Below are 111,209 nucleotides of genomic sequence, written 5' to 3' on the forward strand. Positions count from 1 at the left end.
GCATCGAGGTGGAAGTCGACGGCGCACGCGCGCCCGCATCCTTTGCCTGCCTGAGCGAGCGGCTGCGGCCCGCACCCGCCCACCCGGCATCGCGCGACGCGGCGATGGGCTCGGAAGCCATCGTGCAGCGCCCCGGCAACCAGCTGGGCGTGTTCAACCGCGCTGCCACCAGCCACCGGATGGGCAACACCTTCGGCACCTCGGTGTATCCGCAACGACCGCCGGTGGTGGCACCGGTGATGCCGTTCGGGCCGCGACCTTAGGGCGATCACCGACCGTCGTCAGCCTGCCCCTCGCACATCAACGCCGTTCACCCACGGGCTATGCCGCTCAGGCAGACATCGGGTGGTCGGTACACGTCGAAATCAACACTGCTTTCTGCGCAGCGGACTGGCGCCGCACGTGTGTGGCAACGTCATGCCATGGCATGAGGGGTGCGAGGCTTCACTTCGCGCTCGATCTGCTTCGCAGAAGCTTTCTCGGCAACCTTGAGGTCGTAGGTGGCCTGCATGTTGATCCACCACTGCGCGCTACCGCCGAAATAACGCGACAGACGCAACGCCATCAGAGGCGACACGCCCCGGCGCTCGCGCACGATCTCATTCACACTCGGCGCACCGACGTGCAGCGCCTTTGCGAGCGCGCTGGCGCTCATGCCAAGTGGCAACAGAAAATCTTCTCGAAGCGTTTCGCCGGGATGGATCGCCGGCATTCCATTTTTCAACATGACATCTTGCCTTTCGTAAAGTCCGCCGGGCGAAGGCGGTTTCGCGTCTCGCGGCAGTCATGAACATGCGGGTCGTACCGGGCTGCCCCGCCCGCATTGCAGCATGTCAGTGCGGGTCGTAGATCTTCACATCTTCGGGGCCATCAGCCCCCCACTTCCATGCGAGCCGCCACTGTTCATTGATCCGAATGTGATGAAAGCCGGCATATTCTTTGAGATCGTTGCCGGGCGGCGAGCCCATGTCATCGTTCATCGTCGCGGCGTCGAGTTGTGTGAGCTTGCGCATGGCAACACGTGCAATGTTGGCGAACGTCCGATTCTTCCCGCTGATGAAAAGTTCTTTCGTGTCAGTGTCGGAAAACGATTTGATGGCCACGAGAAAGATCTTATAACGCTGAACGCATAACGTCAAGCGTTATGAATTGACGGCTGAGACCAAGCGAAGATTGAGGGGTTGCGACGTAGCCTCCGCCTGTGGCGATGCCCACAATGTCATGCAGCATACGATCCGGGCAGTCGCTCTCGGGCGGCGCGATCAGTCGCGCCCACGCCGCCTCACCCATGACTCTCGCGGGCTTGGCCCCACTCGCGTCGGCATTGCCGATCAGAAGGTTCAGGCCTTGTCCGCCTTCCCGGCCGCATTGGCGAACTTGCTGAGCAGGCGGTCGACCTGCCACGGGCGCGCGTCGCGGTCTTCCGCCGCTTCCTTGCGGCGGATGGCATTGCGCACCACGAGCGAGCCGAGGTAGCGGATCGGCTCGGGCGGAAACAGCCCCAGCGGCCCTTTGAGCAGGGGGCTGCGGGTCCATGCGTTGTCCTCGTCCAGCACCAGCGACGAGAGGATCTGCCCGCCCATGTAGGTGGGCCCGACGCCGTTGCCCGAATAGCCGAAGCCGTAACAGATGTGCGGCGTACCGTTCAACTTTCCGAAGAAGGGGAAGCCGGTCGCCGAGCGGTCCGAGGGGCCGTTCCAGCTCGCGGTCACGGGCACGCCGCGCAGCGAAGGAAAGAAGTCGTCCAGCGCGCGCTTCAGCTCGGCCTCGTACGGCGAGCGCTGGTCGAACACCGGCGCGATGCGCCCGCCCCAGGCGAAGGTGTTGCCGCCTTTGCCCAGCATCAGCCGGCCGTCGACGGTGCTGCGGTAGTAGTAGACGAAAGTGCGCGAGTCGAGCACCGACACGCCGTCGGTCAACCCCATGGCCTGCAGCAGTTCGGGGCACTTCTCCGTGATCACCATGTCGCTCGACACGATGGCGATGCTGCGCTCGAACTGCGGCAGCGCGTGGGCCATCCAGGCGTTCATCGCCAGCACCAGCTTGGGCGCCTCGAGGCTGCCGGCCGGCGTGCGCACCGTGACCGGATGGCCTTGGGTGAAGTCGAGCATCGGGCTGCGCTCGTAGATGCGGATGCCCATGCGCAAGGCCGTGCGCCGCAGGCCGCGCACCAGCTTGCCCGGGTGCACGGTGGCGGCGATGGGCGAGTACACGCCCGCCAGGTTGCGCGCCGAACCCGAACGGCGCGCAACCTCTTCGGGTGGCAGGGTGCGGTACGAATGGATGCCGCAGTCTTCCAGCCCCTTCATCACCGGGTCGAGCGTGCCGACCTGGGCCTGCGAGGTGGCGGTGTAGAGCGTGCCGTCCTGCCGCAGTTCGGCATCGATGCCCTGCGCGCGGCAGAAGTCCGCGATGTGCTGCACGGCGGCTTCCGAGGCCTTGACGAGGCGGATGGCCTCGGCCTCGCCGAACAGCCGGCGCAGCGTGAAGAACTTGGCCGACCAGGTCAGCAGGCAGCCGCCGTTGCGCCCGCTCGCGCCGGCGCCGCAGAGGTCGCTCTCGAGGATGGCGATGTCGAGCGCCGGGTTGCGCTGCTTGGCCTGGATGGCGGTCCACAGGCCGGTGAAGCCGCCACCCACGATGCACACGTCGGCCCGCTGTGCACCTTGCAGCGCGGGGGCGAGGTCGCCGTCGTTGAAGAGAGCCTGTTCGATCCAGAAGGGGCGCATGTCGTTCTCTTCTCTCTTGCGTGGTGCAGGTCGTCAGGGCTTGCGCCGCATCTCGTAGGAAAAACCGTTCTCGCGCTCGACGACGAAGCCCAGACGCTCGCAGAGCCCTCGGTCCGGATTCGCCTTCAGCACGCTGAGCGTGAGGTGCGTGAGTGCGGACTGCCGCACGGCGCTTACGCCCGCCCCGCGGCCGCGAGCGCCATGTGCCGCGCGTAGTGCGCCAGGTCTGGCGTCTTCGCATCGGCGCACTTGGCACTGTCGTCCCAACGGCGCAGTCGCACTGCATCGAGCGCATGCGGCAGCGCCTCGAACTGCAGCGCCTGGGCGTCGTCGAACACCCCGCCCTGCAGCACCAGGCTGCGCTGCGAATCGGCCGACAGCGCCTCCAGGTAGCCGGGCTCGCGCGCGCACAGGTAGCGCTTGGCGTCCACGTGCAGCCGGATCGGGTCCAGCGTGGCCGGGCCGAACAGGTGCTTGAGGAAGGCGCGGCTGCGGTACTGGTGCAGGTCGTCCGTGCCCTGCTGCGTGGGCGTGCCTTCCATGTCGTGCAACAGGTGCCCCAGGTCGTGCAGCAGACTGGCGGTGATGAGCGCGCTGGAGGCACCGGCCTGCTCGGCCAGGTGCGCGCACTGCAGCGCGTGTTCTAGCTGCGTCACGGGTTCGCCGTCGTACTGCGCATGGCCCCTGGCCTCGAACAGGGCGACGATGCCCGCGATGTCCAGCGGCACGGGAAATGGCGCGGGGGCTACCACGGCAGCGAGTACGTCTTGGTGTTGGTGAAGCTCTTGATCGCCTCGAGCACGCCTTCCTTGTAGCCCAGGCCCGAATCCTTGATGCCGCCGAAAGGCGTGAGTTCGAGTCGGTAGCCCGGCACCTCGCGCACGTTGACGCTGCCCACGTTGAGCTCGCGGATGAAGCGCATGATGTCGTCGAGCCGGTTGGTACAGACCGCCGACGACAGGCCGTAGGCCGTGCCGTTCGAGAGGCGTATCGCCTCCTCGATGGTCTTGAAGCGGATCACCGGCGAGACGGGGCCGAAGGTCTCGTGCTTGGCCACCGTCATCTCGGGGTCGACATGGTCGAGCACCGTGGGCGAATACGACGCGCCGTCGCGCACGTTGCCGTGCAGCAGGCGCGCACCGGCCGCGATCGCTTCATTGACCACGGCCTCGAACTGCTTCGCGGCTGCCTCGTCGATCACGGTGCCCACGTCGGTGGTCGGGTCCATCGGATCGCCGTGCTTCAGCGCGCGGGTCTTCTCGACCAGCAGTTCCACGAAGCGGTCGGCCACGGCCTCATGCACCAGCATGCGCTTGACGGCGGTGCAGCGCTGGCCCGAGTTCTTGTACGAACCGCTGGCCGCGAGCGTGGCCGCTTCCTCGATGTCGGCGTCGTCCATCACGATGATCGGGTCGTTGCCGCCCAACTCCAGGATCTGACGCTTGTAGACCGCCTTGCCCGCGATGTACTTGCCGATCGCGACGCCGCCGGTGAAGGTCACGAGGTCGACGTCGGCATGCGTGAGCATCTCGTCGGCGATCTCGCGCGGGTCGCCGGTGAGGACCGACAGCATCGGCGGCGGCAGCCCCGCTTCGTACAGGATGTCGGCCAGCAGGAAGGCCGTGAGCGGCGTCTTCTCGCTGGGCTTGAGCACCATGCGGTTGTTGGTGGCGATCGACGGCGCGACCTTGTGGATCACCTGGTTCAGCGGGTGGTTGAACGGCGTGATCGCGGTGATGACGCCCTGCAGCGGCTCGCGCAGCGTGTAGACCTTGCGGCTCTTGCCGTGGTGCGTAAGGTCGCAGGAGAACACCTGGCCGTCGTCCACCAGTGCCTGGTTGGCGGCGAACAGCAGCACGTCGGACGCGCGGCCCACCTCGTAGAGCGAGTCCTTGCGCGAGAGCCCCGATTCGAGCGTGATGACGCGCGAGATCTCGTCCAGCCGCGAAGCGATGATCTCGCCCGCGCGCATCAGGATCTTGTAGCGCTCGTAGCGCGTGAGGACGGGCTTGTAGTCGCGCGCGATGCGGTAGGCCAGCCGCACGTCTTCCAGCGTGGCCTTGGGCACCGTGGCGATCACTTCGCCGGTGTAGGGGTAGGTGACTTCGATGGTGCGGTCGCGGTGGATCTTCTCGCCCGCGATGCGCAGCGCTTCCCTGTAGACGGTGCCTGGCTTCAAGGTGACTTGGCTCATGGTGAACGGTGCTCCGGTGTTATTGCGCGTGGTTCAGGGCGAGGTCGAGCGCGTCGAAGTTGCGCAGCCGCCGGTCGGCGGCGATGCCGGTGACGGGGCGGTTGCAGATCAAGGGCACCCGTTGTTCGGACACGCCGCCGTGCGATCGCAACGGCACTTCGAGCGCCGACAGGTCGTGCCGGCTCGCCGAGGTGCCGATGACCGTGTTGCGCTCGCTGACCACCACGATGTCGCCGATGCGGTCGGGCGGCAGCTCGAAGCGTTCGGCCGCCTCCTTGCGCGAGAGCACCAGCTCCATGCCAGGCACGCCTCGGATGCGTTCGATCCAGCCGGGCACGCGGGCTTCATCGGGCGCATAGACCGTGGCGAAGGAACCGAGCGCGCCGTGGTGCACCACGTACGGGTCGGTGATCGGCAGGATGACCCGCGCTTCGTCCTTGCCGTACCAGCCGTCGAGCACGTCCTGCAGGTAGATCACCTGCGGCGAGCCGTCGGCGTTGTGCTTGTCGTTCATGCCGTGGTCGGCGGTGAGCACGATGGTGGCGCCCATCGCGTCGAGCTTTGCGAGGTAGCCGTCCATCATGGCGTAGAAGGCGTTGGCGGCCGGACTGCCGGGTGCGGCCTTGTGCTGCACGTAATCGGTGGTCGACAGGTACATCAGGTCGGGGCGGCGCGACGCCATGAGCTTCACGCCCGCCGCGAACACGAACTCGGAGAGTTCCGCGCTGTACACCGAGGGCACGGGCATGCCGACCATCTCGACCACCCCGTCGATGCCGTTCTCCTCGATCGTCGCCTGGTCCGCCTTCTCCGAAGAGAAGCAGATGCCCTTCATGCGATGGCCCAGCAGCTTGCGCAGCTTGTCCTTGGCGGTCACCACCGCGAGCTTGGCGCCCGCATCGGCGAAGGCCGCGAGCACCGTGCCGGCGCGCAGGTACTTGGGGTCGTTCATCATCACTTCCTGGCCCAACTCGCGGTCGAAGAAGTAGTTGCCGCAGATGCCGTGCACCGCCGGCGGCGCGCCGGTCACGATCGACAGGTTGTTCGGGTTGGTGAACGACGGCACCACGCAGTCGGCCAGCAGGTCGGCACCGGTCTTGCGCATGCGCGCAATGGTCGGTGCCACGCCGGCCGCGATGGCCGCGTCGAGGTAGGCGGGTTCGCAACCGTCGACGCAGACGACCACGACGGGTCGGCTCATCCAGCGATAGCTTCGGGCATTGACTTCCAGCGTCTTCACGGTCATCTCAGGTCTCCTTGCGGGTCGGGTGGTTCTGCGGGGCGTTCTGCAGGCCGGAAGCGGGCGTGGCGTCGGTGCGTCCCATCGCCTTGTGCATGCGGGCGCGACTGCCGGCGACATGCCGGCGCAGCACCTGGCCGGCGGCTTCGGGATTGCGGCTGGCGATGGCGTCGACGATCTCGCGGTGCTCGTCGGCCGACACGCGCAGGCCACCGCCGGTGTCGAGGGCACGCATGCGGAACAGGTGCAGTTCCTTCACCAGACGCTTGTAGGTCTCGGTGAGCTTGCGGCTGCCGGCGGTGTCGAGCAGGATGTCGTGGAACTGCAGGTTGAGCTGTGCGTACTGCTCCACGTTCTGCGCCAGCGCGGCTTCGCGCATCGGCTCGATCATGGCGCCCAGCCGCTCGAGCGCGTCGGGCTGCATGCGGGTGGCCACGCGCCGGCCGATGATCTCTTCCAGCGCCTCGCGCAGCTCGTAGATCTCGTCGGCCTCCTCGAACGAAATCTCGCGCACGAACACGCCCCGGTTCTTCTCGTTGCGCACCAGGCCCGCCTCTTCCAGCGCGCGCAGCGCCTCGCGGATCGGCCCGCGGCTGGTGTTGAAGCGCTGCGACAGCTCGCTCTCGTTGATGCGACTGCCCACGGCGAGTTCGCCGTTCATGATGAGTCGCTCGATCTCTTCCTGCATGAGCATCGGCAGCGAGCTCGACTGAAGGAAGGCCAGGGCGGAGGTGGAGTTGTGCGTTGCCATGGCCCTCATTTTGGCTTCGAATTGAAAACTGTCAACGATTTTTTATTGACAGTTTTCAATACGCAATCTACATTGCCTTCCATCCCGACACGGCCAGCCGCCGGCATTCCGCGTTCGGGAGCCCGCCAATCCACCCCGCCACGGGGTTCGACAGCCAGCTGAACAGGAGTTGAAGATGACGATCATCCGAAGCGCGCGCCGCCTCACGACGGCCCTCTCCATCGCAGTCACCGCAGCCGTCGGCCTTGCCACGGGCAGCCTCGCGCTGGCCCAGCAACGTACGCCGCTGCTGGTCTACACGGCGCTCGAGACCGACGCCATGAAGCTCTACAAGGACGGTTTCGAAAAGACCAACCCGGACATCGAGGTGAAGTGGGTGCGCGACTCGACCGGCATCGTCACCGCCAAGCTGCTGGCCGAGAAAGCCAACCCGCAGGCCGACGTGGTCGCCGGCCTGGCTGCCAGCAGCCTGGCGCTGCTGGCGCAGGAAGGCATGCTGCAGACCTATGAACCCAAGGGCTTCGGGGCGCTCAACCCCGCCTACTCCGACAGCGCGCGGCCGCCGGCCTGGGTCGGCATGGATGTCTGGGCCGCCACCGTCTGCTTCAACCGCGTCGAGGCGAAGAAGCTGGGCCTGCCCAAGCCGGAGAGCTGGCAGGACCTGATCAAGCCCGTCTACAAGGGAACGATCACCATGCCGCACCCGGCCTCCAGCGGCACGGGGTACCTCGACGTGTCGTACTGGCTGCAGAACCTGGGCGAAGCCGAAGGCTGGAAGTACATGGACGCGCTGCACCAGAACGTGGCGCAGTACGTGCACTCGGGCTCCAAGCCCTGCAAGCAGGCAGGCGCGGGCGAGTTCCCCATCGGCATCTCCTTCGAGTTCCGCGCGCACCAGGTCAAGAAGTCGGGCGCGCCGGTCGACCTGATCTTTCCCAAGGAAGGCCTGGGCTGGGACATCGAGGCCACCAGCATCATGAAGACCAGCAAGAAGATGGAACTGTCCAAGCGCTTCGCCGACTGGATGGCCAGCAAGGAGGCCAACCAGATCACGGCCAACTGGTGGGCGGTGGTGGCCTACCCCGGCGTCGCTTCGAAGCTCGAGGGCATTCCGGAGAACTACGAAAAGATGCTGGCCAAGAACGACCTGAACTGGGCTGCCAAGAACCGCGAGCGCATCCTGGCCGAGTGGAGCAAGCGCTACGAAGGCAAGGCCGAAGCCAAGTAACGGGCTCACCCCCCAGTCTTCGCGCACCTTGGCCCGTCCTGAGCTTGTCGAAGGGTGTCGCTTCGCCACCCCCCTCTCCGGGGGCGACACCAGCGGCCCGGCGAAGCCGGTTCCGCGGTGTCTCGCGAAGGGCTGTGAAGGCTTCTCCAACCCGCGACGCCCGCTCTGGCGGCGTACGTCTCACCGAATGCGAACCATGGACATGAGCGCTGAAAACCCTATCGCAGACCCGGCCCGCGCCGCGCTGGAGATCGTCGGCATCCGCAAGGACTTCGAGACTTTCAGCGCACTGCGCGACATTCACCTGCGCGTGAATGCAGGAGAGATGCTGTGCTTCCTCGGCCCCTCGGGCTGCGGCAAGACGACGCTGCTGCGCATCATCGCGGGGCTGGAGACGCAGACCGCCGGGCAGATCCTGCAGAACGGCAAGGACGTCTCGTGGCTGCCGCCCGATCGGCGCGACTACGGCATCGTGTTTCAGTCGTACGCGCTGTTCCCCAACCTCAGCATTGCCGACAACGTGGGCTACGGCCTCGTGAATTCGCGCGCCCGCAGGGCCTAGATCAAGACCCGCGTGGAGGAACTGCTCAAGCTGGTGGGGCTACCGACCTCCGGCCCAAAGTACCCGAGCCAGCTCTCCGGCGGACAGCAGCAGCGCGTGGCCCTGGCCCGCGCGCTCGCCACCCGGCCCGGCCTGCTGCTGCTCGACGAGCCGCTGTCCGCGCTCGACGCGATCGAGCGCATCCGCCTGCGCGGCGAGATCCGGCGGCTGCAGAAGCAGGTCGGCATCACCACCATCATGGTCACGCACGACCAGGAAGAGGCGCTGTCGATGGCCGACCGCATCGTGGTCATGAACCACGGCGTGATCGAGCAGGTCGGCACGCCGATGGACATCTACGAACGCCCGGCCACGCCCTTCGTCGCCGACTTCGTGGGCAAGGTCAACGTGCTGCGCGCCATGGCGCTGGGCCAGCAGCGCTTCAAGGTGGGCGACCTGGAACTGCAGTGCGACGCCTGCGACGCGGCCTTCGCACCGGGCGACGCGGTCAACCTCTACCTGCGGCCCGAAGACCGCGTGGCCGAAAACCTGCGCGAAGACACCGCCAACCGCATGAACGTGCTGGTGAGCAAGGTCGAGTTCCTGGGCGGGCTGTGCATCGCCGAAGTCACGGCCGAGGCGCTGCACGGCCAGACGCTGGGCCTGCACTTCTCGCTCAACCAGCTGCACGACCTCGACATCCGCGAGGGCCACACCATCGAGATCGCGCTGCGGGCCAACCGCATCCGTGCCTTCGCCGCCCCGTCGGCACCCGCCCCGCGAGCCCACGCATGAACACGCTGGCCCATTCCGCCGCCACCATGACGCCCCGCGCTGCCTTCCGTCGCTCGGGCATGCGCTGGAGCCGCGACGAATTCATCGCGCGCGCCGTGCTGCTCGCGGTGATGGCGATGCTGTTCGTGTTTCTGGTGGCGCCGCTCCTGACCATCCTGGCGCAAGCGGTGCAGGACAAGGACGGCCGCTTCGTCGGCCTGGCGCACTTCATCACCTACTTCCAGACGCCGAGCCTGCTGCGCGCCGCCTGGAACTCGGTGTGGGTCTCCGCGGCGGTCGTCGCCATCGCTGTGCCGACGGCCTTCGTCTTCGCCTATGCGCTCACGCGCAGCTGCATGCCGACCTGGCTCAAGGCCGTCTTCCGGCTGATCGCGCTCATTCCGTTGCTGGCGCCTTCGCTGCTGTCGGCCATCTCCTTCGTGCAGTGGTTCGGCAACCAGGGCTCGCTCAAGTTCCTGCTGGGCGGCATGTCGATCTACGGTGCGCCCGGCATCATCCTGGCCGAGGTCTACAACACCTTTCCGCATGCGCTGATGATCCTGGTCACCGCGCTGTCGCTGGCGGACGGCCGGCTGTACGAGGCCGCCACCGCGCTGCGCACCCGGCCGCTGCGCCAGTTCATGACCATCACGCTGCCGTCGTGCAAGTACGGCCTCATCAGCGCATCGACCGTGGTCTTCACCTACGTGGTGAGCGACTTCGGCGCGCCCAAGGTCATCGGCGGCAACTTCAACGTGCTGTCGGTCGACGTGTTCAAGCAGGTGGTGGGACAGCACAACTTCTCCATCGGCGCGGTCGTGGGCATGCTGTTGCTGCTGCCCTCGGTCATTTCCTTCGCCATCGACTATGTCGTGCGCCGCAAGCTCAAGGCACAGCTCACGGCCCGCTCGGTCCCCTACAGCCCCAAGCCGCGCAAGCTGGCTGACGCCATGCTGCTGCTGTTCTGCGCCGTGGTGTGCGGCCTGCTGCTGGCCACCATCGGCATGGCGGTCTACACCTCACTGATCACGCTGTGGCCCTACGACCTGTCGTTCACGCTCAAGCATTACCACTTCGTGCTGCTCGAGAGCGACATGGCCGCAGCCTACTTCAACAGCCTGACGGTGGCCGCCATCACGGCCGTGGCCGGCTCGTTCATCGTCTTCGTGGGCGCCTACCTGATCGAGAAGACCCGCAACCTGGGCATGATGCGCCGCACGATGCACATGATGGCGGTGCTGTCGATGGCCGTGCCCGGCCTGGTGCTCGGCCTGGGCTTCGTGATGTTCTTCAACCATCCGGCCAACCCGCTGGGTTTTCTGTACCAGACGATGGCGATCCTGGTGATCTCGATGGTGGTGCACTACTACACCTCCAGCCATCTCACGGCCGTGACGGCGCTCAAGCAGATCGACAACGAGTTCGAGGCCGTGTCGGCCTCGCTGAAGGTGCCGTTCATCAAGACCTTCTTCCGCGTGACGGTGCCGGTGTGCCTGCCCGCGATCCTCGACATCGGCCGCTACTTCTTCGTGGTGTCGATGGCCAGCCTGTCGTGCGCGATCTTCCTCTACACACCCGACACCATCCTGGCCTCGGTCGCGATCATGCACATGGACGACGCCGGCGACATCGGCCCGGCCGCCGCGCTGGCCAGCCTGATCGTCGTCACCTCCACCGTCGTGTGCATCGTCTATTCGCTGCTCACGCGCGTGCTGCTGTCGCGCACGCAGGCCTGGCGCCTGCTCGGGCGCACCTGATTCGAATCCCTTCGACCTTTCCTAGGCCCTTCACCTGCACGGAGACATCACGATGAGTTCGACCACCAGCCCCATCCTGCTCACGCCAGGACCGCTCACCACCTCGGACCGCACGCGCCAGGCGATGCTGCGCGACTGGGGCTCGTGGGACGGCGACTTCAACAAGATCACCGCGCGCATCCGCGAGCGCGTGCTCGACATCGTGCACGGCCAGGGCACGCACGAATGCGTGCCCATGCAGGGCAGCGGCACCTTCTCGGTCGAGGCCGCCATCGGCACCCTGGTGCCGCGCGACGGCCACGTGCTGGTGCCGAGCAACGGCGCCTACTGCCAGCGCCTGGTGAAGATCTGCCGCGTGCTCGGCCGCAAGGTGAGCACCATCGACTACACCGAGGACAAGCAGGTGCAGGCGGCCGACGTGGAACGCGCCCTGGCCGCCGACCCGGGCATCACGCACGTGGCCGTGGTGCACTGCGAGACCGGTGCCGGCGTGCTCAACCCGCTGGACGACATCGCCCAGGTCGTGGCCCGCCACGGACGCGGCCTGATCGTCGACGCGATGAGTTCCTTCGGCGCGCTCGAGATCGATGCGCGCAAGACGCCCTTCGACGCGGTGATCGCCGCTTCGGGCAAGTGCCTGGAAGGCGTGCCGGGCATGGGCTTCGTCGTCGTGCGGCGGGCCGTGCTCGAACAGTGCGAAGGCCGCTGCCACTCGCTGAGCATGGACCTGTACGACCAGTGGACGTACATGGAGAAGACCACCCAGTGGCGCTTCACGCCGCCGACCCATGTGGTCGCCGCACTCGACGAGGCCATTGCGCAGTACATCGAGGAAGGCGGTCTTGCGGCGCGCGGCGGCCGCTATGCACGCAACTGCAAGGCGCTGGTCGACGGCCTGGCTGCGCTCGGTCTGCGCAGCTTTCTCGACCCCGCGATCCAGGCGCCGATCATCGTCACCTTCCACGCACCCGACGACGCGAACTACAACTTCAAGACCTTCTACCAGGAGGTCAAGAAGCGCGGCTACATCCTCTACCCGGGCAAGCTGACCCAGGTCGAGACCTTCCGCGTCGGCTGCATGGGCCACTTCGGCAACGCAGGCATTCCCGGCGCGGTCGAGGCGATCGCGCAGACGCTCGAGGCCATGGGCATCCGGCACGGCGCCGCGACGGTGGCGGCATAGGCCGCCCGCCCTACGGTTTCGCTGGCGCCGTCTTCGCCAGGAACACGGCCACCAGCGCGTTCGCATGCCCGTGTCCGATCCCATGATCCGTCTTGAGCAGGCTCACGAGTTCCATGTGCTTGCGCGCCTGCGCCTGCTCAAGAACCGCCATCCAATGGTCGATCGGCTTCGCGTAGGTCTTCTCGATCGAAGGAAAGTAAGAGGCAGGGCCCTTCGTCTTGGGTGTTTCCGTCATGGTGTCTCCTTTTTTTTGAAGCGGGATGCCGATTCCGTAGCGCGGCACGACGTCATTTTCCGGCTGCGGCATCAGGCGAGATTCAGGGCACCAGCCGCACTCCAGCCTTCGGCGCGTACACGCATTGCACCAGTCCACTCGGCAGGCTGCGGCTGCTCAGCAGTTGCAGGCACGTCATCGGAAGCTCCGAGCCGAAGAGCGGCACACCCGTGCCCAGAACCACCGGTGCCCAGGAGATCGTCAGCTCGTCGACACACCCCGAAAGCAGGCCCTGCCGGATGGCCTGGCCACCGTCCAGATAGACGTTGCGACTGCCCTGCGTCCAAAGCTCGTCAAGCAGTGCGTTCAGGCTGCCGGCATGCGCCGACTCGCCATGTGCGCCTTCGAGGCCGCGGTGCGTGAGCACGACGACGCGCTTGCCGGCATAGGGCCAGGCACCGAAACCCAGCACGGCGTCGTAGGTGTTGCGCCCGAAGACGAAGGTGTCCGTCTGCGCGCTCAGCCGCGCATAGCCGGTCAGTTCGGGCGGATCGTCGAAGGCCGACAACCACGACAGGTCGCCTTGGGCATCGGCGATGAAGCCATCCAGGCTGGCGGCGACGAACACCCGAACGTGGGGACGATTCATTGGGAACTCCAGATTTTCTACAACGTAGAATTCTAGACATGAAACCACCCATCGATGCCACGGACCCTGGGCCCGAACGCCCCCGGAAGCGGCTCGAACCCCACCGGATCCTGCTCGCCGCCGCGAAGCTGCTGGAGACCAGCGGCACCGACTTCTCGATGCGTGAACTCGCGCGTGCGCTGGACGTCGACCCGATGGCGGTCTACCACTACTTTCCGAACAAGACCGCGCTGCTGCAGGCCCTGGCCGATCACCACTTCTCGCGGCTCGGTGACCTGGAGATACCCAAGCGCGCGAAGACGCCGCGCGCGCGGCTGCGCTTCATTTCCCAGGCCTATGTGGAACTGGCCGCGGCGGCCCCCATGCTGACCGTCGTCATGGCGCGCGACCCCGGAGTCCGAGCGGGCGTGGCAGGTCACTTTGCCGAGCTCTTCACCACCGCCATCGAAGGCCTGGGCGTGAGCGATGCGCAGGCCGCGATTGCCGTCGGTGTCCTGGCGGACTACCTGAACGGCTTCGCCATGGCGGGCATTCCCGCCACCGACCGCAGCCTGGTCGATGGCGTGGATTTTCTGTACCGGGGATTGGCGTCGCAGCCTGCGGGTTCGATGGGTGCGCAGCGAGGCGTCGAAGATCGAGGGACTTCGGCCTCGGTCAAGCCGCGAAGAACCGCGTCACCGCGTGGATCAGCAGTCCAACCAGTCCCCCCACCAACGTCCCGTTGACCCGGATGAACTGCAGGTCGCGCCCGATGTGGCGCTCGAGCTCGAGCGTCATCTCCTCCGCGTTCCACTGCCCCACGCGCTCGACGATGTAGCGCCGGATGTCCTCGCGGTAGCGTTCGATGGCCACGGGCGCGGCGTCGGTGATCTGCTCGTTGATCCAGCGGCGGAAGGCCTCGTCCTGCTGCAGCCGCTGGCCCAGCGAAGCGGCCATGGTCGCGATGCGGCGGCGGATGGTCGAGTCGGCGCGGCCCAGGTCGTCGTCGAGCCAGGCCAGCAGTTCGCTCCAGAGGCCGTGCAGGTACTCGCCCAGCGCGGGATGGGCCTGCAGCTCGGCCCGGATCTGTTCGCCGCGCTCGCGGAACTCGGGGTCGTGCTTGAGCCGCACGACGAAGTCGTCCATGAAGTGATCGAAGCGCTTGCGCAAGGGGTGTTCGGGCTCGCTGGCGAGTTCGCCCAGCGTGCGCGACACGGCGGCCACGATCTTGCGCGTGGCCACGCGCGCAGCCACCTGGTCGAGGCCCACGTACTTCAGCGTGCGGATCTCGCGTGCGATGGCCTCGGCGATGCGCTCCTGCACCTCTTCGCCCTCGACCACCTTCGCCACCTGCGCGAGCACGTCGTCGAGCAGCGCCTGGTGACGGCCGTCGGCGGTCACGGCATCGAGCACCTGGCCCAGCAGGCGCGAGAGGTCGAGCTGCGCCAGGCCCGCGGTGGCGGCGCGGGCCAGGAAGGCGCGCGCACGTTCGTCGTCGAAGGCCGTGAGCCCGTAGCGCACCATGCTCACCGCATGCACGCCCAGGCGATCGCCGTTGGCCGGCAGCGCCAGCCAGTTCGCGAGCCGTGTCGCGGGATCGAAGGCCTGCAACTTGGCCAGCACCTGCTGCGTGCTCAGGAAGTTGTCGAGGATGAAGCCTGCGAGCTTGGCGCCGATGCGGTCCTTGTTGGCCGGGATGATCGCGGTGTGCGGGATGGGCAGTCCCAGCGGCCGACGGAACAGTGCGACCACCGCGAACCAGTCGGCGATGGCGCCGATCATCGCGGCTTCGGCAAAAGCTGCAACGTAGCCCCAGGCCGGATGCCGTGCCTCCAGGGCGTGCGCCACGCCGTACAGCAGCGCGGCACCGCACAACAGGCCGAGTGCGACGCGTTTCATCGTGACCATGCGGGTCCGCGTGTCGGGGCGCGCGGCATCAGTCGAGGCTCTGCGTGCGCGTCAGCCCCTGCAGGAAGGCCTCGCAGCGCGCCAGTTGCTCCAGCGTGACGTACTCGTCGGGCTGGTGCGCCTGGGTGATGCTGCCCGGGCCACAGACGATGGTGGGGATGCCGGCGTTCTTGAACAAGCCCGCCTCGGTGCCGAAGGCCACCAGCGTGGTGCGGTCCTCGCCCGAGAGCCGCTGTGCGAGCCGGGTGACCGGGTCGGTCGCCGAGCCCAGGAAGCTGGGCACTTCGCAAATGGTTTCGAACTGGAAACCCGTTTCGGGCGCCACCTTCTTCATCGGCACCTCGAGGCGGCTCGCATAGGCCCTGACCTCCTTCTGCATCTGCTGCGCGTCGGCGGTCGGCAGGTTGCGGAATTCATAGCGGAACTCGGCATCGCGCGGCACCACGTTGTCGGCGATGCCACCATGGAACTGGCCCACGCTTGCAGTGCTGAAGGGCACGTCGAAGCCCTCGTAGCGCGGCTCGTGCTGCTCGAAGCCTTCGGCCATGTCGCGCACCTTGCCGACCACCCGCGCGGCCATCTCGATCGCATTGACCGACTGCGGCGTGAGCGAGGAATGCGCCTCCTTGCCACGCACGCAGCAGCGGAAGCGGTACACGCCCTTGTGCGCGATGGCGGGCACCATGCGGGTGGGCTCACCGATGATGCAGGCCACGGGCTGGATGGATTGCTCCTTCATGTCGGCGATGAGTTCGCGCACGCCGAAGCAGCCGACCTCCTCGTCGTAGCTGAAGGCGAAATGCACGGCGAAGGGCGAATCGCTTTCCAGGAAGTGCTCGGCATTGGCCAGCGCCACCGCGATGAAACCCTTCATGTCGGCCGCGCCGCGCCCGTAGAGGCGCGGGCTGCCCAGCGCGGCGAGTTCGGCGACCCGCCCCACCGGCACCGGGCCGCCGCCCTCGACAGGCCAGTGCTGGACCATGGCGGAAAGCGGATCGACGCTCCAGTCCTGGCCGTCCCAGGGCACGGTGTCGGTATGGCCCGAGACGATGATGCCGTTGGGGCGGCCCTCACCCAGCGTGGCGAACAGGTTGGCCTTGGTCCTGTCCGCGTTGTAGGTCAGGCGGCTGTGCACGCCCAACACAGCCAGCCGGGTGCGCACGAAATCGATCAGCTCGAGATTGCTGTTCGCACTGACCGTGTTCATGCGCACCAGGGTCTGCGCGGTTTCGAGGCTGCGGGCGGAAAGAATGTGCGGCATGCGGATCATTGTCCGGGAAGACGCCGACCGGCGCATCGGGCGTGTCATGGGGCAGGTGTAGGCTGCGCCTCCCAACGTCCACCCGGAGATGCCATGACCTGCCCGTCCTTCGCCCCCGCGGCCTCCTTTCGTTCGACACCGCGCCGCATGGTGCTGTGGACCCTCGGTGCCACGGCCGCGCTCGCCGCCGCCGGCTGCACCGCGCCGCTGAAGACCGCTGCGCTGCCCACGCTCGACGGCAAGCCGCCGCTGGTGATCGCGCATCGCGGTGCCTCGGGCTACCTGCCGGAAGAGACGCTCGAGGCCTACGCCCGCGCGATCGAACTGGGCGCCGACGTGATCGAGATGGACCTGCTGTCCACCAGGGACGGCGTGCTGGTCACGCGGCACGACCCCAACCTGGCCATCAGCACCGACGTGGCCACGCACCCCGAATTCGCGTCGCGCAAGAAGACGATCCAGGTCGACGGCGAAACGCAGACCGGCTGGTTCGTCCACGAGTTCACGCTGGCCGAGCTGCAGACGCTGGGCGCGATCTCGACCGATGCCGAGCGGCCGCAGCAGTTCAACGGCCGTTTCAAGGTGCCGACCTTCCAGGCCGTGATCGACCTCGCCAAGGCCAAGTCGCGCGAGACCGGCCACACCATCGCGATCTACCCCGAGACCAAGAATCCGACCTGGTTCCGCAACCTGGGCCTGCCGCTGGAAGACAAGCTGATCGCCACCCTCGAGGCGGCCGGCTGGAACAGCGCCAGCGCGCCGGTCTTCGTGCAATCCTTCGAGCCGGGCAGCCTGAAATACATGAAAGCCAAGGGCCTGAAGACCAAGCGCATCCAATTGATCGACGGCGACGGCATCGACCTGCGCACCGGCGTCATGACCTATGCGGTGCCGGTCGACCGTCCCTACGAATGGACGCTGGCCGGCGACAAGCGCAACTTCGACACCATGGTCACGCCCGCCGGCCTGGCCGAGATCGCGACCTATGCCGACGGCATCGGCCCCTGGAAGCGCTACATCCTGAGCATCAAGGGCACGCTGGGCGCCGACGGCAAGGCGATGGACATCAACGGCGACGGCAAGGTCAACGACGCCGACGCCACCTCGCTCGCCCCGACCACGCTGGTGGCCGACGCCCACAAGGCCGGCCTGTTCGTGCACCCCTTCACCTTCCGCAACGAGTCGCGCCGGCTCGCGGCCAACGACAAGGGCGACCCGAAGAACGAGTACCTGGCGTACTACCGGCTGGGGGTGGACGGCGTGTTCACCGACTTCACCGACACCGCGCTGGCGGCGCGAGCGGCCTGGCTCAAAGAAGCGCAGCGTTAGGGTAAGCCATAGGCACGGTCTTTGCGGGTGCGTCAGACCCCGCCTAGACTGTCTCCTTATGAAACTCATCGATTCGCTCGTTACCCAAGCGGCAGGCATCGCGTCCATCCGACGCGACCTGCACGCCCATCCCGAACTCTGCTTCCAGGAGGTGCGCACGGCCGACGTGGTCGCGGCCAAGCTCACCGAATGGGGCATCCCGATCCACCGCGGGCTGGGCACGACCGGCGTGGTGGGCATCGTGAAGAATGGCACCAGCACCCGCGCCATCGGCCTGCGTGCCGACATGGACGCGCTGCCGGTCACCGAGCTCAACACCTTCGGGCACGCGAGCAAGCACCACGGCAAGATGCACGCCTGCGGCCACGACGGCCACACCGCCATGCTGCTGGCGGCGGCGCAGCACCTGGCCAAGCACCGCAATTTCGACGGCACCGTCTACCTGATCTTCCAGCCGGCCGAAGAAGGCGGCGGTGGCGCACGCGAGATGATCAAGGAGGGCCTGTTCGAGCGCTTCCCGATGGACGCCGTGTTCGGCATGCACAACTGGCCCGGCATGAAGGTCGGCCAGTTCGCGGTGAGCCCGGGCCCGGCCATGGCCTCGAGCAACGATTTCAAGATCACGATCCGCGGCAAGGGCGGCCACGCGGCGCTGCCGCACACCGGCATCGACCCGGTGCCCGTGGCCTGCGAGATGGTGCAGGCCTTCCAGACCATCCTGACGCGCAGCAAGAAGCCCACCGAGACCGGCCTGATCTCGGTCACGATGATCCACGCCGGCGAAGCCAACAACGTGATCCCCGACAGCTGCGAGCTGCAGGGCACGGTGCGCACCTTCACGCTCGAGGTGCTCGACCTGATCGAGACGCGCATGAAGAAGATCGCCGAGCACATCTGCGCGGCACACGACGCCGAGGTCGACTTCCACTTCCATCGCAACTACCCGCCGACCGTCAACACGCCCGCGGAGGCCGACTTCGCGCGCCAGGTGATGGCCGGCATCGTCGGTGCCGAGAACGTGCTGCCGCAGGAAGGCGCGATGACGGCCGAGGATTTCGCGTTCATGCTGCAGGCCAAGCCCGGCGCCTATGCCTTCATCGGCAATGGCGACGGCGCGCACCGCGACATGCACCACGGCGGCGGCCCGTGCACGCTGCACAACGCCAGCTACGACTTCAACGACGACCTGATTCCGCTGGGTGCCACCTGCTGGGTCGAGCTGGCCGAGCAATTCCTCGCCCAGGGCAAGCCGGGAGCCACCGCATGATCGGCGTGACCGACGCCTTCTCGCCGACCTATGCCGAAGCGCGCCGCAAGTTCCTGCAGGGCTGCGTCACTGCGGGCCTCACGGTCGAGACCCATCCCCATCCGCTCCCGGGCCGCGAAGGCGAGGCGCTGGCGATGGACGTGGCCTACGAAGGCCCGGCCGATGCGCAGCAGCTGCTGCTGGTCAGCAGCGCCTGCCACGGCGTCGAGGGGCACTGCGGCAGCGGCGTGCAGGTGTTCGCGCTGCATGACGCCGAGTGGCGCGAGAAGGCCCGCGCGGCCGGCGTCGGCGTGCTCTACGTGCATGCACTCAACCCGCACGGCTTCTCCTTCAGCCGGCGCGTGACGAACGAGAACGTCGACCTCAACCGCAACTTCATGGACTTCACGCAGCCGCTGCCGGTCAACGCCGCCTATGCCGGCCTGCACGCGCTGCTGCTGCCCGAAGAGTGGCCGCCGTCGCCGCAGAACCAGGCCGCACTCGAGGCCTGGATCGGCGCGCACGGCGTGACGGCCTACCAGGCCGCGGTCTCGGGCGGGCAGTACCAGTTCGACGACGGCGTGTTCTTCGGCGGCACCGCGCCGACCTGGAGCAACCGCACCTTCCGCCAGGTGCTGCGGACGCATGCACGGAAGGCGCAGCGGCTGGCCTGGATCGACCTGCACACCGGTCTCGGGCCGAACGGCATCGGCGAACGCATCTTCGCCTGCCGCGACGATGCCGCCGCCTATGCGCGCGCCAACGCCTGGTGGGGCGGCGAGACACCGGTCACCTCGATCTACGACGGCTCGTCGACCTCGGCACTGCTGACCGGCCTGAACTGCGGCGCGATCTACGAAGAATGCCCGCAGGCCGAGTACACCGGCATCGCGCTGGAGTACGGCACGCTGCCCATCCTCGAGATGACGGGTGCGCTGCGCGCGGACCACTGGCTGCACAAGCATCCGGAGGCCGCACCCGAACTGGCGGACGCGATCCACGCGCGCATGCGTGAAGCCTTCTACACCGACACCGACGCCTGGAAGGGCCAGGTCATCAGCCAGGCGCGGCAGGCGATGTTCCAGGCGGTGGACGGGCTCCGCGCCTGAAACTTCGTCAGGCGTGTCAGGCCGCCGAGCGCGCCTCGGCGATCACCAGCAGCCCGTCCATGATGAGCCCGTCGACCAGTTCGAAGGGGCTCACCATCGACGGCGCCATCTTCCAGCCCGCGCCGCCCGTCATGTAGCAGGCGGGCTCGGCGCCGCAATGCGCCTTCACGTGCTGGCGCATGCGCTCGACCGCGCCGGCAATCGCATAGGTGCCGCCACTGGTGAGGGCGTCGCTGGTGTTGGTCGGAAACTCCCGCACCTCGCCGGTCGGCACGTGCAGGCCGGCGGTGCCCGACTCCAGCGCGCGCAACATGATGCCGTGGCCCGGCAGGATCAGGCCGCCGAGAAAGCGGCCGTCGACGTCGATGGCCTCGACGGTGACGGCGGTGCCGATCATCACCACCACCATCGGCCGCGGCGCGCCCTGCGACAGCATGCGGTGACGCGCGCCGATCATCGCGACCCAGCGGTCGGCACCCAGCCGCGTCGGATGGTCGTAGCCGTTGACCATGCCGGCCTCGGCCGCGCTGGCCACGACCCAGCGCGCCGCGCAGTCGAAGCGCTCCGTCACCTGCTCCTCGGCGCGGCGCCGCACCGCGTCGCCGGCCACCGCGCAGCCCAGCATCGCCGTGGGCGAGGCCATGTCGGCCCACGGGCCCTCGGCCAGGCGTTCGATGTGGTCGAGGAACTCGGCGCCGCTGGCCAGCAGTTCCGCACCCGGGTGTCCAGCCGCATAGAGCGCCCACTTGAGGCGCGTGTTGCCGATGTCGATGGCGAGAAAGGTCATGGCGGGATTATTGCGACTTTGTCGGCCGGGGTTTACCAATGCTTGCACACGCGTTGGCGGCTGACACCGTGAAGGCCATCGGCGTGCTTAAAGTGGCAGTCCGATTCACCAACACGCGAAGTGAGGACACCATGGGTTTGCTGAGTTTCATCAAGGAAGCGGGCGAGAAGCTGTTCGGCGGTTCGTCGGCGCATGCGGCCGAAGCGGGCACCGACCCGAATGCCGCGGCAGCCGCCGCGATCAAGACCTACATCGAGACGCAGAACCTCGGCCTGACCAACCTGGCCGTGAGCTATGTCGCAGCCACGGGCGTGGTCACGCTGGCCGGCAATGCGCCCTCGCAGGAAGCCAGCGAGAAGGCCGGCCTCGCCGCCGGCAACGTCGCCAACGTGACCAGCGTCGACAACGACCTGGTGGCTCCGGCCGCGCCGCCGGCCCAGTACCACGACGTGGTGCGCGGCGACACGCTGTCGGCGATCTCCAAGAAGTACTACGGCGACGCCAACAAGTACAACGCGATCTTCGAGGCCAACAAGCCGATGCTCACGCATCCGGACAAGATCTATCCGGGGCAGAAGCTGCGGATCCCGGCGTTGAACTGAGCTTCTTTCCGTCGCTCTTTTCCAGGAAAGCCCACGGCATGCCGTGGGCTTTCTTGTGAGTGCCGTTGGTTCGGCAGCGCCCTCCCCGAGTCAATATCGGCCGGCCGGTGACGGGGGCCGAGCGCGCCCCGCGCGGTCAAGCGACAGGCCATCGGCGCTTAAGCACAGAATACCCAAGACTTGCCGAGCGTCGCCTTATTGGCAACAATCGTCGCCTAATGAGCAACGACTCTTCCCTGATGGACCTGCTGTTCCCGGCCGCGCGGCAGCGCGTGCTGGCGGTGCTGCTGCTGCAACCGCAGTCGGACTTTCATCTGCGAGAGCTTGCGCGCCTGACCGACAGCCACGCGGGCACGTTGGGGCGAGAGGTAGACAAGCTGGCGCGCACCGGCCTGCTGCTGCGCAGCGAACAAGGCAATCAGGTGCGTTACAACGCCAACACGAGCCATCCCTTGTTCGAGGATCTGGCGGCACTGTTTCGCAAGACGCATGGCGTGGTGCCTGCCGTGCGCGAAGCGCTGGCGCCCCTGGATGCGCAGATCCGGTTGGCACTGGTGTTTGGCTCGGTGGCACGCGGCACGCCCTCGCCGGGCAGCGATGTCGACCTGCTGGTGCTGGGCAGCGTGGATTTCATGACGCTGGCACAGGCGGTGTTTCCTCTGCATGCGACGCTGGGCCGCGAGGTGAACACGGTGCTCTACGCGCCAGAGGAATTCGCGGAGCGCGCACGGGGTGGCGATGCCTTCGCGCGCGACATACTGGCCAAGCCACAACTGTTTGTGAAGGGAGGCGCGGATGAGCTTGCAGAACTTGCTGGCGATCGGGCGGCTTCAGGCCCACCAGCCTGACGCGGCGGGCATTGCCAAGTTGCTTCAGGCGGCACGGCGAAATCTGGCCGACACGCAAGTTGCACAGGTCAGCACCGACAACCGATTCGATGCGGCCTACAAATGCATCATGCAATGCGCGATGCTTGGCCTGTGGGCCAACGGGTACCGTACATCCACCAGCCAACCCGGCCACCACCAGACGGCCATCCAGAGCCTGGGCCTGACGATGGGTGTGGCGCAGCCGCAGATCATCGTGCTCGATGCGTTGCGTCGGCAACGCAACGTGAGCGATTACGAAGGCGACCCGGTTTCCACCGCCACCCTACAGGCCTGCACCGACCAAGCCACGCAATTGCTGGCCGTTGCCGAAAACTGGCTCCGCGCCCATCGCCCCGATCTCCTGGCCCCGCCATGATTCGGGCTCCTCGCGGAAGGGGGGCTCAGTTCTGCTTCCAGGGCAGGCCGTGCTTGCGCCAGCCGCCGATCTGCCCACGATGCCCGCTCTCGTCCGGGTTGCCCTCGAAGCCTTCGAGGATGTTGTAGGCCTCGATGCCCAGTTCGGTGGCGCGTTTGGCGGCGGCGATGGAACGCACGCCGCTGCGGCACAGCATCACGGCCTTGCCGCCGGCGGGCACGGCCGCACGCAGGCCCTCGTCGAAACCGGCATTGAGCGCCATGCCCGGCCATTGCTTCCAGGCCAGCGGCACGGCCCCCGGCACATAGCCCACCCATTCACGTTCGGCGTCGGTGCGCACATCGACCAGCACCGCTTCGCCGCGCGCCACCCATTGCGCAGCCTGCGCGGGCGTGACGTCGCCGGCATAGCCGTCTGCGGGGCGGAAGGAAAGCGTGGTGTCGGGCATGAAGTTCCTCTTTCTGTCGTTGATGGCCGGCTCGTGCAGGCCGCGCGATTTTCGCGCGTCTGGCGTCCGCGCGTGCCCATCGCCCGCGCGGTGCACGTACCTACCCCATGCGGGGGCTTGACCGGCGAGCGGGGCCGCGATCCGCCCTCGCCCGCTACAGTCGGCGCAAGGAGCCTTCATGCGCACATTCGACTTCGATCTCTTCGTCATCGGCGGCGGCAGCGGGGGCGTGCGCGCCGCCCGCATGGCCGCGCAGACCGGTGCCCGCGTCGGCCTGGCCGAGGCCGCCGAGCTGGGTGGCACCTGCGTCAACGTGGGCTGCATTCCCAAGAAGCTCTACAGCTATGCGGCCGGCTATGCCGAAGCCTTCGAGGAAAGCGCAGGCTATGGCTGGACGCTGCCCGAGGCCCCGCGCTTCGATTGGGCGCACCTGAAGGCCCAGCGCGCCAAGGAGATCGGCCGGCTCAACGGCGTCTATGGCGCGCTGCTGAAGAATTCGGGCGTCACGCTGGTCACCGGCTGGGCCCAGTTCATCGACGCGCACACGGTCGAGATCGACGGCCGGCGCCACACCGCCAAGCACCTGCTGGTGGCCACGGGCGGCACGCCCTTCGTGCCCGACATCCCGGGCCGCGAACACATCGTCACCTCGGATGCGATGTTCGACCTCGACCCGTTCCCGAAGCGCCTGCTGGTGGTGGGCGGCGGCTACATCGCCTCCGAGTTCGCCTCGATCTTCAACGGCCTGGGTTCCAAAGTCACGCAGCTGCACCGCCGCGCGCACCTGCTCACCGGCTTCGACGACGACGTGCGGCAGTTCGTCGCCCGCGAGATGGGCAAGGCGGGCGTCGACATCCGGCTCAACTGCGAGGCCGCATCGGTCGTGCGCGGCCCGGACGGATTCGTCGTCACGCTCGCCAAAGGCCAGCAGATCGAAGCCGACACGGTGCTCTTCGCGACCGGCCGTGTGCCCAACACGCAGAGCCTGGGCCTCGAGGCCGCGGGCGTGAAGCTCGACGACAAGGGCGCCATCGCGGTCGATGCGCACTACCGCACTTCGGTGCCGTCGATCTACGCAGTGGGCGACGTGTCGACGCGCATCCCGCTCACGCCGGTGGCACTGGCCGAGGCGATGGTGGTGGTCGACGCGCTGTTCGGCAAGGGCCGGCGCCGGCTCGACTACGACTTCATCCCCACAGCCGTGTTCACGCATCCGAACATCGGCACCTGCGGCTACAGCGAAGCCGATGCGCGCGCGAAGTTCGGCGAGGTGACGGTGTTCTCCAGCGAGTTCAAGTCGCTGCGCCACACGCTCTCGGGCAGCAGCGAGCGCACCTTCATGAAGCTGGTGGTCGACAAGAAGAGCGACCGCGTGGTCGGCCTGCACATGGTGGGCGCCGATGCGGGCGAGATCGTGCAGGGCTTCGCAGTGGCGATGCGCGCGGGGGCGACCAAGGCGATGTTCGACAGCACCGTGGGCATTCACCCCACCGCGGCGGAGGAGTTCGTCACCATGCGCGAACCCATGCCAGGCTAGTTGGCTCTCCCCCGAGGGCCCGCGCACTGCGTGTCGCTTCGCCTTCCCCCCTTCCGGGGGCGACACCAGCGACCCGCACAGCCGGTTCCGCGGTGTCTCCCGCGAAGAGCACGATCAGCGAGGCTGTTGCTTCTCTTCCAGCAGCTTCACCAGCACGAACAGCACACGGTTGGCCGGCGTGGGCACGCCGAGTGCCTCGCCGCGCCGCACGATCAGGCCGTTGAGATGGTCGATCTCGCTGAGCTTGCCGCGCGCCAGGTCCTGTGCGGTCGATGAGTATTGCGAAGGCATGGTCTGCGCGATGGCGCGCACGGCGGCCGGGGTGTCGCCGACCACCTCGATGCCTTCGGCCTTCGCCACCGCGAGGCATTCGGACACCACGTCGCGCAGCACGTCGGCCACACTGCTGCCCTGCGCCAGCACGCCGTAGGGCAGCTGGGTGATGGCCGACAACGCGTTGTAGGCGCAGTTGAGGAGCAGCTTGGACCACAGCGCACCGCGCACGTTGTCCGAGATCTGCGTCGGCACACCCGCGGCCATCAGGTGTTCGGCGACTTCCACGCTGCGGCGCGAAGGTGCGATCACCAGCTCGCCGCGCCCGTGGTGCTTCACATGGCCCGGCCCGGCCATCTCGGTCGCCACATAGACCACGGCCGCGGCCACGTCGTTCGACGGCAGCACCGCACGCACGCGTTCGTCGTTGTCCACACCGTTCTGTAGCGTGAGCACCAGTGCATCGGGCGACAGGTGCGGCCGGATCTGCGCCGCGGCCGTTTCGCTGTCGGTGGACTTCACGCAGAACAGCACCAGGTCGGCGCCCTGCACCGCGTCGGGCTCGGTGCTGGCGTCCATGCGCACCTGCGCGTCGAAGGCCTGTGTTTCCAGCCGCAGCCCGCGGGCGTCGACGGCCTCCACATGCGAAGGCCGGCCGATCAGCACCACCGCATGGCCCGCGCGCGCCAGCATCGCCCCGTAATAACAGCCGACCGCGCCGGCGCCCATGACTGCAACTTTCATCGCTTCGATTCCCAGGTTGTTCCGAAGACGAAGGGTAGCGAGGAATCGCCATGGGTGCATGGCGAGCCCGGGCGGCATTGCACAATGCCGTCATGCCCTACATGCCTCCCTTCGTCGCCCCCGCCCGCTTCACCGACGCCGCCGCGGCGCTGGCGCAAGTACAGATGATCTACCAACAGGCGCTGTCCCATCTGCGCGACTCGATGTTGCGTTTCGTGGCCGGCGAGACACTGCCCGGCCGGGTGCGCGCCTGCTATCCCTTCGTGCGGGTCCACACCCACACGGTGTCGCGCCAGAGCCCGCCGACCACGGCCGGCCTGAGCTACGGCTTCGTGGCCGGCCCGGGCCGCTACGAGACCACGCTGACGCGGCCCGACCTGTTCCATCGCTACTACCTCGAGCAGTTCAGGCTGCTGCTGGAAAACCATGGCGTCGAGCTCGAGATCGGCACGGCCACGCAGCCGATCCCGATCCATTTCTCCTTCGCCGAGAACGACCACATCGAAGGCACGATGACCGCAGAGCGGCGCGCCCTGATGCGCGACGTGTTCGACCTGCCCGACCTGGCCGCGATGGACGACGGCATCGCCAACGGCACCTACGTGCCCAAGCCCGGCGAACCGGAGCCGCTGGCGCTGTTCACCGGCGCGCGCGTCGACTACTCGCTGCACCGGCTGCGCCACTACACCGGCACCGCGCCCGAGTGGTTCCAGAACTTCGTTCTGTTCACCAACTACCAGTTCTACATCGACGAGTTCGTGGCGCTCGGGCACAAGGAGATGGCCGATCCCGCCAGCCCCTACGTCGCGTTCATCGAGCCTGGCAACGTGACCCACTACCGCAGCGGCTACGACGGCCCCGAGGGCGGCATGGCGCCGCCCCGGCTGCCGCAGATGCCGGCCTACCATCTCGTGCGCGAGGACCGCACCGGCATCACGATGGTCAACATCGGCGTCGGCCCGTCCAACGCCAAGACCATCACCGACCACATCGCGGTGCTGCGACCGCACGCCTGGATGATGCTGGGCCACTGCGCCGGCCTGCGCAACAGCCAGCAATTGGGCGACTACGTGCTGGCCCATGCCTATGTGCGCGAAGACCACGTGCTCGACGAGGAACTGCCGCTGTGGGTGCCGATCCCGGCGCTGGCCGAGATCCAGCTGGCGCTGGAAAAAGCGGTGGCCGACGTCACGCAGCTCGACGGCCCGGCCCTGAAGACCATCATGCGCACCGGCACCGTGGCCAGCACCGACAACCGCAACTGGGAGCTGCTGCCCCAGAACGAGCCGCAGCGCCGCTTCAGCCAGAGCCGCGCCGTGGCGCTGGACATGGAGAGCGCGACCATCGCCGCCAACGGTTTCCGCTTCCGCGTGCCCTACGGCACCCTGCTGTGCGTGAGCGACAAACCGCTGCACGGCGAGATCAAGCTGCCGGGCATGGCCAACCATTTCTACCGCGAACGCGTGGAGCAGCATCTGCGCATCGGCATGAAGGCGATCGAGATCCTGCGCGCCGAAGGCTCGAGCCGGCTGCACAGCCGCAAGCTGCGCAGCTTTGCCGAAGTGGCGTTCCAGTAACGTTGCGCGGACCGGTGCAGGAACCTCGCTCGGCAGGCGAGGCTGCGCGGCATGTCTTTTGACATGGCCGCGCGCGGTATCGTCCTCAAGAATTAGAATCGCGATGCGGTCCGCATCCTGCCCCTCATGGCCCCGAAAGTGCTGCTGCGCAGCGACACAGGGCTCCCCCAACATTTCTCCCAGGCCAGCCCAGTGCCAACCGACATCCTCGACGCCCTGCGAGCGGCCACCGGCGCCCTGCACGCCGAAGTCGACCAGTGCCTGCCGCTGTCGAGTCCCTCTCCCAGCCTCTCGGACTACCGCGCGCACCTGCGGTTGCTCGACGCCTGGATGCACCGGCTGGCCGTCTTCGCGCCGGAGCCATCGCCCCTGGCCGCGCACCACGCGCAAGTGGCCGACGACCTCCGCCTGTGCGACGCATTGCTGCCTGCAGAACCCTCGCCACACGACGTCGACACGGCCTCCGAGAGCGTGCATTGCGATGCGGCCTTCGTCTGGGGGCTCGCCTATGTCCTGGAGGGCTCCCGTCTGGGCGGCCGCGTGCTCTACCGCCAACTGGCCGAACGCCTGGCGCCGCATCCGTTGAACTACCTGCAGGGCGCGGGCGAGCAGACCGGCGCGAGCTGGAAGGCCTTCATTGCCGGGTTGCGGGCGCAGCCCTTCACGCCGGACGCGGTTCGCAGCGCCTGCGACGGCGCGGTGCATGCGTTCGACTTGCTGTTGCAATGCCACCGCCGCGCGGAGGCCTGCGCATGAGCGTCGATCTGCCGATCAACCTCGACAACTGCGCGCGCGAACCGATCCACATCCCGGGCCTGGTCCAGTCGCACGGCGCGCTGCTCGCCTTCTCGGCCGCGCGGGTCGCCGTCTACGTCAGTGCCAACGCGACAGCCTTGCTGGGATCGACGGCACCGGCCGCTGGCGAGATCCTGTCGCCACATCACTTCGAACACGATCCCGAGGTGCATGCGGCCATCGGCGAACTGCTGGCGCTGCCCGACGACGGCCTTCCCACCAGCTCCGAGGTGCACGTGAACGGCCAGGTGTTCGACCTGGTGGTGCACGGCGCGGCCGGCCTGGTCGTCGCGGAGTTCGAACTGCGCCCCGCGACGGCCGATGTGATGGCCGACTTCGCGCTCAAGGCGCACCGGTCCATGGAACGCATCAAGCGCCAGAATTCGGTGGCCGGCCTGATGGATTTCGCGGTCCGTGCGGTGCGCCAGCTCACGGGCTTCGACCGGGTGATGGCCTACCGTTTCCGTCACGACGACAGCGGCGATGTGGTGGCCGAAGACCGTATCGCCTCGCTGGAGCCTTTCCTCGGACGTCGCTATCCGGCGAGCGACATCCCGGCACAGGCGCGTCGGCTCTATGTCGTCAACACGCTGCGCCTGATCGCCGATGTGCATGCAGCGCCGGTGCCCATGCAGCCGGCGCCCGGCGTAACCGACGCGCTGGACATGAGCCACTGCGTGCTGCGAAGCGTGTCGCCGATCCACATCGAGTACCTGCAGAACATGGGCGTGGGCGCGTCGATGAGCATCTCGATCGTGGTCAACGGCCAGCTGTGGGGCATGCTGGCCTGCCATCACATGGCACCGCTGCAGGTGCCGTACTCGGTGCGCATGGCCTGCGACGTGCTCGCGCAGATCCTGGCGGCCAACGTGCAGAGCCTGATGGCGCGCGACCACGCCCGCCGCAGCGCCGAAGCGGCCGAATTGCGCACGACGCTGATCGAAGCCGCACTGCATTCCGACGACACGGCCACGGCCCTGGCCGCGATGGGGGCGGACCTGGCCGTCGCCTTCCAGGCACATGCCGTGGTGATTGCCGAGGCCTCGAAACTGCACATCGAAGGTGAAGTGCCTCACGACCTCGCGGTTCGGCTGATCCAATGGCTCGACGCGGCGCAGGCGCCGGTCGGCCAGATGCTGGCGACCCCGTCGCTGCGACAGCTCGCCCCTGTACTGGCCGACACCGCCGGCGTGTGGTGCGGCATGCTGGCGTTGTCCTTCGACCCCGGCGCGCATGGCTGGCTGGTGCTGTTGCGCAAGGAGCAGCTCGAGACGATCCAGTGGGGCGGCCACCCCGAGAAGACCTACCGCATCGGTCCGCTCGGCCCGCGCCTGACGCCACGGGGGTCGTTCGATGTCTGGCGCGAAACGGTACGCGACACCTCGGTGCCCTGGGATGCCGACGACATGGCTTTTGGTCGCCGCCTGCTCGACGAGTTGCTGCGCGCGCGTTCGGCCCGCGTGGCCGAGGTGGCGCGTGGACGCACCGAACTGATGGCGATGCTGGGGCACGACCTGCGCGATCCGCTGCAATCGATCGCGATGGCGGCCCGCCTGCTCGGCAAGGAAGCCGAGACCGACGGCAGCACCGGCACCAGCACCGGCGGGCGCATGGGCCGGCGCATCCAGGCCTCGAGCACGCGCATGGCGCGCATGATCTCGCAGGTGCTCGACATGTCGCGGCTGCAGACCGGCAGCGGTCTGGACATCCACCGGACCGAAGTCGACCTCACCGGGCTGCTCGACGATCTGCTCGACGAGATGCGCACCGCACACCCTGGCGTACAGGTGATCCGGGAAGCGCCGCCCACGCTGCTGGCGCAGGTCGATGGCGACCGCATGGCGCAGGTCTTCAGCAACCTGATCGGCAACGCCCGCCAGCATGGCGCACCGGGCGAATCGATCATCGTGCAGCTCAGCCACCACGACGGCCAGGCCACGCTCGACGTGCGCAACGTCAGCCCGCCCATCCCGCCCGAGACGGCGTCGCAGCTCTTCAATGCCTTCAAGCGGCGCGAGCAGCACAACCCGCGCAACCGCGACGGCCTCGGGCTGGGCCTGTACATCGCCCAGGCGGTCGTCAGCGCCCACGGCGGCCACATCGGCTACGCTCATGCCGAGCCCTTCGTCGTGTTCAGCGTGCGTTTTCCGCTGGCACCGGACTGAGCCCTCCCCCCCTTCTTTCGACGATCGCCGATGAACAGCAGCACTCCGGGCAGCCGCCTGGTCTATTCCACCGACACGGGCCGCGTGTGCCCCGATTGCGCGAAGCCGATGGCGGCCTGCGTCTGCAAGACCCTGAGCAAGGCCGTGCCGGCCGGCGACGGCATCGTGCGCATCTCGCACGAGACCAAGGGCCGCAAGGGCAAGGGCGTGACGCTGGTGCGCGGCGTGGCGCTCGACGCCGAGGGCCTGGCCGCGCTCGGCAAGCAGCTCAAGGCCAACTGCGGCTCGGGCGGCACGGTAAAAGACGGCGTGATCGAGATCCAGGGCGACCACCGCGAGACCGTGATCGCCGCGCTGCAGAAGAAGGGCATGACGGTGAAGCGCGCGGGCGGTTCGTCGTGAACCCCGAAGACCTGCAACGCCTCGTGACCCTGGAGATGCCCTTCGGCAAGCACAAGGGCACGCTGATCGCCGACCTGCCCGGCAACTACCTGACCTGGTTCGCGCGCGAAGGCTTTCCCAAGGGCGAGATCGGCCGGCTGTTGCAGCTGATGCACGAGATCGATCACAACGGGCTCAAGCCGCTGCTCGATCCGCTGCGGACGCAGCGCCGCGCTCAGCGGTAGGCGTCGGCGTAGCGCGCGACCGTCAGGCCGTCGAGGTCGATGTCGGGCGTGCGGCCCGAGATCACGTCGGCGAGCACGCGGCCGGTGCCCGCGGCCATGGTCCAGCCCAGCGTGCCGTGGCCGGTGGCCAGGAACAGGTTGGGCCAGCGCGTGGCGCCGACGATGGGCGTGCCGTCGGGCGTCATCGGCCGCAGGCCGCACCAGAACTCGGCGCGCGACACGTCGCCGCCGCGCGGGAACAGGTCGGTCACCACATGCGCGAGCGTCTGGCGGCGCGCCTCGTGCAGCTTCAGCGTGTAGCCGGCCAGCTCGGCCGTGCCGCCCACGCGGATGCGATCGCCCAGGCGCGTGACCGCGACCTTGTGCGTCTCGTCCATCACGGTCGACTCGGGCGCGCCGGCCGCGTCGGTGATCGGCACGGTGATGGAATAGCCCTTGACCGGGTACACCGGGATGCGCAGGCCCAGGTCTTTCAGCAGCAACGGCGAATGGCTGCCCAGCGCCACCAGGTAAGCGTCGGCGCGCAGCGTGCCGGCGGCGGTCTGCACGCCGGTGATGGCCGTGCCTGACGATTCGATCCGGCGGATCTGCGTGCCGTAGCGAAACTGCACGCCCAGTTCGGCCGCCATCGCCGCCAGCCGCTGGGTGAACTTGAAGCAGTCGCCGGTCTCGTCGCCCGGCAGCAGCAGCCCGCCGACGAACTTGTCGCGCACCGTGGCCAGCGCGGGTTCGTGGCGCGCGCAACCGTCGCGGTCGAGCAGTTCGAAGGGCACGCCGTCGCGCCGCAGCACCGCGATGTCGGCTGCCGTGCCGTCGAGCTGGGCCTGCGTGCGAAACAGCTGCAGCGTGCCCTGCATGCGCTCGTCGTACCGGATGCCGGTCTGCGCGCGCAGTTCGCGCAGGCAGTCGCGGCTGTACTCGGCCAGGCGCACCATGCGGCTCTTGTTGAGGTCGTAGCGCGCGGCGGTGCAGTTGCGCAGCATCGCGAAGCCCCAGCGCACCAGCGCCAGATCGAGCTGCGGCCGGATGACCAGCGGGCGGTGGTGCATCAGCAGCCACTTCACGGCCTTGAGCGGGACCCCGGGTCCGGCCCAGGGCGACGAATAGCCGGGGGAGACTTCGCCGGCGTTGCCGTAGCTGGTCTCCATCGCCGCCGCCGGTTGCCGATCGACCACCGTGACCTCGTGCCCGGCCAGCGCCAGCTGGTAGGCCGAACTCACGCCGATCACACCGCTGCCCAGAACAAGAACCTTCATTCCCTGAACTCCCAGTTGCCATGCGCCCGGATGGGCGCGCCAGTGTAAGAGGCAACCCTGGCCCGGGACCCGGACGAATGCGCACCGAAGATGCGATCATCGGGCCCCAGGCCGGCTGCTGCTTCTTCGGCCCACCCCCATGGAGACGCTTCACGATGATGGCTGTGATCTTCGAAGTCTGGCCCGCAGAAGGCCAGCGCGACACCTACCTGCAGATGGCCGCCGCCTTGCGCGAGGACCTGTTGAAGATGGACGGCTTCCTGTCCATCGACCGCTTCGAGAGCCTCTACGAGCCCGGCAAGATGCTGAGCCTGAGCTTCTGGCGCGACGAGGCCTCGCTGGCCGCCTGGCGCTCGCTCGATGCCCACCGGCGCGCGCAGGCCGCGGGCCGCAGCCATGTGTTCGGCAACTACAGGCTGCGCATCGCCGACGTGGTGCGCGACTACGGCATGGACGAACGCGACCAAGCGCCGACCGACAGCCGCAGCGTCCATGGCTGAGGGAACGGCACCGCATGCATCGGGCACCGCTCGCCCCGTGATCGCAAGCCCCCTCTTCCAGGTCGAGCGACTGCGCAAACGCTATGGCGAGACCACCGTCGTCGACGACCTGTCCTTCGACATCGCGGCCGGCGAATGCCTGGGCGTGATCGGGCCCAACGGCGCCGGCAAGACCACCACGCTGCGCATGTGCCTGGGGCTGACCGCGCCCGACGGCGGCCGCATCACCTACCAGGGCGAAGACGGCCCGCTGCAGATGCCGCGCGATGCACTGGCCATCAAGGCGCGGCTCGGCGTGGTGACGCAGTTCGACACGCTCGACCCCGACTTCAGCTGCGCCGAGAACCTGCTGGTCTACGGCCGCTACTTCGGCTTTCGGCGCGCGCAGATCGCGCCGCGCATCCCGCAGTTGCTCGAATTCGCCGCGCTCTCGCACAAGGCCGCGGCCAAGCCCGGCGAACTCTCGGGCGGCATGCGGCGGCGGCTGTCGCTGGCGCGCGCGCTGGTCAACGACCCCAGGCTGCTGCTGCTCGACGAGCCCACCACCGGCCTCGACCCGCAGGCGCGCCACCTGATGTGGGAACGGCTGCAGGTGCTGTTGCAGCAGGGCAAGTCGATCCTGCTGACTACCCACTTCATGGACGAGGCCGAGCGCCTGTGCTCCCGGCTGCTGGTGCTCGACCACGGCCGCAAGATCGCCGAGGGCCGGCCACGCGACCTGATCGCCGAGCACCTCGAGCCCGACGTGGTCGAGGTCTACGGCAACGGCGCGCTCGCGCTGGCCACGGCGCCCGAACTCGAGGCGCTCGCGGCACGCATCGAAGTCAGCGGCGAGACCGTGTTCTTCTACACGCAGGACGCCCGCGCCCTGCTGAACGCGCTGACGCAGCACGGCGGCCTGCGCACCTTCCACCGGCCGGCGAACCTCGAGGACCTGTTCCTCAAACTCACGGGGAGACAGATTCGTGAAGACAGTTGAGGCCACGGCCTCGCGCCCCTCCATCTGGCGTCCGCCCGCGCTCTCCATGCGCTGGTGGCCGGTGTTCCTGCGCAACCTGCTGGTGTGGCGCAAGCTCGCGATCCCGAGCCTGATCGGCAACATCGCCGAACCGCTGATCTGGCTGGTGGCCTTCGGCTACGGCATGGGCGCGCTGGTCGGGCAGGTGGAAGTCAACGGCACGAAGGTGCCCTACATCCTGTTCCTCGCGAGCGGCTCGATCTGCATGAGCGCGATGAATGCGGCCTCGTTCGAGGCGCTGTACTCGGCCTTCTCGCGCATGCATGTGCAGAAGACCTGGGACGGCATCATGAACGCGCCGGTCGGGCTCGACGACGTGGTGCTGGCCGAGATGCTGTGGGCCGCGTTCAAGGCCATCTTCACCACCACCGCGATCCTGCTGGTGATGCTGGGCCTGGGCATCAGCCACAGCCCGAAGCTGCTGGTGGCCTGGTGCGTGCTCGCGGGTGCGGGCATCACCTTCTCGTCGATCGCGCTGATCTTCAACGCGCTCGCCAAGGGCTACGACTTCTTCACCTACTACTTCACGCTGTTCATGACGCCGATGATGTTCCTCTCGGGCGTGTTCTTCCCGCTGGAACAACTGCCCGGCTTCGTGCGCGCGATCGCGGCCTGGCTGCCGCTCACCAACGCAGTCGCGCTGGTGCGGCCGCTGTTCATGGACCAGTGGCCGGCCGATGCACTGCGGCACGGCCTGGTGCTGGTGGTCTATGGGGTCGGGGCGTTCTGGCTCGCGCTCGCGCTCACGCGCAAGCGCTTCAAGGCGTAGGGCCTGTTCAGAACAGCGCCATCCCGCCGTTGATCTCCATCACCTCGCCGGTGATGAAGGACGAACTGTCCGATGTCAGGAACAGCGTGGCCTTGGCGACGTCTTCCGGCTGGCCCTCCCTGCGCAGCGGCGTGCGCTCGACGCCGGCGGCGCGGCCCTGGGGCGTGTTGAACACGTCGTGGAAGCGCGTGGCGATCAGGCCCGGTGCGATCGCGTTGACGCGGATGCCGTCCGGGCCGACTTCCTTGGCCAGCCCGCGGGCATAGGCCAGCAGCGCACCCTTCGCCGCGCCGTAGTGCGTGGCGGCCGGACCGCCGCCGTCGTGGCCGGCCAGCGAGGCCATGATCACGATGTTGCCCGTGCGCCGGGGCGTCATGTGCCGCAGCGCGGCGCGGCAGCACAGGAAGGCGCTGGTGAGGTTCAGGTCCATGGCCTGGCGCCAGAACGCGAGCGTGGTGTCGGCGCACTTCACGCGTTGCAGCAGGCCGCCGGCATTGGCGACCAGCACGTCGACGCGGCCGAAACGCCGGATGGCGGTCTCGAAGGCGGCATCGACCTGCTGCTCGTCGGTCACGTCCGAGCGCAGGGCCAGCACCCGGTCGCCGAACTCCGCGGCCAGGGCCTTCGCTTCTTCCTCGCTGGACCAATAGGTGAAGACGACGTTGTCGCCGCGTACGGCGCAGGCGCGCACGATGGCCGCGCCGATGCCCGACGCGCCGCCGGTGACGAGGGTGGTGAGGGTGGTGAGGGTGGTTGGCTGATTCATGCCTGTTGGCTCCTGGTGTGATGGTTGAGCACGCCGACGACGGCGGTGGATTCGCGAACGACCAGTTCGGGCACGAAGATCAGTTCGTGCGGCGTCTGGTCGGTGTCCTTCATGCGCTCCAGCACGCGCTCGACCGCGGCGACCGCCATCTCGTGCATGGGCTGGCGCACGGTGCTGAGCGCGGGGCTCAGGTACTGGCCGAGGAACATGTCGTCGATGCCGATGACGGACACGTCCTCCGGCACCCGCCGCCCCGATTGCCGCAGGCCCGCGAGCAGGCCGATGGCCAGCATGTCGTTCATGGCCACGATGCCGGTGGCGTGCGTTCCCTTCTCGTGCAGCGCCAGCGCGGCCGTGCGGCCGATCTCGGCCATCTCCATCTCGGACTGGCCAGGTGCCGCCTCCTGGGTCTGCACTTCGAAACGCACGCCGGCACGCTGGCAGGCCTCGCGCGCACCTTCGAGCCGGGCGATGCGATTGACCGAGTGCAGCGGCGCCGAGACATAGGCGATCTCACGGTGCCCCAGCGACATCAGGTGCTCGGCCGCCATCGCACCGGCGCTGCGGTTGTCCAGGCTGACGTAGTCGATCGGCAGGTCGGCATGCTGCGCCGTGCGGTCGAAGCAGACCGCGGCCAGCCCGTTCTTGATCATCGGCCCCAGGTGTTCCTGGGCCTGCAGCGATGAGCCGAGGATCACGCCCTGGATCCCCTGCGCCATGAACGCCTGCGCGTACTCGCGTTCGCGGGTGGCGCTGCGCTGCGTGTTGCACAGGAGCACGCCGTAGCCGCGTGCCAGCGCGGCGTCCTCCACCCAGCGGGCCAGGGCACCGAAGAAGGGGTTGGCGATCGAGGGCACGAGCAACCCGATCATCGGCATGTGGCCGGTCTTCAGGCGGCGCGCCGACTGGTTGGGCCGAAAGCCCAGCGTCTCGATGACCTGCCTGACGCGCGCCAGCGTGTCGGGCGTCATGCGGGCCTCGCGGCCGTTGAGCACGTTCGACACGGTGCTGATGGACACGCCCGCCTGACGGGCGACGTCCTCGATGGTGACGGTGGTGTTTTTCAAGAGAATCCGAAGCGGGCGGGCAGCCAGAGGGTGATGGAGGGCACGAAGGCGATGACCAGCAAGGCCACCAGCAACACGGCCAGGTACTTTGCCATCGGCCGTGCGACATCGACCATGCGCGTGCCGGTCACCGCGCAGGTGGCGAACAGGCCCAGCCCGAGCGGCGGTGCGAACAGGCCGAAGCCCATCGCGATCACCAGCACGATGCCGTAGTGCAGCGGGTGGATGCCGAGTTGCGTGGCGACCGGCGTGAGCAGCGGCCCGAAGATGATCAGCGCCGGCGCGCCTTCGAGCACCGAGCCGAAGACGATCAGCAGGGCGATCGAGATCAGCATGAAGAGCCAGACGCCGTAGGTGTGGCCGGCGGTCACCATCGCGGCCGCCAGGTCCTGCGGGATCTGCTCGATGGTCAGCGCATACGACACGCTGGAGGCGGCCGCGACGATGAAGAGGATCGAGCCGGCCAGCGCCGCCGAGTCCACGAACAGCTTGTAGACGCTGCGCCAGGTGAGCTCGCGGAAGGCCAGGCCGCCGACCAGCAGCGCGTACACGACGGCAAAGGCCGACACCTCCGTCGAGGTGGCGATCCCCGAGGTCACGCCCTTGCCGATCATCAGGATCATCAGCAGGCCGACCATCGCGCCACCGATCAGCGTCAGCAGGCGGCGGCGGTGCGGAAAGGCCTGCGCCGGGTCGGCCCGGGTGCCGACGATGACGGCCAGCACGCCCAGTGCCGTGGCGAGAAATGCGGCCGGCACCAGGCCTGCGATGAACAGGCCGCCGATCGACACGTTGGCCACGAAGCCGAAGATGATCAGGTTGATGCACGGCGGGATGGTCTCGGCCATCACCGCCGTCGCGGCCAGCAGGCCGGCCGCCTCGTTCTCGTCCTGCTTGCAGCGCCGGACGGCGGGCATCATGATGCCGCCCACCGCGGCCACGTCGGCCAGCTTCGAGCCGGAGATTCCGGAGAAGAAGGCCACCGCGACGATCATGATCAGGTTGATGCCGCCGCGCAGGCGGCCCACGGCGCGCACCAGCAGCTCGATGAGCCGCGACGACATGCCGTTGACCTCCATCACCAGGCCGGCCAGCACGAAGAAGGGAATGGCCAGCAGCACGAAATGCTCCGCCCCGGCCGCCACCTGCTGGGAATACACCACCATCGGCAGGCTCGGGTTGAGCGTGAAGTAGGTGGCCGAACTGAAGGCCAGCGCGAACGCGATCGGCACGCCGCCGACCAGGCACAGCACGAAGGACAGCAGCATCCAGACGCCGGCGCCCGGCATCGCCGCGGGCGCGAGCAGCTGCAGGCCGATCACCGCCAGCACGATCGCCGCGACCGCGACGCCGGGTCCGCGCACCTCGCCCTTCGGCGCCAGCAGCAGGTTGCGCAGCGCAAAGACGAAGAAGAGCAGGCCGCCGATGACGACCGGCGCGACCAGGATCACCTGCGGCAGACCGAGGGGCGTGATCTGGCCGCGGCTGGAGGCCATCAGCTGCAGGCCGGAGACGCTCATCACGCCGGCCACCAGCAGCACGACCCAGTTGCAGCACTGCACCGCGAAATCCCTGCCGCGCGCAGGCAGCAGGCCGCGGATGCTGTCGATGCCCATGTGCTGGCCCCTGGCCAGCCCGATGGAGGCCCCGAGGAACACCAGCAGCAGCAGCAGGCCGCTGGCCACCTCTTCGGCCCAGTCGAAGGGGTCGTGCAGGAAATAGCGCCACACGACCGAGCAGAACACCACGAGCACGTCGATGGCGAGCACCAGCGCCGCCGCGGCCTCGATCGCCACGCGCAGGCGCGCGGAGGCACGCTCGATGCGCTCGCGCCCGGAAGGCGCCGGGGCCGCTGCCGCGGAGAACGCGGTGGAAGGGGTGGAAGTGGCCAGCGCCATGACCTCAGCCCCTGGCGCTGCCGATGGCGTCGACGATCGGCCGGGTGGCCGGGTACTGCGTGGCGAACTCGGTCCACAGCTTCGACACGTCGCGCGTCAGCGCGGCACGGTCCACCGTGCTCACCGTCACGCCCCGCGTCTTCAGCTGCGCGAAGGCCTTGGCCTCGGTGCTGGCGGCCTGGGCGCGCTGGAACTGCGTGGCATCGCGCGCCGCGTCGAGGAAAGGTTTCTGCATCGCCGCGGGGATGCGGTCGAACGCCCGCTTGCTGATCACGGGCATGACGGGATTGAAGATGTGCTCGGTCAGCATGCAGTGCTTCGCGACCTCGTAGAACTTGCCCGACAGCACGGTCGGCGCGTCCTGCTCGAGGCCGTCGACCACGCCGGTCTGCAGCGCGGTGTAGATCTCGCCGAAGGGAATCGGCGTGGCCACCGCCCCCATGTACTTGAGGGTGGCGACGAAGTTGGGCACGGCAGCACCCGGATCTTGACGCCGCGCAACTCGGTCGCCGACTTCATCGGCGCCTTGGTGTAGACGTTGCGCGCACCCAGGCTGTAGGCATAGCCCAGCACGTTCACCGACGCGCGGTCCAGCAGCAGCTTCGACAGCGCGGCACCGGCCGGTCCGTCGAGCGACTTGCCCACATGGTCGGCGTTCTGGAACAGGTAGCCCATGTCGAGCACGCCGATCTCGGGCACTGCCGTGGCCCAGATCGAGGTGCCGGAAATCATCATGTCGATGGCGCCGAGGCGCACCTGCTGGACGACGTCCGATTCCTTGCCCAGCTGGTTGTTCGGGAAATAGGTGAGCGCCACCTTGTCGCCGGTGGCCGCCTTCAGGTTCTGCGCGAAGCGCTGGTACCAGAGGAAGTGCGAAGAGTTGCCGTCGGCCGTGAGCGAAGAGCTCACCCGCAGCTGGACCGTCGACTGGGCGCGCGCGAAGGCTGGCACGGCGAGCGCAACGGCAGCAGCGCTGGCGCGGCTCAGGACGTGGCGTCGGGAAAGCTGGTTCATGTCGTTGTCTCCTGGTGGACGGCAAGCGAGCCAACCCAAAAAAGAAGTCGGTAAATCGTTACACAAGCCGGTTTTGGATCGTAGATCCGAACGGTGTAACGTTTTACTGGTGGAAACCAGAAGACTTTCCTGCGCAGGGCGTGCAGGCAATGCAACGCAGGAGATGAACGTCAGTGCGTTCTGACGCAGGCACTGTCAGGCGCGCAGCGCGGCCCGGCGCATTCGCGACCTGCCGTTATCCGCGCCGAAGCCTCAGCGGCTCGTCTTGGCGGCCGCGGCAGCGCGCAGCTTGTCCTTCTTGCTCGGGCGCTTGCCCTTGATGCCGCCGGTGCCGGCTTCGGCCTGGGCGCTCAACGCGTTGCGCGGTGCCGGCTCGAAACCCGCGATCTGTTCGCGCGGCACCTGGGCGCCCTGGCGCTTCTCGATCAGGCGGAAATGCGCTTCGTCGTTCTCGGTGATGAAGCTCAGTGCCACGCCGCGCTCGCCGGCGCGCCCGGTGCGGCCGATGCGGTGCACGTGGTCGACCGCTGAGCGCGGCAGGTCGTAGTTCACCACCGCCGGCAGCTGCACCACGTCGATGCCGCGCGCGGCCAGGTCGGTGGCCACCACCACCTGCACGCGCGAAGCCTTGAAGTCGGCCAGCACCTGGCTGCGCTTGCCCTGGCTCAGCACGCCGTGGAACGGTTCGGCCTCGAGGCCGGTCTTGCGCAGCTTGTCGGCCACGATCTCGGCCGCATGCTTGGTCGCGACGAACACCAGCACCCGCGCCCAGCCCTCGTCGCGGACCAGCTTCGCCAGCAACTGGGTGCGGCGCGACGTGTCGACCTCGATGGCGCGCTGCGCGATGTCGGGCGCGGTCGCCGGCTCGGACGGCACGTCGATGCGCAAGGGCTCGCGCAGCACCGTGGCGGCCAGCGCCTCGATGGCCGGCGGGAAGGTGGCCGAGAACAGCAGCGTCTGGCGGCGCGCGGGCAGCAGGTCCAGGATGCGCTGCAGTTCGTCGGCGAAACCCAGGTCCAGCAACCGGTCGGCCTCGTCCAGCACCAGCGTCGACAGCGCACCGAGCCGCAGCGCGTTGTGGTCGACCAGGTCCAGCAGCCGGCCGGGCGTGGCGACCATCACATCGGCGCCGCCCCGCAGCGCCATCAGCTGCGGGTTGATCGATACGCCGCCGAAAGCCACCGCGATGCGCAATGTGGAAGGCAAGGCCCGGGCGAATTCCCGCAGGGTCTCGCCGACCTGCGCGGCCAGTTCGCGCGTCGGTACCAGCACCAACGCCGGCAGATCCCGCGCCGAACTGTTGCGCCCATCCAACAGTTTTTGCAACAATGGCAGGGCGTAGGCGGCCGTCTTGCCCGAACCGGTTTGGGCCGAGGCCAGCAGGTCGCGACCGGCCAGCACCGCGGGAATGGCTGCCGTCTGGACGGGTGTCGGCTCGGCATAGCCCTGGGCGGCGGCAGCCAGCGCAAGAGGAGAAAGGAGGCCCAGGGCGGTGAATGGCATGCGGAAATGGTGTCGTAGACGGTGCCCGGAAGTCGGACGAAGAGAGAGGCGGTAAGCATAGCCAGCCCACCCCATCCCGGGGAGCCCTCACTTTTTTTTCGGGGTTTACGCGGAGATCCGCAAAGCTTTTCACCCAAAACCCAAAAGGTGGACGACAATGCTTCAGCGTTTCAGGCGTCTCCGTCTGCAGCGTGAACCGGTGATCGGTCAGTTTCGCGCCACAGCGCTTTTTCAGTCAGTTGTGATTCTGGGACTCCATCGCTTTGTTATTTTGGTTTGAATTAGGAGTCCCTCCATGGGCAAAAAACTGTACGTAGGCAATCTGTCCTACTCCATCCGCGACAACGATCTGGAACAAGCCTTCGGCGAGTTCGGTGCTGTGACCAGCGCCAAGGTCATGATGGAACGCGAAACGGGCCGCTCCAAGGGTTTCGGTTTCGTCGAAATGGGTTCCGACGCTGAAGCGTTGGCAGCCATCGAAGGCCTGAACGGCCACACCCTCGACGGTCGCGCTCTGACCGTCAACGAAGCTCGCCCGATGGAACCCCGTCCGGCCGGCGGCGGCTTCGGCGGTGGCCGTAGCGGCGGCGGCGGTGGCGGCGGCTACGGTGGTGGCGGCGGCGGCGGTGGTGGTTACGGCGGCGGTGGCGGTGGCCGCAGCGGTGGCGGCGGCGGTGGTGGTTACGGCGGCGGCGGCGGTGGCCGCGGCGGCTACTAAGCCCTCGCTTTCACTTCCGTGAAATGAAAAGGCTCCTTCGGGAGCCTTTTTTGCGTCTGCGCGTCGCCCATCGAAGGCCACGCAACCTGACTCCGGGCAGATCCGCACGAGGTGCTACGCGTTACTGCTTAGCCCTTTCGTCAGTCCATGGTCAGGCGCCGCGAACGACCCTCATGCCTCCAAATCAGAGGGTCGAGACAATGGGTATCAAGAGTCAAGCCGACTTCTTTTCAGGGGTCATGTTCACTGCCGTGGGCGCCGCCTTCGCGATCGGCGCCACCACGTACAACATCGGAGACGGCGCCCGCATGGGGCCCGGCTACTTCCCGCTCATGCTGGGTGTGCTGCTGGCCCTGCTGGGACTGGTCATCATCTTCCAGTCCTTGGTGGGCGAACCCGCCGACGGCGGAAAGATCGGCAAGTGGGCCTGGAAGCCGCTGTTCTTCGTGATCGCCGCCAACCTGGCCTTCGGTGTGCTGCTCGGCGGACTGCCGAGCATCGGTCTGCCCGCCATGGGGCTGATCCTCGCGATCTACGCGCTGACCCTCATCGCCAGCCTCGCGGGCGAGCATTTCAAGTTGCGCGACGTGCTGGTGCTGGCCACCATCCTCGCGGTCGGCAGCTACGTGGCCTTCATCTGGGCGCTCAAGCTGCAGATCCAGGTCTGGCCCACGTTCATTTCGGGCTGAGAGAGAAAAAGAAAGAAGAACACCATGGATCTGATTCACAACCTCTCGATCGGCTTCGGCGTCGCGTTCACCTTCACGAACCTGCTGTACTGCCTGGTCGGCTGCATTCTGGGCACGCTGATCGGCGTGCTTCCCGGCATCGGCCCGGTCGCGACCATCGCGATGCTGCTGCCCGCCACCTATGCGCTGCCCCCCGTGTCGGCGCTGATCATGCTGGCCGGCATCTACTACGGTGCCCAGTACGGAGGCTCCACCACCGCCATCCTGGTCAACCTGCCCGGGGAATCGTCCTCGGTCGTGACCTGCATCGACGGCTACCAGATGGCCCGACAGGGACGCGCGGGCCCCGCGCTCGCCGCGGCCGGCTTGGGCTCGTTCTTCGCCGGTTGCGTGGGCACGCTGATCCTGGCTGCGTTCGCACCGCCGCTGACCGAACTGGCCTTCAAGTTCGGTCCGGCCGAGTACTTCTCGCTGATGACGCTGGGCCTGATCGGCGCGGTGGTGCTGGCTTCGGGCTCGCTGCTCAAGGCGGTCGCAATGATCGTGCTGGGCCTGCTGCTCGGCATCGTGGGCACCGACGTGAATTCCGGCGTGGCACGCTTCAGCTTCGACATCCCCGAACTGACCGACGGCATCGGCTTCGTCGTGATCGCCATGGGCGTGTTCGGCTACGGCGAAATCATCGGCAACCTCTCGCAGCCCGACGACGAGCGCGAAGTGTTCACCGCCAACGTCAAGGGCCTGTGGCCGACCAAGGAAGACTTCAAGCGCATGACGCCCGCCGTGCTGCGCGGCACCGCGCTGGGGTCGGCGCTGGGCATCCTGCCGGGTGGCGGCGCGCTGCTGGCGGCCTTCGCAGCCTATGCGCTCGAGAAGAAGATCAAGATGAAGCCGGGCGAAGTGGCTTTCGGCAAGGGCAACATCCGCGGCGTCGCCTCGCCCGAATCGGCCAACAATGCCGGTGCGCAGACTTCCTTCATCCCGCTGCTGACGCTGGGCATTCCGCCCAACGCCGTGATGGCGCTGATGGTCGGCGCAATGACCATCCACAACATCCAGCCGGGCCCGCAGGTCATGACCAGCAACCCCGAACTGTTCTGGGGCCTGATCGCCTCGATGTGGATCGGCAACGCGATGCTGATCGTCCTGAACCTGCCGCTGATCGGCATGTGGATCAAGCTGCTGACCGTGCCCTACAAGTTCCTGTTCCCGGCCATCGTGCTGTTCTGCGCGGTGGGCGTGTACTCGACCAACAACAACACCTTCGACGTGTGGATGGTGGGCCTGTTCGGCTTCATCGGCTACCTGTTCCTCAAGCTCAAGGCCGAGCCCGCGCCGCTGCTGCTGGGCTTCATCCTGGGCCCGATGATGGAAGAGAACCTGCGCCGTGCACTGCTGCTCTCGCGCGGCACCTGGAGCGTGTTCGTCACGCGGCCGCTGTCGGCCGGCCTGCTGGCCGCCGCGGTGCTGCTGCTGGGCATCGTGCTGCTGCCGTCGATCAAGGCCAAGCGCGAAGAGGCCTTCATCGAGGAATAGGACCACCCCGATGCGCCTGCGGCGCCTCCCCTCGAGGGGGCGACACCAGCGGCCCGGCAAAGCCGGTTCCGCGGTAGCACTTGGCTCTCCCCCGGGGGCTCGCGCACTTCGTGTCGCTTCGCCCTCCCCCTTCCGGGGGGTCAGCCCTGCCGGGCCAGCGCGCGCCGCAGCTCGGCCGCGCACAGCGCGAGCGCCGTGTTCGCTTCGTCCAGCACCTTGCCCATGGGCAGGAAGCCGTGGATCTGGCGTTCGAAGCAGACGTAGCCCGTGCGGTTGCCGGCCGCGGCGAGCGCGTCCGCGTAGTCCAGCCCTTCGTCGCGCAGCGGGTCGTAGCCGGCCGTGAGCACGAGCGCGGGCGGCAGCTTCGACAGATCGGTGTGCAGCAGCGGCGAGGCGCGCCAGTCGAGGTCGTGCCGCGGGTCGTCGATGTAGTGGTCGTGGAAGTAGGCCAGCGTGTCGCGCGTGAGCAGGTAGCCCTCGCCGTTGCGCGTGTGCGAGGGCTGGCCGCGGCGCATGTCGGTGGCCGGGTAGATCAGCAGCTGGAAGGCGATCGGCAGGTCGCCCGCATCGCGCGCCGCGATGGCGACCACGGCCGCGAGGTTGCCGCCCGCGCTGTCGCCGCCCACCGCGATCCGTTGCGCATCGAGGCCCAGCGATGCGGCGTTGGCATGCACCCAGCGCGTGGCCGCCAGTGCATCGTCCACGGCCGCGGGAAAGCGGTGCTCGGGCCCCATGCGGTAGTCGACCGCGACCACGGCGCAGCCGGCACCGTTGGCCAGGCCGCGGCACAGCACGTCGTGCGTCTCGAGGTCGCCGATGACCCAGCCGCCGCCGTGGAAGTACACCAGCACCGGCAGCGCTGCGTCGGCGGCCGAACCCAAGGGACGGTAGAGCCGCAAGGGAATTCCTTCGGCTTGCAGATCCCGCACCTCGGCCACGTCGGGCGCATCGGGCTGGGTGAAACCGCGGCGCTCACGGTAGGCGGCGCGCGCCTCGGCCGGCGAGAGCGTGTGCGTGGGCGGCACACCGCGTTCCTTCATCAGATCGAGCAGGGCACGGGCCTGGGGGTGCAGCATGGATCGCTCTCCGGCAGTGAATGGGTCTTGGGACGAATCAGGCTCGGCGCGGCTTCACGCGCGAGGCGGCTTCCTTGGCGTTGGCGCGCGCGGTGTCGACGTCGGCCGCATGCGCGAGCGCCACGCCCATCCGGCGCTTGACGAAGCTCTCGGGCTTGCCGAACAGCCGGATGTCGACGCCGTGCACCGACAGCGCATCGGCCATGCCGTCGAACACGATGCCGGTGGCGTCGACGCCGCCGTAGATCACCGCGCTGGCGCCCGCGCTCTTGAGCGTGGTGTCGACCGGCAGGCCCAGGATCGCGCGCGCATGCAGCTCGAACTCGTTCTGCCATTGCGTGGCCATGGTCACCATGCCGGTGTCGTGCGGACGCGGGCTGACTTCGCTGAACCAGACCTCCTCGCCCTTGACGAACAGCTCGACGCCGAACAGGCCCTGGCCGCCCAGGTCGTCGGTCACGGCACGCGCGATCTGCTGCGCCTTCTTCAGCGCCACCGGCGACATCGGATGCGGCTGCCAGCTTTCGACATAGTCGCCACCAACCTGCACATGGCCGATGGGTTCGCAGAAGTGCGTCTGCACCGCGGCCTGGGCGTCGGGTGCGCGCACGGTCAGCAGCGTGATCTCGTAGTCGAAGTCGATGAAGCCTTCGACGATCACGCGGCCGTGGCTCACGCGGCCACCGGCCATCGCGTAGTCCCAGGCCTTCTGCACGTCGGCCGGGCTGTCGATCTTGCTCTGGCCCTTGCCCGAGCTGCTCATCACGGGTTTCACGATGCACGGATAGCCGATGCCGGCATCGATGGCCGCCTGCAGCTCGGCCAGCGAGTCGCAGAACTGGTAGGGGCTGGTCGGCACGCCCAGCGTCTCGGCGGCCAGGCGGCGGATGCCTTCGCGGTCCATCGTGAGCCGCGCGGCGCGCGCGGTCGGGATCACGCGCACGACGCCCGCGGCCTCGAGCTCCTGCAGCATCGGCGTGGCGATGGCCTCGATCTCCGGTACCACCAGGTGCGGCCGTTCGGCCTCGATCAGCGCCTTGAGCTGCGCCGGATCGCTCATCGTGAGGGTGCGCGCGTGGTGCGCCACCTGCTGGCCGGGCGCGTTCTCGTAGCGGTCGACCGCGATGGTCTCGACGCCCAGGCGCTGCAGCGCGATCAGCACCTCCTTGCCGAGTTCGCCGGAGCCGAGCAGCATCACGCGGGTGGCCGAGGGGGACAGAGGGGTGCCGAGGGTGGTCATGGCGAAGTGTCTCGAAGGGGAAAGCGGGCACTTTAATGCAACGGCGCTGCGCCACAATGTCCGTCTGCGCGCCTTTGCCGCGCCCTCTTTTCATTTCCCCAGGAGCATTTCGCATGAGCATTCAAACCGTCGGCATCATCGGCGCCGGAACCATGGGCAACGGCATCGCACAGGCGTGCGCCGTCGCAGGCGTCAAGGTCGTGATGGTCGACATCTCGCAGGCCGCGGTCGACAAGGGCCTGGCCACCGTGGGTGGCAGCCTCGACCGCCTGATCAAGAAGGACAAGCTCACGGCCGAGCAGAAAGCCACGGCCCTCGCGCTGATCCAGGGCTCGACGAACTACGACGACCTCAAGAGCGCACAACTGGTGATCGAAGCCGCCACCGAGAACCACGCACTCAAGCTCAAGATCCTGGGCCAGGTCGATGCGCTGCTGGCGCCCGAAGTGATCATCGCGACCAACACCTCGTCGATCTCGATCACCAAGCTCGCGGCCGCCACTTCGCGCGCCGACCGCTTCATCGGCATGCACTTCTTCAACCCGGTGCCGATGATGGCGCTGGTCGAGCTGATCCGCGGCTACCTCACGAGCGACGCCACGCACGATGCGGTCAAGGAACTGGCCGTGCGCCTGGGCAAGTCGCCCATCACGGTGAAGAACGCGCCGGGCTTCGTGGTCAACCGCATCCTGGTGCCGATGATCAACGAGGCCTTCTTCGTGCTGTCCGAAGGCATCGCGACCGCCGAGGACATCGATGCCGGCATGAAGCTGGGCACCAACCAGCCCATCGGCCCGCTGGCCCTGGCCGACATGATCGGCCTGGACGTGTGCCTGGCCGTGATGGAGGTCTACCTCGCGGAGTATGGCGACTCGAAGTACCGCCCCTGCCCGCTGTTGAAGGAAATGGTCGCGGCCGGCCAGCTCGGCCGGAAGACCGGCCAGGGCGTGTACGCCTACTGACCCCCGAGGGGCTGGCCCCTTCCAGGGGGCAACACCAGCGGCCCGGCAAAGCCGGTTCCGCGGTGTTCCGCGATAAGAGAAGATAGAGCGTAGAGAGAACAAAAAGACAGGAGACAAAGATGATTGCCAACGGCACCACGCCGCCGCTCGAAGGGTGCATCGACACGCAGGTGCTCGACCACGTGCTCCTGATCGGCATCAACCGCCCGGCCAAGCGCAACGGCTGGACGCCGCGCATGTTCCGCGAACTGGCCGAGGCCTACACGCGGCTCGACGACGACCCGACACTGCGGGTCGGCGTGCTGCATGCGTTCGGCGATCACTTCACGGCCGGGCTCGATCTGCCGGCCTTCTCCGAATATATGCAGCGCGGCGAGAAGGTCGTGCCCAAGGGCATGGTCGAGCCGCACGACTTCGGCCTCGAGGGCTACCGTCGCCGCACCAAGCCGATGGTGGTGGCGGTCAAGGGCATCTGCTTCACCGTGGGCATCGAACTGATGCTGGGCGCCGACATCGTGATCGCCGCCGACAACTGCCGCTTCTCCCAGCTCGAGGTGCAGCGCGGCATCATGGCCACGGGCGGCGCCACGCTGCGCATGGCCGAGCGCGCGGGCCTGGGCAACGCCATGCTGCACCTGCTGACGGCCGACGAGTTCGGCAGCGCCGAAGCCTTGCGGCTGAACTTCGTCCAACGCGTGATGCCGGCCGGCGAAGAACTGGGCGAGGCCCTGCGCATCGCGCAACAGATCGCGGCCCAGGCACCGCAGGCGGTGGTGGCGACGCGGCTCAACGTGCTCAAGGCCGTCGAGCAGGGGCCGCTGGCGGCGGTGGCCGAGTTCATCGACACGCAGAAGCGCCTCGCCAGCAGCGAGGACGCCGCCGAGGGCGTGCGCGCTTTCATCGAGCGGCGCCCGGCCCGCTTCACCGGCCGCTGAGACACACGGGCAACGGCATCCGCACCGTTCCCCGACCCGCAGGTTTTAAAACAAAGGAGACTCTTCCCATGGCAGTCGCATCCCTTCTGCGCCGCGCGGCATCGCTCGCTGCAGGCACACTGTTCGCGATGAACATCGCCAGCGCGCAGACCCCGCCGCCCAAGCTGCCCGATCCCGCTGCGACCTCGGTCGAGGCGCTGGGCTGGATGCAGGGCTTTCCGCCACCGCCCGACAAGCTCATCGTCTTCGAGAACGGCACCGGTGGCGTCTTTCCGCGCAACCGCTGGACCTTCTCACATGTGCGCGAGACGGTGCCGACGGCCAACGTGTGGCGCGGCGGCGGTGCGGCAGCGGCCCTGCCGGCGGCGCCGATCGACCTCGACGGCGTCAGCTTCCAGGCGATCGGCGGCGAGACCGTGAACTTCGGCCAGATGGTGACGCGCACCTACACCGACGGCATCCTGGTGCTGCACCGTGGCCAGGTGGTCTACGAGAAGTACTTCGGCGCGCTCACGCCCGAGCGACCGCACCTCGCGATGTCGGTGACCAAGTCCTTCGTCGGCACGCTGGCTGCGATCCTGGCCGCCGAAGGCAGGCTCGACCCGAACGCGCCGGTCACGAAGTACATCCCCGAACTCAAGGACAGCGCCTACGGCGACGCCACCGTGCGCCAGGTGATGGACATGACCATCGGCGTGAAGTACTCCGAGAACTACGCCGATCCGAAGGCCGAGATCTGGGACTACGCGCGCGCCGGCGGCATGCTCGTTCAAGGGCCGGGCTACGCCGGGCCCAAGACCTTCTACGACTTCCTCAAGACCCTGCAGAAGGAAGGCGCGCACGGTGAAGCCTTCGCCTACAAGACGGTCAATGCCGAGGTGCTGGCCTGGATCCTGCGGCGCGCATCGAACCAGTCGCTGGCCGACCTGATGAGCGAGAAGATCTGGCGCCGCATCGGCGCCGAGCAGGACGCCTACTTCATGGTCGACCGCATCGGCACCGAGTCGGGCGGCGGCGGGCTCAACACCACGCTGCGCGACCTGGCCCGATTCGGCGAGGCGATGCGCAACGGCGGCCGCGCCAACGGCCAGCAGGCGATTCCCGCGGCCGCGGTGGCCGACATCACGCGCGGTTCCGACAAGGCGGACTTCGCCAAGGCCGGCTATGCGTTGCTGCCGGGCTGGTCGTACCGCGACATGTGGTGGATCACGCACAACGAACACCAGGCCTACATGGCCCGTGGCATTCACGGCCAGAGCATCTACGTCGATCCGAAGGCCGAGATGGTGATCGTGCGCTACGCCGCGCACCCGATCGCCGCCAACGCCGGCAACGACCCGCTGACGCTGCCCGCCTTTCATGCGGTGGCCAAGGCCCTGATGCGCAACTGATCGCGCCTGCAGCGTCGGCCGGACCCTTCCGGCGCTGCACGCCTTGCATGACGGCGCCAAGACAGGGCCGCTTCGACCCTTCCAGCATCCCGGCAATTACTTTGCACACAATTCAATTGTTCGCTATAGTTCAGCCCATGCGCTCCGCCCCCACCCTCGACGACATGCTGAAGCTGGACAACCAGCTGTGCTTCGCCGTGTACTCCACATCGCTGGCGATGACGCGGCTCTACAAGCCGATGCTCGAAAAGCTGCAGCTCACCTATCCGCAGTACCTGGTGATGCTCGCGCTGTGGGAACGCGACGGCGAGATGGTGTCCGAGCTCGGCGAGCGCCTGTCGCTCGATTCCGGCACGCTCACGCCCTTGCTCAAGCGGCTCGAGGCCAACGGCTACCTGACGCGGATGCGCGACGTGGCCGATGAGCGCCGCGTGCGCATCACGCTCACTTCGGCCGGCCGCCGGCTCAAGGCCCGCGCCGCCGATGTGCCGGCCTGCCTGATGGCCGCGGCCCAATGCTCGGTGCCCGAACTCGTCGCACTCACGCAGCAGATCCAGACCTTGCGCGACCGCATCAAGGCGGCGTAGTCCCATCCATTTCATCCCCCGCTTCTTTTCTCGGAAGCTTTTTCCCCACCTCCTCTTCAAGGAACGACCATGACCACGAAACTCGACAAGGTTCTCTACACCGCCGAAGCCCACACCACCGGCGGCCGCGATGGCGCAGGCAAGAGCAGCGACGGCGCAATCGACGTGCAGCTGAGCTCGCCCGGTTCGGGCAAGCCGGGCACCAACCCCGAGCAGTTGTTCGCGGTCGGCTACGCCGCCTGCTTCATCGGCGCGATGAAGGCCGTGGGCCCGAAGATCGGCGTCAAGGTGCCGGAAGACGTGGCCATCGACTCGAAGGTCTCCCTGGGCCCGACGAATGGCGGCGCGGCCTACGGCATCGCGGTGCAACTGTCGATCACCCTGCCCGGCCTCGACGCCGAGACGAAGCAGAAGCTGGTCGACACGGCCCACCAGGTCTGCCCGTACTCGAACGCCACCCGCGGCAACATCGACGTGGAACTCGTGATCGTCTGATCTCGCGTCCCTCGCAAAGACAAGGCGCTCCGGCCACAAGCCGGGGCGCTTTTTTCATGGCGGCGCTTGTCTCCCGGGCGACGCAAAAACAGGGGCCGCGATAGCGCCTTTCATCCAGCGTGGCTACCGTGGCTGCACGTCCCCCAACTCACGCCACGTGGAGATCGACCCCATGAGCACCACCATCCGTTTCCTGGTCCGCAAGGACCAGCTCGCCACCACGCGACTGCAGAGCACCAGCGACCAGCCCCTGGCCGATGGCCAGGTGCGCGTGCGCATCGACAGCTTCGCGCTCACCGCCAACAACATCACCTACGCCGCCTTCGGCGACGCGATGAGCTACTGGCAGTTCTTTCCCGTCGAGGAAGAGGGTTGGGGCAGCATTCCGGTGTGGGGCTTCGCGAGCGTGGTGCAGTCGCTGCACCCCGGTGTGGCCGTGGGCGAGCGGCTCTACGGCTACTGGCCGATGGCGTCGAGCGCGGTGCTGAGTCCCGATCGGCTCTCCCCCGCGCGATTCACCGATGCGGCGCCGCACCGCGCCGCGCTGCCTGCGGTCTACAACCAGTACTTCCGCTGCGAACCCGATCCGCTCTACACCGCGGACACCGAGGATCTGCAGTCGCTGCTTCGGCCGCTGTTCATCACCTCGTGGCTGATCGACGACTTCATGGCCGACAACGACTTCTTCGGCGCCCAGAGCATGCTGCTGTCCAGCGCGTCGAGCAAGACGGCCTACGGCACGGCGTTCCAGTTGCATCAGTGCCAGGGGATCGAAGTGATCGGCCTCACCTCGCCCGCCAATGTGGCTTTCTGCCAGAGCCTGGGCTGTTACGACCGGGTGGTGACCTACGACGCGCTCGACGACATCGCGGCCGACACGCCCTGCGTCTACATCGACTTCGCCGGCAACGGCGGGTTGCGCACGGCCATCCACACGCGCTTCGCCCACCTCCGGTACAGCAGCTCGATCGGCGGCACCCATGTGGAACAGCTCTCGGCCAAGGGCGCGGGCAAGGACCTGCCCGGCCCGCGCGCCACGCTGTTCTTCGCGCCTGCGCAGATCAAGAAGCGCACCGTCGAATGGGGTGCCGACGAATTCGGCCGGCGCATGGTCGCCGCCTGGCACGATTTCCTCGCCGCCGTGACCGACAAGCGCCAGCCCTGGCTGCACGCCGAACACCACGACGGCGGCGAGGCGGTGCAGGCGGCCTACGCGCAGGTGCTGGCGGGTCGGGGCGACCCGCGCGTCGGCCATATCCTTTCGCTTTACAAGCAACCGGGCGGGCGGTGATCGCCCCGGGGGTCGCTGTGGCGACAATCGCCGCATGACCTCTTCCAGTGCGCCCGCCAATACCCATCCCTATGAGAGCCTCACGCCCGACGTGGTGCTCGACGCGCTGGCCACGCTCGACCTGCACGGCGATGGGCGGCTGACCGCCCTCAACTCCTACGAAAACCGGGTCTACCAGGTGTTTCTGGACCAGCCGGCCGCACATGCGTCGGTGGTCGTCAAGTTCTACCGGCCCGAACGCTGGACCACCGCCGAAATCCTCGAGGAACACGCCTTCGCGCTCGAACTGGCCGCGGCCGATGTGCCCGCCGTGCCGCCGATCGAGGTGCACGGCCGCACGCTGCACCACCACGACGGCTTCGCCTTCAGCGTGAGCCCCTACCGGGGTGGCCGCTCGCCCGAACTCGACGATTTCGAGGTGCTCGAATGGGTGGGACGCTTCCTCGCGCGCATCCACACCATCGGCGCGGCCAAGCCCTTCGTCGCGCGTCCGGCGCTCGACCTGCAGAGCTTCGGCATCGCCTCGCGCGACTGGCTGCTGGGCCACGACAAGGTGCCGCTCGACGTGCAGCGCGCCTGGGAAACGGCCTGCAACGCCGCGCTCGACCGCATTGGCGCGACCGCGCTCTCGTCCACCTCCACCGACACGCAACTGCGCAAGCTGCGCCTGCACGGCGACGTGCACCCGGGCAACATCCTCTGGACCCCGACCGACCGCCCGAACGGCGGCCCGCACTTCGTCGACCTCGACGACGCGCGCAGCGGTTTCGCGGTGCAGGACCTGTGGATGCTGCTGTCGGGCGACCGCGCGCAGCGCACCGGCCAGTTGAGCGGCCTGCTCGACGGCTACGAACAGTTCCGCTCCTTCGACCGCCGCGAGCTCGCGCTGATCGAGCCGCTGCGCACGCTGCGGCTGATCCACTACAGCGCCTGGCTCGCGCGACGCTGGGAAGACCCGATCTTCCCGATCAACTTCCCGTGGTTCGGCACCAGCGACTACTGGAAGGGGCAGATCCAGATGCTGGAAGACCAGTGCGAGTCGATGGACGAGGAGCCGCTCTACGCCTGACAGACGGCGGCTTCGGTGCCCAGACGGTCAACCGAAGTGGCACGAGACCGTGCCGAACTCGCCGAAGTCGGCCACCACGGTGTCGCCCTTGCCGACCTCGATCGGCCGGATGAACGAACCCGCGAGGATCACCTGCCCCGGCTGCAGCGTGACGCCGAAGCGGTGCAGCCGGTTGGCCAGCCACGCCACGCCGTAGCCCGGGTGGTTGAGCACGCCCGCGGCCAGGCCGGTTTCCTCGACCTCGCCGTTGCGGCTGACGATGGCGCCGATGCGCCGCATGTCGGCATCGACCAGCGCCGGCTTGAAGGGCCGGCCGCCCAGCACCAGCGCCGCATTGGCCGCGTTGTCGGAAATCGTGTCGAACACGTTGCGCATGCGTTTCGTCTCGGGGTCGACGCGCTGGATGCGCGCATCGAGGATCTCCAGCGCGGGCGTGACATAGGCGGTGGCGTCGAGCACGTCGAACAGCGTGCAGTCGGGCCCCGACAGCGGCCGGGCCAGCACGAAGGCCAGCTCGGCCTCGATCTTGAGTTGCAGGAAGCGCTCCGACGGGATCACCGCGCCGTCGCGATGGAACATGTCGTCGAGCAGCGTGCCGTAGTCGGGCTCGCCGATGTTCACCGCGCGCTGCATGGCCTTCGAGGTGAGGCCGATCTTGTGGCCCTTCACCGTGCGACCGTTGCGCAGCTTGAGCTGCATCCAGGCATGCTGGATCGCGTAGGCATCGTCGATCGTCATCTCCGGGTAGTCGAGCGAGAACTGCCGGCAGGCGACGCGCGTGCGCTCGGCTTCCTCGAGGCGCTCGGCGGCCCTGGCAAGGGTGTGCTGGTCGAGGCTCATGCGAGCATCTCCTCGGCCTGCACGACGTTGCGCAGCACGCCCACACCGCTGACCTCGACCTCGACCACGTCGCCCGGTTGCAGGAACTTCGGTGGATCGAAGCGGATGCCCGCGCCGATCGGCGTGCCGGTGGCGATGATGTCGCCCGGCTCCAGCGTGGTGAAGGTCGAGAGGTAGCCCACGAGGTGGGCGAAGTCGAACATCAGGTTGGCGGTGGTGTCGTCCTGGCGCAGCTCGCCGTTGACGCGCGTCTGCACGCGCAGCGCGCCGTAGCCTTGCGGGAACTCGTCGGCCGTGGCGATCCACGGGCCGATGGCACCCGAGGCGTTCCAGTTCTTGCCCTGCGTCACGTTGAACTTGGCGTGGTGCACCCAGTCGCGGATCGTGCCTTCGTTCATGCAGGTGAGGCCGGCGATGCAGGCCAGCGCTTCCTCGCCTTTCACGCGGCGCGCACGGCGGCCGATGACGATGGCGATCTCGCCCTCGTAGTCGAGCTGTGTCGATTCGATCGGCTGCTGCAGCGGCTCGCCGTGGCCCACGAAGGACTCGGCCACGCGCATGAAGATGCTCGGGTGCTTGGGCAGCTCGCTGCCGTCCTTGTACTCGGCATTGCGGTGCGCGTAGTTCACGCCGATGCAGAACACGCGGCGCGGTTGCGCGATGGGCAGCTCGACGCGGACCTCGGCCAGCGCGTGGTCGGGCGAAGCACCCGCTGCGGCTTCGCGGGCCTGTGCGAGCGCGGCCTCGCCGCCTTCGAGCAGCGCCGCGACGGACGCGAAGGCCGGCAGGCGGCGGCCGAGGTCGACGACGCCGTCGCCGATGACGCAGCCCCACTGGGAGGCTCCGCCGTGAAGGTAGCTGATGAGTTTCATGCGGTCTCGAATCCGAAGAAGCGGGCGGGGTTATCGACGAGGATCTTCTGCCGCGTGGCGGCATCGGGGGCGAAGCGGTAGAGCAGTTCGAGCAGCGCGCCTTCGTTGGGCGGCTGCTTGACCGACACCGGGTGCGGCCAGTCGCTGCCCCAGACGCAACGGTCGGGCGCGGCCTCGATCAGGCGCTGCGCGAGCGGCACCACGTCGTCCCAGGGCGCGCCGGTCTTCGAGAGTTTCTCGGACAGCGACAGCATCACCCAGAAGTTGCCGCGCTGAAACAGCTCGAGGATCCGAACGAGGCTCGGATCGGCATCGCCGCACGACGGGTCGGCACGGCCCATGTGGTCGAGCAGCACCGGCACCTCGAGCGACTCGAAGGCCGCGAGCTGCTCGGCGATGCCGGTGGGCTCGGGCTGCACCTTGACGTACCAGCCCAGTTCCTTGACGCGGGCGAACGCACGTTCCTGCTCGGCCGCGCTGAAGCGGATGCCCAGGCCGCCACGGGTGAAGCGCGCGCCACGCACGCCGGCGTCGTGCAGCTTCTGAAGGTAGGCGTCGTCGCGCTCGGTCAGCACCGCCGCGTTGGCGCAGCCCATGTAGCGGCGCGGGCCGCCGGCGTTGAGGCCTTCGAGTGCATCCAGCACCACCGTGTGGTCGGCGCCGTAGGTGGTGGCCTGCACGATCACACCGCGTTCGATGCCCAGCGTGGCGTGCAGACGCTGCGCGACCTGCCAGGTGGCGCTGGGCATTTCATAGGCGGCGTCGGGCCGCACCGGGTATTGCGCGCGTGGGCCGAACACATGGAACTGGCTGTCGCAGGCGAGCGCGGGCGGCAGCGGCACCGGCGCGCGCGGATGGGGGTCGAAGGGAAGGTAGTCGGGCATGGGAATGTGGGAGACGGGTGGTGGGAGAGATCAGGCGATCCAGGCCGTGAAGCTGCACTCGATCAGCTTCCCCATGTCGAGCTCGGGCGCGATGATCGCGTGGCGCGCGGGCCGCGACTGCGCGTCGGGGAACATCTCGAGCCAGGGCACGTTGAGCGCGGGGCGCTGGCTGCGGTCCTTCATCCAGACCGTGAGCTTCACGATGTCCTGCGTGCCGCCGCCCGCCGCCTCGACGATGCGGCGCACGTTGTCGAGCATGAAGCGGCACTGCGCCTCGACGGTCTCGGCCGGCTTGCCGGTGGCGGGGTCGTTGCCCTGGATGCTGCCGCTCTCGAGCAGCGGGCCGACGCGGCAGCCCGCGGGGATCGGGTTCTTGTGGCCGAAGCCTTCGACATACACGCTGGTGCGCACGGCAGGCGCGGCGCGCCCGAGGACGGTGGTCGCGGTGCTCATCATTCGGCCGAGATGTTGGCTTGCTTGATGACCGGCATCCAGCGCGCGTCTTCCTTGGTCAGGAACTGGGTGAACTGCTCGGGCGTGCTGCCGCGGGCCTCGGAGCCCAGCGTGTCGAACTTGGCCTGCACGGCCTTGTCGGCGAGGATCTTCTGCAGCACCTCGGACAGGCGCGCGACGATCGCCTGCGGCGTGCCACGCGGCGCCAGCACGCCGGTGAAGGTCTCGGTGCCGAAGTCCTTGAAGCCGGCCTCCTGCAGCGTCGGCACGTCGGGCAGTTGCGGCAGGCGCTTGGGTGAAGTCACGGCCAGTGCCCGCGTGCGGCCCTGCTGGATGAAGGGGCCGGCCACCGATATCTGGTCGAAGTTGAACTGCACCTGGCCACCCAGCAGGTCGGTGGTGGCGGGCGCGTTGCCCTTGTAGTGCACGGTGGTCCAGCGGGCGCCGCTCTCGCGCTGCAGGTACTCGCTCGCCAGGTGATTCTGCGTGCCGGCGCCGGGCGAGGCCATGGTCAGCGCATTGCCGGGCTTCTTGCCCTCGGCGATCAGGTCGGCCACGGTCTTGTACGGCGTGGACGGATGCACCTGCAGCACCAGCGGCGTGAACGACACCGAGCTGACCGGGAGGAAGTCCTTCTTCCAGTCGTAGGCGTTGGTGCGTTTGAAGATCGTGGGCGAGAACAGGATCGGCCCGTTCGCGCCCATGAAGAAGGTGTAGCCGTCGGGCGTGGACTTGGCCACCTGTTCGGCTGCGATCATGCCGCCCGCGCCAGGCCGGTTGTCGACGACGAAGGGTTGCTTGAACACCGCCTGCAACTGCTCGGTGATGATGCGCGCGGCACCGTCCACGTTGCCGCCCGGCGGATAGGGCAGCACCAGCTTCACGGGCTTGTCGGGCCACTGGCCCTGCGCGGCGGCGGGCAGCACGGCGAGGGCGGCGCACGTGGCGACGGCGAAGGATGCGATCGAAATCTTCAAGACGGGTCTCCTGCTCTGACACCGGCACCGCAAGTGGGCTGCGGTTTGATCGGCGACCTGTCCACTCTAAGAATCGGCACCCTGATGCTGCAATGCAATATCACTCGCCTGTTCCGTATGATGGACGTTTTCGGGAAGTGCGCATTTGGCGACGCGCAGGCGCTCCCGACAATCGAGGCTCAGCCACCCCGGAAGGCCCTCCATGTTTCTCGATGCCGGCGACCTCTCGCCCGAAGCCACCTACCGACTCATGAGCGGCATCGTGGTGCCGCGCCCGATCGCGTGGATCACCACGGTGTCGGAAGCCGGGGTGGTCAACCTCGCACCCTTCTCCTGCTTCACCTTCGTGTCGAACAAGCCGCCGCTGCTGGGCGTGAACATCGGCCGCAAGGCCGGCCAGCGCAAGGACACCGGCGCCAACATCCATGCGCTGCGCGAGTTCGTGGTCAACATCGGCGATGCCTCGCAGATGGTCGCCATCCACGAGAGCAGCGCCGAGCACGCGCCCGACGTGAGCGAGACCGAACTGCTCGGGCTCGGCACCCTGCCCTGCAGGACCGTGCGCGTGCCGCGGCTGGCCGATGCGCCGGTCAGCATGGAGTGCAGGCTGGAGCGCGTGATCGCCTTCGGCGAGACCGGCGCCGAGTTCATCGTCGGCGAGGTCACGGCCTTCCACCTGCGCGACGGCCTGCTGCACGACGGCAAGGTCGACACGCGCGCGCTCGACCCGGTCTGCCGCATCGGCGGGCCCAACTACGCGACGCTGGGCGAGATCGTCACGCTGCGCGGCATGCAGCAGACGCCCAAGGCGGTGATGGATGGCGGCAGCGGCCGATAAGGACACGGCCACCGCCGGCGCCCAGAGCGTGCGCCGCGCGCTCGCGGTGCTGCGCGTGCTCGCCACCGGCCAGGAGCGCGGCGTGCGGCTCACCGACGTCGGGGCCCACACCGGCCTCAACCGGCCGACGGTGCACCGCATCCTGCGCGTGCTGGTGGAGGAAGGCGCGGTCGAGCAGGACCCGGCCACGCGGCGCTACCTGATCGGCGGCGAGGTCTCGCTGCTGGGCCTGGCGCGCTCGACCCGCTTCCCGATCCGCGCCATCGCAGAGCCGCACCTGCGCCACCTGAGCGAGATCCTGGGCGACACCGCCTTCCTCACGATCCGCAACGGCGCCGACTCGGTGTGCATCGACCGGCGGCCCGGCAGCTTTCCGGTCAAGGTGCTGTCGATCGAGATCGGCGCGCGGCGTCCGCTGGGCGTGGGCGTGAGCGGCCTGGTGCTGCTGGCCTCGCTGCCCGCCGAGGAGGCGGCCGAAGTGGTGCGTCGCAATGCGCGGCGGCTGCAGGCGCTGCACATCGATCCGGTCGAACTGCTGGAGCGCGCCGTGCGCACGCGTGCCCAGGGCTACGCCTACGCGCCGGTCGGCGTGGTGCCGGGCTCGCGCGCGGTGGCGGTGCCGGTCTGCGTGGCCGACGGCCGCACCATCGCCGGCCTGGCGATCGCCACCATCACCGAGCGCCTGCCCGACGAACGCGTGCCTTCGGTGGTCGCGCACATGAAGGAGCGCGCGGCGCTGATCGGCGCGCAGGCGGCCGAGCTCGCACGGCGCAGGAGCGGCCGCCAGGGCGGCAACTGAAACGGGGGAAACCCTTCAGGCGTCCACGAAGAGGAGCGCGCTACGGCGCGATCGGCTGCGCCGGCGTGCCGAGCGCACGCTCGGCCGGGGGCACCGCGTTGAAGCGCGGCGGCGCGTTCGGATCGTGCAGCAGCACGCTGCTGCCGAGCCCCACGCCCACGCCCGCCCCACCGCCGACACCGGTGCTCGCTCCCACACCGGCGCTGCCGTAGACCTGCCCGCCCGAGTTCACGCCCACGCCGGCGCCCAGCGGGCCCCAGCCGGTGCCGAGCCCGACGCTGGGCCCGCCCGAGCCCATGCCGACGCCGAGCGAGAGGCCGGGCACCAGCGGGATGCCGATGCCCACGCCCCCGGCGCAGCCGGCCAGCAAGGAGGCCGCGAGCAGCGCGGCGGCGGAACTGGCAAAACGTGTGGGCTTCATGGTGACGGTCGCTCCCTTGCGATGATGACGAAACGACCGTCGGGCCGCTTCGTGGGTGTCAGACCAGCAGCGCGTTGACGCGCCGCACATAGGCTGCAGGATCCGCCGGCAGGCCGCCTTCGGCCAGCAGGGCCTGGTCGAACAGGATGTTCGCCAGGTCGTCGAAATGGGCCGATTCGCCCAGCTTCTTGACCAGCGGATGGTCTGCGTTGACTTCGAGCACGGGCTTGAGTTCCGGTGCGGGCTGGCCGGCCTGCTTGAGCATGCGCGCGAGCTGCGTGCTCATGCCGCCGTCCTGCACCACCAGGCAGGCGGGCGAATCGACCAGGCGGGTGGTGATGCGCACGTCCTCGGCCTTGTCCTTGAGCGCCTCCTTCAGGCGATCGAGCACCGGCTTGAAGCTCTCGGCCGCTTCCTCGGCCGCCTTCTTCTCGGCTTCGTCCTGCAACGAACCCAGGTCGACCGCGCCCTTGGCCACGCTCTGCAGCGGCGTGCCGTCGAAGTCCTGCAGGTAGTTGAGCGACCACTCGTCCACGCGGTCGGTCATCAGCAGCACCTCGATGCCCTTCTTCTTGAAGAGCTCCAGCTGCGGGCTGTTCTTGGCCGCGGCCAGCGAATCGGCCGTGATGTAGTAGATGGCCTCCTGGCCTTCCTTCATGCGCGCCTTGTAGTCGGCGAAGCTCACGCTCACCGTGTCGCTCGTGGTCGATGCGAAGCGCAGCAGCTTGGCGATGCGCTCGCGGTTGCCATGGTCCTCGCCCAGGCCTTCCTTGAGCACCGCGCCGAACTCGGCGTAGAAGGCGGCGTACTTGCCCGCGTCCGCATCGGCGGCGAACTCCGCGGCGGCCTCGGCCGCGGGCGTGACCGTCTTGTCGACCACGTCGGTCACGTCGCTCTCGGTGGGTTCGGGTGCGGGCACCGATTCGCCCGAGCCCACGTCGATCTTGGCGGCAGCGCTCTCGGCGGCAGCCTTCTGCTTTTTCGCCAGGTCTTCCAGCATCGACAGCACGCGCTTGGTGCTGCCTTCGCGGATCGCCTTCACGTCGCGGCTTTCCTGCAGCAGCTCGCGGCTCACGTTGAGCGGCAGGTCGGCCGAGTCGATCACGCCCTTGACGAAGCGCAGGTAGCTGGGCATCAGCGCCTCGGCGTCGTCCATGATGAAGACGCGCTTGACGTAGAGCTTCACGCCCGCGGTCTTGTCGCGGTTCCACAGGTCCATCGGCGCCTTCGACGGGATGTAGAGCAGCTGCGTGTACTCGGTGCTGCCTTCGACGCGGTTGTGGCTCCAGGTCAGCGGCGCTTCGTAGTCATGGCTGATGTTCTTGTAGAACTCGGCGTACTCCTCGGTCGTGATGTCCTTCTTGGCGCGCGCCCACAGCGCGCTGGCCTTGTTGACCGGCTCCCATTCGCCGGTCTTGACCATGTCGCCGGGCTGATCGTTCTCGCCTTCCTTCCACTCCTCGGTCTCCATGAGGATGGGCAACGAGATGTGGTCGGAGTACTTGCCGATCACCGACTTGAGCTTCCAGGCATTGAGGTAGTCCTCGGCATCGTCGCGCAGGTGCAGCGTGACGCTGGTGCCGCGCTGCGGGCGCACGATGTCGTCGACTTCGAAGTCGCCGGCGCCGGTGCTGGCCCAGCGCACGCCCTGGTCGGTCGACAGACCGGCGCGGCGCGACTCGACCGTGATGCGGTCGGCCACGATGAAGCCCGAGTAGAAGCCCACGCCGAACTGCCCGATGAGCTGTGCATCGGCCTTCTGGTCGCCCGAGAGCTTGCTCATGAAGTCCTTGGTGCCGCTCTTGGCGATGGTGCCCAGGTTGTCGATGGCTTCCTGCTTCGACAGGCCGATGCCGTTGTCGGCGATGGTCAGCGTGCGGGCCGCCTTGTCGAAGGACACGCGCACCTCGAGGTTCGGTGCGTCTTCATACAGCGCGGCGTCGTTGATGCCTTCGAAACGCAGCTTGTCGCAGGCGTCCGAGGCGTTCGAGATCAGCTCACGCAGGAAGATTTCCTTGTTCGAGTACAGCGAGTGCGTGACGAGGTGCAGCAGCTGCGCGACTTCGGCCTGGAAAGGAAGTTTGGTCGATGCGGTGGAGGTCATGGATTCGAAATGCCTAGAGAGATGAAACAACAAGGGCCGCAGTGCCCGTCTCGGAAGGTGGCGGCCATGCCTGCATTTTCAATGCAGCGGACCTCGGTGCCGTCGCGCCGGCGAAATGAAATACTTCGTCCCCGAAGGGCCATCGGGGCCATCGCGCTCGCCGTGCCTTCGGAGCCCACCGGAGTTTCACGCCAAGGACGGCCTGTGGCCAGAAAGCCGCGCGATCCGTGAACTGCTGCCAGGGCGGTGACAAACGTTACTCAAAACGACTACATTTCGTTCCTAGAATCCGCCCGCGTCGGGGCGGAGGCCCTTTCCGCATTTGGTTCAACAACAGCGAAAAACGGGGTTAGAAAAATGGAACACAGCACCTTCAAGAAGTGGTCGGCCGAGTTCATCGGAACCTTCTGGCTCACTTTCGGCGGCTGCGGCAGCGCCGTGCTCGCGGCGGCCTTTCCAGAACTGGGCATCGGTTTCGCCGGCGTCGCGTTGGCCTTCGGCCTCACGGTGGTGACCGGGGCCTATGCGCTGGGCCCGATCTCGGGGGGCCATTTCAACCCCGCGGTGTCGGTCGGCCTGGTGGTCGGCGGACGCTTCAAGGCTTCGCAACTCGCGGGCTATGTGATCGCGCAGGTGCTGGGCGCGATCGTCGCGGCCGGCGTGCTGTACCTGATCGCCACCGGCAAGCCCGGCGCCGAGCTCGGCGGCTTCGCGACCAACGGCTACGGCGAGCATTCGCCCGGCAAGTTCAACATGGTGGCGGCGCTGATCATCGAGGTGGTGCTCACCGCGGTCTTCCTGATCGTGATCCTCGGTGCCACGGCCAAGCGCGCGGCAGCCGGCTTCGGCGGCCTGGCGATCGGCCTGTGCCTGACGCTGATCCATCTGATCTCGATCCCCGTGACCAACACCTCGGTCAACCCGGCGCGCAGCACCGGCCCCGCTCTGTTCGGCCCGTCGTATGCGGTGTCCGAACTGTGGCTGTTCTGGGTGGCGCCGATCGCCGGCGCCGTGATCGGCGCGCTGATCTACAACGCGCTGCTCAAGGACGAGTAAGCGCCCTTCGGCGGCTCAACTGCCGGTGGCCGACTTGCACGCGCGGCGTCGCAGTCGACTGGCTCCTGGCGCAGGCTGAGATGCCTGGGCGGCGTCAGAACTTCTCGTGGGCGCCGAGATAGCGCCACTGGCCCACCGGCAGGTTGCCCAGCACCACGCGTCCGATGCGGATGCGCTTCAAGCCCACCACCTTCAGGCCGACCTGCTCGCACATGCGGCGGATCTGGCGCTTCTTGCCTTCGGTCAGGATGAAGCGAAGCTGCTCGGGGTTCTGCCAGTCGACACGCGCCGGCTTGAGCGGCTGCCCATCCAGGCTCAGGCCGTGGCGCAGCCGGGCCAGCATCGCAGGCGGAAACACGCGCTGCACGTCGGTCGTGACGTCGCCGTGCGCGCCCGGACCGCCGGTGGCGCCGGCCTGCGGCGACCAGGTCACGCGCACCAGGTATTCCTTCTCGATGCCGGAGTCTTCGCCGATCAGCTGGCGTGCGACGCGGCCGTCCTGCGTGAGCACCAGCAGGCCCACGGAGTCGATGTCGAGCCGGCCGGCCGGCGCCAGCCCGCGCAATTGCGGCGGAGAGAAACGGTGGGTGCTGGTGTCCTCGCGCCAGTGCGTACGAGGATTGATGAGCATCACGGCGGGCTCGTGGCCATCTTCGGCCTGGCCGCTCACATAGCCCATGGGTTTGTGCAGCAGGATCGTCACCTGCTGCGCCTGCTGGCCGTGCGCGCGTTTGTCGACTTCGACGCGGTCGGCCGGCGTGACCTTCACGCCCATTTCCGCCGGCTGGCCATTGACCCGGACCCAGCCCTGCGCGATCCAGTCGTCGGCCTCGCGGCGCGAGCAGATGCCGAGTTCGGCCATGCGTTTGTTGAGGCGGACGGGTTCGGAAGTGTTGGGCGCTGTCATGTCGGGCGCCAGTCTACCGTTCGGCGCCCGGCCGTTCGGGTCCGTCCAGAGGCGAGACCCTCAGATCTGTTCGGCTTCCTGCAGCGCCAGGGACTGGCGGCTCACCCGTGGAATGCCGAGGTAGCGGCAGACCGCCTGCGTCGAATCGCCAGCAGCGCGCACGGCACTGCGCAGGCGGGTTTCCGTCACTGCAAAGGTCCGCGTCCAGTAACGGACCTCGCGGGGTTCTTCAAGGTTGATCCAGCCCGTGTCGCGCGGGCTGCGAACGTCGAGTTCGTAGGCCATTTCCGTGTCTCCGTCGTTTGCGTCAGTGCGTTGGGACTTTGACTGGCGAGGCCGCACGGCGCGACAGGACGAAACGGATCGGCATTGCAGGATGTGTCCGACACCGCACGGCGCGCGCCGAAGTGCACCGCCAGGCCCGCGATGGCCAGAGGGATGAAGACCGTGCCGAGCGCGCAGACCGCGCGCAGCCACTCAGCCGCCATGAGCGACTCCACAGCGACTCAGGTGGGCGCGCCAGCTGGTCAAGGCACCGATCTCGCCGTCGGGCACGCAGTCGAGCAGGCAATGCAGCACCTCGGCATAGCGCGCGAACGGCAACCGGACCATCAGGCGCACCCGGGGCGCGGCCGTGGCCCAGGCCGCGCCGGCATGCAGCAGCGGCTCGCAGCGCAGCACGCCCACGCCGTGGCACGCGGCCAGTGCGCGCCGAACGCGGCAGGCATCGACCGAGGCAACGGTCACATCGAGCACCTGGAACACCGTCTCGCCGAGGGGGGAAGCGACGGAAGAAGCGGCACCGGGAGGTTCCCGGTAAGCGGCATAGGCCATGAGGGTCCTGCTTGGAAAAGAACAGGAATCCAGTGTCGGCACGGGCCCGTCAAAACGGTGCAAAGCTTGGAACGGTCGGTGCAAAGGCGGCGTAAAAACCCGCCGGCACCCGGCCTACATCGAATCAGGCGATTGCTGTCCCGCGGCCCCCACGATCGCCGCGAAACTGACCGCTTCCCTTTCCCCGGTTTTTCATCCATGCCCGCCGGCCATCCTCCCCTCGGACAACGTACCCCATGAGCGGCATGAGCGACCTCTGGCACCGCGTGCGCGACGGTGCGCTGACCACGCCGGGCCTGTCCACGGTCCTGCTCGCCGTCCGCAACTACGTCCTGCACCAGAGCGCCAACCAAGCGGGCAGCCTGGCGTTCTCCTCCGTGCTGGCGATGTTCCCCTTGCTGATCCTGGTGTCGGCGGCAGCAGGCTACTTCGGGCAGCCCGGCGATGCGGCGGCGTTGGCCGACCGGGTGATGGACTATGCGCCGCAGGTCGTGCGCGACGCGATGCAACCGGTCATCCGGCAGGTGCTGGCGCAGCGCAACCAGGCCCTGCTCACGATCGGCGTGCTCGCCACGCTGTGGACCGCGTCCTCGGGCATGCAGGCGGTGCGCAGCGCGCTGAACCGCGCCTACGGCATCGAGCGCGGCCTGCCCTTCTGGAAAGCCCGGATCAAGGTCACCTTGTTCACCGCGATCGTGGGCCTGGGCGTCGTGGCCACCTTCAGTTCGGTGGTCGTCGTGCCCTACCTGTGGCGCCTGCTCGAGGCCAACCTCGGGGCCGGGCAGGAGTCGCTGTGGCTGCGCAACAGCGTGCGCTACGGCTCGGCCTTCGTGGTGCTCGCCTTGCTCTATGCGCTGATGTACGGCTGGCTTCCCGACATCCGCCAGCGGCTCTACACCGTGCTGCCCGGCGCCCTGCTCGGCGCGGCCCTGTGGGTGGGCGCGGCCGCCACGCTGTCGTACACGCTGCGCACCGCCGGCAAGCTGGCGTTGCTGTACGGCAGCTTTGCCGGCGTGGTGGCCACGCTGGTCTTCCTCTACATCAGCGCGACCACGCTGATCTTCGGCGCCGAGCTCAACGGCGTGCTGCGCGCGAAGCTGGCGCCGACGGAGCAGCCGGACGATCGTCGAACGCCAGGCACCTCGACGTGACTGCTGCGGCGCGTCGCTTCAACCGTCGCCGCGCGCCAGGGCCAGCGCATCGGCCAGCTGCTGCACGTCGGCCACGACCAGCGCCTTGCCGTCCTTCTGCAACACGCCCCGGCGCACCAGCGCATTGAGTTCGCGCGTCACCTGCTCGCGGTTGGTGCTGATCTGGCTGGCCAGGGCGGCATGCTTGGGCGCCGGTTCCAGCCGCGCGACGTTGTCGGCGACTCCCGCGGCCCGCGCCAGGCGCAGCAGTTCGGCGTGCAGCCGCTCGGACACGCCGAGCGTGCTCAGGTCGATGATGCGTTCGGACAGCTGGCGCACCAGCGAGGCCAGCCGCAGCATCACGCGTTCGGCCAGCAGCGGCTCCTCGCGCAGCAGCGCGCGGAAGGCGGCCGGCGCGAGGCTGGCGAGCACGCTGGGCGCCAGCGTGACGGCATCGGCCGAGCGCGGCCCGCCGTCGATCGCGGCCAGTTCGCCGAACAGTTCGCCCTCGCCGCAGTCGCGGAAGGTCACCTGCCGACCCTGGACCGCATAGGTGGTGATGCGCACGCCGCCCGAGACGATGAAATAGACCTCGCCCTGGTCCTGCGCACGCAGCACCAGCGGATGGCCGGCATCCACGCTCTGCCAGTGGCAGGCCTGCGCGATGCGGTCGAGCCGGTCGTCGGGCAGTGCATCGAACAGCGCGATCCGGCGCAGCGCGAGGGAAGAACGGAGAACAGCTGAGGTCATGGAGGGGCCGGCCGCAGGGCCGCGCGGATTATGCTCGGGGCCCTCTTCGAGCCCCTTCATGCCCCTGCGTTCCCCTCCCCGCTTCGCCCTGCCCACGCGGCGCGACCTGCGATGGATCAGCGGCCTGATCCTGATGGGCTACGTCAGCGCGCACCTGCTGAACCACGCCCTGGGCCTGGTCTCGCTGGCCTTCGCCGAAGCGGTGCTGCGCGGCGTGCATTCCCTCTGGCACAGCCTGCCCGGCACGGTGCTGCTCTATGGGGCGGCCACCACGCACATCGTGCTGGCGCTGCGGAGCGTCTGGGACCGGCGCAGCCTGCGCATGCAGCCCCTCGATGCGCTGCGGCTGCTGCTGGGGTTTTCGCTGCCGCTGCTGCTGGCTTCGCACCTGAGCGCGATGCGCTGGGCCCACGAGGTCTTCGCGCTCGAAGCGTCCTACGCACGCGTCGTGCGCGGGCTCTGGAGCTTTGCCGGCGCCGGCAGCCAGTTCACGCTGATGGCCGCGGCCTGGGCCCACGGGTGCCTGGGCGTGCACATGGCCTTGCGCGCGAAGGTGGGCTATCGCCGGCACTCGCACGGGCTGCTCGTGGCCGCGGTGCTGCTGCCGGTGCTGGCGGTCGCGGGTTTTCTGAGCATGGGCCGCGAGCTGCAGTGGTCGGGCGCCGTGGTGGCCTCCGGGCCGACGCCGGTGCAGGGCGAGGCCATCGAGGCGGCCGAGCACCGCATCGAGGTCTTCTACGGCCTGCTGCTGCTCGCGCTGTTCGCGGCGCGGCAGTTGCGCAGCCGCCGCGAACGCCGGCCCGACGGTGGCGCGATCACGCTGCGCTACCCCGACCGCAGCGTGCACGTGCCGCGCGGCTGGAGCGTGCTCGACGCCAGCCGCGCGCACGGCATCGCGCACCTGTCGGTCTGCGGCGGGCGCGCGCGCTGCTCGACCTGCCGGGTGCGGGTGCAGGGCCCGCTCGCGCACCTCGACCCGCCGGGCCGCGACGAGCGCCGCACGCTGGACCGGGTGCGCGCGCCGGCCGACGTGCGCCTGGCCTGCCAGCTGCGGCCACGCGGCGACATCGCGGTCACGCCGCTGTTCGCGCCCGCCGCCACCGAGCGATCGGGCCACTTCGGCCGCGAGCGCGACGTGGCGATCCTGTTCGTCGACCTGCGGCGCTGGTCGGGCCTGTCGGAAAACCAGTGGCCCTTCGACCTGGCCTACCTGCTGGAACGCTACTTCGCGACCGTCGGCGCCGCGGTGCGCGAGAGCGGCGGCGTGCCCAACCAGTTCATCGGCGACAGCGTGATGGCGATCTTCGGCCTCGAGGTCGACCTGCCGACCGCCTGCCGGCAGGCGGTGCGGGCGGCGGAACGGATCGGCGAGCGCATGGACGCCTGGAGCACCGGTTTCGAATCGCAGTTCGGCCACCGGCTGGACTTCGGCATGGGACTGCACGCGGGCCGCACCGCGGTCGGCGAGGTGGGCTACCTCGAGACCACCACCTTCACCGCCGTCGGCGAGGTGGTCAACACCGCGAGCCGGCTGCAGGACCATTCCAAGGTGGCCGATGCGCGGCTGGTGATCTCGCTGTTCGCCGCGCGGCACGCCGGCATCGCCGAGCGGCTGCGCGCGACGCAGGCGGTGCAGACGGTGCAGCTGCGCGGGCGCAGCGAGGCGCTCGAGGTGCTGCACGTGCCGCGGCCGGGCCCACGCTGATCCCGGCCAGCTGACGAAAACTGTGCGCTGGCGCACATCGCGATCCGGCGCCGGCGATGAGACTGAGGGCCTCGTCACTGCTCTTCCCTGCGGTGACATGAACAGGAGTTCCCTCATGCAAGCCAAGCACATCCTCGCCCTCGCCGCCCTGATCTCCACCGTCGGTACCGCCTCCGCCCAGACCGTCCCGGCCGAACAATGGGTCGGCGCGCCGATCGCCACCACCGGCGCCGTGAAGCGTGCCGACGTCGTGGCCGCGCTGCAGCGCAGCGCCCACACCCCCAGCGCGCCGGCCGAACAATGGGTCGGCTCGCAGGCCTCGGCCGTCATCGCCGCCGGCTCGCTGAGCCGCGCCGAAGTCGTGGCCGACCTGAACCTCTGGCGCCGTGCCGGCCTCGAGAGCGCCGCGCTCGCCGACACGGTCGACAGCGCGAACCCGCGCTACGTCCAGCAACTGGCCGCCTACACGCGCGCCCGCCACAGCAGCGTCTACACCGCCGAGGTGCAGCGCGTACAAGGTGGCGCCAATGCGGTCGCCGGTACGGCTTCGATCGGCGCGCAGTAAGCACCGATGAACGCCACGCGCAACGACGACCTCGGCAAGCTGCTGCTGCGCATCACCCTCGGCGGGCTGATGCTGTTCCATGGCCTTGCGAAGGTCTTCCAGGGCGCCGACGGCATCCACCGCATGGTCGGTGCCGCCGGTCTGCCCGACTGGCTGGCCTACGGCGTGTACCTGGGCGAACTCGTCGCCCCGTTGCTGGTGCTGGGGGGCCTGTTCACCCGGCCGGCCGCGCTGGTGATCGCCTTCAACATGGCGGTCGCGCTGTTGCTGGTGCACACCGGCCACTTCTTCACGCTGTCGAAGATGGGCGGCTGGTCGCTCGAGCTTCAGGCCTTCTTCCTGCTGAATGCCGTGACCATCGCGGTGATGGGGGCCGGCGCGTTGCGCGTGGGCAAGCCCGACGCCCGCTGGTGGGCTTGAGACCGCCGCCCACAGGAGATTCGTCACCGCCTGCAGGGCCGGCATCCATGGGTCATGGCCATAATCCGCCGGACCCATGACCCAACTCCTGATCCTCAGCGTGAGCGCCGGCAACGGCCACGTGCGTGCCGCCCAGGCACTCGCCGCCACCGCCCAGACCCTCGTCCCGCCCTGCACCGCGGTGCACATCGACGCCATGGCCCATGTGGCGCCGGGCTTCCGCAAGGTCTACACCGAGGGGTACATCCAGCTCGTGAACCGCGCGCCCGATCTGTGGTCGTACCTGCACCAGCGCGCCGACACCACGCCGCACCACGCGGCCTCGCAGCGCCTGCGCCGCGGGATCGAACGGCTGAGCGCCGGCGCGCTGCTGCGCGAGGTCCGCCGCGTCCAGCCCGATGCCGTGGTCTGCACCCACTTCCTGCCGGCCGAGTTGCTGATGCGCGAGCGCCGACGCGGTCGCATCGACTACCCGGTGTGGCTGCAGATCACCGACTACGATCTGCACAACATGTGGCTGGTGCCCGAGATGACGGGCTACCTCGCGGCCACCGAAGAGGTCGCCTTCCGGCTGCGCGCACGCGGCATCCCCGCGGAACGCATCCACGTCACGGGCATCCCGGTGATGCCGGCCTTCTCCGAGCCCGACGCGCCCGCACTGGCACGCGCCACCTGCGCCGCCGCGCTCGGTCTGGATCCGTCGCACCCCATCCTGCTCATGGCCTCGGGCGGGGCCGGCGTGGGCGACCTGCCGAGCATGGTCGAGCGCGTGCTGGCCACCTCGGACCAGGCGCAGGTGATCGCCGTCGCGGGCCGCAACGTCGAGGCCCACGGCAGGCTGCAGGCGCTGGCCGCGCGCCACCCGGGACGCATGGTCGCCATCGGCTTCACCGACGAGATGCACAAGCTCATGGCGGCCGCCGACCTGGTCGTCACCAAGCCGGGCGGCCTCACGGTGTCGGAATGCCTGGCGCTGGGCAAGCCGATGCTGCTGATCTCGCCCATCCCCGGCCAGGAAGAACACAACGCGGGCTTCCTGATGGAAGAAGGCGCGGCCTGGCTCGCCTACGACGCCATCGGCCTCGACTACAAGGTGGCGCGGCTGATGGCCGACCGCCCCAAGCTCGCACGCATGGCCGGGCGCAGCCGTGCGTTGGGCAAGCCGCAGGCCGCGGCCGCGGTGCTGCAACGCGTGCTGCAGCGCGCGCCCGCATGACGCCCGTCACCGAGAAGGCCAGCGTGGGCCGCACGCTGGTCTACCTGGCCTGGGTGCTCGTGATGGCGTTCTTCTTCGCCAAGGTCGAGATCCAGATCGAGGGCGGTGCGGGCTGGGCCGCATCGCTGCCCACCTGGCGCATCGAGAGCAGCGTCTGGCTCGACCTCTTCTGGGGCGGCCGCCCCATGACGGGCTACCACGCCTGGGTGTTCTCCTTCATGGCGCTCGCGTTCCTCTCGCCGCTGGCCTTCAACGGCCGCTGGACGCTGCGCGACCTCGGGCTGGCACTCGCGGGCCTGAGCCTGTTCTGGGTCTGCGAGGACGGGCTGTGGTTCCTGCTCAACCCGGCCTATGGCTGGGCGCGCTTCAACCCGGCCGACATCGCCTGGCACAAGCGCTGGCTCTGGGGCCTGCCGGTCGACTACTGGAGCGGCCTCGCCCTCACGACACTGCTGCTGATCGCGCGGCACCGACGCCGCACCGTGCGATAGCAGGCGTAAGGCCTGTTCACCCTATTTCCGGCGATCGCGGAAATAGGGTGAACAGGCCCTAAACCACCAGCCGGTACCCCACCGCCGTCTCCGTCAGCAGATGCCGCGGTTGCGCGGGGTCGGCCTCGAGCTTCTGGCGCAGGTGGCCCATGTAGATGCGCAGGTAGTGGCTCTGCTCGGCATGCGAAGGCCCCCACACTTCGCGCAGCAACTGCCGCTGCGTGAGCACGCGGCCCGCATTGGCCACCAGCACGCCCAGCAACCGGTACTCGGTGGGCGTGAGGTGCACCTCGGCGCCCGCGCGGCGCACCAGCCGCGCGGCGCGGTCGACCTCGATCTCGCCGAATCGGAACACCGGCTCACCGGCCTCGGTCGTCGCGGTGCTACCGGCGGCAGCGCGCGGACGCCGCAGGTTGGCGCGCACGCGGGCCAGCAGTTCGCCGGTGCCGAAGGGCTTGGTCAGGTAGTCGTCGGCGCCGGCATCGAGGGCCGCGATCTTGTCGACCTCGTCGACGCGTGCGGACAGCACGATGATCGGCACCGCCGACCAGCCGCGCACGTCGCGGATCAGCGAGAGCCCGTCGCCGTCGGGCAGCCCGAGGTCGAGCACCACCAGGTCGGGCTGGCGCGTGCCGGCCGCGGCCAGGCCGTCGCGCAGGCTGCCGGCCTGGTGCACCTGCCAGCCCTCGGCCTCGAGCGCGCCGCGCACGAAGCGCCGGATCTGCGGTTCGTCTTCGATCACGATGGCGACTGGAGGGGGCATGGCGAGGTTCAGGCAGGAAAGGGATCGTCGGACGCGACAGGCGAGACCGGCGCAGGTCGACGCGGCAGCGTCACGGTGAATTCTGCGCCGCCACCGGGCGCGTTGGCGGCCGCGATCTCGCCGCCGTGGGCCGCGACGATGGCCTTGCAGATGGCCAACCCGAGACCGACGCCCGGCGTGGCCGATTCGGCCTGGCCGCGGGTGAACTTGTCGAACAGCAACTGCTCGCGTCCGCGCAATGCCAGCGGCAGTCCGGCGCCGTGGTCGCGCACGCTGAGCACCAGGCTCCGTGCTTCGGCCCGCGCCCCGACCACGATCGGCGGCGCGCCGTACTTGGCGGCGTTCTCCAGCAGGTTGACCAGCACGCGCTCCATCAGCACCGCGTCGAACTCGACCAGCGGCAGCTCGGGCGCGAGCGCGGTCTGCACGGCACGCCCGCCCAGCGCCGAAGCAGCCGCGCGGATGGCGGAGCCGACCACCTCTTCCACCGACTGCCAGTCGCGCCGCAGGTTGACCGCCCCGCCCGCGATGCCGCTTTCGAGCCGCGCCATGTCGAGCAGGTTGTTGACCAGTGCGTTGAGTGCGTGCGCCTGCCCGACGATCGCCTGCGTGGCCTCCCGGCGCGCCTCCGGGTCGGCGGTCTGCAGCGACTCGGCCAGGCCGATGAGCGCGGTCAGCGGCGTGCGCACGTCGTGCGAGATGGCCGCCAGCAGCGTGTTGCGCAGGCGCTCCGATTCCATCTCGACCACCGCCTGCTGCGCGACCTCGACGTAGTGCACGCGCTCCAGCGCGATGGCGATCTGGCGCGCCAGCGTGTCGAGCTGCTGCGCCTGCTCGGGGATCAGCAGCCAGCGCGGCTGCGCGGGCTCGAGCGCCAGCACGCCGCGCACCCGCATCGGCGCCTTGAGCGGCACGTAGTGCCAGGGCTGGGCGGCCAGCGTGGCGGTGGCCAGGCCGGCCGGCTGGCCCTGGCGGAAGGCCCAGTCGGCCACGCTCGCGTCGAAGCCGGGCGGCGGCGTCTCCGGCAGTTGCAGCCGGTCGGCCGCATCGGCCACCAGCACCAGCGCATGGCCGCCGAAATGGCCCTGCACGGCCGCCGCGCCGAGCGAGACCACCTGCTCGCTCTGCAGCGCGGCAGAGAGTTCGCGCGTGAGCTCGAACAGCGACTGCGCGCGGCGCTCGCGGCTGGTCGACACGCTGGCCGCGAAGCGCAGACCGGCCGTGAGCTGACCCACCAGCAGGCCCACGCCCAGCATCACGGCGAAGGTCACGAGGTACTGCACGTCGCCGATCGCGAACGACAGCCGCGGCGACACGAAGAAGAAATCGAAGGCGGCGACGTTGAGCATCGCCGCCAGTGCCGCCGGCCCGCGGCCGAAGCGCATCGCGATGCCCACCACGCCGAGCAGGAACAGCATCACGATGTTGACCTGCTCGAGCACGCCCGAGAGCGGCGTCGCGATCAGCGTGACGATGATGCCCATCGCCGCGGCCCAGACATAGCCGGGCCAGCGCGCATGCGGCCGGTCGGCATCGTCGTCGGAGCGCTCGTCGCCGTTCGCCAGCTCGCGCGCCGCGCCCAGCGGCGTGCGGGCCAGGCGACGCGCGCTGTCGGCGCGGGCCGTCTCGACGATGTCGAGCGCCGGCCCGTGGCGCGCCAGTTCACGCGTCAACGAAGGCGAAGGCCACACACGCCGCCATCCCGTGGTGGGCTCGGCCCGGCCCACCACCAAGGTCGCGCAATTGAGCCGCTGCGCGTGCGCGGCCAGCGCCTGCGCCACGTCGTCGCCGGTCAGCACCGCGGTCACCGCGCCCAGTTCCTCGGCCAGTTTCAGCACCGCCAGCACGCGGTCGCGATGCGCGGCCGGCAGGCGCTGCAGCGCCGGTGTCTCGACATAGGCGGCGTACCAGCGCACGCTGAGCTGGCCGGCCAGTCGCGCGGCGCTGCGCACCGTCTGCGCCGCGCCCTCGTGCGGACCGACACAGGCCAGGATCGCGCCCGAGGTGTTCCAGGCCTGCAGGCCGTTGCCCTTGCGGCCCGGGCCGGACTGCTCGACCCGCCAGCCGCGCACGTCGTCTTCCACGTGCTCGGCGGTGCGTCGCAAGGCGATCTCGCGCAGCGCGATCAGGTTGCCCTTGCGGAAGAAGTTCTGCTTGGCGCGCTCGGCCTGCTGCGGCAGGTAGACCTTGCCGGCCGCCAGCCGCGCCGTGAGTTCGTCGGGCGTGACGTCGACCAGCACCACCTCGTCGGCCTCGTCGAGCACGCTGTCGGGCACGGTCTCGTGCACCCGCACACCGGTGATGGTGCCGACCGTGCCGTTGAGGCTCTCGAGGTGCTGCACGTTGAGCGCCGACCAGACCTCGATGCCCGCGGCCAGCAGCTCCTGCACGTCCTGCCAGCGCTTGGCATGGCGCGAGCCCGGCGCGTTGGAATGCGCGAGTTCGTCGACCAGCAGCACCGCGGGCTTGCGCGCCAGCGCCGCATCGAGATCGAACTCGGCCAGCGTGCGGCCGCGGTAGGCCACGTCGCGCAAGGGCAGCCGTTCGAGGCCGTCGAGCAGCGCGGCGGTCTCGCTGCGCCCGTGGGTCTCGACCACGCCGATCAGCACCTCGCGGCCCGCGGCGCGCTCGCGCTGTGCGGCCGAAAGCATGGCCCAGGTCTTGCCGACGCCGGCCGTCGCACCGAAGTAGATGCGCAGCCGCCCGCGGCGTGCGCGGGCTTCGTCGCTGCGCATCTGCGCGAGCAGCGCGTCGGGGTCGGGGCGGGAAACGTCCATGCCGGGGTTTTACTTCATCGCATCGAGCGCCAGGTTCAGCGCCAGCACATTCACCCGCGGCTCACCCAAGAAGCCGCCCAGCGGCGTCTCGGTCTGGCGATGGACCAGTGCCGTCACCTGGTCGAGCGGCAATTGCCGCAGCCGGGCCACGCGCGGCACCTGGTAGAGCGCGGCCGCGGGACTGATCTCTGGGTCGAGGCCGCTGGCCGACGCGGTCACCAGATCGACCGGCACCGGCGCGGTGTTGTCCGGGTCGGCCGCGCGCAGCGCCTCGACCCGGCCCTTGACCGCGTCGGCCAGCGCCGGGTTCAGCGGGCCCTGGTTGGACCCGCCCGAGGCCGAGGCGTTGTAGGGCATCGGCGCGGTGGCCGAGGGGCGGCCCCAGAAGTGCCGGGGGTCGCTGAAGTTCTGGCCGATCAGCCGCGAGCCGACGGCCTGGCCGTCGCGCTTGACCAGGCTGCCCGCGGCCTGGTCGGGGAACACGGCCTGCGCGGTGCCGGTCACGGCCAGCGGATAGAGCAGGCCGGTCAGCGCGCTGAGTGCGACGAAGAGCACGAGGGCTGGGCGAAGAATGGTTTTCATGATGGTGGTGTCCTCAGACGAGATGGATTGCAACCAGCAGCCAGTCGATCAGCTTGATGCCGATGAAGGGCACGACCAGGCCGCCGAGGCCGTAGATCGCGAGGTTGCGGCGCAGCAGTGCGGCCGCACCGACGGGCCGGTAGCGCACGCCCTTGAGCGCCAGCGGGATCAGGAACACGATTACCAGCGCATTGAAGATCACCGCGCTCAGGATGGCCGACGAGGGGCTCGCGAGCTGCATCACGTTGAGCGCGCCGAGCTGCGGGTAGGTGCTCACGAAGATCGCGGGAATGATCGCGAAGTACTTGGCCACGTCGTTGGCGATCGAAAAGGTGGTGAGCGAACCCCGCGTCATGAGCAGCGCCTTGCCGGTCTCCACCACTTCGAGCAGCTTGGTCGGGTTGGAGTCGAGGTCGACCATGTTGCCGGCCTCCTTCGCGGCCTGCGTGCCGCTGCCCATGGCCACCGCCACGTCGGCCTGCGCCAGCGCGGGGGCGTCGTTGGTGCCGTCGCCGGTCATCGCGACCAGCCGGCCCTCGGCCTGGTACTTGCGGATCAGCGCGAGCTTGTCCTCGGGCGTGGCTTCGGCCAGAAAGTCGTCGACGCCGGCTTCCGCCGCGATGGCGGCTGCCGTGAGCTTGTTGTCGCCGGTGATCATCACCGTCTTGATGCCCATCGCGCGCAGTTCGGCAAAACGTTCCTTGATGCCGGTCTTGACGATGTCCTTGAGCTCGACCACGCCGAGCACGCGGTTGCCTTCGGCCACGGCCAGCGGCGTGCTGCCGCGGCGCGCCGCTTCCTCGGCGGCGCGCAGCACCTCGGCCGGCACGCTGCCGCCCAGCGCCTCGACATGGCGGCGCAGCGCCTCGACCGCGCCCTTGCGCAGCAGCACCGGATCGGTGTCCAGGCTGTTCGGGGCGGCCGGCAGGTCGACGCCGCTCATGCGGGTCTGTGCGGTAAAAGGCACGAAGCGTGCGTCGGCCACCGCACTGTCGTCGGTGCCACCGCGGCGTGCCAGCTCGACGATGCTGCGGCCCTCGGGCGTCTCGTCGGGCAGCGAGGCCAGCAGCGCGGCGCGCGCCAGGCGCTCCGGCGTCACGCCCGGTGCGGGGATGAACGCGCTGGCCTGGCGGTTGCCGTGGGTGATGGTGCCGGTCTTGTCGAGCAGCAGCACGTCGACGTCGCCCGCAGCCTCGACCGCGCGGCCCGAGGTGGCGATCACGTTGGCCTGCATCATGCGGCTCATGCCGGCCACGCCCACGGCCGACAGCAGACCGCCGATGGTGGTCGGGATCAGGCACACCAGCAACGCGACCAGCGCGGTGAGCGACACCACGGTGCCCGTGCCCATCGCGCCGACGCTGAACACCGAGTACGGCAGCAGCGTGACGGTGACCATCAGGAACACCAGCGTGAGCGCGACCAGCAGGATGGTCAGCGCGACCTCGTTGGGCGTCTTCTGGCGCTTGGCCGCCTCGACCATGCCGATCATGCGGTCGAGGAAGGACTCGCCCGGGTTCACGCTGATGCGCACCACCAGCCAGTCGGACAGCACGCGGGTGCCGCCGGTCACGGCCGAGAAGTCGCCGCCCGATTCGCGCACCACGGGCGCCGATTCGCCGGTGATGGCGCTCTCGTCGACCGAGGCCACGCCTTCGATCACCTCGCCGTCGAGCGGGATCACGTCGCCGGTTTCCACCAGCACGACGTCGCCCTTGCGCAGATTTGGCGCTTGTTCCGGCAGGAAGGCCGCACCATGGAAGGGCTCGACGAGCTTCTTGGCCCAGGTGTCCTTGCGCAGTCCGCGCAGCGAAGCGGCTTGCGCCTTGCTGCGGCCTTCGGCCAGGGCCTCGGCGAAGTTGGCGAACAGCACGGTGAACCAGAGCCAGACCGAGATCGCGAGCACGAAGGCCGGCGGCATGCCGCTGTCGCCCGGGAAGCTCAGCGCGTGCACCCAGAGCAGCGTCGTGAGGATGCTCCCGATGTAGACGATGAACATCACCGGGTTGCGCCATTGCACGCGCGGGCTCAGCTTGGCGACCGCGCCCCACAGGGCCGGCCGAACCAGCGCCATGTCGAGGAGCGAGAGAGAAGTTTGGTTTGTCATGAACGGTTCCAGCAAATGTCTTTACCAGGAACACCGCGGAACCGGCTTTGCCGGGCCGCTGGTGTTGCCCCCTCGAAGGGGGTTGGCGTAGCGACACGAAGTGCGCGAAGACTGGGGGTGGCCCTATCTCCAGAGCATCAGGTGCTCGACGACAGGGCCCAAGGCGAGCGCCGGCACGTAGTTGAGCAGGCCGACCAGCAGCACGGTGCCGATCAGCAGCGCCACGAACAGCGGTCCGTGCGTGGGCATGGTGCCGGCCGTCACCGGCAGGCGTTTCTTGGCGGCCAGCGCGCCGGCGATGGCGAGCACAGGCACGATCATCGCGAAGCGGCCGAACCACATCGCGATGGCGAGCAGCGCGTTGTAGAAGGGCGTGTTGGCCGACAGGCCCGCGAAGGCGCTGCCGTTGTTGTTGGCGGCCGAGGTCAGCGCATAGAGGATCTCGGAGAAGCCATGTGCGCCGGGGTTGGCGATGCCCGCCTTGCCCACGCCCAGACTCACCGCGACGGCCGTGCCGGCCAGCACCAGGATCGGCGTGATCAGGATCGCGATCGAGGTCAGCTTCATCTCGTGCACCTCGATCTTCTTGCCCAGGTACTCGGGCGTGCGGCCGATCATCAGGCCGGCGATGAACACCGCGAGGATCGCGAAGATCAACATGCCGTAGAGCCCGCTGCCGACGCCGCCGAAGACCACCTCGCCCAGCTGCATCAGCACCATCGGCACCATGCCGCCCAACGGCGTGAAGGAGTCGTGCATGGCGTTCACCGCGCCGCACGAGGCTGCGGTGGTGACGGCCGCGAACAGCGCCGAGGCCGTGATGCCGAAGCGTGTCTCCTTGCCTTCCATGTTGCCGCCGGATTGCAGCGCGGACTGCGCGGAGTCGACGCCCAGCGGCGCCAGCAGCGGGTTGCCGACCTGTTCCGCCGGAATCACCACGATCACGGCGAGGACGAACAGCACCGTCATCGCAGCCAGCACGGCCCAGCCCTGGCGCAGGTCGCCGACCACGCGGCCGAAGGCGAAGCACAACGCCACCGGGATCAGCAGGATCGCCAACATCTGCAGGAAGTTGGTGAGCGCCGTCGGGTTCTCGTAGGGATGGGCCGAGTTGGCATTGAAGAAGCCGCCGCCGTTGGTGCCCAGCAGCTTGATCGCCTCCTGCGACGCGACCGGGCCCATGGCCAGGGTCTGGGTCTGGGTGCTGGCGTCTGCCATCACCGGCGCGCCGGCCTTGTCGAGCAGCGGCTGGCCGGCCGCGTCGAGCTTGGGCGTCTGGTAGGCCGTGGCCTCGACCGTGGTCACGGTCTTGTAGGCGTCGAAGTTCTGGATCACGCCCTGGCCCGCGAAGAACAGCGCCAGCACGAAGGAGATCGGCAGCAGCAGCCAGGTGGTGATGCGCGTGACGTCGACCCAGAAGTTGCCCACGAAGCCCTTGCCGTCGGTACGGCGTGCCGCGAAGCCGCGCGCCAACGCGAAGGCCACCGCGATGCCGGTCGCGGCCGAGAGGAAGTTCTGCACCGTGAGACCGAGCATCTGCGTGAGATAGCTCATCGTCGACTCGCCCGCATAGCCTTGCCAGTTGGTGTTGGCGACGAAGCTGACCGCGGTGTTGAAGGCCGAATCGGGTGACACCGCCGCCATGCCCGTGGGGTTGAGTGGCAGCACCGCCTGCAGCCGTTGCAGGCCGTAGACGAAGAAGGTGCCGATCGCATTGAAGGCCAGCAGCGCCAGCGCGTAGGTGCGCCAGTGCATGGCCTCGCCGGGCGCGACACCGGCCAGCTTGTAGAGCGGGATCTCGATGCGCTGCATCCAGCGCGGCAGACGACCGTCGCACAGCGCCGCGATGAAGCGGCCCAGCGGCCAGCCCAGCACGCCGAGCGCGACCAGGAGAAAGGCCAGCAGGCCCCAGGCGGAGGAAGTCATGCTTAAAACTCCTCCGCGCAGATCAGCGCGAAGACCAGGTAGGCGAACAGGATCACCGCGATCAGGCCGCCCGCGCCATAGAGCACGTCGAGGCCGATCACGAGCGCTCCCCTTCGGTCCGCTTCGGCCGAGCCAGCTTGTTCAGCCCGACCACCATCTCCGCGACCACCACCCACATCACGGCAACCGCCGCCATCCATACGATGTCCATACGTCACTCCTCAAGTTCGAGACACGGGTGTCAGTCTCGGCAGAGGGGCGTAAAAACGGGGAACAGAGGCGCGGGAGGGGCGTAAAGAAAGCGTAAAAACGGCGCGTGGAGACCGTCGTGAAAAACCTGTCAGCGCACGGTGCGCTCGCCGCCCAGAAGGCGTCGCAAGGCGAGCGCCCCGCAGACGGCCGCCACCAGCGACAGCAGACCGAAGGCCATGCCGTCCTCCGCCCTGTGCGGCGCCTCGGACAACATCGTTGCGCCCGTGTTGTAGGCCCCGTGAAGCGCGATGCAGGGAATGAGCGAACGCGTGCGCTCGTACAGCCACCCCAGGATCAAGCCCGCCACCAGGCCGGCCATGAACTGGTACATGTTCAGATGAACCGCACCGAACAGCACGGCCGATCCGAAGATCGCCGTGGCGCGTGTGTAACGTTGCAGAAAGCCGCGCAGCACGATGCCACGGAAGAGCATTTCCTCCAGCACGGGCGCGAGCACGCACACCGCCAGCAGGGACGCGAATTCATTCGATCCCATGCGCGCGAAGCCCTGCTCCTCCCATGCGGAAAGCGGAAAGAAATGAGTCATCGCTGCCTGCGCCCAGCCCATGACCAGAAGCAGCATAGGCACCAGCAGCAGCGTGGGCGGCACGATCAAGCCCAGCGTCGCCTTGGCCGACGATGCGCCACTGTGGAACAGGTCGCGATAGCCGAGATTCTGGAAATGCATCACGAGGGCGAAGACACAGCCGTTGCCCAGCAACACGGCCAATGAACTTCGCTGCGCCTCCGTCAAGCCGAGCAGTGCCCGGGCATCGAACAAGGCATAGGCGATCAACAGCTCGAACAGCACCAAGGCGATGAACAGCAGCACGGCCTGGAAGGCTGTCGGAAAGGGGTCGGAGTGAGGTCGCATCGCAGTGCACGCCTGGCGGCGGAAATGAAGCGACGACTCTAAAGGGGGATTGCACCGCGGCCGGCCCGTGGGCCATCGAAATCTCGCTCGCGTGACGGATGTCTCGGCGGATCAGGGCAGAGAGCAGACGTTCACCGCCAGCTTGCAGGGTTCGGTCGGTAGCTGCGCATCGCAGGCGGTCACGGCCGCATGACGCGCGGCCTTCGCATCGGTGCCGAGCCCCCCGGCCCATTCGCAGAAGTTGCCGGTGGCCAGCGCGCCGCAGCTGCGATGGAAACACACGCGCACCTCGCAGGCGCCCGGCACGCGCTTGGCGTTGGCCGTGCGTACGCGCTGGGCGCGCGCCAACTGCCCGGCCGTCGCGCGCGAGGGCTGGTTGAAGGCACCGCCGTGGAAGACATGGGTGTCAGTCTCGACAGGCGGCGTAAAAACACCGAGAGAGGTCGCCGACCCGCTCGGCCAAAGGGGGCCAGTGCGGGGCGGCTTCTTCGGGTTCAGGGCATCCGATCTCGGTAACATCGCCGATATAACAATTGATCCGCATGCAGCAGACCCTGGCGCAGTGCAGGGGACGTTCCCTGTGAACCTGCAGCACGCTGCCAGACATGCTGCTGCGCAAGGCAACCTGAAACGATGCAACGACCCCGCCGCGCCCTCTGCCCTCCCCTGCTGCTCCTGCTGCCGGTCCTGATCGGGGTGGGTGCCGCGGCCCTCGCGCAGGCGCAGCCCCGCACCGACACCCTCGCGCTGAGCTTCGACGCGGCCCATGCCCGCATGCTCGACCGCTCCGACAAGCTGGCCGCCGCGCGCGCCGCGGTCGACGCCAAGGAACTGCAGAGCCAGGGCTTGAAGGGCCTGGGCGGGCCGACGGTCAGCGTCTCGGGGCTGGCCTACGCCTACAACGCCAACCTGAACCTCGACCTCGACCCGCTCAACCAGAAGCTCGGGCAGGTCGGCTCGATGCTGCCGCCGACGGTCCAGGGCTTCATCGCGCGCGCACCGATTCCGCAGTTGCCCAACAGCTACACCCTGAACCGGCACGACACCGGCGCCAACGCCTCGATCTCGGCGGTCTGGCCGCTCTACCTCGGCGGCGCGACCGATGCGGTGCGGGGCTTCGTGTCGGCGCAGACGCGCGAAGCGCAGGCCGACGCCGAACAGGCCGGCCACGAGGTCGAGACGCTGCTGGTGCAGCGCTACTTCGGTGCCCAGCTCGCGCAGCGCGCGGCCCTGCTGCGCGCGCAGGCCGAGCGCACCATCGCGCAACACGACGCGGCGGCACAGAAGATGCTCGCGGCCGGCGTGATCTCGCGCGTCGAGCGGCTGCAGGCCGGCGCGGCCTACGAAGAGGCGCGGCGCAACGCGCGCAAGGCCGAGGACGACGCGGCGCTGGCCGCCGTGGCGCTGGCCCGCACCGTGCGAGCCGACGGCAGCGTGACGCCGCAGACGCCGCTGTTCATCCTCAGCACGCCGGTCGAGCCGCTGGGCTACTTCATCGATTCGGCGCTCGTGCGCCATCCGGGCCTGGGCAAGGTCGCGGCCAAGAAATCGCAGGCCGAGCAGTTGCACGAAGGCGAAGAGGCACTGCGCCGCCCGCAGGTCATCGCCTTCGGCACGCGCGAACTCAAGAGCGGCAATGCCGACTGGGTGGCCGGCATCGGCGTGCGCTGGTCGCTGTACGACTCGGTCGACCGCAACGCGCTGTCGGCGGCGTCGCACAAGCAGATCGAACAGGCCGAGCGCACCGGTGCGCAGGCACGCAGCGACATCTCGCTGCTGGTCGAGCGCAACTGGCGCGCGCTGGAGAACGCACGCCGCCAGTACCTGGAGATGAAGGTCTCGGTCGAGCTGGCGCAGGAGGTGCTCAAGCTGCGCACCTCGGGCCTGCGCGAGGGCACGAGCACCACGCTCGACCTGATCGACGCCGAGACCAACCAGGCCAAGGTGCTGACCGAACGCGCGCAAGCCGCCAACGACTACGTGCAGGCGCTTGCGCAACTGCTCGAGAGCGCCGGCCTGTCCGACAGGTTTTCCGACTACATCGCGCGTGCCGACGTGAAAGTGAATTGATGATGAGTGCCAAGACCCGCAAACTGATCGCGATCCTCGCCGCGCTGCTCGTGCTGGCGCTGCTGGTCTGGGGCTTCTGGCGCGCGTCGCAGCCTGCGCCCGAAGTGTTCCAGGGCCAGATGGAAGCGCGCGAGACCGATGTCGCCGGCAAGGTGACGGCCCGTGTGGCCGAGGTGGCGGTGAAGGAAGGCGACCGCATCCAGGCCGGTGCGGTGCTGGTGCGCATGGACAGCCCCGAGGTGCGCGCCAAGCTCGCGCAGGCCACCGCCGCCGAACAGGCCGCGCAGGCCGTGGCCGAGAAGGCGCAGAACGGCGCGCGGCCGCAGGAAATCGAGATGGCGCGCATGCAATGGCGGCGCGCCGAAACCGCCGCGCAGCTCGCGCAGACCTCGTTCCGCCGCGTCGACGGGCTGGCGCGCGAGGGCCTGGTGGCCGACCAGAAACGCGACGAAGCCGAGGCCAACTGGAAGGCGTCGCGAGACGCGGCCATCGCCGCCCGGGCGCAGTACGACATGGCGCGCAGCGGCGCCCGCCCCGAAGACAAGGCCGCGGCCAGCGCGCAGGCGCGCCAGGTGGCCGGGGTGCTGGCCGAAGCCGAAGCCGCCAAGGCCGAGACCGAGCTGCGCAGCCCGGTCGGCGGCGAAGTGGCCAAGGTGCTGGCCAAGGTCGGCGAGCTGTCGCCGCAGGGCGTGGCCGTGGTCACCGTGGTCGACCTGAGCGACCAGTGGCTGGTGCTCAACGTGCGCGAAGACCGGCTCTCGCGTTTTGCGGTGGGCAACGAGTTCGACGCGCGCCTGCCCGCGCTGGCCGAAGACAAGCGCACCGCGCGCTTCAAGGTCTACCACAGCGCCGTGTTGCCCGACTTCGCGACCTGGCGCGCCACGCGCGGCGGTGCCGGCTTCGACGTGCGCACCTTCGAGGTCCGCGCACGGCCGCTGCACCCCATCGAGGGCGCGCGTCCCGGCATGAGCGTTTTGGTGGACTGAGCTCGCCATGAGCCTCCGCGGCTTCTCCACCGCCAGCGCACGGCGCGAATTCGCGCTGCTGCGCGCGCGCCCCTGGGACCTGGCCATGGTGTCGTGGGTGCCGCTGCTCGCGGTGTCCCTGATCTGGTGGATCTTCTCGGCCGGCCTGCCCCAGCGCCTGCCGATCGGCGTGCTCGACCAGGATCACTCCGCGCTCTCGCGCCAGCTGGTTCGCTTTCTCGACGCCACGCCCGGCCTGCGCGTGGCGCAGCAGTACGGCGACGAAGGCGAGATGGCGCGCGCCCTCACCAGCGGCGCGGTCGATGCCGCCGTGCAATTGCCGCGCGACCTGAGCCGCGACGTCAAGCAGGGCCGGGTCGGCCAGGTCGTGCTGCTGCACAACGCGCAGCTGGGCACGCATTCGAGCCTGATCCAGCGCGACGTGCGCACCGCCGTGGGCACGGTGTCGGCCGGCATCGAACTCGCGGTGCGCAACAAGCGCGGCGAATCGATGACGGCCGCGCGCGTGAGCATGGAGCCCATCAAGGCCAGCACGGTGGCGCTGTTCAACACCTCGACCGACTACGAGCAGTTCCTCGGCGCGGCGCTGATTCCCGCGCTGCTGCACATCCTCGCGATGACCGCCGGCGCCTGGGCCGTGGGCCGCGAGCTGCGCGACCGCAGCCTCGGCGCCTGGCTGGGCGCCGCGCCGCGCTGGCACGAGGCGCTGGCCGCGCTCGCGGGCAAGCTGGCGCTGCCGCTGGCGAGCCTGTCCGCCGTGGCCATTGCCGCCATGCTGTGGATCACGGCCGGGCGCGGCTGGCACCCGGTCGGCTCGCTGGGCTGGACGCTCGTCGCGCTGGTGGTGTTCCTCGCGCTGTCGATCGCGCTCGGCGCTTTCGTGGCGGGCCTCACGCGCTCGCTGCGCACCGCGCTGTCGGCCACGGGCTTCATCACCGCGCCGGCCTTCGCGTTCGGCGGCGTGGGCTTCCCGCTGGTCGCGATGCCTTTCTTCGCACAGCTGTGGGCCACGCTGCTGCCCTACACGCACTACATCCGGGTGCAGATGGAGCAGCTGCAGATGGGCGCGCCGCTGGCCTATTCGGTGGCCACGCCGCTGTGGATGGTGCTGGGCACGGCCGTGCTGCTGGCGGCGACAGCGGGTGCGCTGGTGCGCGCCGCCGGCGCGCCGGACAGCTGGGGCGGACGCTGATGGCCGACGACCGTCCGCAAGGCTTCGGCGCCGCCTGGCGCGACACCGCGCTGGCCGTGCTGCGCGACAAGGGCGTGCTGCTGATCATGCTGCTCGCGCCCATCGTCTACGGTTTCTTCTACCCCTGGCCCTACGGCACGCAGGCCGTCACGCGCGTGCCGGTGGCGGTGGTCGACCAGGACCGGAGCGCGCTGTCGCGGCAGATCGCGCGCTTCGCGATGGCCAATCCGCGCCTCGACGTGCGCCTGGTCACGGCCGATGTGCACGAAGCGCAGCAGGCGCTGTGGCGCGGCGAGATCGAGGGCTATGCGCTGCTGCCGGCCGACCTCAAGCGCAACGTGCTGCGCGGCACGTCGGCCGTGGTCAGCATCGAAGGCAACGGTGCCTATGCCCTGCTCAACAAGGCGGTGCTCTACGGTTTTTCCGAGGCCGTGGGCACGGTGTCGGCGGGCGTCGAGATCCGCAAGCTGCAGGCGGGCGGACAGAGCGCGACCCAGGCGGCGCGCAGCCGCAGTCCGCTCAACACGCAGCTGGTCGCGCTGTTCAACCCGACCGAGGGTTACGGCAGCTACGTGGTGCCGGCGGTGGCCTTGCTGATCCTGCAGCAGACGCTGCTGATGGGCGCGGCCATGCTCGCGGGCACCTGGGCCGAGGCCGGACGGCTGCGCGCGTCGATGGGCGTGTGGCTGGGGCGGCTGGGCGCGCTCTCGGCGTTCGGCTTCCTGAGCGGGCTCTTCTACTTCGGCTGGGTGTTCTTCCTGCAGGACTATCCGCGCGGCGGCAATCCGTGGAGCGCGCTGCTGCTGCTGGCCCTCTACGTGCCCGCGATCTGCACGCTCGGCCTGCTGCTCGGCTGCTGGTTCCGCGACCGCGAGCGGGCCTTGCAGGTGCTGCTGTTCACCGCCCTGCCGATGGCCTTTCTCTCTGGCTTCTCATGGCCGGTGGAGGCACTGCCCGGCCCGCTGCAGGGGGTGCGATGGCTCTTTCCGAGCACCGCGGGCATCCAGGCCTCGCTGCGGCTCAACCAGATGGGCGCGCCGCTGCACGACGTGCTGCCTTGTCTCGGCGCACTGCTGGCGCTGACCGGCGCCGGTCTGCTGACGCTGTGGATCGCGGCCACGCCGCGCGCCCGCAGGCGCTGATCCCGCGCCGCAGCGAGCCGCACGCTCAGGGCAGCGAGCAGACGCTCACCGCCAGCTTGCAGGGCTCGGTCGGCAGGTGGGCATCGCAGGCGGTCACGGCGGCCTGGCCGGCGGCCTTCGAATCGGCACCGAGGGCGCCGGCCCATTCGCCGAAGTTGCCGGTTGCCAGTGCGCCGCAACTGCGGTCGAAATACACGCGCACCTCGCAGGCACCCGGCACGCGTTTGGCACCGGTTGCGCGCTCGCACTGCGCGCGTGCGAGCCGCTCCGCAGACGCGCGCGAGGGCTGGTTGAAGGCATAGCCATGGACGCCGGGCTTGGCCGCGATCGCGCCCCAGCTGGCATTGGGCGTGGCGGCGGCGGGCGGGGCTGCATGGGCCGCCGACAGATTTGCGCAGAGCAGCACGGTCATGGCGAGCCGTCGGACAAGAGAGAAAGGGGAAGCTGCGAGCATGTCCCCTAGGTTAACGAACGCATCACCCTTCCTCTCGCGCGCGCAGGCTCAATCTTGCAAGCAGAGGTATTTGAGTTCGAGGTAGTCCTCGATGCCGTGGCGCGAACCTTCGCGACCCAGGCCCGACTGCTTGACGCCGCCGAAGGGTGCGACCTCGTTGGAGATCAGGCCGGTGTTGATGCCGACCATGCCGGTCTCCAGCCGCTCGCTCACGCGCCAGATGCGCCGGCGGTCTTCGGTGAACAGATAGGCGGCCAGGCCGAACTCGGTGTCGTTGGCCATCGCGACGGCCTCGTCCTCGGTCTCGAAACGGAAGATCGGCGCCAGCGGGCCGAAGGTCTCCTCGCGCGCCACGCGCATGGCCTGCGTCACGCCGGTCAGCACCGTGGGCTGGAAGAAGGTGCCGCCCAGCGCATGGGGCTGGCCGCCGGTGCGCAGTTGCGCACCCTGGGCGAGCGCATCGTCGATGTGCTGACGCACCTTGGCGACCGCGCGCGCATCGATCAGCGGACCCTGCGTGACGCCCGCGTCGAGCCCGTTGCCCACCGGCATCGCGGCCACCGCCTGCACCAGCCGTTCGACCAGCGCATCGTGGATGCCGGCCTGCACGTAGATGCGGTTGGCGCACACGCAGGTCTGGCCGGCGTTGCGGAACTTGGAAGCGAGGATGCCCTGCACGGCGGTGTCGAGGTCGGCATCGTCGAACACGATCAAGGGCGCGTTGCCGCCAAGCTCGAGCGACAGCTTCTTGATGGTCGGCGCGCACTGCTGCATCAGCGTGCGGCCCACGCCGGTCGAACCGGTGAAGCTGAGCTTGCGCACCACCTCGCTCTCGCACAGCGCGCCGCCGATGGCCGGCGCGTCGCCGGTCACGATCTGCAGCACGCCCGGCGGCAGGCCGGCCTCGAGTGCCAGCACGCCGAGCGCGAAGGCGCTGAGCGGCGTGAGCTCGGCCGGCTTCACGACGATGGTGCAGCCCGCGGCCAGCGCCGGGCCGACCTTGCGCGTGATCATCGCGGCCGGGAAGTTCCAGGGCGTGATCGCGGCGCACACACCGATGGGCTGCTTGAGCACCACCATGCGCTGGCCGCTGCGCTGCGGCTGCAGCACCTCGCCGTCGACGCGCTTGGCCTCTTCGGCGAACCACTCGATGAACGAGGCCGCATAGGCGATCTCGCCCCTGGCCTCGGCCAGCGGCTTGCCCTGTTCGAGCGTCATGAGACGGCCGAGATCGTCCTGGTGCGCGAGCATCAGGTCGGCCCAGCGGCGCAGCACCTGGGCGCGCTCGCGTGCGCTGCGTGCGCGCCAGGCGGGCAGCGCGGCGGCGGCGCCGGCGATGGCGCGTTCGGTTTCGGCGCGGCCCATGTGCGGCACGCTGGCGAGCGTCCGGCCGGTGGCCGGGTCGGTCACCTCGACCGTGCGACCGTCGTCGGCACCGACCCAGCGGCCGTCGATCAGGCAGGCCTGCTGCAGCAGGTCGGGGCGGGCGAGACCGAGCGCATGGGCAGGAATGCGCGCGTTCATGCCTGCAGAGCCTCGTCGATGATGTCCAGCGCGCGGTCGAACAGCGGATCGGGAATGGTGAGCGGGTACAGGAAGCGGATCACGTTGCCGTACATGCCGCAGCTCAGCAGCAGCAGGCCCTGCGCCACCGCCCTGGCCTGCACGCGCTTCACGGCGTCGGCATCGTGGGCGCCGGTGGCCGGGTCGCGCAGTTCGATCGCGACCATCGAGCCCTGGGCCCGCACGTCGGCGATGGCCCGGTTCGATTCCTTGGCGCTTAGCAGGCGGGCCACCAGCTTCGCGCCCAATGCGGCGGCGCGTTCGCACAGCTTCTCGTCGGCGATCACGTCGAGCACCGCATGGGCCGAGGCCACGGCCAGCGGGTTGCCCGCGTAGGTGCCGCCCAGGCCGCCCGGTGCGGGCGCGTCCATGATCGCGGCGCGGCCCGACACGGCCGACAGCGGCATGCCGCCGGCCAGGCTCTTGGCCAGGGTGATCAGGTCGGGCTCGACGCCGTGGTGCTGCATCGAGAACAACTTGCCGGTGCGCGCGAAGCCGCTCTGCACTTCGTCGGCGATCAACACGATGCCGTGCGCGTCGCACACCGCGCGCAGGCCCTGCAGGAGTTCGGTCGGCGCGACGTTGAATCCGCCCTCGCCCTGCACCGGCTCGATCACGATCGCGGCCACGCGCTGCGGATCGATATCGGTCTTGAACAGCTTGGCCAGCGCCGCCAGCGAATCCGCCGCGCTCACGCCTTCGATGGCGCTCGGGAAGGGCACGTGGAACACGTCGGCCGGGAAGGGCCCGAAGCCGATCTTGTACGGCGCGACCTTGCCGGTCATGGCCAGCGTCATCAGCGTGCGGCCATGGAAGCCGCCGCCGAACGCGATCACGCCGGCGCGGCCGGTGTGGGCGCGCGCGATCTTCACCGCGTTCTCCAGCGCCTCGGCGCCGGTGGTGAAGAAGGCCGTCTTCACCGGTCCGCTGATGGGCACCAGCGCGTTCAGCCGCTCGGCCAGCGTCACCACGCTCTCGTAGGGAACGATCTGGTAGGCGGTGTGGGTGAACTGCTTCAGCTGCGCGGCGATGGCGGCCTCGATGCGCGGATGGCGGTGGCCGGTGTTGAGCACCGCGATGCCGGCGGCGAAGTCGATGTACTCGCGGCCCTCGACGTCCCACAGGCTCGCGTTCTCGGCGCGCTGGGCAAAGAAGTCGCACATCACGCCCACGCCGCGGGGCGTGGCGGCGAGGCGGCGGGCATGGAGTTCGGTGTTGCGGGTCATGTCGAAGGTCCTGAGCGAGGTCGGTGGGTGGTGCATGATTGAAAGCCGAATTGGCTCCATCGAAAAGATCCACTTCCGTTATCTTGTTGGGGCCAATCGAGAAACCGAAAACCCAGACCATGAAGTCCATCTGCGCCGACCTGGTGCTGCAGCGTCTGGCGCCCGATGCCGGCGCGGCCCTCAACCGCCAGCTCTACGACTGCCTGCGCGAGGCCATCCTCGACGGCAGCCTGCCGCCGTCGAGCCCGCTGCCCGCCTCGCGTGACCTGGCGCGCGAGATCGGCATGTCGCGCAACACCGTGCTGCACGCCTATGCACAGCTGCAGGCCGAGGGCTATGTGCATTCGCGGATCGGCAGCGGCACCTTCGTGGCCGAGACTGCGCCCGACAGTTTCCTGAGCGCCGGCCACCCCGCCACGGCCGCCGATGCCGCGAGCGCGCCGGTGCGGCTGTCGAAGCGCGCGCAGACCCTGCTGGCCAGTGCCTCGGCGGCCCCGCTGCAATGGGGCGCGTTCATGCCCGGCGTGCCCGACGTCACGCAGTTCCCGCACCGGCAGTTCAGCCGCATCCTCACGCGGCTCTGGCGCGCACCGGCGCCCGAGCTGCTGACCTATTCGCACGGCGGCGGCCACCCGGCCCTGCGGGCCGCCATCGCCGAACACCTGCGCGTGGCGCGCTCGGTGCGCTGCGACGCCGACCAGATCCTCGTGACCGAGGGCGTGCACCAGGCCATCGACATGACGCTGCGCATGCTGGTCGACCCGCGCGAGACGGTGTGGGTCGAAGAGCCCGGCTATTGGGGCTTCCACAAGGTGCTGCAGATGGACGCCGCGCGCGTGCGGCCGCTGCATGTGGAAAGCGCCGACGAAGGCCCCGGCGCGGGCTGGCCCAAGGGCGGCAAGCCGCCGCGATTGATCTTCGTCACGCCCTCGCACCAGTACCCGCTGGGGTCTGTGATGAGCCTGGCGCGGCGGCGCGAGCTTCTGGACTTCGCACGCGCCTCGGGCAGTTGGATCGTCGAGGACGACTACGACAGCGAATTCCGCTTCGCCGGCCGCCCCATTCCGGCCATGCAGGGCCTGGAGCCAGACAGCCCGGTGATCTACGTGGGCACCTTCAGCAAGACGCTGTTCCCGGGCCTGCGCGTGGGCTACATGGTGCTGCCGCGCGCACTGGCCCAGCCTTTTCGCACCGCCCACGCCGACCTGTACCGCGAAGGCCATGCCATCACGCAGGCGGCGCTGGCCGCGCTGATCGACCAGGGCCACTACGCGGCCCACATCCGGCGCATGCGCGTGCTCTATGCGCGCCGACGTGCCTTGCTGGCCGGGCTGATCGGCGAGCACCTGGGTCCGGACTTCCTGCACCCGCAAGCCAGCAACGCGGGTCTGCACCTGGTGCTGCGCCTGCCCGACGGCAGCGACGACGTGGCGATCGCCCAGGCGGCGCAGTCGCGCGGCGTGCTCACGCGGCCGCTGTCCTCGTACTACCAGCGCGGCGGTGCGCAGCGCGGCCTGCTGCTGGGGTATGCGTGCGTGCAGGAGGCGCACATCGCGCCGGCGTTCGCGGTGTTGCTGCGCTGCCTGAAGGCGGCCGGCATCGGGTAGCCGACACCGGCCCTGGGCTGTGACGGCTGCAAGTGGAAGGGACCGCAATCTCGCGGAAGTAGCACGACCGCGCTACATTGTTCCGGCTTGGAGGAGCAGCCATGTCGACAACGACCATTCGGATCGAAGACAGCCTGAAGCAACGGGTCGCCGCCATGGCAGACCGCGCTGGCAAGACGGCGCATGCATTCATCGTCGATGCCATCGCCGAGAACGTCGAGCAGGCAGAGCGGGAGGCAGAGGCGCACCGCATCGCGGACGAGCGATGGGGCAAGGTTCTGGCCACCGGCAAGACAGTGCCCTGGGGCGACGCCAAGACGTACCTGACCGCCCGTGCGCGAGGCATCGCCGTCAAGAAACCTGCCGCGAGGAAGCTGGGCGATTCAGGCAGCGCATGACGCGCATCGAGCTGGCACCGGAGGTGCTCGAAGACTTCGAGCGTTTCATCGAACACATGCAGACTTTCGATGTGAGCGACGTTCCCGCAAGACTGGAGGAGATCGTCCAGGCGATCGACATCCTGGCACACAGCCCCGCCATCGGCAGGCCGGTGAAAGGCGTAAAGCGTGAGTTGCTGCTGGGCCGCGGTTCGCGCGCCTATGTCGCGCTTTGTCGGTACCTGCCGGAGCTCGATGCCGTCTTTGTCCTGGCGTTGAGGAGCCAGCGGGAGCGTGGTTAAAAACCTTGACGGCGATGCGTGGCGCTTGCGGTTGGGTAGGGCGGCCGGACTTGGCCAGAAGCGATCGTTCGCCATCTGGAGAACGACCGCTTCAGACTGATCTGAGTCATTCACGGTCCATTGCCTGAACGGCAGCAACCATCAACACCGGTCATTCCACGCCGCCTGTCCTGAACGGCAGCTTCACCCTCGCAACCGGCCGCTCAAGTGCGCGGCTCGACGCGTACCGCGTCGAACAACCGCTTCTGCGCGCAGCGACAGGCTTGTGTCAACCCACTGCGGGCCGGCGAGGTTCACGAGTTCGCCAACCCGGAAGCAGTCGGTTGCGTCCCTACCAGCATCGGTCGTATGCGCAACGCCTTCAGCGCTCGTATTCAGGTCTAGCGGTCTAGCCGCACCGGCAAGAACAATGCAAGCGAAGCCAGGGCAAATGACGCCGTTGAGACTCAGCTACTCGCGGCCCATTGATGGCTGCGAGCTCCAACGCCTAGATCCGACGCGGGCACATCAGGGCTGAATCAGATCATTCGGCCCGGTGTACTCGAACGAGATCTGGTCTGCCGCACCGTTCGACGTTGCCACTGTGAGGCCGACGGCCGTCTGACTGAAGGGATAGCGAACTCTGCCCAGCTCTCGATAGTCGCTGCTGTAGATGACGCCGGCCTTCGGCCCGGATTCGGCGATGCGCAGGGGCATCCCGGGCGGCATCGGCACGCCACCATTCCACTGCACCGGTCCGGCGTACCTCGTCGTCGTCCACGGTGCTACGTTGCCTGCTCCATGCGGAGCAGTGAACTCCTTCCACAGCTCGTGCGAGTTCCCGGTCGGCCAGGTGGGTATGACGCTCAAAGCCAGCACCGTGTCTGAGGCAAGCCAAGCACGCAAGCCCCTGGCGTCATCGAAATCTGCGCCTGTCGAATCCACCGCGCTGATGGCGCCAAGCCTCGACGCTAAGCCAGCCTTGATAAGCATCGCAGCGGGGATTGACAACGTTCCCGTCTCGACTGCAGCAACGGCGCTGCCGCTGCCCAAGTTCGGCAGCAGGTCAATGTCCAAGTCGAATGGATCCCCAACAGGCGCGTGGGCCTGCGCACGAACTCGAACGGCTTCCATTGCCCACGGCAAGTTGTAGACAAATGCATGCTCGATGAGGGATATCGCATCGTCTGCGTCGTCGCCCCCTAGCTCGGCAACAGACGCTCCCCTCAGCCACTGATCCAGGAACTTTCGCCAATCGAGCGGCAGGGACTTCGGCTTGAACGGGGGGATCTCGAAGGCAATCTCAGCAAATGCGACGATGGCCTGCACGGCTTCGTCGACTTCACTGCCGTCCACAGCGGTATCTGCCTTGAGCAGCAGGAGCTCAAGCTCGTCGGCCTTCTCATCGAGCTTTCGCCCCGTCTCAAGACCAACTCCTGCGAGGAAATAACCGCGCCTTTGCGCTGCTGTCGAACTCGTCCAGATGAACTTTGCGCGGGCCTTCAAACCAGCGTTGAGTACGGTTCGGATGCCCTCGGTTTGCCGGGCGAGCCGACGCATCAGCAGCGATGACGTTAGCACCTCATCGATTTTTGACTCGAGCTCCGCATCAGTAACCTGCGCGTCCCCGAGCAAACTGAAAACGACAGTATCCAGGCTCGTGAGATGACGCGGCCAATCTTCGGCTGCGGCCTCGGCCAACCTTGCACTTTCGCCAGGCACGGCCGCAAAGCTCCAAGCTCCTTGGCCCGCTACATATGCCACCAAGGTGGCGACGTCAGTAGTCGCGAGCTTCTTGGCCATGCGAGCGAGCAACCAGTAAAGCAGACGGAGGATGCCGCTCTCCATCTCACGTTGCTTGTCGCCGCGGATCAGGCTCTTCCATGCTTCTTGTCGCTTTTCGTGCTGGTCAAACATCGGGTAAAGGACCAAGCCTTCGATGTCGACATAGGCGCGACCAGCACGGCCAACGACATTGCGGAACTCTGACTCGTCGATCGCCTCGCCATGCCTGAAGTGCCCATGAAAGATGAGGCTGGTTGCTGCAAGATTGAGCCCTTGCGCGAGCGTGGGGGATGACACCGTGAGCTTCAGGATGCCTTCACGGAGCAATCGCTCCACCTCCTTTCGGAACTGGGTGGGCAACTCGCCATGGTGCACCGCAACGCCCATGCGAAGGCACTTCAAGATTTCGTGGTCCGGTCCGAACCACTCAGCGCCCACCGCCAACGCAGATGCGATAGCTGCAGTCGGCGGCATCGTGATGGGTGGAAGCAGTCCCTTATTGCTAAGCTCGATGATGCGCTTGGCGAACGGCATGACCGAAACGCGAATCGGACAGAAAACCAGCACCGACTGACCATCTTCAATGAGACGCCACGCCGTGAAAATGCACAGGTCGGTCTGCGATCCGGGGACGATCGCCGCGTTTGCACGATTGGATGTCCTCTTGCCGACGACAAACTGGGGAATGGACGGATGCTCGTCTCCCACCACAACGTTCAGCTGCGCGACCTTGGTCTCGGTGTTCCAGTCAACCTCACCAAATCGAAGCCGCGTTGGACGCCAACCGTTCTTGATGAGTCCGTCGGGCCGGTCGGCGGTGAGCCAAGCGGTGAAGTCAGCAAGTTGGTCACCATCAGGCAGGATTGCGGAAAGGCACACGATGCGCCGGGAAGCTGCGTCAGGCCTCCGAAGCAGCCGCTGAATCTGTGCTTCGTAGCGCACCTCCCGCTCGCCGAGCCCGATCATGTGGCCTTCGTCGAGGACAACCAACCCCACGTCGTCCAAGAGCGTCGGGTCGCTCCGAAGGGCGAAATCGAGCTTTTCGGGCGTCGACACCACGATGTCGCGCGACTTGAGCGTGTCGACATCGCTGCTACTGGCACCGATGCTGCCGTAGAGGCTTGAGACGCTTTTGCCGAGCGCGCTAAACGTGCGGCGTAGCGAGACCTCTGTTTGCGCAGACAGCGCACGCAGCGGCGTGACGAAAACGACTCGCTTGCCTGCCGCCAGGCACGCGAGGATGCACAGCTCTGCGATGCGCGTCTTTCCCGCGCTTGTAGGCAGTGACAGCACAAGATTTGCGTCGTACTCCAGCACACGCTTCGCCGCGTCAATTTGGGACGGCCAGAGCTCAATCTCCGACCGACCTCGGCACAGCAGCGAGGTGATGAACAGCTTGCGCAACGATGTCCAATCGCCGATCGTTGCACCATCGGGGCCGGATATGGGCAAGATCGCGTGAAAGCTGCTGGACCAGAGGCTGTTGACGATGTGCAGCGCTAAGCGATGCACCCACCACTGGCCGACGAAGTTCATGTCCCCCGCAACGGACAGGCCCTGCCTGAGACGCGCCTGTGCTTCGTCGATGAGATGCTGTTCGCCCCGCTCCAAAGCGAGCAGCGTCTGAGACATCGCCGACATGAAGTTGCCCTCTAAGCCAAGCAAGAGGGCCTCAGCTACACCTTCGCCGTCTTCCAGGGCCGCCCCCTGACCGTCTACTTCGAAAAGGGGATCCAGCGCAGCCATGACGTTGTCGTCGGAACCGGCGCCCGACTCGAACCAGCCAGCGACCGCACGGTTCATCCCAGCAAGGTCCCGCAGCAACAGTTGTGCGAGGCATCGCTCAACGACCGACAGATTGGCCTGCTCGAAGCCAGCCCTCAGAAGTGAGTACGCGCGCGCCGAGAAACGCCCCAGGTGGTACGCGCTTCCTGCGACTAGACGGTGGAAATCTCGCGTCTCGTCCAGCTGCCCGCGCGCGACGACGGCCTCGATGGACTCCGCCGCAACCTCGAAGGCTTGTCGCGCAGTCTCGAAGTCGCCGCCCAGATCCAGATACCGCAAACCATGGAGTAGCAGCGAGTAGCCGAACGAGAGTAGGTCCTCCGACAGGAGTGGGCTGAAATCCGGCGCATCGATCGGCAGCTCGCCCGCGCGCCAAATCATGCCGCGCGCCTGTCCCCTTGCCAGCAGCTGTTGACGGTAACCCGCCTCAACCGCTTCACGGATGTTGGAGCGCAGCTCCTCCAGTGTGGATGCCATCAGGCCCCCACGGCCGTGAAGACGGCTTTAATGAACTTCTGATGCTCAGTGACCCGCAGCCCGACGTAGTGCTGGTTCGCGCCCCCGGTGTAGCTGCTCAGGTTGGATTTCAACAGCGTGGTCGCGTCGTTGCCCGTGAAGGCAAATAGCATGTGCGTGACATCGCTGGGCTTGAGCGACTTCTTCAATTGAGCGTCGTCGATTGCGTCCCGCAAGGGCTTGTCAGCAGTGTCCACCAGCCGGTCAGCAACGAATCCCATTGAATGGGGCGACGGCAATTCGCCATAGCCGGACAGCGCCTCTCGAGCCTTCGTGACGGTGGCAGCAGGCATGGTTGCATTGCTCTTGGACTCCGCCTTGAGCACCGTGAGCTTGTCGGTCAAGGGGTTCAAGTTGAAGCCCAACATGTCGTCCCCCCTCATCGACATGTTTCGGTGGTCTTTGAACTGAAGACGTTTGATGCCCAGCGTGAACGGCGTCTTCTCACGGACGAAAGTAGTGCACAACACCTCGCCGAGGTCGCCAGACTTGAGCTGCGCGCTTTCCGGCAGCCTGTTCTGAATTAATTCCGCAACTTCGTGCCGCTGCAGGCGAGCGAACATCTCGGCCAGCCGGCTCGGCGGCAAAAAATGATCTGGCATTGCATCTGCCACGATAGCGACAGACGCATCAAACTTCGATGCATCTGCGGTCAGCATCGTGTGGCTATGGGGCGCACTGCACCCAACAACGACCTCCGTGCACCATTCGGCGAAGCGCGTCATGCGATAGAACCTTCAACTATGGAATGCCTTTGCACCCGCACGGCAAATACTCTCGATCTCAGCGCGGATGGCCCATGACGGCGAGGTGCATGCTACCGCGCATGAGGCGCTAAAGGTAACAATAGTAACCTGCCAGTTGTCCGGGTCTCCTGATTCAGCTTCGCAGTTTGGATGCAAGGCCCATCGAAATGCAGGCAGCTCAAAAGCCGCCCTTTGCGAACGTTAGCTCCTGACCGGTACTGTGAGTTCGACCCGATGCCAGACAACATCCGGTTAACCTCTGCCGCCGCAGCGGTGGGACGGGCAGATTGTTCGAACGCTCAGATATCCGTCTGCTCGAAAAATCGAGGGCATCGTCTTCCTCGATGCCGAGGTGCCTCAGCGTCGACTCAAGCTTGGAATGCCCGAGGAACGGCACACAGGTTTTTGGTGCGCCGGTAAATCAGCGTCGCCTTGGCCCTGCGCATCGATTGCGTTCCGTACTGAACGCGCGCGTGGTGCAGGAGAGGTCGTTTGCGAGCCATCCGCGCACCTTGGCACCGGCGCGCGGCGACTGTTTTCCCTGGGCGAGCGAGATTGCGTTTTGTCCGACCGATCATGTTCCACATTGGCTGGCCCACAGGGTCGGTCGACGTTACCAACGCCTCGGCAAGGGAGGGCAGGGACGCCGTCTTTACCTCCTCCAGCAGCCCTGTTTCCTGGTCCACCGCGCATGGGTCGCGATCCGATCAACCAGTTCGTCGTCCAAGACGCCTGAAGCGCCATTCCGGAAAGCCCGGCTTAGGGATGCGAGGCTTGGCGCTCCTGCATCAGGACGCAGACTTGGTGTTTCGGCAGGCGGACTACCCGCGTTGCTCAAGTTCTCGAATCGCCGAGATGTGTGCTCGGTTCAGACGGCAGCACCCGGGCTGACTTCGGCAGGTAAGAACATGTCCACTAGACGCCGCGAGAACAGCACACCGAAGATGCCTCTCCGTTCGTCGAGTGCGAGGTCTCTTTCGGCAGACACCTGTTCGATGAACTGGAGCGTCTTGGGATCCAGGTGGCTCTTCAGCTGGGCAATCATCTCGTCCACTACTTGGATCTCATGGGCCAGGCGATGTAGACCAACGGCTTGAATGTCCACACCGACGGTACGCTCCCAAAGCGACCGGTACTGTTTGAAGACAGGAACGCGCCGGTTGAAATAGACCTCATTGAACTTGAGCTTGTCGAGTACGACGTTGCCATGAAGGAGATCGTTCCTCTCGTTAACGAGCGTGTGATAGGCCTTGAACGCAGCGTGCTTGTAGTCGATCTGCGACTCGAAGCCGATGCAGGTCATCGACAAGGTCTTGATGCGAACGTCTATTGGTTGTCGAATGACGTTGTCCCGGAGCCTCTCGTCGGACTTGAGCTCTGGTCGCATAAGAGCGAACAGGAGGAGATTGACGAAGGCCTCCGCCATCACCGGAAGCATCGATCGGATCCCGAAGCACAGGCCAAGCCCCTTGGAATAGCGCGCACTGATCTCCGACCAGTCGGTGTCAAACGCTTGCTGAACGCTGGTGATGTCAGGGATCGCCTCATTCTCGGGTTGAAGGTTCAACGCGAGTAGCTCGCGCCGCAGGGAGCTCACCGAGCTTCGAATGCGCTGGTATGGATTGATGAACTCTTTCCAGTCCTCAAGCGACTTCCTCAGCTGAGCCATCTGCTTGCCATGCCCTCCGAAATCCGCCTTCATTTGTGCGGCAAGGTCCGGCATATCGGCTTGGCTGATTTCCGGGCCGTCGAGAAGCATGACGGCGGTCCGAAAGTTCATCCCTTGGAACAGGATCCAGCCCGCTCCCGTGCGAAGCATCCATTCCCAATGGACCAAGTTGTCGGAGCTGTCATTGCGAAGGAGGTTTTGCGGGCCATTTGGAGGACCGAAGCGTGCGTGGAGATAGCAATAGAGATCGCTGGGAGGGATTTCGTTCCTGAGGGCGAGACACCTCACCCGGGGCGACCGATTTTTTTGCTGCAGCTCAGCAATCACCTCTCCAAAGGGCGGGCAGACCAGACTAGCATTGAAGTCAGCGGAAATGGACATGCTCGTTCGGCCAGGCGGCGCATCGGTATGGTCCGGCTAGCTTACCTGACTCAATTCGCATGAAGGCCATCAGCAGCGCGTTGCGTCGGCACTTGGGGAGGGCAAGCCGCGCCAACGCTCCTTACAAGCGCTCAAGTTGTTGTGCTCCCACCAGCCTGCTCGGGGCGGCAGAATACGTGAAGTAAAAGGCCAGCAAGGTAGCAAAAGACCTGAGTCAATGCGCGCTCAAAGATAACTAACGTGAGCGTAGGTCGCGCGGGTGCCTCGAAGGACTGGAGAGGCTGATTTGCCGTGATCCGAGTGACTCCTCGGGGTCGATAACACCTATTCAAGACCCAAGCCAGCGGACTTTCAGCAGCTCCTTAGGTGCCCAGCGGCGATGGTCACCTCGTCATCTGAAACCCGTCGTTGGGCAGTTTGCCATCTTAAATGCTCGGACGGCAGCTATGGAACAGTTACCGGCAGGTCGCGATGTGGCCAGGAGCAGCGGCAATCGCTGCAAAGCCGTCATTCGGTTTGAACCGTTGGCTGTCTGCGTCGGCCCGCCCACAGCCGAGCTAAAAGCAAGGCCGCGTCGACGTCGCCCCCTCGCCCGCCCCCACATCGGCGCGCTCTCGACAGTGCACGGCCCGATCCGAACAACGCCGGCACCGACCGGGTGGAAGAATGGTTTGCATGCAAGCCATCACCCCTGAAGTCGTCGCCGACGAAGCCGCCCTCGTCGCCGCCGCGCACGCCCTGCGCGCCGAATCCATCGCCATGCTCAGCGAGCTGGTCACGCACCCCTCGCTGCTGGGCCACGAGCAGAGCGCGCAGGCCTTCATGGCGCGGGCCTTCGAGGGTCTCGGCCTGCAGGTCGACGCCTTCCAGATCGACGAGGAGAAGCTCAAGGCCCACCCCGGCTACTCGCCCTCGATCGTCTCCTACGAGGGCCGCACCAACGTGGTGGGCATCCACCGCCCCAACGGTCCGTACAAAGGCAACTCGCTGATCTTCAACGGCCACATCGACGTGGTGCCCACCGGTGCCGAGGTGCTGTGGACGCACACGCCCTTCTCGGGCAAGGTGGAAGGCGATCGCCTCTACGGCCGCGGCGCGTCGGACATGAAGGCCGGCATCGTGGCCTACACCATGGCCTACAAGGCGCTGCGATCGATCGGCCTGGAACCCGCATCGCCGGTGTACTTCCAGTCGGTGATCGAGGAGGAATGCACCGGCAACGGCGCGCTGGCCTGCCTGGTGGCGGGCTACCGCGCCGATGCGGCCGTGATCACCGAACCCATCGCAGAGAACGGCATCATGACCTGCCAGATGGGCGTGCTGTGGCTGGCTATCGAGGTGCTGGGCAAGCCCGTGCACGCCTCCGTCGCGCAGACCGGCGTGGGTGCCATCGACTTCACGATGTACCTCTTCGGCGAACTGAAGAAGCTGGAAGCGAAGTGGAACGCCCCGAGTGCGCGCTACCGCAGCTTCGCGCACCACAACCATCCGGTGAACTTCAACCTCGGCAAGATCAGCGGCGGCGAATGGGCGTCTTCCGTGCCCTCGGCCTGCCGTGCCGACGTGCGCATCGGCTTCTATCCGGACATGAAGGTCGAGAATGCCAAGAAGGAAGTCGAGGCCGTGCTGGCCGCCGCCTATGCCGCGCACCCGGCCCATGAAGCGCTGAGCTACAAGCTCGTCTACGAAGGCTTCCAGGCCGACGGCTGCCACGTGCCCGACGATGCACCGATCGTCACCGCCATCTCGCAGTGCCACCAGGACATCGTCGGCAAGAACCTGACGCCGACCGCTTTCACCGGCACCACCGATGCGAAGTTCTTCAACCTCTATGGCGAGACGCCGGCCATCTGCTACGGCCCCTCGGGCGGCGCCAACATCCACGGCATCGACGAATGGGTGTCGATCGACAGCCTGATGCAGACCACCGCGGTGCTGGCGGTGTTCATGGCGCGCTGGTGCGGGGTCAATCGACTGACGGCGGCCCCCGACGCCTGAAAGGGCGAAGGCGCCGCAGCAGGTGCGTTCAGCCTTTCAATCCATCTCGCTGCGGCCCAGCCCCAGGTAGTGCTTGGGCGTCTTGCCCATCACGCGCCGGAACATCGCCGTGAAGGCGCTGGGGCTTTCGTAGCCCAGGTCCATCGCGACCGTCGTCACCGCATGGCCCAGCGACAGCCGGCGCACCGCCTCCATCAGCCGCACCTGCTGGCGCCACAGCGTGAAGGTGATGCCGGTCTCGTCCCGGAACAGGCGCGTCAGCGTGCGTCGGCCCAGCGCACCGAAGCGGGCCCAGTCTTCCAGATCGCCTTCCCGGCCAGGGTCGGCCAGCAGCGCCTTGCAGATGCGCAGCAGGCGCGGATCGTTGGGCATGGGCACATGCAGCGCGACCCTGGGCGCGGCGCAGATCTCGTCGAGGATCAGGCGCATCACACGGCCGTCGCGGCCCGCCTCGTCGTACAGCAGCGGGATGTCGGTGGCTTCGATGATGAGCTGCCGCATCAAGGGCGAGACCTCGATCACGCAGCACGCGTCGGGCAGGTTGGGCGACGCGTCCGACTGGATGTAGAGCGAGCGGTTCGACACCGCCTGGCCGCGTGCATGCATTTCGTGCTCGATGCCGCCGGGCACCCAGACGGCACGATTGGGAGGGACCAGCCACGCGCCTTCCTGCGTGTGGAGGGTGAACATGCCCTTCACGGCATAGGCCAACTGGGCGCGCGGATGCGAATGGCGCGGGACGATCATCGAGGGCTCGGGATCGTGCTCCACGATGATCATCGACACCGGGCGCGGGATGTCCTGGTAGTCCACGGCGAGCTGGCTACGGACGGGGTTCAGGCTGTTGATCATCACAGTGTCTCGGCTCGCAAGATTTGCGCCAAAGCGGAGCGGCGGACTGTGGCCCACGCAAGCCCGGAGGTCAAGCGAGCGCGAGGATGGCCCACGCGAAACAGAACTCGGCTCGAACCCCGCAAACCTCGCACGCCCCGCTCCCTACACTGAATTCGCCATACGACGCACGCCGCACACACCGTGCGGAAGTCCCATCCCCTTCCCGAGGATCACCATGAAGAAACGTGAGTTCCACAAGTTCCTGCTCGCAACCGGCGCCATGGGCTTGGCCGAGTTCCCGCTGGGCTTTTCACAGGCGTTCGCCCAGACCGCGGGCGGCGTCAAGGGTGGCACGCTCAACGCCATCGTGCAGCCCGAGCCCCCGATCCTCAACCTGGCTGTGAGCCAGCTCACGCCCACGCAGATGGTGGCCGGCAAGATCTTCCTGAGCCTGCTGACCTACGACGTCAACCTCAAGCCGATGCCCAGCCTGGCCAGGAGCTGGACCATCTCGCCCGACGGGAAGACCTACACCTTCAAGCTCGAGCCCAATGTGAAGTGGCACGACGGCAAGCCGCTGACCGCCGACGACGTGATCTACACGGTGAAGGAATTCCTGCCGATCACGCACCCGCGCGCCAAGGCGCTGTTCGGTCGCTGCGAGTCGATCACCGCGCCCGACCCGCACACCGTGGTCTTCAAGCTGGCCGAACCCTTCAGCCCGTTCATCGGCGCCTTCGACATCTCGAACCTGCCGGTGATGCCCAAGCACATCTATGCAGGCACCGACGTGGTGAAGAACCCGGCCAACCTGAACCCGATCGGCTCGGGACCGTTCAAGCTCAAGGAGTGGGTGCGCGGTTCGCACATTCACCTGGTGCGCAACGAGGCGTACTTCAAGCCGGGCCTTCCCTATCTCGACGCGATCATCTACCGCGTGGTGCCCGACGGTGCCTCGCGCGCGCTGGCGCTGGAGAACGGCACGGTGCAGCTCACGCAGTGGACCGACCTGGAACTGTTCGACGCGCAGCGCCTGAGCAAGAAGGCGAACCTGGCCGTCACCACCAAGGGCTACGAATACTTCGCGCCCATCATGTGGCTGGAGATCAACAACCGCAACGCACCGCTGGCCGACAAGCGCTTCCGCAAGGCGGTGATGCATGCGATCGACCGCAACTTCATCAAGGACAAGATCCTCTACGGCTTCGGCAAGGTCGCCACCGGTCCGATCAACTCGAAGACCAAGTACTACGAAGCCAACGTCACGAAGTACGACTTCTCGATCGCCAAGGCCAAGGCACTGCTCGACGAGATGGGCCTCAAGCCCGACGCCAAGGGCACCCGCGTGACGGTGCGCCTGCCGGTGTCGCCCTATGGCGAAATGGTGCAGCGCACCTGCGAGTACATCCGCCAGTCGCTGGCCAAGGTCGGCATCGCGGTGGTGCTGGAGTCCACCGACCCCGGCAGCTACACGCAGCGCGTGAGCAACTGGGACTACGACCTCAACCTGTCGTGGCTGTACCAGTTCGGGGACCCGGCGCTGGGCGTGACGCGCAACTACGTGACGTCGAACATCCGCAAGATCCTGTTCACCAACACGGTCGGCTACTCGAACCCGCAGGTCGACAAGCTGGCCGATCAGGCCGCCGTGGAGGTGGACGAACCCAAGCGGCAGGCGCTCTACAGCGAGATGCAGAAGATCATCGTGGACGAGGTGCCCATCGCCTGGCTGGTCGAGATGGAATTCCCGACGATCCACGACAAGCGCCTGCAGAACATCGTGACGACGGCCATCGGCGTGCACGAGAGCTTCGACACCGTGTACTTCAAGGGCTGACCGCCATGGCGCGCCCTCCCCGCGTTCTTCGCCTTCGTGCCGAAGGGCATGCCTGCCGGTCTCCACGCTTCCTTCTATGAATCTCAAATGGCTGACGATCGCGGGCGCCCTGGGCGTGCGCCTCGCGAAGATGGTGGCGGTCGTCCTGCTGATCGCCATCTTCAATTTCATGCTGGTGCGCGCCGCGCCCGGCGACCCCGCCCTCGTGATGGCCGGCCAGTCCGGTGCCACCGACGAGGCCTTCATTGCGCGCGTGCGGGCCGAGTACGGGCTCGATCAGCCCTTGCCCACGCAACTGGCCACCTACCTGGGCAAGGTCGTGCGCCTGGACCTGGGCTACTCGCATCGCCAGCAGCGCACCGTGGCGAGCGCCATCGGCCAGCGCCTGCCCGCTACGCTGCTGCTCACGCTCTCGGCCTTCGCGATCTCGCTGGTCGGCGGGGTGGTGCTGGGCAGCCTGGCCGGCGTGCGCGCCGGCAAGGTGTCGGACACGCTGATCAGCCTGCTGGCGCTGGTGATCTACGCCACGCCGGTGTTCTGGCTGGGCCTGATGCTGGTGCTGCTGTTCTCGGTGCAACTGGGCTGGCTGCCGGCCTTCGGCTACGAGACCATCGGCGTGACGATGTCGGGCGGTGCGGCCGCGGTCGACAAGCTCAGGCACCTGGCGCTGCCGGCCTTCACGCTGGGCATGCTCTACCTCGCGATCTACGCGCGGCTGATGCGCTCCTCCATCATCGAGGTCAGCCACCAGGACTACGTGAAGACCGCGCGCGCCAAGGGCGCCTCGGAGCGTCGCATCCTGTGGCGCCACATGCTGCGCAACGCGCTGCTGCCGGTGGTGACCATGGCGGGTGTCCAGGCCGGCACGCTGATCGGCGGCTCGGTCGTGATCGAGACCGTGTTCGCCTGGCCCGGCCTGGGCCGCCTCACCTACGAGGCGGTGCTGCAGCGCGACTACCAGATGATGCTCGGCATCTTCCTGGTGCTGTCGGTGCTGGTGATCGCCTTCAACTGGCTGACCGATCTTCTGTACCGCGTGATCGACCCCCGCATCAAGGCATGACCGCGCAATGAAACAGACCCTTCGATCCTTCCTGCGCCACCCGAGCGGCATGCTCGGCCTGGTGATCCTGCTGGCCGTGATCGTGCTGGCCTTGAGCGCACCGCTGGTGTTCCCGGGCGACCCCTGGGACACGGTGGCTGCGCCGTTCACGCCGCCGCAGACCGACGGCATGCTGCTGGGCAGCGACAGCCTGGGCCGCGACATCGCCGCGGGCATCGCGCACGGCACGCGCGTCTCGCTGATGATCGGCCTGGCCTCCACGCTGGTCGCGCTGGTCATCGGCGTGGTGGTGGGTGCGCTCTCCGGCTACGTGGGAGGGCGCATCGGCGAGTGGCTGATGCGCTTCACCGAGCTGTTCCAGACCATCCCGGCCTTCATGCTCTGCATCCTGCTGGTGGCGATCCTCGAGCCGTCGATCCGCACCATCGTGATCGCCATCGCGCTGGTGAGCTGGCCGCAGGTGGCGCGCCTCACGCGCGGCGAGTTCCTGGCCCTGAAGGAGCGCGAGTTCGTGCAGGCCGCGCGCTGCCAGGGCGAGTCGCCGCTGTCGCTGATCACGCGCTACATCCTGCCCAACGCGCTGTCGCCGATCATCGTCGCGGGCTCGCTGTCGATTGCGAGCGCGATCCTGATCGAGAGCGCGCTGAGCTTCATGGGCCTGGGCGACCCCAACCTCATGAGCTGGGGCTTCATGATCGGCGCCGCGCGCACCATGCTGCGCCAGGCCTGGTGGATGAGCCTGTTCCCGGGCATCGCCATCCTGCTGACCGTGCTGGCCATCAACCTCGTGGGTGAAGGCCTGAACGACGTGCTCAACCCCCGGATCTCGCGCCAATGACGACACCCTCCTCTCCCCTGCTGTCGATCCAGGACCTGTCGATCGTGCTGCCGAGCTCGGGCGACCGCAGCCATGCGGTGGACCGGCTGTCGCTGGACATCGCCGAGAACGAGATCGTCTGCCTGGTCGGCGAGTCCGGCTCGGGCAAGTCGATGACGGCGCACGCCATCCTCGGGCTGCTGCCGCCGCGCGTGACCATCGACGCACACAGCCGCGTGCTGCTGGAAGGCACGGACCTCACGAAGCTCTCTGCCGCGCAGATGCGCAAGCTGCGCGGCGAACGCATCGCGATGGTGTTCCAGGAACCGATGAGCGCGCTCAACCCGCTGCAGCGCATCGGCGCGCAAGTCGCCGAAGCCCTGCAGCTGCACAACGCGACCGGCCTGAGCGCCACGGCCATCGAGGAGCGCTGCCTGGCGATCATCGATGCGGTGGGCCTGCCTTCGCCGAAGCAGATCGTGCGCAGCTATCCGTTCCAGCTGTCGGGCGGCCAGCGCCAGCGCGTGATGATCGCGATGGCGCTGCTCAACAACCCGCGCCTGCTGCTGGCCGACGAGCCGACCACCGCGCTGGACGTGACCACGCAGCGCCAGATCCTCGACCTGATCCAGACGCTGCAGGTCGAGCGCAAGATGGGCGTGCTGTTCATCACGCACGACTTCGGCGTGGTGGCGGACATCGCCGACCGCGTGGTCGTCATGCGCCACGGCCGCGTCGTCGAGCAGGGCACGCGCGACGCGGTGCTGCGCCACCCGCAGCACGACTACACGAAGGCACTGATCGCCGCCGTGCCCGGGCGCAACGCGCGCAGCACGCCGCACGCGCGGAAGACGGCCGAGCCGCTCTTGAAGATCGAGCGGCTGCAGAAGACCTTCGTCTCGAAGTCGGGGCTCTTCACCGCGCCGCGCACCGTGGTGGCGGCCGACAACATCGACCTGGCGATTCAGGAAGGCGAGACGGTGTCGGTGGTGGGCGAATCGGGCTCGGGCAAGTCGACGCTGGGCCGCATGGTGATGCGACTGATCGAGCCCGACAGCGGCGCGATCACCTTCGCCGGCCAGCCGATCCTGGGGCAGAGCGCCGCGGCGCTGCGCGCCTACCGCAAACAGGTGCAGATCATCTTCCAGGACCCCTTCGCCTCGCTCAACCCGCGCCAGAAGGTGGGCGATGCGATCGCACGCGGGCCGATGATCTACGGCACGACGCGCGCCGAGGCGCTCAAGGCCGCGGCCGCCCTGCTCGACCGCGTGGGACTGGGTGCGTCGGCGGTGAACCGCTTTCCGCACGAGTTCTCGGGCGGGCAGCGCCAGCGCATCTCGATCGCGCGCGCCCTGGCGCTCAAGCCGCGGCTGCTGATCGCCGACGAGGCGGTGTCGGCACTCGACGTGTCGATCCAGGCGCAGGTGCTGGCCCTGCTGGCCGAGCTCAAGGCCGAGCTGGGCCTGACCATGATGTTCATCACCCACGACCTGCGTGTGGCGGCCGAGATCTCGAACACGGTGGTCGTGATGCAGAAGGGCCGGATCGTCGAGCGCGGCGCGCCCGGCCAGCTCTTCAGCGATCCGCAGCATGCGTACACGCGCACGCTGCTGGGCGCGATGCCGGGGCTGGAGTTCTTCGAGCACAGGCTGGCGGCATGAGCACCGCTGCGTCCGCCGACCTCGGCCGGCACAGGGGCGCGCCTGCGCTCGACACCCTGCCGCAGGGGGCGGCCAGCGCCCGCACCGACCCGACCACCCTGCCCGCGTCCCACGCACTGGCACCGCATCTACTCGCATCCTCATGACCACCGTTGCCCTGCTCAGCCATTCCGTCGACCTCGACTTCCTGCGCCCTCTGCTGCTGAAGGCCGACCCCTCGCTGGCCATCGCCACCTGGCCCGACCCGCGCTGCCTCGAGGCCGAGGTGGCCGTGTGCTGGAACTCGCCGCCCGGCGTGTACGCACAGATGCCGAATCTGAAGCTGGTGCACAGCATCGCGGCCGGCGTGGACAACGTGGTCGCCGGCCAGGACATCGGCACGCTGCCGGTGTGCCGCGTGGTCGACCCGATGCTGGCCGAAGGCATGCTGCAGTTCGTGCTGTGGGGCGTGCTGCATTTCCATCGCCAGCTCGATGCCGCCCTGGCCAGCCAGCGCGCGAAGGAATGGAAGCGTCCGACGCAGACGCCGGCCTCGGCCTGCCGCGTGGGCCTGATGGGCATGGGCGAACTCGGCGGCCACATCGCGGCCCGCCTGCCCCTGCTGGGCTATCCGGTGAGCGGCTGGGCCCGCACGCCGCGCGAGATCCCGGGCGTGACGATGTTCAGTGGCGAAGAAAGCTACCTCGACTTCCTCGCGCAGACCGACGTGCTGGTGTGCCTGCTGCCGCTCACGGCACAGACCCGCGGCATCCTTTGCGAGCGCACCTTCTCGGCCCTGCCCTGGGGCGCGGCGCTGATTCACTGTGGCCGCGGCGAGCACCTGGTCGAGGCCGACCTGATCGCCGCGCTCGGCAGCGGCCAGCTGCGCGGCGCCGTGGTCGACGTGTTCGAGAACGAGCCCCTGCCGCCCGAACACCCGCTGTGGACCACGCCCGGCGTGGTCGTCACGCCCCACATGGCGACCATGGCCACCTTCGACGTGGTGGTGCGGCAGGTGGCACGCAACGTCGGTCAATTGCGCCGGGGCGGCCCGCTCTTCAACCAGGTCGACACAGCGCGCGGCTATTGACGCGCGACGTCTCCTCTCGAATTCCAACTCACCACAGACAAAGACATGAGCAACCTCGACCCTGCCTTCACCGCCGCGACCCAAGGCGCGAAGCCCGCGCCCCTCGACCCGCAAGTCCAGCGCTTCGTGCAGCGCATGAGCGCGGACGCTTCGAAGTTCCCGCGCCGCGACACGGTGTCGATCGCCGAAGGCCGCGACATCGCGGAGAAGGTGCGCGCGCCCTGGGCCGCGGGCGGCCCGGTGATGGAACGCACGACCGAGCAGATGGTGCCCACGCGCCACGGCGAGGTGCTGATCCGCACCCACTACCCCAAGGAACGCCGCATGCCCGGCGCCTTCTTCTACATCCACGGCGGCGGCTTCGTGCTGTTCAGCATCGACACCCACGACCGGCTGATGCGCGAGTACGCCGAGCGCGCCGGCATCGTGGTGATCGGCATCAACTACACGCGCGCCCCCGAGGCCAAGTTCCCGCAGCCGATCGAGGAATGCATCGACACGGTGAGCTGGCTGATTGCGCACGCGGGGGAGATCGGCTTCGACCCGAAGCAGTTCTTCGTCGGCGGCGACTCGGCCGGCGGCAACCTCTCGCTGTGCACGGCCCTGCACTTCCGCGACCAGGGCGCGAGCCCGATCCGCGGCCTGGTGCTGAACTACACCGGCTTCAGCACCGACCTGTACCAGGACTCGGTGGTGCGCTACGGCGCGGGCGACTACGGTCTCTCGCTGCACATGATGGTCTGGTTCTACCGCAACTACCTGGGCCGCAAGGAGGACTTCACCGACCCGCGCATGAACCTGCTCGACGCCGACCTGCACGACATTCCACCGGCCTTCCTGGTCATCACCGAATGCGATCCACTGTACGACGGCAACATCGACATGGTGGCCAAGATGAAGGCCGAGGGCCTCGACGTCGAGTCCAAGGTGTACCCGGGCACGGTCCACAGTTTTCTCGAGGCCGTGTCGGTGGCCGACGTGGCGGGCGAGGCCTTCGACGACACGGTGCGCTGGCTGCAGAAGCACGCCTGAGAGGGGGCGCGATGTACACCCCGCCCGCCTACGCGGAATCCGACGAGGCCTTGCTGCGCGAACGCATGCGCGCATGGAGCTTCGCCACGCTCGTGACCCACGGCGCCGAAGGCCTCAACGCCACGCACCTGCCCTTTCTCGTCGACGACGAAGGGCCGCACGGCCTGCTGACCACGCACCTCGCGCGCGGCAACGCGCAGTACCGCGACCTGAAGGCCGGTGCGCCGGCGCTGGTGATCTTCCAGGGGCCGCATGCCTTCATCTCGCCGAGCTGGTACACGAACCGGCTGACCTTCCCCACCTGGAACTACACGGCCATCCATGTGCAGGGCACGCCGGAAGTGGTGGAAGACACCGCGGCCATCCACGCGGTGCTGCAGCGCACGGTCGCGACCTACGACACGCCCCTGGGCGGCGAATGGGACTTCGGCGCCATGCCGCAGGAACTGACCGCGTCGCGCCTCACGGCCATCGCGGCGGTGCGCATTCCCATCGCGCGCCTCGAGGGAAAGATGAAGCTCAACCAGGACAAGTCGGTCGCCGACCGGCGGGGCGTGATCGCCGCGCTGGAGAAGCAGGGCGATGCGCAGAGCCTGGCCGTGGCCGCGCTGATCCGCAGCCAGCCCGATCTCGCGACGGCACACTGACAACGCAGAACCACACGAAGACCAGACATGACCACCATCGACACCCCGGCGCCCGCCGACGCCGAGACCCAGACCCGCCGCGACCTCGCGGCCCTCTATCGACTGGTCGCGCACTTCCGCATGACCGACCTGATCGACACCCATATCAGCGCCCGCATCCCCGGCACGCCGGACCATTTCCTGATCAACCGCTACGGCGTGCTGTTCCACGAGATGCGGCCCGAGGACCTGGTGAAGATCGACCCGAGCGGCGCGGCGGTCGATGCCGACGCCGCATCGGAACGCGTCAACGCGGCCGGCTTCACCATCCACTCGGCCGTGCACATGGCGCGCCATGACCTGGCCTGCGTGATCCACACGCACACGGCCGACGGCATCGGCGTGTCATGCCAGCAGGAAGGCCTGCTGCCCATCTCGCAGCATGCGCTGAAGTTCTACGGCCACCTCGCCTACCACGACTACGAAGGCATCGCGCTCGATCTCGAGGAACGCGACCGCCTGGTGGCGAGCCTGGGCCAGCACCGCGTGATGATCCTGCGCAACCACGGCCTGCTGGCCGCGGGACGCACGATCGCCGAGGCTTTCCTGAACATCTACTTCCTGGAGCGCGCCTGCCAGGCCCAGATCAAGGCACTGAGCGGCGGCCAGCCCCTCAGCTACCCGCCAGTGGCCGTGCGCGAGCGCACCGCGGCGCAATTCAACCGCGAGGAAGGCTTGGCGCATGCGCAGATGGCATGGGAGTCGGCGCTGCGGCTCATCGCCTGACGGGCGACGCCGGGGCGCCGCGTGCGCCCTGCACTCGGGCGCATGACGGGGCACCGTGTAACGCAGCGCACCAATGAAAAAGGCCACCTGAAAAGGTGGCCTTTTTACTGGATGTGGAGCGGGATAAGAGACTCGAACTCTCGACCTCAACCTTGGCAAGGTTGCGCTCTACCAACTGAGCTAATCCCGCATCGAGTCTGCAATTCTAGCCCGGATTTTTAGTGAATCCGACGGGTCCCAAGGAAAAAGTTCGAGGCGCCGAAGCAGAGGCCCAGAAAGGATGGATCGCCGCTGCGCATTCATTCCGCTTTCGAACTCGCCGTGTCGAGCGCAGCCTTCATCCGCATGAACAGCCCACCCACCGATGTGGCCAGATAGCCTGAGTAGCTTTCGGAAGCCAGGGTCTTCGCAACGGTGGCCGAGTCGACGAAACGGCTCATCTGCGACTTGAACGCATGGCCCTCGACAATTTCCGGCAGCAGCCGGATCGCATGGTCGAGCAGAGCGGGATAGTTCACGACGCCATAGTCGTTGATCTTTGAAATGACCAACTCGGGTGCCAGCATGGCGCCCCGCGTGTCCAGCCAAGCCAGGTCCCAGATGTCGCGATGCCGAATCTTGGCCGAATCGGCCTTCACGGGCTGGCCCTGGTTGTCACGAAGCGAGGTGGGAAAGGCCAGCACCTTGTCCGCCATGACCTCATCGAGCGACTCTGCGTTGACCAGGACCGTCGGCATGCCTGCCAGGAAGTCATAGTTGATCCGCAGCGGAACCAACTCGCGGGTGTACGCAGGAATGTTGGCAATCTCCAGCTTGATCTTCTGTCGCGGCATCGCCCGGTTCTCGGGAGAAGTCTCGATCGAGATCCACCATTTGTCGACGCGCACAGGGTCTGTGCCGTCCTCGCCCCTCTTGCCCGGCTTGTTGTTGACCAGGACCTTCAAGCCGAAGCGCTCGCCGATGCGCTTCTCCACGCAATCCTTGATCCTTTCCATGCTCGTTGCGGAGAAGTTCGTGCCGCCTGCGAAATTCAGGTCTTCACTGAAGCGGTCCGAGCCTCGGCACAGCCGCAGCGACGTGCCCCCTTGAAACACCAGATCCTTGAGCAAGCCCTCGGCGTCGAGCGCGTGAAAGATCTCGTAGTGCAACAACTCCTTTTCCACGACCGGACGCATGGCAGCCAGTGCCGTATTGGCCATGGCCAGGTCGACCAGTTCGTTGAAGTCCGCCTTGTCTTCGCTCATTCGTCCTCTCCTTCTTCGAGGTGGCTTCGGTCGAGCATGTTCGCATTGCGTCCCACACGCAGAAGATCGCGAACGGCCGCCCGCTGGGTGGCAATGCGAAGCGGCCGTCCCTTGACAGCCAGGGTGTTCTTGATGACCTGTGCGACGCCGCGCTTGGTGTGCGTGAACTCGATCGTTCCGTAGGGTGTCTCGATCAGACCGCTGCCTCCGGTGGTCATCACCGTCATGCGATCGATCGGAATCTGAGAGATGACGCCGTACTCCGACAGCATCGACTCCAGGCTGACATAGGACAGCGCATCGGGGCGGAGTGCCTTGGCGATTTCTTCGGCGATCCAGCGATTCCTGCTCGACGCCGCCGGGTTGACGTAAAGACCACGCGCCGCCCGTTCAAGCAACCTGTCGTCGACCATCCGCTTCAAGGACTGTTCCATCGACTTGGCGGATTCTGCAGGGAACAGCTTGTCGAGGTCCCTTCGGGCGAGCACGTAGATGCCTCGCCTGTCCAGCTCGGCCAGCCGACCGATCAACTCCAACCTCTTCATAAGTCACCTCGAACCCCTGTTTTTCAACGGGTTTGTACAAACTTAATCGTAGGCCGATCCTGATTGAGGGTCAAGCGCCCCATGAGGGCCTCGCCGCGCCGACGCGCCATCTCAGTCCGGCACGAACATCGCCTTGAACTTCCCCTCGTCGGCCGCGTCCTCGAAGGTGACCAGCTGGCCCGCCTTGTTGTCCACGATCCGGTGCGCCGCGAACAGGCTGTAGCGGCCCTTCAGGTAGTAACTCTCCATCTCGATGAGCATGTACGGATAGGGCACGAAGACCTGGTGCGCGAACACCACGCGGTGCAGGTTGCGCGGATTGGGAAAGAGCTTGTACTCCGCGGTGCTCAGGGCCTGGGCGGTGGCCATGGTCAGGCGGCGTCGCGCACGTCGGCCACCGGCTTGCTGCCGAAGTCCGCACGCGCCAGATAGGCCAGCACCTTGGCACCGGCGGTGGCGGGCGAATCGAGCAGGCCGTCGGCCTTGAGCTTCTCGAAGCGCGCACGGTCGGGGAACAGGCCGGCCTCGGTGCCGCGCATCGCGATCTGCATGTCGGTGTCGATCACGCCGGGCGCGAGCGAGACGATCTTCGCGCCGTTGGGGCGCAGCGCCTCCTCGAGCGCGACCGCGCGCGAGAAGTGGTCCATGCCGGCCTTGGCCGCGCAGTACGGGGCCTGGCTGGCCATGGCGTTGCGGCCCAGGC

Annotated in this window: 107 protein-coding genes, 1 tRNA gene and 3 pseudogenes (2 of these 111 cut by a window edge); 56 read left to right on the forward strand and 55 right to left on the reverse strand. The window is 67.9% G+C overall.

The window, feature by feature from the left end; all coding sequences use genetic code 11:
• Positions 1–263 carry the 3' portion of a hypothetical protein gene (locus tag ACSFBC_RS20905; protein WP_435512284.1) on the forward strand. It extends 100 nt beyond the left edge of the window, so 263 of the gene's 363 nt are visible here — the last part of the coding sequence; the start codon falls outside the window, past its left edge; its stop codon occupies positions 261–263.
• A 152-nt stretch (positions 264–415) separates the two neighbouring features.
• Here the strand turns inward: ACSFBC_RS20905 and ACSFBC_RS20910 are convergent, their stop codons facing one another.
• The 8 genes from ACSFBC_RS20910 to ACSFBC_RS20945 form a co-directional block, all read right to left on the reverse strand.
• Positions 416–727 carry a HigA family addiction module antitoxin gene (locus tag ACSFBC_RS20910; protein ID WP_435512285.1) on the reverse strand — a complete coding sequence of 104 codons (312 nt, stop codon included), beginning with the start codon at positions 725–727 and terminating at the stop codon, positions 416–418.
• A gap of 106 nt (positions 728–833) precedes the next feature.
• Positions 834–1,103 (reverse strand): type II toxin-antitoxin system RelE/ParE family toxin, encoded by a 270-nt coding sequence (locus tag ACSFBC_RS20915; RefSeq protein WP_435512286.1) that lies wholly within the window; start codon positions 1,101–1,103, stop codon positions 834–836.
• 237 nt (positions 1,104–1,340) lie between these two features.
• Complete coding sequence (locus ACSFBC_RS20920; protein WP_435512287.1) at positions 1,341–2,729, reverse strand: FAD-dependent oxidoreductase; 1,389 nt, start codon at positions 2,727–2,729, stop codon at positions 1,341–1,343.
• Between the two features lie 33 nt (positions 2,730–2,762).
• Entirely contained in the window at positions 2,763–2,897 is a 135-nt protein-coding gene (locus ACSFBC_RS20925) for a hypothetical protein (RefSeq protein ID WP_435512288.1), read from the reverse strand.
• A 5-nt stretch (positions 2,898–2,902) separates the two neighbouring features.
• Entirely contained in the window at positions 2,903–3,457 is a 555-nt protein-coding gene (locus tag ACSFBC_RS20930) for a phosphonate degradation HD-domain oxygenase (RefSeq protein ID WP_435512695.1), read from the reverse strand.
• Between the two features lie 17 nt (positions 3,458–3,474).
• The gene (gene phnY, locus ACSFBC_RS20935) at positions 3,475–4,923 is read right to left on the reverse strand and encodes a phosphonoacetaldehyde dehydrogenase (RefSeq protein WP_435512289.1); all 1,449 of its coding nucleotides are present in this window, start codon (positions 4,921–4,923) and stop codon (positions 3,475–3,477) included.
• A 19-nt stretch (positions 4,924–4,942) separates the two neighbouring features.
• Entirely contained in the window at positions 4,943–6,169 is a 1,227-nt protein-coding gene (gene phnA / locus ACSFBC_RS20940; protein ID WP_435512290.1) for a phosphonoacetate hydrolase, read from the reverse strand.
• 1 nt (position 6,170) lies between these two features.
• Positions 6,171–6,914, reverse strand: coding sequence for a phosphonate utilization associated transcriptional regulator (locus ACSFBC_RS20945; protein WP_435512291.1), 744 nt, complete (start codon positions 6,912–6,914; stop codon positions 6,171–6,173).
• A gap of 175 nt (positions 6,915–7,089) precedes the next feature.
• On the opposite strand from ACSFBC_RS20945, the gene ACSFBC_RS20950 reads away from it, so the two are divergent.
• The 4 genes and pseudogenes from ACSFBC_RS20950 (at position 7,090) to ACSFBC_RS20965 (ending at position 12,397) form a co-directional block, all read left to right on the forward strand.
• The gene (locus ACSFBC_RS20950) at positions 7,090–8,142 is read left to right on the forward strand and encodes a putative 2-aminoethylphosphonate ABC transporter substrate-binding protein (RefSeq protein WP_435512292.1); all 1,053 of its coding nucleotides are present in this window, start codon (positions 7,090–7,092) and stop codon (positions 8,140–8,142) included.
• 196 nt (positions 8,143–8,338) lie between these two features.
• A pseudogene (locus ACSFBC_RS20955) lies at positions 8,339–9,478 on the forward strand (putative 2-aminoethylphosphonate ABC transporter ATP-binding protein).
• Positions 9,475–11,214, forward strand: a complete 1,740-nt coding sequence (locus ACSFBC_RS20960; RefSeq protein WP_435512293.1) for a putative 2-aminoethylphosphonate ABC transporter permease subunit — start codon at positions 9,475–9,477, stop codon at positions 11,212–11,214. Before ACSFBC_RS20955 ends, ACSFBC_RS20960 begins: the two are co-directional and overlap by 4 nt.
• A 52-nt stretch (positions 11,215–11,266) precedes the next feature.
• Positions 11,267–12,397 (forward strand): 2-aminoethylphosphonate--pyruvate transaminase, encoded by a 1,131-nt coding sequence (locus ACSFBC_RS20965; protein ID WP_435512294.1) that lies wholly within the window; start codon positions 11,267–11,269, stop codon positions 12,395–12,397.
• A 10-nt stretch (positions 12,398–12,407) separates the two neighbouring features.
• Here the strand turns inward: ACSFBC_RS20965 and ACSFBC_RS20970 are convergent, their stop codons facing one another.
• Both ACSFBC_RS20970 and ACSFBC_RS20975 read right to left on the reverse strand, forming a co-directional pair.
• Complete coding sequence (locus tag ACSFBC_RS20970) at positions 12,408–12,632, reverse strand: DUF4287 domain-containing protein (protein ID WP_435512696.1); 225 nt, start codon at positions 12,630–12,632, stop codon at positions 12,408–12,410.
• Positions 12,633–12,714: 82 nt separating this feature from the next.
• A complete protein-coding gene (locus ACSFBC_RS20975; protein ID WP_435512295.1) occupies positions 12,715–13,260 on the reverse strand; it encodes a dihydrofolate reductase family protein in 546 nt (181 codons plus the stop codon).
• A 38-nt stretch (positions 13,261–13,298) separates the two neighbouring features.
• On the opposite strand from ACSFBC_RS20975, the gene ACSFBC_RS20980 reads away from it, so the two are divergent.
• Entirely contained in the window at positions 13,299–13,985 is a 687-nt protein-coding gene (locus ACSFBC_RS20980) for a TetR/AcrR family transcriptional regulator (protein ID WP_435512296.1), read from the forward strand.
• On the opposite strand, the gene ACSFBC_RS20985 is transcribed toward ACSFBC_RS20980, so the two are convergent.
• Positions 13,915–15,138, reverse strand: a complete 1,224-nt coding sequence (locus ACSFBC_RS20985; protein WP_435512297.1) for a DUF445 domain-containing protein — start codon at positions 15,136–15,138, stop codon at positions 13,915–13,917. The genes ACSFBC_RS20980 and ACSFBC_RS20985 overlap by 71 nt on opposite strands.
• Before the next feature lie 37 nt (positions 15,139–15,175).
• Positions 15,176–16,408 carry a M20/M25/M40 family metallo-hydrolase gene (locus ACSFBC_RS20990; protein WP_435512298.1) on the reverse strand — a complete coding sequence of 411 codons (1,233 nt, stop codon included), beginning with the start codon at positions 16,406–16,408 and terminating at the stop codon, positions 15,176–15,178.
• Between the two features lie 147 nt (positions 16,409–16,555).
• Between ACSFBC_RS20990 and ACSFBC_RS20995 the strand changes: the two genes are divergently transcribed.
• From ACSFBC_RS20995 to ACSFBC_RS21005, 3 genes are read left to right on the forward strand one after another with little or no spacing between them, the layout of a single operon-like run.
• Positions 16,556–17,737 carry a glycerophosphodiester phosphodiesterase gene (locus tag ACSFBC_RS20995; protein ID WP_435512697.1) on the forward strand — a complete coding sequence of 394 codons (1,182 nt, stop codon included), beginning with the start codon at positions 16,556–16,558 and terminating at the stop codon, positions 17,735–17,737.
• Between the two features lie 58 nt (positions 17,738–17,795).
• Complete coding sequence (locus ACSFBC_RS21000) at positions 17,796–19,004, forward strand: M20 aminoacylase family protein (RefSeq protein ID WP_435512299.1); 1,209 nt, start codon at positions 17,796–17,798, stop codon at positions 19,002–19,004.
• The gene (locus tag ACSFBC_RS21005; RefSeq protein WP_435512300.1) at positions 19,001–20,092 is read left to right on the forward strand and encodes a M14 family metallopeptidase; all 1,092 of its coding nucleotides are present in this window, start codon (positions 19,001–19,003) and stop codon (positions 20,090–20,092) included. The genes ACSFBC_RS21000 and ACSFBC_RS21005 overlap by 4 nt, the downstream gene beginning before the upstream one ends.
• Positions 20,093–20,108: 16 nt before the next feature.
• Here the strand turns inward: ACSFBC_RS21005 and ACSFBC_RS21010 are convergent, their stop codons facing one another.
• Positions 20,109–20,879, reverse strand: coding sequence for a type III pantothenate kinase (locus tag ACSFBC_RS21010; protein WP_435512301.1), 771 nt, complete (start codon positions 20,877–20,879; stop codon positions 20,109–20,111).
• Between the two features lie 131 nt (positions 20,880–21,010).
• Between ACSFBC_RS21010 and lysM the strand changes: the two genes are divergently transcribed.
• The 3 genes from lysM (at position 21,011) to ACSFBC_RS21025 (ending at position 22,726) form a co-directional block, all read left to right on the forward strand.
• Positions 21,011–21,481 carry a peptidoglycan-binding protein LysM gene (lysM, locus tag ACSFBC_RS21015; RefSeq protein ID WP_435512302.1) on the forward strand — a complete coding sequence of 157 codons (471 nt, stop codon included), beginning with the start codon at positions 21,011–21,013 and terminating at the stop codon, positions 21,479–21,481.
• A 239-nt stretch (positions 21,482–21,720) separates the two neighbouring features.
• Positions 21,721–22,329 carry a nucleotidyltransferase domain-containing protein gene (locus ACSFBC_RS21020; protein WP_435512303.1) on the forward strand — a complete coding sequence of 203 codons (609 nt, stop codon included), beginning with the start codon at positions 21,721–21,723 and terminating at the stop codon, positions 22,327–22,329.
• Complete coding sequence (locus ACSFBC_RS21025) at positions 22,277–22,726, forward strand: DNA-binding protein (protein WP_435512304.1); 450 nt, start codon at positions 22,277–22,279, stop codon at positions 22,724–22,726. Before ACSFBC_RS21020 ends, ACSFBC_RS21025 begins: the two co-directional genes overlap by 53 nt.
• Before the next feature lie 25 nt (positions 22,727–22,751).
• On the opposite strand, the gene ACSFBC_RS21030 is transcribed toward ACSFBC_RS21025, so the two are convergent.
• Positions 22,752–23,174: a rhodanese-like domain-containing protein gene (locus ACSFBC_RS21030; protein WP_435512305.1), complete on the reverse strand. Its 423-nt coding sequence runs from the start codon at positions 23,172–23,174 to the stop codon at positions 22,752–22,754.
• Positions 23,175–23,352: 178 nt separating this feature from the next.
• Here ACSFBC_RS21030 and gorA point away from each other — a divergent pair, with 178 nt between their 5' ends.
• Positions 23,353–24,711, forward strand: coding sequence for a glutathione-disulfide reductase (gene gorA, locus ACSFBC_RS21035; RefSeq protein WP_435512306.1), 1,359 nt, complete (start codon positions 23,353–23,355; stop codon positions 24,709–24,711).
• Between the two features lie 114 nt (positions 24,712–24,825).
• Here the strand turns inward: gorA and ACSFBC_RS21040 are convergent, their stop codons facing one another.
• On the reverse strand, positions 24,826–25,728 hold the full coding sequence (locus tag ACSFBC_RS21040) for a ketopantoate reductase family protein (RefSeq protein WP_435512307.1): 903 nt from the start codon (positions 25,726–25,728) through the stop codon (positions 24,826–24,828).
• 92 nt (positions 25,729–25,820) lie between these two features.
• Here ACSFBC_RS21040 and ACSFBC_RS21045 point away from each other — a divergent pair, with 92 nt between their 5' ends.
• The 5 genes from ACSFBC_RS21045 (at position 25,821) to ACSFBC_RS21065 (ending at position 30,891) form a co-directional block, all read left to right on the forward strand.
• Positions 25,821–27,305 carry an AMP nucleosidase gene (locus ACSFBC_RS21045; RefSeq protein WP_435512308.1) on the forward strand — a complete coding sequence of 495 codons (1,485 nt, stop codon included), beginning with the start codon at positions 25,821–25,823 and terminating at the stop codon, positions 27,303–27,305.
• A 192-nt stretch (positions 27,306–27,497) separates the two neighbouring features.
• Positions 27,498–28,061, forward strand: a complete 564-nt coding sequence (locus ACSFBC_RS21050; RefSeq protein ID WP_435512309.1) for a biliverdin-producing heme oxygenase — start codon at positions 27,498–27,500, stop codon at positions 28,059–28,061.
• Entirely contained in the window at positions 28,058–30,265 is a 2,208-nt protein-coding gene (locus ACSFBC_RS21055) for an ATP-binding protein (RefSeq protein WP_435512310.1), read from the forward strand. Before ACSFBC_RS21050 ends, ACSFBC_RS21055 begins: the two co-directional genes overlap by 4 nt.
• A 30-nt stretch (positions 30,266–30,295) precedes the next feature.
• Positions 30,296–30,667, forward strand: a complete 372-nt coding sequence (locus ACSFBC_RS21060; protein WP_435512311.1) for a translation initiation factor Sui1 — start codon at positions 30,296–30,298, stop codon at positions 30,665–30,667.
• Positions 30,664–30,891, forward strand: a complete 228-nt coding sequence (locus ACSFBC_RS21065) for a DUF3820 family protein (protein ID WP_435512312.1) — start codon at positions 30,664–30,666, stop codon at positions 30,889–30,891. The genes ACSFBC_RS21060 and ACSFBC_RS21065 overlap by 4 nt, the downstream gene beginning before the upstream one ends.
• On the opposite strand, the gene ACSFBC_RS21070 is transcribed toward ACSFBC_RS21065, so the two are convergent.
• Positions 30,882–32,147 (reverse strand): D-amino acid dehydrogenase, encoded by a 1,266-nt coding sequence (locus ACSFBC_RS21070; RefSeq protein ID WP_435512313.1) that lies wholly within the window; start codon positions 32,145–32,147, stop codon positions 30,882–30,884. The genes ACSFBC_RS21065 and ACSFBC_RS21070 overlap by 10 nt on opposite strands.
• Positions 32,148–32,302: 155 nt before the next feature.
• On the opposite strand from ACSFBC_RS21070, the gene ACSFBC_RS21075 reads away from it, so the two are divergent.
• The 3 genes from ACSFBC_RS21075 to ACSFBC_RS21085 are packed head-to-tail and all read left to right on the forward strand — an operon-like array spanning position 32,303 to position 34,434.
• Positions 32,303–32,647 carry an antibiotic biosynthesis monooxygenase family protein gene (locus ACSFBC_RS21075; protein WP_435512314.1) on the forward strand — a complete coding sequence of 115 codons (345 nt, stop codon included), beginning with the start codon at positions 32,303–32,305 and terminating at the stop codon, positions 32,645–32,647.
• Positions 32,640–33,626 carry an ATP-binding cassette domain-containing protein gene (locus ACSFBC_RS21080; protein WP_435512315.1) on the forward strand — a complete coding sequence of 329 codons (987 nt, stop codon included), beginning with the start codon at positions 32,640–32,642 and terminating at the stop codon, positions 33,624–33,626. The genes ACSFBC_RS21075 and ACSFBC_RS21080 overlap by 8 nt, the downstream gene beginning before the upstream one ends.
• Positions 33,627–33,672: 46 nt before the next feature.
• A complete protein-coding gene (locus ACSFBC_RS21085) occupies positions 33,673–34,434 on the forward strand; it encodes an ABC transporter permease (RefSeq protein WP_435512698.1) in 762 nt (253 codons plus the stop codon).
• Between the two features lie 7 nt (positions 34,435–34,441).
• Here ACSFBC_RS21085 and ACSFBC_RS21090 read toward each other — a convergent pair whose 3' ends face one another.
• The 5 genes and pseudogenes from ACSFBC_RS21090 to ACSFBC_RS21110 all read right to left on the reverse strand — a co-directional run bounded on the left by ACSFBC_RS21090 (position 34,442) and on the right by ACSFBC_RS21110 (position 40,682).
• Positions 34,442–35,200, reverse strand: a complete 759-nt coding sequence (locus tag ACSFBC_RS21090; RefSeq protein WP_435512316.1) for an SDR family NAD(P)-dependent oxidoreductase — start codon at positions 35,198–35,200, stop codon at positions 34,442–34,444.
• The gene (locus ACSFBC_RS21095) at positions 35,197–36,267 is read right to left on the reverse strand and encodes a LacI family DNA-binding transcriptional regulator (RefSeq protein ID WP_435512317.1); all 1,071 of its coding nucleotides are present in this window, start codon (positions 36,265–36,267) and stop codon (positions 35,197–35,199) included. The genes ACSFBC_RS21090 and ACSFBC_RS21095 overlap by 4 nt, the downstream gene beginning before the upstream one ends.
• On the reverse strand, positions 36,264–38,165 hold the full coding sequence (locus ACSFBC_RS21100; protein WP_435512318.1) for a TRAP transporter large permease: 1,902 nt from the start codon (positions 38,163–38,165) through the stop codon (positions 36,264–36,266). Before ACSFBC_RS21100 ends, ACSFBC_RS21095 begins: the two co-directional genes overlap by 4 nt.
• Positions 38,166–38,169: 4 nt before the next feature.
• Positions 38,170–38,981, reverse strand: a pseudogene (locus ACSFBC_RS21105) (TRAP transporter substrate-binding protein).
• Positions 38,982–39,431: 450 nt separating this feature from the next.
• Positions 39,432–40,682: a DEAD/DEAH box helicase gene (locus ACSFBC_RS21110; RefSeq protein WP_435512319.1), complete on the reverse strand. Its 1,251-nt coding sequence runs from the start codon at positions 40,680–40,682 to the stop codon at positions 39,432–39,434.
• Between the two features lie 295 nt (positions 40,683–40,977).
• Between ACSFBC_RS21110 and ACSFBC_RS21115 the strand changes: the two genes are divergently transcribed.
• The 3 genes from ACSFBC_RS21115 (at position 40,978) to ACSFBC_RS21125 (ending at position 43,625) form a co-directional block, all read left to right on the forward strand.
• A complete protein-coding gene (locus tag ACSFBC_RS21115) occupies positions 40,978–41,400 on the forward strand; it encodes an RNA recognition motif domain-containing protein (protein ID WP_435512320.1) in 423 nt (140 codons plus the stop codon).
• Positions 41,401–41,600: 200 nt separating this feature from the next.
• Entirely contained in the window at positions 41,601–42,089 is a 489-nt protein-coding gene (locus ACSFBC_RS21120) for a tripartite tricarboxylate transporter TctB family protein (RefSeq protein WP_435512321.1), read from the forward strand.
• Between the two features lie 24 nt (positions 42,090–42,113).
• Complete coding sequence (locus ACSFBC_RS21125; protein WP_435512322.1) at positions 42,114–43,625, forward strand: tripartite tricarboxylate transporter permease; 1,512 nt, start codon at positions 42,114–42,116, stop codon at positions 43,623–43,625.
• A 140-nt stretch (positions 43,626–43,765) separates the two neighbouring features.
• Here the strand turns inward: ACSFBC_RS21125 and ACSFBC_RS21130 are convergent, their stop codons facing one another.
• Positions 43,766–44,701: an alpha/beta hydrolase gene (locus tag ACSFBC_RS21130; RefSeq protein WP_435512323.1), complete on the reverse strand. Its 936-nt coding sequence runs from the start codon at positions 44,699–44,701 to the stop codon at positions 43,766–43,768.
• 37 nt (positions 44,702–44,738) lie between these two features.
• Complete coding sequence (gene purT / locus ACSFBC_RS21135; protein WP_435512324.1) at positions 44,739–45,941, reverse strand: formate-dependent phosphoribosylglycinamide formyltransferase; 1,203 nt, start codon at positions 45,939–45,941, stop codon at positions 44,739–44,741.
• A 113-nt stretch (positions 45,942–46,054) separates the two neighbouring features.
• Between purT and ACSFBC_RS21140 the strand changes: the two genes are divergently transcribed.
• The 7 genes from ACSFBC_RS21140 (at position 46,055) to ACSFBC_RS21170 (ending at position 52,671) form a co-directional block, all read left to right on the forward strand.
• The gene (locus tag ACSFBC_RS21140) at positions 46,055–46,903 is read left to right on the forward strand and encodes a 3-hydroxybutyryl-CoA dehydrogenase (RefSeq protein WP_435512325.1); all 849 of its coding nucleotides are present in this window, start codon (positions 46,055–46,057) and stop codon (positions 46,901–46,903) included.
• Between the two features lie 119 nt (positions 46,904–47,022).
• Positions 47,023–47,838, forward strand: a complete 816-nt coding sequence (locus ACSFBC_RS21145) for a crotonase/enoyl-CoA hydratase family protein (protein ID WP_435512326.1) — start codon at positions 47,023–47,025, stop codon at positions 47,836–47,838.
• 68 nt (positions 47,839–47,906) lie between these two features.
• On the forward strand, positions 47,907–49,229 hold the full coding sequence (locus tag ACSFBC_RS21150) for a serine hydrolase domain-containing protein (protein WP_435512327.1): 1,323 nt from the start codon (positions 47,907–47,909) through the stop codon (positions 49,227–49,229).
• Between the two features lie 137 nt (positions 49,230–49,366).
• Positions 49,367–49,816: a MarR family winged helix-turn-helix transcriptional regulator gene (locus ACSFBC_RS21155; protein ID WP_435512328.1), complete on the forward strand. Its 450-nt coding sequence runs from the start codon at positions 49,367–49,369 to the stop codon at positions 49,814–49,816.
• Between the two features lie 69 nt (positions 49,817–49,885).
• Complete coding sequence (locus tag ACSFBC_RS21160) at positions 49,886–50,311, forward strand: organic hydroperoxide resistance protein (RefSeq protein ID WP_435512329.1); 426 nt, start codon at positions 49,886–49,888, stop codon at positions 50,309–50,311.
• Positions 50,312–50,483: 172 nt separating this feature from the next.
• Complete coding sequence (locus ACSFBC_RS21165; RefSeq protein ID WP_435512330.1) at positions 50,484–51,602, forward strand: DUF2855 family protein; 1,119 nt, start codon at positions 50,484–50,486, stop codon at positions 51,600–51,602.
• Positions 51,603–51,636: 34 nt separating this feature from the next.
• Positions 51,637–52,671 carry a serine/threonine protein kinase gene (locus ACSFBC_RS21170; protein ID WP_435512331.1) on the forward strand — a complete coding sequence of 345 codons (1,035 nt, stop codon included), beginning with the start codon at positions 51,637–51,639 and terminating at the stop codon, positions 52,669–52,671.
• 27 nt (positions 52,672–52,698) lie between these two features.
• Here the strand turns inward: ACSFBC_RS21170 and hpaH are convergent, their stop codons facing one another.
• From hpaH to ACSFBC_RS21195, 5 genes are read right to left on the reverse strand one after another with little or no spacing between them, the layout of a single operon-like run.
• A complete protein-coding gene (gene hpaH, locus ACSFBC_RS21175; RefSeq protein ID WP_435512332.1) occupies positions 52,699–53,511 on the reverse strand; it encodes a 2-oxo-hept-4-ene-1,7-dioate hydratase in 813 nt (270 codons plus the stop codon).
• Positions 53,508–54,383 (reverse strand): fumarylacetoacetate hydrolase family protein, encoded by an 876-nt coding sequence (locus ACSFBC_RS21180; RefSeq protein WP_435512333.1) that lies wholly within the window; start codon positions 54,381–54,383, stop codon positions 53,508–53,510. The genes hpaH and ACSFBC_RS21180 overlap by 4 nt, the downstream gene beginning before the upstream one ends.
• Positions 54,380–55,267, reverse strand: a complete 888-nt coding sequence (locus ACSFBC_RS21185) for an amidohydrolase family protein (protein WP_435512334.1) — start codon at positions 55,265–55,267, stop codon at positions 54,380–54,382. Before ACSFBC_RS21185 ends, ACSFBC_RS21180 begins: the two co-directional genes overlap by 4 nt.
• A 30-nt stretch (positions 55,268–55,297) precedes the next feature.
• Positions 55,298–55,720, reverse strand: coding sequence for a RidA family protein (locus ACSFBC_RS21190; protein ID WP_435512335.1), 423 nt, complete (start codon positions 55,718–55,720; stop codon positions 55,298–55,300).
• A complete protein-coding gene (locus ACSFBC_RS21195) occupies positions 55,720–56,697 on the reverse strand; it encodes a Bug family tripartite tricarboxylate transporter substrate binding protein (protein ID WP_435512336.1) in 978 nt (325 codons plus the stop codon). The genes ACSFBC_RS21190 and ACSFBC_RS21195 overlap by 1 nt, the downstream gene beginning before the upstream one ends.
• A gap of 202 nt (positions 56,698–56,899) precedes the next feature.
• On the opposite strand from ACSFBC_RS21195, the gene ACSFBC_RS21200 reads away from it, so the two are divergent.
• Positions 56,900–57,535: a flavin reductase family protein gene (locus ACSFBC_RS21200; RefSeq protein ID WP_435512337.1), complete on the forward strand. Its 636-nt coding sequence runs from the start codon at positions 56,900–56,902 to the stop codon at positions 57,533–57,535.
• Positions 57,516–58,334 carry an IclR family transcriptional regulator gene (locus ACSFBC_RS21205; protein ID WP_435512338.1) on the forward strand — a complete coding sequence of 273 codons (819 nt, stop codon included), beginning with the start codon at positions 57,516–57,518 and terminating at the stop codon, positions 58,332–58,334. Before ACSFBC_RS21200 ends, ACSFBC_RS21205 begins: the two co-directional genes overlap by 20 nt.
• Positions 58,335–58,374: 40 nt before the next feature.
• Here the strand turns inward: ACSFBC_RS21205 and ACSFBC_RS21210 are convergent, their stop codons facing one another.
• Both ACSFBC_RS21210 and htpG read right to left on the reverse strand, forming a co-directional pair.
• Positions 58,375–58,755 (reverse strand): hypothetical protein, encoded by a 381-nt coding sequence (locus tag ACSFBC_RS21210; protein WP_435512339.1) that lies wholly within the window; start codon positions 58,753–58,755, stop codon positions 58,375–58,377.
• A gap of 58 nt (positions 58,756–58,813) precedes the next feature.
• Entirely contained in the window at positions 58,814–60,859 is a 2,046-nt protein-coding gene (gene htpG, locus ACSFBC_RS21215) for a molecular chaperone HtpG (RefSeq protein WP_435512340.1), read from the reverse strand.
• Between the two features lie 357 nt (positions 60,860–61,216).
• Here htpG and aqpZ point away from each other — a divergent pair, with 357 nt between their 5' ends.
• Positions 61,217–61,915, forward strand: coding sequence for an aquaporin Z (gene aqpZ / locus ACSFBC_RS21220; protein WP_435512341.1), 699 nt, complete (start codon positions 61,217–61,219; stop codon positions 61,913–61,915).
• Between the two features lie 94 nt (positions 61,916–62,009).
• Here aqpZ and ACSFBC_RS21225 read toward each other — a convergent pair whose 3' ends face one another.
• The 3 genes from ACSFBC_RS21225 to ACSFBC_RS21235 all read right to left on the reverse strand — a co-directional run bounded on the left by ACSFBC_RS21225 (position 62,010) and on the right by ACSFBC_RS21235 (position 63,656).
• Positions 62,010–62,822 carry a pseudouridine synthase gene (locus ACSFBC_RS21225; protein ID WP_219211060.1) on the reverse strand — a complete coding sequence of 271 codons (813 nt, stop codon included), beginning with the start codon at positions 62,820–62,822 and terminating at the stop codon, positions 62,010–62,012.
• A gap of 60 nt (positions 62,823–62,882) precedes the next feature.
• Complete coding sequence (locus ACSFBC_RS21230; RefSeq protein WP_435512342.1) at positions 62,883–63,107, reverse strand: DUF3606 domain-containing protein; 225 nt, start codon at positions 63,105–63,107, stop codon at positions 62,883–62,885.
• Positions 63,108–63,299: 192 nt separating this feature from the next.
• A complete protein-coding gene (locus ACSFBC_RS21235; protein WP_435512343.1) occupies positions 63,300–63,656 on the reverse strand; it encodes a hypothetical protein in 357 nt (118 codons plus the stop codon).
• Positions 63,657–63,901: 245 nt separating this feature from the next.
• Between ACSFBC_RS21235 and ACSFBC_RS21240 the strand changes: the two genes are divergently transcribed.
• A complete protein-coding gene (locus ACSFBC_RS21240) occupies positions 63,902–64,807 on the forward strand; it encodes a YihY/virulence factor BrkB family protein (protein WP_435512344.1) in 906 nt (301 codons plus the stop codon).
• Between the two features lie 18 nt (positions 64,808–64,825).
• Here the strand turns inward: ACSFBC_RS21240 and ACSFBC_RS21245 are convergent, their stop codons facing one another.
• Entirely contained in the window at positions 64,826–65,536 is a 711-nt protein-coding gene (locus tag ACSFBC_RS21245; RefSeq protein WP_435512345.1) for a Crp/Fnr family transcriptional regulator, read from the reverse strand.
• Between the two features lie 58 nt (positions 65,537–65,594).
• On the opposite strand from ACSFBC_RS21245, the gene ACSFBC_RS21250 reads away from it, so the two are divergent.
• From ACSFBC_RS21250 to ACSFBC_RS21270, 5 genes are all read left to right on the forward strand, one after another.
• Positions 65,595–67,241, forward strand: coding sequence for an adenylate/guanylate cyclase domain-containing protein (locus tag ACSFBC_RS21250; protein ID WP_435512346.1), 1,647 nt, complete (start codon positions 65,595–65,597; stop codon positions 67,239–67,241).
• A 115-nt stretch (positions 67,242–67,356) separates the two neighbouring features.
• Entirely contained in the window at positions 67,357–67,806 is a 450-nt protein-coding gene (locus ACSFBC_RS21255; RefSeq protein WP_435512347.1) for a hypothetical protein, read from the forward strand.
• Between the two features lie 6 nt (positions 67,807–67,812).
• A complete protein-coding gene (locus tag ACSFBC_RS21260; RefSeq protein ID WP_435512348.1) occupies positions 67,813–68,226 on the forward strand; it encodes a DoxX family protein in 414 nt (137 codons plus the stop codon).
• A gap of 76 nt (positions 68,227–68,302) precedes the next feature.
• Positions 68,303–69,442, forward strand: coding sequence for an MGDG synthase family glycosyltransferase (locus ACSFBC_RS21265; protein WP_435512349.1), 1,140 nt, complete (start codon positions 68,303–68,305; stop codon positions 69,440–69,442).
• Entirely contained in the window at positions 69,439–69,933 is a 495-nt protein-coding gene (locus tag ACSFBC_RS21270; RefSeq protein ID WP_435512350.1) for a hypothetical protein, read from the forward strand. Before ACSFBC_RS21265 ends, ACSFBC_RS21270 begins: the two co-directional genes overlap by 4 nt.
• A 58-nt stretch (positions 69,934–69,991) precedes the next feature.
• Here the strand turns inward: ACSFBC_RS21270 and kdpE are convergent, their stop codons facing one another.
• The 8 genes from kdpE to ACSFBC_RS21310 form a co-directional block, all read right to left on the reverse strand.
• Entirely contained in the window at positions 69,992–70,696 is a 705-nt protein-coding gene (gene kdpE, locus ACSFBC_RS21275) for a two-component system response regulator KdpE (RefSeq protein ID WP_435512351.1), read from the reverse strand.
• Between the two features lie 8 nt (positions 70,697–70,704).
• A complete protein-coding gene (locus tag ACSFBC_RS21280; RefSeq protein WP_435512352.1) occupies positions 70,705–73,473 on the reverse strand; it encodes a DUF4118 domain-containing protein in 2,769 nt (922 codons plus the stop codon).
• Positions 73,474–73,482: 9 nt separating this feature from the next.
• A complete protein-coding gene (kdpC, locus tag ACSFBC_RS21285) occupies positions 73,483–74,055 on the reverse strand; it encodes a potassium-transporting ATPase subunit KdpC (RefSeq protein ID WP_435512353.1) in 573 nt (190 codons plus the stop codon).
• A gap of 13 nt (positions 74,056–74,068) precedes the next feature.
• Positions 74,069–76,162, reverse strand: coding sequence for a potassium-transporting ATPase subunit KdpB (kdpB, locus tag ACSFBC_RS21290; RefSeq protein ID WP_435512354.1), 2,094 nt, complete (start codon positions 76,160–76,162; stop codon positions 74,069–74,071).
• A 123-nt stretch (positions 76,163–76,285) separates the two neighbouring features.
• The gene (gene kdpA / locus ACSFBC_RS21295; RefSeq protein ID WP_435512355.1) at positions 76,286–78,088 is read right to left on the reverse strand and encodes a potassium-transporting ATPase subunit KdpA; all 1,803 of its coding nucleotides are present in this window, start codon (positions 78,086–78,088) and stop codon (positions 76,286–76,288) included.
• A gap of 2 nt (positions 78,089–78,090) precedes the next feature.
• On the reverse strand, positions 78,091–78,189 hold the full coding sequence (kdpF, locus tag ACSFBC_RS21300; RefSeq protein ID WP_307691780.1) for a K(+)-transporting ATPase subunit F: 99 nt from the start codon (positions 78,187–78,189) through the stop codon (positions 78,091–78,093).
• 239 nt (positions 78,190–78,428) lie between these two features.
• Entirely contained in the window at positions 78,429–79,172 is a 744-nt protein-coding gene (locus ACSFBC_RS21305; protein WP_435512356.1) for a CPBP family intramembrane glutamic endopeptidase, read from the reverse strand.
• A 153-nt stretch (positions 79,173–79,325) separates the two neighbouring features.
• On the reverse strand, positions 79,326–79,562 hold the full coding sequence (locus ACSFBC_RS21310; RefSeq protein ID WP_435512357.1) for a hypothetical protein: 237 nt from the start codon (positions 79,560–79,562) through the stop codon (positions 79,326–79,328).
• 285 nt (positions 79,563–79,847) lie between these two features.
• Between ACSFBC_RS21310 and ACSFBC_RS21315 the strand changes: the two genes are divergently transcribed.
• The 4 genes from ACSFBC_RS21315 to ACSFBC_RS21330 are packed head-to-tail and all read left to right on the forward strand — an operon-like array spanning position 79,848 to position 84,604.
• A complete protein-coding gene (locus ACSFBC_RS21315; protein WP_435512358.1) occupies positions 79,848–81,284 on the forward strand; it encodes a TolC family protein in 1,437 nt (478 codons plus the stop codon).
• A complete protein-coding gene (locus ACSFBC_RS21320) occupies positions 81,284–82,270 on the forward strand; it encodes an HlyD family secretion protein (RefSeq protein ID WP_435512359.1) in 987 nt (328 codons plus the stop codon). Before ACSFBC_RS21315 ends, ACSFBC_RS21320 begins: the two co-directional genes overlap by 1 nt.
• A gap of 7 nt (positions 82,271–82,277) precedes the next feature.
• Complete coding sequence (locus ACSFBC_RS21325) at positions 82,278–83,462, forward strand: ABC transporter permease (RefSeq protein ID WP_435512360.1); 1,185 nt, start codon at positions 82,278–82,280, stop codon at positions 83,460–83,462.
• Positions 83,462–84,604 carry an ABC transporter permease gene (locus tag ACSFBC_RS21330; RefSeq protein WP_435512361.1) on the forward strand — a complete coding sequence of 381 codons (1,143 nt, stop codon included), beginning with the start codon at positions 83,462–83,464 and terminating at the stop codon, positions 84,602–84,604. The genes ACSFBC_RS21325 and ACSFBC_RS21330 overlap by 1 nt, the downstream gene beginning before the upstream one ends.
• 25 nt (positions 84,605–84,629) lie before the next feature.
• Here ACSFBC_RS21330 and ACSFBC_RS21335 read toward each other — a convergent pair whose 3' ends face one another.
• The 3 genes from ACSFBC_RS21335 to ACSFBC_RS21345 form a co-directional block, all read right to left on the reverse strand.
• Positions 84,630–85,016: a DUF4189 domain-containing protein gene (locus tag ACSFBC_RS21335; RefSeq protein WP_435512362.1), complete on the reverse strand. Its 387-nt coding sequence runs from the start codon at positions 85,014–85,016 to the stop codon at positions 84,630–84,632.
• Between the two features lie 90 nt (positions 85,017–85,106).
• Positions 85,107–86,582, reverse strand: a complete 1,476-nt coding sequence (locus ACSFBC_RS21340) for an NAD-dependent succinate-semialdehyde dehydrogenase (protein ID WP_435512363.1) — start codon at positions 86,580–86,582, stop codon at positions 85,107–85,109.
• Positions 86,579–87,847, reverse strand: coding sequence for a 4-aminobutyrate--2-oxoglutarate transaminase (locus tag ACSFBC_RS21345; protein ID WP_435512364.1), 1,269 nt, complete (start codon positions 87,845–87,847; stop codon positions 86,579–86,581). Before ACSFBC_RS21345 ends, ACSFBC_RS21340 begins: the two co-directional genes overlap by 4 nt.
• A gap of 119 nt (positions 87,848–87,966) precedes the next feature.
• Between ACSFBC_RS21345 and pdxR the strand changes: the two genes are divergently transcribed.
• The 3 genes from pdxR to ACSFBC_RS21360 all read left to right on the forward strand — a co-directional run bounded on the left by pdxR (position 87,967) and on the right by ACSFBC_RS21360 (position 90,133).
• The gene (gene pdxR / locus ACSFBC_RS21350; RefSeq protein WP_435512365.1) at positions 87,967–89,454 is read left to right on the forward strand and encodes a MocR-like pyridoxine biosynthesis transcription factor PdxR; all 1,488 of its coding nucleotides are present in this window, start codon (positions 87,967–87,969) and stop codon (positions 89,452–89,454) included.
• A 101-nt stretch (positions 89,455–89,555) separates the two neighbouring features.
• On the forward strand, positions 89,556–89,852 hold the full coding sequence (locus tag ACSFBC_RS21355) for a CopG family ribbon-helix-helix protein (protein WP_435512366.1): 297 nt from the start codon (positions 89,556–89,558) through the stop codon (positions 89,850–89,852).
• Positions 89,849–90,133 (forward strand): type II toxin-antitoxin system RelE/ParE family toxin, encoded by a 285-nt coding sequence (locus ACSFBC_RS21360; protein WP_435512367.1) that lies wholly within the window; start codon positions 89,849–89,851, stop codon positions 90,131–90,133. The genes ACSFBC_RS21355 and ACSFBC_RS21360 overlap by 4 nt, the downstream gene beginning before the upstream one ends.
• A gap of 507 nt (positions 90,134–90,640) precedes the next feature.
• Here ACSFBC_RS21360 and ACSFBC_RS21365 read toward each other — a convergent pair.
• The 4 genes and pseudogenes from ACSFBC_RS21365 to ACSFBC_RS21380 form a co-directional block, all read right to left on the reverse strand.
• The gene (locus ACSFBC_RS21365) at positions 90,641–94,159 is read right to left on the reverse strand and encodes a DEAD/DEAH box helicase (protein ID WP_435512368.1); all 3,519 of its coding nucleotides are present in this window, start codon (positions 94,157–94,159) and stop codon (positions 90,641–90,643) included.
• Complete coding sequence (locus tag ACSFBC_RS21370) at positions 94,159–94,923, reverse strand: Hachiman antiphage defense system protein HamA (RefSeq protein ID WP_475544563.1); 765 nt, start codon at positions 94,921–94,923, stop codon at positions 94,159–94,161. Before ACSFBC_RS21370 ends, ACSFBC_RS21365 begins: the two co-directional genes overlap by 1 nt.
• Before the next feature lie 331 nt (positions 94,924–95,254).
• Positions 95,255–95,414 (reverse strand): annotated as a pseudogene (locus ACSFBC_RS21375) (integrase); the annotation flags it as partial.
• 398 nt (positions 95,415–95,812) lie between these two features.
• Complete coding sequence (locus tag ACSFBC_RS21380; protein ID WP_435512370.1) at positions 95,813–96,994, reverse strand: hypothetical protein; 1,182 nt, start codon at positions 96,992–96,994, stop codon at positions 95,813–95,815.
• Positions 96,995–97,669: 675 nt separating this feature from the next.
• On the opposite strand from ACSFBC_RS21380, the gene ACSFBC_RS21385 reads away from it, so the two are divergent.
• Positions 97,670–98,992 carry an ArgE/DapE family deacylase gene (locus tag ACSFBC_RS21385; protein ID WP_435512371.1) on the forward strand — a complete coding sequence of 441 codons (1,323 nt, stop codon included), beginning with the start codon at positions 97,670–97,672 and terminating at the stop codon, positions 98,990–98,992.
• A gap of 36 nt (positions 98,993–99,028) precedes the next feature.
• Here ACSFBC_RS21385 and ACSFBC_RS21390 read toward each other — a convergent pair whose 3' ends face one another.
• The gene (locus ACSFBC_RS21390) at positions 99,029–99,844 is read right to left on the reverse strand and encodes an AraC family transcriptional regulator (RefSeq protein WP_435512372.1); all 816 of its coding nucleotides are present in this window, start codon (positions 99,842–99,844) and stop codon (positions 99,029–99,031) included.
• A 217-nt stretch (positions 99,845–100,061) separates the two neighbouring features.
• Between ACSFBC_RS21390 and ACSFBC_RS21395 the strand changes: the two genes are divergently transcribed.
• From ACSFBC_RS21395 to ACSFBC_RS21430, 8 genes are all read left to right on the forward strand, one after another.
• Positions 100,062–101,663, forward strand: coding sequence for an ABC transporter substrate-binding protein (locus tag ACSFBC_RS21395; RefSeq protein WP_435512373.1), 1,602 nt, complete (start codon positions 100,062–100,064; stop codon positions 101,661–101,663).
• A 76-nt stretch (positions 101,664–101,739) separates the two neighbouring features.
• Positions 101,740–102,726 (forward strand): ABC transporter permease, encoded by a 987-nt coding sequence (locus ACSFBC_RS21400; RefSeq protein WP_435512374.1) that lies wholly within the window; start codon positions 101,740–101,742, stop codon positions 102,724–102,726.
• 7 nt (positions 102,727–102,733) lie between these two features.
• Entirely contained in the window at positions 102,734–103,564 is an 831-nt protein-coding gene (locus ACSFBC_RS21405) for an ABC transporter permease (protein WP_435512375.1), read from the forward strand.
• Entirely contained in the window at positions 103,561–105,204 is a 1,644-nt protein-coding gene (locus tag ACSFBC_RS21410; RefSeq protein ID WP_435512376.1) for an ABC transporter ATP-binding protein, read from the forward strand. Before ACSFBC_RS21405 ends, ACSFBC_RS21410 begins: the two co-directional genes overlap by 4 nt.
• A 142-nt stretch (positions 105,205–105,346) precedes the next feature.
• Positions 105,347–106,273, forward strand: a complete 927-nt coding sequence (locus ACSFBC_RS21415) for a 2-hydroxyacid dehydrogenase (protein WP_435512377.1) — start codon at positions 105,347–105,349, stop codon at positions 106,271–106,273.
• Between the two features lie 45 nt (positions 106,274–106,318).
• Positions 106,319–107,305, forward strand: coding sequence for an alpha/beta hydrolase fold domain-containing protein (locus ACSFBC_RS21420; protein WP_435512378.1), 987 nt, complete (start codon positions 106,319–106,321; stop codon positions 107,303–107,305).
• 11 nt (positions 107,306–107,316) lie between these two features.
• Positions 107,317–107,952, forward strand: a complete 636-nt coding sequence (locus tag ACSFBC_RS21425; protein WP_435512379.1) for an FMN-binding negative transcriptional regulator — start codon at positions 107,317–107,319, stop codon at positions 107,950–107,952.
• Positions 107,953–107,979: 27 nt separating this feature from the next.
• Positions 107,980–108,717, forward strand: a complete 738-nt coding sequence (locus ACSFBC_RS21430; protein WP_435512380.1) for a class II aldolase/adducin family protein — start codon at positions 107,980–107,982, stop codon at positions 108,715–108,717.
• A gap of 114 nt (positions 108,718–108,831) precedes the next feature.
• On the opposite strand, the gene ACSFBC_RS21435 is transcribed toward ACSFBC_RS21430, so the two are convergent.
• From ACSFBC_RS21435 to ACSFBC_RS21455, 5 genes are all read right to left on the reverse strand, one after another.
• Positions 108,832–108,907, reverse strand: a tRNA-Gly gene (locus tag ACSFBC_RS21435).
• A 109-nt stretch (positions 108,908–109,016) separates the two neighbouring features.
• Positions 109,017–109,961, reverse strand: coding sequence for a nucleotidyl transferase AbiEii/AbiGii toxin family protein (locus ACSFBC_RS21440; RefSeq protein ID WP_435512381.1), 945 nt, complete (start codon positions 109,959–109,961; stop codon positions 109,017–109,019).
• The gene (abiEi, locus tag ACSFBC_RS21445; RefSeq protein ID WP_435512382.1) at positions 109,958–110,506 is read right to left on the reverse strand and encodes a type IV toxin-antitoxin system AbiEi family antitoxin; all 549 of its coding nucleotides are present in this window, start codon (positions 110,504–110,506) and stop codon (positions 109,958–109,960) included. Before abiEi ends, ACSFBC_RS21440 begins: the two co-directional genes overlap by 4 nt.
• 111 nt (positions 110,507–110,617) lie before the next feature.
• The gene (locus ACSFBC_RS21450) at positions 110,618–110,875 is read right to left on the reverse strand and encodes a hypothetical protein (RefSeq protein WP_435512383.1); all 258 of its coding nucleotides are present in this window, start codon (positions 110,873–110,875) and stop codon (positions 110,618–110,620) included.
• A 2-nt stretch (positions 110,876–110,877) separates the two neighbouring features.
• On the reverse strand, positions 110,878–111,209 hold the end of the coding sequence (locus ACSFBC_RS21455; RefSeq protein ID WP_435512384.1) for an SDR family NAD(P)-dependent oxidoreductase. It continues 433 nt past the right edge of the window; 332 of the gene's 765 nt are visible here — the last part of the coding sequence; its start codon lies off the right edge, out of view; the stop codon is at positions 110,878–110,880.

Origin of the sequence: Variovorax frigidus, from assembly GCF_051216515.1 — a bacterium.
Lineage (GTDB): Bacteria > Pseudomonadota > Gammaproteobacteria > Burkholderiales > Burkholderiaceae_C > Variovorax.

Coding starts and splice junctions, on each gene's coding strand:
- ACSFBC_RS20910 (WP_435512285.1), bottom strand. CDS start 727: ATGTTGAAAAATGGAATGCCGGCGATCCATCCCGGCGAAACGCTTCGA.
- ACSFBC_RS20920 (WP_435512287.1), bottom strand. CDS start 2,729: ATGCGCCCCTTCTGGATCGAACAGGCTCTCTTCAACGACGGCGACCTC.
- phnY (WP_435512289.1), bottom strand. CDS start 4,923: ATGAGCCAAGTCACCTTGAAGCCAGGCACCGTCTACAGGGAAGCGCTG.
- phnA (WP_435512290.1), bottom strand. CDS start 6,169: ATGACCGTGAAGACGCTGGAAGTCAATGCCCGAAGCTATCGCTGGATG.
- ACSFBC_RS20945 (WP_435512291.1), bottom strand. CDS start 6,914: ATGGCAACGCACAACTCCACCTCCGCCCTGGCCTTCCTTCAGTCGAGC.
- ACSFBC_RS20950 (WP_435512292.1), top strand. CDS start 7,090: ATGACGATCATCCGAAGCGCGCGCCGCCTCACGACGGCCCTCTCCATC.
- ACSFBC_RS20960 (WP_435512293.1), top strand. CDS start 9,475: ATGAACACGCTGGCCCATTCCGCCGCCACCATGACGCCCCGCGCTGCC.
- ACSFBC_RS20965 (WP_435512294.1), top strand. CDS start 11,267: ATGAGTTCGACCACCAGCCCCATCCTGCTCACGCCAGGACCGCTCACC.
- ACSFBC_RS20970 (WP_435512696.1), bottom strand. CDS start 12,632: ATGACGGAAACACCCAAGACGAAGGGCCCTGCCTCTTACTTTCCTTCG.
- ACSFBC_RS20975 (WP_435512295.1), bottom strand. CDS start 13,260: ATGAATCGTCCCCACGTTCGGGTGTTCGTCGCCGCCAGCCTGGATGGC.
- ACSFBC_RS20980 (WP_435512296.1), top strand. CDS start 13,299: ATGAAACCACCCATCGATGCCACGGACCCTGGGCCCGAACGCCCCCGG.
- ACSFBC_RS20985 (WP_435512297.1), bottom strand. CDS start 15,138: ATGAAACGCGTCGCACTCGGCCTGTTGTGCGGTGCCGCGCTGCTGTAC.
- ACSFBC_RS20990 (WP_435512298.1), bottom strand. CDS start 16,408: ATGCCGCACATTCTTTCCGCCCGCAGCCTCGAAACCGCGCAGACCCTG.
- ACSFBC_RS20995 (WP_435512697.1), top strand. CDS start 16,556: ATGGTGCTGTGGACCCTCGGTGCCACGGCCGCGCTCGCCGCCGCCGGC.
- ACSFBC_RS21000 (WP_435512299.1), top strand. CDS start 17,796: ATGAAACTCATCGATTCGCTCGTTACCCAAGCGGCAGGCATCGCGTCC.
- ACSFBC_RS21005 (WP_435512300.1), top strand. CDS start 19,001: ATGATCGGCGTGACCGACGCCTTCTCGCCGACCTATGCCGAAGCGCGC.
- ACSFBC_RS21010 (WP_435512301.1), bottom strand. CDS start 20,879: ATGACCTTTCTCGCCATCGACATCGGCAACACGCGCCTCAAGTGGGCG.
- lysM (WP_435512302.1), top strand. CDS start 21,011: ATGGGTTTGCTGAGTTTCATCAAGGAAGCGGGCGAGAAGCTGTTCGGC.
- ACSFBC_RS21020 (WP_435512303.1), top strand. CDS start 21,721: ATGGACCTGCTGTTCCCGGCCGCGCGGCAGCGCGTGCTGGCGGTGCTG.
- ACSFBC_RS21025 (WP_435512304.1), top strand. CDS start 22,277: ATGAGCTTGCAGAACTTGCTGGCGATCGGGCGGCTTCAGGCCCACCAG.
- ACSFBC_RS21030 (WP_435512305.1), bottom strand. CDS start 23,174: ATGCCCGACACCACGCTTTCCTTCCGCCCCGCAGACGGCTATGCCGGC.
- gorA (WP_435512306.1), top strand. CDS start 23,353: ATGCGCACATTCGACTTCGATCTCTTCGTCATCGGCGGCGGCAGCGGG.
- ACSFBC_RS21040 (WP_435512307.1), bottom strand. CDS start 25,728: ATGAAAGTTGCAGTCATGGGCGCCGGCGCGGTCGGCTGTTATTACGGG.
- ACSFBC_RS21045 (WP_435512308.1), top strand. CDS start 25,821: ATGCCCTACATGCCTCCCTTCGTCGCCCCCGCCCGCTTCACCGACGCC.
- ACSFBC_RS21055 (WP_435512310.1), top strand. CDS start 28,058: ATGAGCGTCGATCTGCCGATCAACCTCGACAACTGCGCGCGCGAACCG.
- ACSFBC_RS21060 (WP_435512311.1), top strand. CDS start 30,296: ATGAACAGCAGCACTCCGGGCAGCCGCCTGGTCTATTCCACCGACACG.
- ACSFBC_RS21070 (WP_435512313.1), bottom strand. CDS start 32,147: ATGAAGGTTCTTGTTCTGGGCAGCGGTGTGATCGGCGTGAGTTCGGCC.
- ACSFBC_RS21075 (WP_435512314.1), top strand. CDS start 32,303: ATGATGGCTGTGATCTTCGAAGTCTGGCCCGCAGAAGGCCAGCGCGAC.
- ACSFBC_RS21080 (WP_435512315.1), top strand. CDS start 32,640: ATGGCTGAGGGAACGGCACCGCATGCATCGGGCACCGCTCGCCCCGTG.
- ACSFBC_RS21085 (WP_435512698.1), top strand. CDS start 33,673: ATGCGCTGGTGGCCGGTGTTCCTGCGCAACCTGCTGGTGTGGCGCAAG.
- ACSFBC_RS21090 (WP_435512316.1), bottom strand. CDS start 35,200: ATGAATCAGCCAACCACCCTCACCACCCTCACCACCCTCGTCACCGGC.
- ACSFBC_RS21100 (WP_435512318.1), bottom strand. CDS start 38,165: ATGGCGCTGGCCACTTCCACCCCTTCCACCGCGTTCTCCGCGGCAGCG.
- ACSFBC_RS21110 (WP_435512319.1), bottom strand. CDS start 40,682: ATGCCATTCACCGCCCTGGGCCTCCTTTCTCCTCTTGCGCTGGCTGCC.
- ACSFBC_RS21115 (WP_435512320.1), top strand. CDS start 40,978: ATGGGCAAAAAACTGTACGTAGGCAATCTGTCCTACTCCATCCGCGAC.
- ACSFBC_RS21120 (WP_435512321.1), top strand. CDS start 41,601: ATGGGTATCAAGAGTCAAGCCGACTTCTTTTCAGGGGTCATGTTCACT.
- ACSFBC_RS21125 (WP_435512322.1), top strand. CDS start 42,114: ATGGATCTGATTCACAACCTCTCGATCGGCTTCGGCGTCGCGTTCACC.
- ACSFBC_RS21130 (WP_435512323.1), bottom strand. CDS start 44,701: ATGCTGCACCCCCAGGCCCGTGCCCTGCTCGATCTGATGAAGGAACGC.
- purT (WP_435512324.1), bottom strand. CDS start 45,941: ATGACCACCCTCGGCACCCCTCTGTCCCCCTCGGCCACCCGCGTGATG.
- ACSFBC_RS21140 (WP_435512325.1), top strand. CDS start 46,055: ATGAGCATTCAAACCGTCGGCATCATCGGCGCCGGAACCATGGGCAAC.
- ACSFBC_RS21145 (WP_435512326.1), top strand. CDS start 47,023: ATGATTGCCAACGGCACCACGCCGCCGCTCGAAGGGTGCATCGACACG.
- ACSFBC_RS21150 (WP_435512327.1), top strand. CDS start 47,907: ATGGCAGTCGCATCCCTTCTGCGCCGCGCGGCATCGCTCGCTGCAGGC.
- ACSFBC_RS21155 (WP_435512328.1), top strand. CDS start 49,367: ATGCGCTCCGCCCCCACCCTCGACGACATGCTGAAGCTGGACAACCAG.
- ACSFBC_RS21160 (WP_435512329.1), top strand. CDS start 49,886: ATGACCACGAAACTCGACAAGGTTCTCTACACCGCCGAAGCCCACACC.
- ACSFBC_RS21165 (WP_435512330.1), top strand. CDS start 50,484: ATGAGCACCACCATCCGTTTCCTGGTCCGCAAGGACCAGCTCGCCACC.
- ACSFBC_RS21170 (WP_435512331.1), top strand. CDS start 51,637: ATGACCTCTTCCAGTGCGCCCGCCAATACCCATCCCTATGAGAGCCTC.
- hpaH (WP_435512332.1), bottom strand. CDS start 53,511: ATGAGCCTCGACCAGCACACCCTTGCCAGGGCCGCCGAGCGCCTCGAG.
- ACSFBC_RS21180 (WP_435512333.1), bottom strand. CDS start 54,383: ATGAAACTCATCAGCTACCTTCACGGCGGAGCCTCCCAGTGGGGCTGC.
- ACSFBC_RS21185 (WP_435512334.1), bottom strand. CDS start 55,267: ATGCCCGACTACCTTCCCTTCGACCCCCATCCGCGCGCGCCGGTGCCG.
- ACSFBC_RS21190 (WP_435512335.1), bottom strand. CDS start 55,720: ATGAGCACCGCGACCACCGTCCTCGGGCGCGCCGCGCCTGCCGTGCGC.
- ACSFBC_RS21200 (WP_435512337.1), top strand. CDS start 56,900: ATGTTTCTCGATGCCGGCGACCTCTCGCCCGAAGCCACCTACCGACTC.
- ACSFBC_RS21205 (WP_435512338.1), top strand. CDS start 57,516: ATGGCGGCAGCGGCCGATAAGGACACGGCCACCGCCGGCGCCCAGAGC.
- ACSFBC_RS21210 (WP_435512339.1), bottom strand. CDS start 58,755: ATGAAGCCCACACGTTTTGCCAGTTCCGCCGCCGCGCTGCTCGCGGCC.
- htpG (WP_435512340.1), bottom strand. CDS start 60,859: ATGACCTCCACCGCATCGACCAAACTTCCTTTCCAGGCCGAAGTCGCG.
- aqpZ (WP_435512341.1), top strand. CDS start 61,217: ATGGAACACAGCACCTTCAAGAAGTGGTCGGCCGAGTTCATCGGAACC.
- ACSFBC_RS21225 (WP_219211060.1), bottom strand. CDS start 62,822: ATGACAGCGCCCAACACTTCCGAACCCGTCCGCCTCAACAAACGCATG.
- ACSFBC_RS21230 (WP_435512342.1), bottom strand. CDS start 63,107: ATGGCCTACGAACTCGACGTTCGCAGCCCGCGCGACACGGGCTGGATC.
- ACSFBC_RS21235 (WP_435512343.1), bottom strand. CDS start 63,656: ATGGCCTATGCCGCTTACCGGGAACCTCCCGGTGCCGCTTCTTCCGTC.
- ACSFBC_RS21240 (WP_435512344.1), top strand. CDS start 63,902: ATGAGCGACCTCTGGCACCGCGTGCGCGACGGTGCGCTGACCACGCCG.
- ACSFBC_RS21245 (WP_435512345.1), bottom strand. CDS start 65,536: ATGACCTCAGCTGTTCTCCGTTCTTCCCTCGCGCTGCGCCGGATCGCG.
- ACSFBC_RS21250 (WP_435512346.1), top strand. CDS start 65,595: ATGCCCCTGCGTTCCCCTCCCCGCTTCGCCCTGCCCACGCGGCGCGAC.
- ACSFBC_RS21255 (WP_435512347.1), top strand. CDS start 67,357: ATGCAAGCCAAGCACATCCTCGCCCTCGCCGCCCTGATCTCCACCGTC.
- ACSFBC_RS21260 (WP_435512348.1), top strand. CDS start 67,813: ATGAACGCCACGCGCAACGACGACCTCGGCAAGCTGCTGCTGCGCATC.
- ACSFBC_RS21265 (WP_435512349.1), top strand. CDS start 68,303: ATGACCCAACTCCTGATCCTCAGCGTGAGCGCCGGCAACGGCCACGTG.
- ACSFBC_RS21270 (WP_435512350.1), top strand. CDS start 69,439: ATGACGCCCGTCACCGAGAAGGCCAGCGTGGGCCGCACGCTGGTCTAC.
- kdpE (WP_435512351.1), bottom strand. CDS start 70,696: ATGCCCCCTCCAGTCGCCATCGTGATCGAAGACGAACCGCAGATCCGG.
- ACSFBC_RS21280 (WP_435512352.1), bottom strand. CDS start 73,473: ATGGACGTTTCCCGCCCCGACCCCGACGCGCTGCTCGCGCAGATGCGC.
- kdpC (WP_435512353.1), bottom strand. CDS start 74,055: ATGAAAACCATTCTTCGCCCAGCCCTCGTGCTCTTCGTCGCACTCAGC.
- kdpB (WP_435512354.1), bottom strand. CDS start 76,162: ATGACAAACCAAACTTCTCTCTCGCTCCTCGACATGGCGCTGGTTCGG.
- kdpA (WP_435512355.1), bottom strand. CDS start 78,088: ATGACTTCCTCCGCCTGGGGCCTGCTGGCCTTTCTCCTGGTCGCGCTC.
- ACSFBC_RS21315 (WP_435512358.1), top strand. CDS start 79,848: ATGCAACGACCCCGCCGCGCCCTCTGCCCTCCCCTGCTGCTCCTGCTG.
- ACSFBC_RS21320 (WP_435512359.1), top strand. CDS start 81,284: ATGATGAGTGCCAAGACCCGCAAACTGATCGCGATCCTCGCCGCGCTG.
- ACSFBC_RS21325 (WP_435512360.1), top strand. CDS start 82,278: ATGAGCCTCCGCGGCTTCTCCACCGCCAGCGCACGGCGCGAATTCGCG.
- ACSFBC_RS21330 (WP_435512361.1), top strand. CDS start 83,462: ATGGCCGACGACCGTCCGCAAGGCTTCGGCGCCGCCTGGCGCGACACC.
- ACSFBC_RS21335 (WP_435512362.1), bottom strand. CDS start 85,016: ATGACCGTGCTGCTCTGCGCAAATCTGTCGGCGGCCCATGCAGCCCCG.
- ACSFBC_RS21340 (WP_435512363.1), bottom strand. CDS start 86,582: ATGAACGCGCGCATTCCTGCCCATGCGCTCGGTCTCGCCCGCCCCGAC.
- ACSFBC_RS21345 (WP_435512364.1), bottom strand. CDS start 87,847: ATGACCCGCAACACCGAACTCCATGCCCGCCGCCTCGCCGCCACGCCC.
- pdxR (WP_435512365.1), top strand. CDS start 87,967: ATGAAGTCCATCTGCGCCGACCTGGTGCTGCAGCGTCTGGCGCCCGAT.
- ACSFBC_RS21355 (WP_435512366.1), top strand. CDS start 89,556: ATGTCGACAACGACCATTCGGATCGAAGACAGCCTGAAGCAACGGGTC.
- ACSFBC_RS21360 (WP_435512367.1), top strand. CDS start 89,849: ATGACGCGCATCGAGCTGGCACCGGAGGTGCTCGAAGACTTCGAGCGT.
- ACSFBC_RS21365 (WP_435512368.1), bottom strand. CDS start 94,159: ATGGCATCCACACTGGAGGAGCTGCGCTCCAACATCCGTGAAGCGGTT.
- ACSFBC_RS21370 (WP_475544563.1), bottom strand. CDS start 94,923: ATGACGCGCTTCGCCGAATGGTGCACGGAGGTCGTTGTTGGGTGCAGT.
- ACSFBC_RS21380 (WP_435512370.1), bottom strand. CDS start 96,994: ATGTCCATTTCCGCTGACTTCAATGCTAGTCTGGTCTGCCCGCCCTTT.
- ACSFBC_RS21385 (WP_435512371.1), top strand. CDS start 97,670: ATGCAAGCCATCACCCCTGAAGTCGTCGCCGACGAAGCCGCCCTCGTC.
- ACSFBC_RS21390 (WP_435512372.1), bottom strand. CDS start 99,844: ATGATCAACAGCCTGAACCCCGTCCGTAGCCAGCTCGCCGTGGACTAC.
- ACSFBC_RS21395 (WP_435512373.1), top strand. CDS start 100,062: ATGAAGAAACGTGAGTTCCACAAGTTCCTGCTCGCAACCGGCGCCATG.
- ACSFBC_RS21400 (WP_435512374.1), top strand. CDS start 101,740: ATGAATCTCAAATGGCTGACGATCGCGGGCGCCCTGGGCGTGCGCCTC.
- ACSFBC_RS21405 (WP_435512375.1), top strand. CDS start 102,734: ATGAAACAGACCCTTCGATCCTTCCTGCGCCACCCGAGCGGCATGCTC.
- ACSFBC_RS21410 (WP_435512376.1), top strand. CDS start 103,561: ATGACGACACCCTCCTCTCCCCTGCTGTCGATCCAGGACCTGTCGATC.
- ACSFBC_RS21415 (WP_435512377.1), top strand. CDS start 105,347: ATGACCACCGTTGCCCTGCTCAGCCATTCCGTCGACCTCGACTTCCTG.
- ACSFBC_RS21420 (WP_435512378.1), top strand. CDS start 106,319: ATGAGCAACCTCGACCCTGCCTTCACCGCCGCGACCCAAGGCGCGAAG.
- ACSFBC_RS21425 (WP_435512379.1), top strand. CDS start 107,317: ATGTACACCCCGCCCGCCTACGCGGAATCCGACGAGGCCTTGCTGCGC.
- ACSFBC_RS21430 (WP_435512380.1), top strand. CDS start 107,980: ATGACCACCATCGACACCCCGGCGCCCGCCGACGCCGAGACCCAGACC.
- ACSFBC_RS21440 (WP_435512381.1), bottom strand. CDS start 109,961: ATGAGCGAAGACAAGGCGGACTTCAACGAACTGGTCGACCTGGCCATG.
- abiEi (WP_435512382.1), bottom strand. CDS start 110,506: ATGAAGAGGTTGGAGTTGATCGGTCGGCTGGCCGAGCTGGACAGGCGA.
- ACSFBC_RS21450 (WP_435512383.1), bottom strand. CDS start 110,875: ATGGCCACCGCCCAGGCCCTGAGCACCGCGGAGTACAAGCTCTTTCCC.